This window comes from Kitasatospora sp. NPDC101155, assembly GCF_044768305.1.
Lineage (GTDB): Bacteria > Actinomycetota > Actinomycetes > Streptomycetales > Streptomycetaceae > Kitasatospora.
In genome coordinates, this window is the sequence record NZ_JBIWPN010000021.1 from 1 (window position 1) to 108,711 (window position 108,711).

Sequence of the window (108,711 nt, forward strand, 5' to 3'; positions counted from 1 at the left end):
TCAACGGGCCGTGCCTGGCGTGGGATCGCCACACCGGGACTGACCGGCCCTCCAGGGGCGTTTAGCCTGTCCGCCTGCCCGGCGGCCAGGATGTTGCGAGCAGCGTTGAGGTCACGGTCATGCAGCACGCCACACACCGAGCAGGCCCACTCCCTGACGTGCGGCGGCTTGGGTCCGTCGCGGTGTCCGCACTCCGAGCAGGGCTGGGAGCGCTGTGGATCGTCGCCGCACTGCTGGCCGCCGTGTACCTGTTCGGCGGCGCCTTCAAGATGGTCACGCCGAAGGAGAGGATCGCCGCCGCCGGGTGCAGCGGGCGCTGGGTCGAGGACTTCAGCGCCGGCGGGGTGAAGGCGATCGGCGCCGTCGAGGTGCTCGCCGCCGTCGGGCTGATCCTGCCCGCGGTGCTGGACGTCGCGCCGGTGTTCGTGCCGCTGGCCGCGCTCGGGCTGGTGCTGCTGATGGCCGGGGCGGCGGCGGTGCGGCTGCGGCGGCAGGAGTTCAAGCTCGTCGCGGTGGACGTGGTCTACCTCCTGCTGGCCGCGTTCGTGGTGTGGGGGCGCTTCGGACCGGAGTCGTTCCTCGGCTGATCTTCCCGGTGCGGCGATCGGCCGCGTGCGACCGCCACAGGGGAGCGGTCGCGCGCGGCCGATCGCGTTCAGTGGCCCGGCCGGCCCGGCCGGGCCGGCCGGGCCACGGGGGGCGCGGGGGCGCGCCGCGAACGTCCGCGCGCCCCCGGTTCACCCGAGCAGCGCCTCCACCGCCTCCGGTGTCCAGTGCCCGGTCGCGCCCGGGCGGGTGGCGAGGTAGCGGGCCGCGCGCCGGGCGCTCCAGCTGTGGGACTGGGCCAGGCCCGCGCCCGGGGTGCGCAGGTAGGCGGCCGAGGGGGCGGCGGGTTCGGCGCCGGCCAGTCCGGTGGGGGAGGTGAAGGTGAGCAGCGGGTGCCCGTCCAGCTCGCCCGGGCACAGCAGGGTCTCGTAACGGTCCGGACCCAGTTCGTCACGCCCGGTGGCCAGGGCGCGGGTGAGGTCGAGGTCGGCGCCGGGGGGAGCGGTACATCTCCTGCGCGGCGACGTCGCTGAACTGGCCCGCCGTCACCAGGCAGGCGCGACACGGCAGGTCGCCGGGAAGGGCCGGGTCGTAGTAGGCCATCGCGCCGCCCCAGGTCGGTGACCGCCCGGCGAAGTACAGCCCGCCCGGCAGCGTCAGCGCCGCCTCCCGGCGCGGCGGGCGCCGGTCGCGGCAGCCCGGGTAGTCGCGCGCCCCGCCCTGTGGTCGTCCGCCGTACAGGTAGCAGTCGAAGCGGGCGGCGTGCAGGTTGGAGCCGTAGGCGGTGTACCAGACGAGTGGATCCTCGCCGTTCCGGCCGGAACCGCGCCCTGTGGTCCACACCGTATTCACAGGAAACGTCCCCACGGAAAACGTCGGCGACAGACTCTCACACAAACGTGCGAATGGGGTGAACGGGCCGATGATTCGACCAACACCTCCCGATTCGGTAGCCACCCCCTCACTACCGGTACCGTTCCGGACGCCATGGCGTTCATCATCCTTCCCTCTCCCGTCACACCCCTCCGGTTTTCGCCGACTAGGCTTCACCAGCGAAATTGCCAGAAAACCACCAAAACGACATTCGAATCGCATCGCTGCCGCCACACCAGGCATCGATCATGAGATTTTCCTTTGACCACACCTTCGCTGCATCCGGCGGACTCCCAGCGGAGTCATGGTGAGTGGGCGCATCCCGTCAGGTGACACCATGTGACGTTGACATCGCACCAAGTGCACGACACACACGCGCCCCCAAGGAAAACGGAGCCGAGGAACCCATCCCCATGGACGCACGCCACGACACGGCCGGCCCAGGCACGCTGCACCGCCCCCATCCGGGGCAGGCGGCCAGCTGGCCGGTGGCCCAGCCCGCGCACCCGCGCACCCTGCTCGACGTCATCGCCGCGACCGCCGACGCCCACCCGTACGCGCCCGCACTCGACACCGGCGACGCCGTTCTCGACTACCGCACCCTGATGCAGGAGGTCGACGCCCTCGCCGGCCTGCTGGCCGGCCACGGCATCGGCTGCGGCGACCGGGTGGGCGTGCGCATCCCCTCCGGCACCGCCGACCTCTACGTCGCCATCCTCGCGGTGCTGCGCTGCGGCGCCGCCTACGTGCCGGTGGACGCCGACGACCCCGACGAACGCGCCGAGATGATCTGGCAGGACGCCCAGGTCTGCGCGATCCTCGGCGCCGAGCGCAGACTCTTCGCCGGACCCGCCGCCCGCCCCTCGGGCCGCCCCGCCTGGCCCTCGCCGAACGACGACGCCTGGATCATCTTCACCTCCGGCACCACCGGCCGCCCCAAGGGCGTCGCCGTCACCCACCGCAGCGCCGCCGCCTTCGTCGACGCCGAAGCCCGCATCTTCCTGCCGCAGCAGCCGCTCGGCCCCGGCGACCGCGTCCTCGCGGGCCTCTCCGTGGCCTTCGACGCCTCCTGCGAAGAGATGTGGCTGGCCTGGCGCCACGGCGCCTGCCTGGTCCCGGCCCCCCGCTCCCTGGTCAAGGCCGGCACCGACCTCGGCCCCTGGCTCGTGAGCCGCCGCATCACCGCCATCTCCACCGTCCCCACCCTGCTCGCCCTGTGGCCCCAGGAATGCCTCGACCGGGTCCGCCTGATCATCGTCGGCGGCGAGGCCTGCCCCGCCGAACTCGTCGAGCGCCTGGCCGTGCCCGGCCGCGAGTTCTGGAACACCTACGGCCCCACCGAGACCACCGTCGTCGCCACCGCCGCCCGAATGCTCCCCGGCCAGCCCGTACGCATCGGCGCCCCGCTGGACGGCTGGGAGATCGCCGTCGTCGACCAGGCCGGCAACCCCGTGCCCTGGTACGAGAGCGGCGAACTGCTGATCAGCGGCGTCGGCACCGCCCGCTACCTCGACCCCGCCAAGGACGCCGAGAAGTACAGCCCCCACCCCGCGATCGCCTCCCCGCGCGTCTACCGCAGCGGCGACCTGGTCAGAAACGACCCCGAGGGCCTGATCTTCCTCGGCCGCGCCGACGACCAGATCAAACTCGGCGGCCGCCGCATCGAACTCGGCGAGATCGACGCCGCCCTCCAGGCCCTGCCCGGCATCCGCGCCGCCGCGGCCGCCGTGCGCAAGACCCCGGCCGGCGCCGACCTGCTGGTCGGCTACCTGGTCGCCCAGCCCGGCACCACCCCCGACCTCGCCGCCGCCCGCCAGCAGCTGCTGGAGCACCTGCCCGCCCCGCTGGTGCCCGTCCTCGCCGTGGTCGACTCGCTGCCCACCAAGACCTCCGGCAAGGTCGACCGCAACGCCCTGCCCTGGCCACTGGCCACCACCGGCACCGCCGCGGCCGCCGCCGAGACCCTCGACGGCACCGCCGGCTGGCTCGCCGGCCACTGGGAGCGCCTGCTCGGCATGGCCCCGGGCAGAGCCGACGACTTCTTCGCCCTCGGCGGCTCCAGCCTCACCGCCGCCCGCCTGGTCTCCGAACTGCGCACCCGCCACAGCGGCGTCTCCGTCGCCGACCTGTACGCCCACCCGGTACTCGGCGACCTCGCCGGCTACCTCGACACCCTCACCCCGGCCCGGCCGGCGGCCGCGGCCGGGCCGGAAGCCGCCGCGACCACCGCACCCGTAAGGCCGGTACGCCCCACCCCGCGCAGCGCGGCCCTGTGGCAGACCCTCATCCTGCTCGTCCTGTTCGCCATCTCCGGCCTGCGCTGGGTCATCGTCCTGATCGCCGTCGACAACCTCCTCGGCAACCACCTCCCCTGGGCCCCGCACAGCTCCTGGTGGCCCGTCGTCGCCGGCCTGCTCGTCTTCTACAGCGCCCCCGGCCGCACCCTGATCGCCGCCGCCGGCGCCCGCCTCATCACCGCCGGCATCCGCCCCGGCAGCCACCCCCGCGGCGGCCACGTCCACCTGAGACTGTGGACCGCCGAACGCTTCACCGCCATGTTCGGCACCGGCCGCCTCAGCGGCACCCCCTGGGCCCCGCGCTACGCCCGGATGCTCGGCTGCCGCGTCGGCAAGGACGTCCAACTGCACACCGCGCCCCCGGTCACCGGCCTGGCCCGGATCGGCAACGGCGCCTCGGTCGAACCCGAGGTCGACATCGCCGGCTGGTGGCTCGACGGCGACACCCTCCAACTCGGCCGCATCGACATCGGCGAGCACTCCAGCATCGGCCACCGCGCCACCCTGATGCCCGGCGCCCGCATCGGCCACGGCGCCGAGATCGCCCCCGGCTCCTGCGTCACCGGCACCGTCCCACCCGGCGAGCACTGGAACGGCTCCCCGGCCCGCCCCTCCACCGAGGCCCGCACCCAGTGGCCGACGACGCCGGCCCGCCCCTCCCGGACCTGGAACCTCGCCTACGGCGCCGGCTTCGCCCTCTTCGGACTCCTCCCCGTCATCGCCGCGCTGCCCGCGCTGCTGATCATCTACCCGATGGTCGACACCGACCGCACCCTGGTCCAGGCCATGCTCCAGCTGCTGCCGATGACCGCCCCGCTCGCGGTGCTGACCGTCCTGTGCCACGCCGCGCTGATAGCCCTACTGATCCGCCTCCTCTCCCTGCCACTGCGCCCGGGCTTCCACCCGGCCACCGGCCGCGTCGCCTTCTGCGCCTGGGCCGTCTCCGGCCTCAGCGACACCGCCCGGCGCACCCTGTTCCCCTTCTACGCCAGCCTCTTCACCCCGGTGTGGCTGCGCCTGCTCGGCGCGAGGATCGGCCGCCGGGTCGAGGCCTCCACGGTGCTCTCGCTGCCCGGCCTGATGCAGGTCGACGACGGCGCCTTCCTCGCCGACGACACCCTCGTCGCCCCCTACGAGCTGCGCGGCGGCTGGCTGCACCTGGGCCGCTCGCACGTCGGACGCCGCTCCTTCGTCGGCAACTCCGGCATCGTCGGCCCCGACCGCTCCCTGCCCGACAACTCCCTGGTCGGCGTGCTCTCCGACACCCCCGCCCACGCCCCCGAGGGCTCCTCGTGGCTGGGCCGGCCCGCCTTCGCACTGCCGCGCGTGGCCGACACCGGCGCCGAGGGCCGCACCTACAACCCGCCCAAGCACCTGATGTGGGCACGCGCCGGCGTCGAGGTCTGCCGGCTCCTTCCGGTCATCGTCGCGGTCGTGCTGGCCGACCTGGTGTTCGCCGCCCTGCAGTCGATACGGGACGACTACGGGCTGGGCGTGGCCTTCGGCTCCGCCGGGCTGGTGCTGATCGCCGCCGCCGTCGCCGCCTGCGCGATCGCCACCGTCGCCAAGTGGCTGCTGGTCGGGCGCTTCCGCGTCGCCGAGCACCCGCTGTGGTCCTCCTTCGTGTGGCGCAACGAGCTCTACGACACCTTCGTCGAGGAGCTCGCCATGCCCTTCGGCGGCGGCGCCATCACCGGCACCCCGTACCTGAACGTCTGGCTGCGCAGCCTCGGCGCCAAGATCGGGCGCGGCGTGTGGTGCGAGACCCACTGGCTGCCCGAGAGCGACCTGGTCACCGTCGAGGCGGGCGCCAGCGTCAACCGCGGCACCGTGCTGCAGACCCACCTGTTCCACGACCGGGTGATGCGCCTGGGCCCCGTCCACCTGGGCGCCGGCTCCACCACCGGGCCCCACTCGATCGTCCTGCTCAACTCCGCGCTGGGCGACAACACCACGGTCGGCCCCGCCTCGCTGGTCATGCGCGGCGAGAGCGTGCCCGGCGACACCCGCTGGCTCGGCAACCCCGTCGCCGCGTGGAACGCCGACCCCACCCCGCCGGCCGGGCGCCGCGCCGCCCGCGGGCGCAGGCGCACCGCGGCGGTGTGATCACGGTCACTTCCGCCGGGCGATGAGTTATCGGTGCGGTCACGGTCCTAACCCGTGACCGCACCGATTTTGCTTTGCCCGTACTTGAGGGGACACCGGACATGACCACGGCAACTGTGAAGACCACCGCTGCGAAGACCGCCGAGACCGCCGCCGCGAAGACCGCCGCCGTGAAGGGCCCGGCGGCCTACTTCCCCTCGATCGAGAAGAAGTACGGCCGGCCCGTCGAGGAGTGGAAGGAGCTCATCCGCACCTCCCCGCTCACCCGGCACATGGAGCTCGTGGCCTGGCTCAAGGCCGAGCACGGCCTCGGCCACGGCCACGCCAACGCCCTGGTCGCCCACACCCTCGCCGAGCGGGCCTGACCGCCCCGCGCGGGGGAGTGCGCCGATGCCCCGGGGCCGGACGGTGGTCCGGACCCGGGGCATCGGGCTGTGGGGAGGCCTGCGGGAGGCGTGCGGGCTCAGGGGCGCGGGAGCGCCGGCGGGGGGTTGATCGCCTCGACGGCCTTGACCAGCGGGGCCAGCTCGGGGTTCCTGGCGGCCTCGTCGAGCGCCTCGCGCAGGGCGGCGTCGTTGGTCGGGCGGGCCCGCTCCAGGAGCTTCAGGCCGTCCTCGGTGACGTTGGTGTAGATGCCGCGCCGGTCGGTCGGGCACAGGTAGCGGGAGAGCAGGCCGCGGTCCTCCAGCCGGGTGACCAGGCGGGTGGTGGCGCTCTGGCTGAGCACGACCGCGTCGGCGACCTGCTTCATCTGCAGGTGCCCGCCCTCGTCGTCGTGCTGGCGGCTGAGCACGTCGAGCAGCGAGTACTCCCGCACGCTCAGGTCGTGCTCGGACTGCAGGGCGCGCTCGATGTGCGCCTCGATCCGGCCGTACAGGAGGTAGAGGGCGGCCCATCCGTTGGCGAGGGCGGTCAGCGCGGGGTCCGTGGCGGTCATGGGCCCGGTCTCCTTTCCAGGTGCTACGCGCCCCAGGATAAGCCATGCGATGAAATATCGGCTAGGGCATACATAAGGCTTATGCAAGCATCTGGCGCCCTCGGCGGCCCCGGTCCGCGGATCCGGGCGGCGGCCCGACGGGTCTCGCCGGCCGGTGCGCCGGGCGTCGGCGGTCACCCGTTCGGAGTAGTGGCGGGGGCCGGGGTCGGCCGATCGGGGCTCGGCCCCGTTTTCGCGCGCCCGGAGCGCGCCCCCGGCCTGCCTTCGGGGTTCTGGCGAAGGCGAATTGCCCGCACTTGCACTTATGCCGCGTCTGCAACTATTGTCGGGAGGCGTAAGGCGCACTAGCAATCGCACGGAGGTCGCGCCAATGCCCCTCGCACTCCTCGCCCTGGCCATCGGAGCCTTCGGGATCGGGACCACCGAGTTCGTGATCATGGGCCTGCTGCCCGAGATCGCCGGCGACTACGGCGTCTCGATCCCCACCGCCGGACTGCTCGTCACCGGCTACGCGATCGGCGTCGTCATCGGCGCCCCGCTGATGACGGTGCTCGGCACCAGGATCAGCCGCAAGACGATGCTGATGCTGCTGATGGGCCTGTTCACCGTCGGCAACCTGGTCTCCGCGACGGCACCGGGCTTCGGCCTCATGCTCGCCGGACGCATCGTCGCCTCGCTCGCCCACGGCGCGTTCTTCGGCATCGGCTCCGTCGTCGCCGCCGAACTCGTCGCCCCGCAGAAGAAGGCCGGCGCCATCGCCACCATGTTCACCGGACTGACCGTCGCCAACATCGTCGGCGTCCCGCTCGGCACCCTCATCGGCCAGGCCGTCGGCTGGCGCACCACCTTCGCCGCCGTCGCCGTCCTCGGCGTGGTCGGCCTGCTCGGCATCGCCAAGCTCGTGCCCGCGATGCCGCGCGCCGAGGGCGCCCACCTGCGCCGCGAACTCACCGCCTTCCGCAACCCGCAGGTCCTGCTCGCCATGGCGATGACCGTGCTCGGCTTCGGCGGAGTGTTCGCCGCGATCACCTACATCGCGCCGATGATGACCCACGTCGCCGGCTACTCCGACGGCGCGGTCACCTGGCTGCTGGTGCTGTTCGGCACCGGGATGTTCCTCGGCAACCTGCTCGGCGGCAGGTTCGCCGACCGCAAGCTGATGCCGATGCTCTACGCCACCCTCGGCGGACTCGCCGTCGTGCTCGGGCTGTTCACCCTGACCGCGCACGACAAGACCGCCGCCGCCGTCACGATCACGCTGGTCGGCGCGCTCGGCTTCGCCACCGTCCCGCCGCTGCAAAAGCGCGTCCTCGACCAGGCCCACGGCGCCCCCACCCTGGCCTCGGCCGTCAACATCGGCGCCTTCAACCTCGGCAACGCCCTTGCGGCCTGGCTCGGCGGGACCGTCATCAGCGCCGGCCTCGGCTACACCGCCCCGAACTGGGTCGGCGCCCTGCTCGCCGCCGCCGCCCTGGTCCTCGCCTTCTGGTCCGCCGCGCTGGAACGGCGCACCCCGGCCGCCGTTCCTGCCCCGGTCGCCGTCCCGGTCCCCTCCCACACCTAGGAGAAGCACCAATGATCGTCCCCACCGTGAAGCTCAACAACGGCGTCGAGATCCCCCAGCTCGGCCTCGGCGTTTACCAGATCCCCGACGACGAGACCGCCACCGTCACCCTCGCCCTTCAGGCCGGCTACCGCAGCATCGACACCGCCGCCGCCTACGGCAACGAGACCGGCGTGGGCCGGGCCCTGGCAGCCTCCGGCCTGGACCGTGACGACCTGTTCATCACCACCAAGCTGTGGAACCCCGACCAGGGCTACGACACCACCCTGCGGGCCTTCGACGCCAGCCTCGCCAAGCTCGGCCTCGACCACGTCGACCTCTACCTGATCCACTGGCCCGCCCCGGCCCGCGACCTCTACCTGGACTCCTGGCGCGCCATCGAACGCCTCACCGCCGAGGGCCGCATCCGCGCCGCCGGCGTGTCCAACTTCCAGCCCGCGCACCTGGAGCGGCTGCTGGACCACAGCGAACTGGTCCCAGCCGTCAACCAGATCGAGCTGCACCCCGGCCTCCAGCAGGCCGAACTGCGCGCCTTCCATGCCGAACACGGCATCGCCACCGAGGCATGGAGCCCGCTCGCCCAGGGCGCCGTCCTGGACGACCCGGCCATCACCGCCATCGCCACCCGCACCGGCAAGTCCGCGGCCCAGGTGGTGCTGCGCTGGCACCTGCAGCTGGGCAACATCGTCATCCCCAAGTCGGCCACCCCGGCCCGCATCCGGGAGAACCTGGACGTCCTCGACTTCCAGCTCACCGACGCCGACATGGCCGCCATCGCCGCCACCGACCGGGACTTGCGCACCGGCCCGCACCCCGACCAGTTCAACTGACGGGCTGGGAGTAGCGGCAACAGCTCTGGTGAGTGATCAGCACAACTGGGCGGGCCCGTGTGCAGGCACACGGGCCCGCCCAGTTGTGCTGATCACTCACCCTTTCCAGGAACCGCAAGAGCGACGGTGGCCCCGGCCAACCTCGGCCGGGGCCACCGGAAACGGAGCCGAGCGGCACTCGCCCCGTCGCCGCTTCGGCATGGCCGAAGCGGCGACGGCATTTTGTCCGGCCCTGCGGCGCAGGAAGTCGACCGGACAGGACGGGACCGTGGACACTGAGGCCCCGCCCTCAGGCGTAGCGCACTCTCTCCCAGGATGCCGCCGGCTTCAGCCGGGCGAGATGGGGGTCCCCCCGCCCGGAGGGTGGGGGAGGGGCCTTGGCTCGGAGCCGCGAAGCGTCGAAGCAGACTTCGGAGGTTTGGACGGGAGTCGTTGTCAGTGGCTCCCGGTAGGTTGATCGTGTGCATCTCCGGTACTCCTACCGCATCTATCCGACGGCAGGTCAGCGCTCCGCGCTGGCCCGGACGTTCGGGTGTGCCCGGGTGGTGTACAACGACGCTCTTACGGCACGGAAGGAAGCCCGGAAAGCCGGTCTGCCGTATCCGAGGAGCGCCGACTTGCAGAATCGGGTCATCACGGCGGCGAAGCGCACGGCCGATCGGGCGTGGCTCGCGTCGGTCGGTGTCGAGCCGCTGATCCAGTCCCTCCGGGACCTGGACACTGCCTACCGGAACTTCTTCGACTCGGTGTCCGGCAAGCGCGCGGGCCGCCCCGTGGGCCTTCCCCGGTTCAAGTCGCGGAAGGACGGCCGGCAGTCGCTCAGGTTCACCCGCAACGGGTTCCGTATCCGCTCGAACGGGAAGTTGAACCTGGCGAAGATCGGCGATGTGCGGGTGAAGTGGTCCCGCGTCCTGCCGGCCGCCCCGTCGTCCGTGACGATCGTGCTCGACCCGGCGGGCCGGTACCACGCCTCCTTCGTGGTGGATGTCGAACCCGAGCACCTGCCCGAGACGACCGCGGAGGTCGGGATCGACCTCGGGCTGACCACCTACGCCGTCATGTCGGACGGAACGGTGATCGACAACCCGCGCTTCCTGCGCAAGGCGGAGAAGAGGCTCAAGGCCGCGCAGCGGGAACTGTCCCGCAAGGCCAAGGGGTCGAAGAACCGGGCCAAGGCCAGGCGCAAGGTTGCCAAGGCCCACGCCAAGGTGGCCGACACCCGCAACGACTGGCTGCACAAGCAGACCACCAGGATCATCCGCGAAACCCAAGCGGTGTACCTGGAGGACCTGAACGTGCGCGGTCTGGGACGGACGCGACTCGCCAAGTCCGTCCACGATGCCGGATGGTCCACCTTCCGGCGCATGCTCGAAGAGAAGGCAGCCCGGTACGGACGCCACATCGGAGTCATCGGCCGGTACGAGCCCACCAGTCAGGTCTGTTCGTCCTGCGGTGTCCTGGACGGACCCAAGCCCCTCGCGGTACGCGAGTGGACCTGCGGGGTGTGCGGTGTCCGCCACGATCGTGACCTCAATGCTGCTCGGAACATCCTGGCCGCCGGACGGGCGGACAGGCTAAACGCCTGCGGAGGGCCGGTAAGACCTGGCGTGGCAATCCCACGCCAGGCACAGCCCGTTGAAACAGGAACCCACCGGAATGCCAGCCGTACAGGGCGCAAGCCCCGTGCCGCAGGCGCGGCCGGAGTCCCCGTGTTTTAGCGCGGGGAGGATGTCAAGCTTTATGCCGAGCGATGCGGCGCGCATTCGCACCAGACCACCTTGCCGACCCCGCCCGGGCGCGGGAAGTGCCCCCACTCGACGGCGAGGGCCTCCACGAGGAGCAGGCCGCGCCCGCACCCGGCCGTGGCGTCCGGGTGCTGGGGCACGGGCGGCCGGTCGCTGGCGTCGTGCACCTCGATACGGAGCCGGGTGGCGTCGACATCGAAGGACACCCAGACCAGCCGCCCCGGCATGCCCGAGTGCAGCACGGCGTTGCCCACCAGCTCCGAGGTGAGCAACTCGCCGACCTCGGAGTAGCAGTCGCCGTCCGGCACGGTGGCGAGCAACTCGCGCAGCATCCGCCGTGCGAGCAGCGGCGAGCGGCGGGAGCGCGGGAACCAGCAACCACGGGTCGCGGTGGTAGGGCTGACGGGGACGTCGGTTTCAGGCATGGCGGAGCCACCTCCGGTGGGGTTGGGGATCGAGGCGGGCGGAAAGCGGCCCGACTACGGATCGAGACATGGGGATGCCCGGCAGTCGATCGCAGAGAGTGGTCATCTCATCGACTGTGGGTAGCATGCGCCCAGCGGAAGATCATTAGCAAGAATTCCGTGCGGAACATTTTCCGATCTTGGTTTGCTAGTAACCTGGCATCAGTTCCGCGTCACTCATGGGGAGTTGATCACATGGGCCAACCGCGCCCGTCGGTTCGCCGTCGCCGCGTCGCGAGCTTGCTCATCCGCCACCGTGAGGCGGCGGACAGGACGCCGGATGAGGCCGCGACGCGCATCGACTGCCATCGCTCCAAGATCAGTCGGATGGAGAATGCCTGGCTGCCGATCTCCAGCAGCGAGTTGCGGGACCTGCTCACGTTCTACGGCGTGGACGATCCGGATTACGTGGAGGAAGTGGTCACGCTCAACCGGCAGGGTTCAGAGCGCGGTTGGGCCCAGCAGTTCGACATCTCGCCACCGTCGTACGTCGACTACATCGACTACGAGGAGAGCGCCAGCCACATCCGCTCGTTCCAGCCGATGATGGTCGCGGGCCTGTTGCAGACAGCGGACTACGCACGAGCCGTCTACCGGGCCTCGCCGTTCGACATCCCTCCGGAGCGAATCGACGAGCTCGTGGCAATTCGGCTTCAGCGGCAGAAGGTTCTGGATCACGCTGAGCCTCCACGGCTCAGCGTGATCCTGGGGGAAGCCGCACTTCGAGGGCACGTAGGCGGCGTGAACGTGCTGCGGGAGCAGTTGGACCACCTGCGGCAGCTGGGCGACCGTCCGAACATCGAGCTACAGGTGCTGCCCTTCAGCGCAGGAGCCCACGCAGGAATCATGGGCTCGTTCGTACTCTTCAGCTTCGCGACTTCGGCCTTTTCCGATGTCGTGTGTGTGGAGCACCAGGCAGGCATGCTCTACATGGAGAAGCCCGAGGAGACGTCTGCCTATACGCTCACGTTCGACTCGTTGCGTTCGAGTGCGTTGAGTGCCGCCGAGAGCCTCGACCTACTCACCCGGGTCATACGAGAGCTGTAGCGGTATCGACCGGAGGTGCTGAAGGTGTCTGCTCCCGATCTCAGCGGTGCGAACTGGCGGAAGAGCTCGTTCAGTGGAGAGACCGGGGCCTGCATCGAGATCGCGGACGGGTTCCCGGGGATGCTTCCCGTCCGCGACTCCAAGGACCCGCAAGGCGCTTCCCTCCTCTTCACCGCCGATGCCTGGACCGCCTTCATCGCCGCTGTTCGCGCGGGAGACTTCCCAGGAGAGCACTGACCGGCAACAGATCGGCGACCCACATCTCGGCTGCCGCCGACAGTGCAACCCACGCGCCGCCGTCGCGGATCGCGCGCAGCCGCCACCGGGCCGCGACGACGGCCGCCAGGGCGGCCACCTTTTGGGGCGGGCCCCGCGTCTGAAGACGCGGGGCCCGCCCGTTCTCATTCGTTCGTTCTCCGCTTCCGGGATCCCGGCCGCGGTGAGTGGTGGCGCCCCGAGCGGGACCACTCCGTCGCCACCGCCGCACTCAAGGGACTCGCCTGGTACCCACCCGCACCCCGTAGGAGGCCTGCGCCGACCACGGCACGCGCCTGGGCACCGGCAACCTCGACCTGATTGCCGAGGACTACACCGCCGACGCCGTCCTGATCACCCCCGACCCGCCCGACGCGAACCGGCGGCCTCGGTGGCGCTGCCCCCGCACAGTCGCGGACGGGTGACCGGGGGCCGGGGCCGCCAGCGGCACGATCGGGAAGAAGGCGGCCCCGGCCCCGGCACGTTTCCGTACGGGCGGGGCATCGACCGCGGAGTGCCCGTACGGCTGCGGTCGGCACCCATTGGACGACTTCAACAGCACTTGAAGTCAAGCCCGGGCCCCGCAGACGCCCCCGCGCGGCGGGCGGCCACCGCAGCGGGGTAGCCTCGCTCACGGCGGGGCCGGACGGGTCGAGCGGACAGGGCGGGCGGATGACAGGGCAGCAGCGCGGCTACTGGCGGGAGTCGGACGGCTCGACCGTCGCCGTCAGCCAGGCGCACATCGTGTGGACCAGGGCGGCCTACCCGGCCCTGGTGGACGTGGCGAGCCGCTACCACGCGGTGATCACCTACGCCGAGCTGGCCGAGGCGGTGCAGCAGGCCTCCGGGGTGCGCACCAGCGTCAACCAGCGGCACTGGATCGGCAAGGTGCTGGCCCTGGTGGTGCGCGAGGCGCACCGCCGCGGGGACCCGCCGCTGACGGCGCTGGTGGTGCACGCTGCCGACGGCATGGTCGGGACCGGCTACCAGGACGTGCTGGCGGTGGCCGGGCAGCCGCCGATCCTCGACGAGATGGACCGCGAACTCCACGCGGCCGCCGCCCGCCTGGCCTGCTACCGGCACTTCGGCGCCGACCTGCCCGCCGACGGCGGCATCCCGGCCCTGGCCCCGCGGCTGAAGACCACGGTGACCCGCAAGGCCGCCACCGCCGCCACCGCCGCCACCGCCGCCCCGCCGCGGCCGCCGGCGATCTGCCCGACCTGCTTCCTCGAACTGCCAGCGACCCGGGTGTGCGACTCCTGCGGCGAGAAGGCCCCGTAACCCGCCGGCCCCGCTGCGCCGCCCGCCGGTCCGCCGCCGTCTGTTCGTCGCCGTCTGTCCGCCGCCGTCAGACGGCGGCGGGCAGGCGGCCGGGCATCCGCCAGCCCTCGGCGAGGCGGGAGGGGGACAGGCGGCGGCCTTCGCCGAAGAACTCGCAGAACTTCATGATCAGCGGGTCCCAGCCGAGCGGGTCCACGTAGTGGTCGGTGCCCGGCACGATCAGGCGCTCGTCCACGTGGGCGCGCACCACGGTGACCTCGAAGGCGGTGCACCCCTCGTTGCCCGCCATCGGTGTGGCGGCCTCCAGACGGCACTCCAACTGCACCGGGCACTCGGCGGCGCGCGGCGCCCGCACCAGTTCGCCGTCCAGCTCGGTCATCCCGGCCGCGGCGAACTTGCGCCGCTCGTGGCGGTAGCCCTGCTCGCGCCTGTACGCGGGGATGTGCGGGTTGGCGGTCAGCAGCGCGAGGGCGTCGACGGCGTCGACCTGCGCCGAGGAGGGCAGGTTGAGTACGCACTCGCCCTCGCGGCGCAGGTTGACGGCGGTCTGGGCGTTGTTGCCCAGGCCCAGCACGCAGGACTGGCCCAGCCACCAGGCCGAGGACATCGGCGCCAGGTTGGCGCTGCCGTCCTCGTTGCGCGAGCCGATGAGCACCACCGGGGTGCCGAAGTAGAGGACCTTGAGGTCGGTGACCTTGTGCACGGGAATCCGGCCGTCCTTGCGTCGATTGATCGGTTGTCGGTCACCGACTCTGCCGCCGCCCGGGCGCGGCCGCTGGCGGGGATCGGACATCCAGTCCGGCGCCACGTGACCGGAATCACGCGGCAGGGGTGAAACCCCGTCACCCGGTTGGTCGATCTGATCACCGGAGCGATGAGTTCCGCAAGCACGGAGTGCACGTACGGGGGACGACGCCATGGGTGATGACGGAGCAGGAGACGAACCTGTCGGGCCGGTCGGCGTGAGCGGCGCCCGCTCCCGGTCGGGGGCGGCGGATGGGTGAGTCCACGGCGGCGAAGGCCGTCCGCAAGCTCACCGGCATGTGGTGGCCGGACGCCGATCCGGACAAGCTGCGCAAGGTCGCGGACGCGTGGGAGGCGATGGCCACCGCCATAGACAACGTCACGGTGCCGACCAACCAGGCCGCGGCGGCGATCGTCGCCAACAACCACGGTCCGGCCATCGACGCCTTCGGGAAGTTCTGGGGCCAGTACTACGGCGGCAAGGACAGCGCGGGCAAGGGCAAGGGCTGGCTGCCCGATGCCGCCGAGGCCTGCCGCAGCCTCGCCAAGGCGTTGCGGGACTTCGCCACCGAGGTCGACAAGGCGATCAAGAAGCTGGAGGAGGAAGCCGCGATCGTCGGCGCCACCCTGGTGGCCGGCACCGTCCTCGCCTTCTTCACCGCCGGCATCTCCGAGGGTGTTGCCGCGGGCGCCGCCGCGGGCATCGTCGCCACCGCCGCGGGTCTGGGCGTGACGGTCTCCGAGACGATCGCGACCATCGCCGCCACCGTGCTGGTCGGCGCGGCGTTCGGCGCCGTCGAGGCGATCACCGTCGACCTCGCCGTCGCCCAGCCGATCCGGGTCGAGTTCTTCGACGACGGCGGCTACAGCTTCAAGGAGGTCGTCGACTCCGCCGAGACCGGCGGCGTCATGGGCGGCGCCGGCGGCGGTTTCGGCGCCGGCGCCCGCGCCGTCTCCACCGCGGCCGGCGGCGCCGAGGGCGCCTCGGTGGCCCTGGCCGGCCTGGCCAAGGTCGCGGGTGCCGCCGACTCCATGCCCGGCCGGATGATCACCGGCGCCGGCCTCAGCTACGGCTACGACGAGGCTTTCAAGACCGGCCCGGTCATGCCGCTGGACCTCGTCCTCGGCGCCGTCGGCGGCGCGGCCGCGCCGGGGGGACGCAAGGGTGCCGCCGACAGCGGCCCGTACGTCCCCCAGCACGCCAAACCGGTCGAGCTGCCGATGCCCGGCCGGCTGCCCCCGCGCGAGTACGTGGAGGACCACCCGAGCACCGCGAAGGTGACCACGGAGCTGGCACGCGTGCCACCCGGGGTCTTCAACAAGGTCTGGGACTACCTGAAAGCGGTCCCGGGCGGCGGGATCAGCATCGGCCCCCGGCCCATCACGGAGCTTCCGGGCGGTTTCGGCCTCGGCGGCGTCAGGCCGGTGGGAGGCAGCTCACCGGCGGAACACGTACCGGGCATGTACCTGCCCGACCAGCGCAGGCTCCTGATCAATTCGAGTGCCGAGACGCCGAGCAGCGTCGCGGTCCACGAGTTCGGGCACGCGGTCGACGCGGCCTACGGCGTCAAGAGCGGCCAGCCGGACTGGCTGCACACGCAGCAGCAGGTCATGGACCGGATCGGCTACAAACTGGACGCGTACATCCGCCAGCCGCACGAGTACTTCGCAGAGGCGTTCAACAACTGGACCGCCGGGACGCTGAAGAAGTTCACGTTCGGCGACCGCGAGGCGGCGAAGATCCTGAAGGAGTATTTTGAACGAGCATTCTGAGCCCTACGAGGTCGCCGGGAACCCGATGCTCGACGCCGACGGCGTCACCATCTGGCAGCGGTACGGCGGCAGGACCGCGGAGGGGTACCTCTACGACGGGTGGCACAAGATCCAGCCCGGCGACCCCCGCTACGAGGAACTGCTCCCGCAGGCACGGCTGAATCCGCAGGACACGGATGACGACGATGACGACGACCTGGACGACGACCCGGACGAGGGCCGGGGCGCGGTCCACCCCGAGACCATGGCCATGCTGATGGAGATGCAGCGCAGGACGAGCGAGCGCAACGCGGGGCAGTAGCCTCAGCCGCCCCCGCACGCGCCGGGCCGGCCGGGCCTCGCACCGTCGAACCCGGCCGGCCCCCCTTTTTTTTCCCGCCCGGGGCGCCTCAGGCCAGGCCGCGGGCGGCCACCGTACGGGCCTGGCCGTCGCGCAGCCGGTAGGACAGGCCCACCACGGCCACCCGGCCCTCGGCCACCCGGGCGGCCAGCAGCTGGGAGCGCTCCAGCAGCAGGTCCACGGTCTGGCGGATGTGCTCGTCCACGATCGCGTCCGGGTCCTCGATGCCCGCCGCCCGCGCCGACAGCACGCTCGGGGTCACCCGCTCCACCACGTCCCGCACGAAGCCGCCCGGCAGCCGCCCCTGCTCCAACGAGTCCAGGGCCGCCGCCACCGCGCCGCAGGAGTCGTGCCCCAGCACCACCACCAGCGGGCAGTCCAGCACCGCCACCCCGTACTCGATGCTGCCCAGCGCCTCCGCACCGGTCACATGGCCCGCGGTGCGCACCACGAACAGGTCACCCAGACCCTGGTCGAAGATGATCTCGGCGGCCAGACGGGAGTCCGAGCAGCCGAACAGCACCGCGAAGGGCTTCTGCCCCGGGGCGAGCGCCGCGCGGCGCCCGGCGTCCTGGTTGGGGTGCTCGGGGCCGCCGGCGACGAACCGGGCGTTGCCCTCCAGCAGCACCCGCAACGCCTCGCCGGGGTCGGATATCGGGCCGGATATCGGAGAGGGGATCATGCCTGCCACCCTAGAACGCCGCAGGTGGGGGCCGCCCGCCGGGGCCCGGCTCCCCGGCGGCGGGCAATGGCGGGGCGGGCACGGCGGGGCGGGCGCCGACGGGCTGCGCCGACCGGGGGAGGAGGTGGTTGTCGCAGGCACTGGGTACGGTGGCCGGTGTGTCCTCCCGTACGCCCCGCGCGTCCCGTGTGCCCCTGGCCGACCTGGTGCGCCTGCGCCAGGCCCGTGACCGGATGGACCGCGAGTACGACCAGCCGCTGGACGTGCCGGCGCTGGCCGGTACCGCGCTGATGTCGCCGGGGCACTTCTCGCGCAGCTTCCGCGCCGCGTACGGGGAGACCCCGTACAGCTACCTCATGACCCGCCGGATCGAGCGGGCCAAGGCGCTGCTGCGCCGCGGGGACCTGAGCGTGACGGAGGTGTGCATGGCGGTGGGCTGTACCTCGCTGGGCTCCTTCAGCACCCGCTTCACCGAGTTGGTGGGCGAGAGCCCCAGCGCCTACCGGGCCCGCGACCACGCCGACGGCGAGCCGATCCCGGCCTGCGTCGCCAAGGTCCGCACCCGCCCGGTGCGGCGTACGCAGGCGTAGGGCGGGCCCTCTCCCGTAGCGTGACGGGCATGAGCATCGAACTCGCCCAGTGTTTCATCGCCGTCGACGACCACGACAAGGCGCTCGCCTTCTACCGCGACGTGCTCGGCTTCGAGGTGCGCAACGACGTCGGCTTCGAGGGGATGCGCTGGGTGACGGTCGGATCCCCCGACCAGCCCGGCGTGGAGATCGTCCTGGAGCCTCCGCTGGCCGACCCGCACGCCTCCGAGGACGACCGCCAGGCCGCCGCCGAACTGCTCGCCAAGGGCCTGCTGCGCGGGGTCATCTTCCGCACCGACGACTGCGACGCCACCTTCGAGCGGATCCGCGCGGCCGGCGCCGAGGTGCTCCAGGAGCCGATGGACCAGCCCTACGGGGTGCGCGACTGCGCCTTCCGCGACCCGGCGGGCAACATGCTGCGCTTCAACCAGCCGCGCGCGAACTAGCCGTCAGCTCCCGCCCGTCGGGCGGCCCAGGCGGTGGAAGACCAGCCAGGCCCGCACCCCCTGGGCCAGGGCCACGGCCGGGAGCACCGACCAGGGCAGCAGGCCGGCCAGGGCGAGCGGGGGCAGTGCGAGCGCCGCGACGGCGAGGACGGGCAGGGTGCTCAGCAGGCTGACGCGCAGCCGGATGCGGTGGGGCATCGGGCCGGTCATCGTGACGCCCGGCGGGCGTGGTCGAGGAAGGTGCGCAGGTCGGCCCAGGCGTCGGCGGGGGCGGCGGGGTCGCCGGACAGGGCGGCCGGGTCCTCGCGCCAGGCGGTGCGCACGGCGGCGGACAGGGTGGTGTCGCCGCCGCTGAAGAGGCGGGAGAGCTCGTCCAGGCGGTCGGCGATGCGGCGCACCCGGGGGTCGGCGGGGTCGGTGCCGGCGCTGCGCAGCTCCTCGGCGCGGCGGTAGAGCTGGGGCCATTCGACCTCCAGCAGGTAGTGGGCGGCCGGCCCGAGGGCGGCGGCGTGGTCGGCGAGGGCGTGCAGCTGGTCCTCGTCGAGGTGACGGCGCAGGGCCTCGTCGGCGGCGGGTCCCGTGCCGCCGACGGCCTGGAGCAGGCGCAGCAGGTCGGCGGTGCCGGGGAAGCGTTCGGCGGCGAGTTCGGTGTGCAGGTGGGTGAGGCGTTCGCGCAGGGTGTGCAGGGCGGCGAGGGAGGCCTCGGTGGTGGCCAGGTGCTCGCGCACCAGCCGCAGAGGCGCACCACGTCCTGCTCGGTGTAGGCGCGGTGGCCGGAGGCGGTGCGCCGGGAGGGGCTGAGCAGGCCGATCTGGTCCCAGTGGTGCAGGGTGCGTACGGTCAGGCCACTCGCCTCGGCGAGCGGGCCGACCTTCCAGGTCTGTCCGGAGGAGGTCATGGCACGAGCATCCCTCCTGACGCGGCGTGAGGTGCAAGCCCGGGGCCGGGTGCGGTTTCGCGCGCGGGCTCAGGCGCGGGCGGGCAGCGGGTAGTCGGGCAGGGCGATGTCGCCGGCCTTGGCGAACTGGGCGGCGAGGACGGCGCGCAGCGGCCAGCGGCCCATCCAGCGCATGGAGGCGGCGCGCAGGCGGATCATCAGGGCGGTGTCGGGGGCGTAGCCGTTCATGCCGCCGGGCGGCAGCTCCTGGGCGCGGGCGACGTAGGGGCGCATCAGCTCCTCGTAGCGGGCGAAGGCGGCGGCGAAGTCGCCTGCGGAGGAGGCGAGTTCACCGGCCAGCAGGTAGCCGCCGACCAGGGCGAGGCTGGTGCCCGGGCCGGTGAGCGGGCTGGGGCTGTAGCCGGCGTCGCCGAGCAGGGCGACGCGGCCGCGGGTGTAGTGGTCGAGGTGGATCTGGCCGTAGGAGTCGAAGGCGAAGTCCTCGGCGGTGGACATTCCGGCGAGCAGGCGGTCCACCTCCCAACCGGCTTCGGCGAAGCGCTCGGTGAGCAGCCGGCGCTGGGCGGCGCCGTCGCGGCGCTCGAACGTGAGCGGGGCGGAGCGGAAGCTCAGGGCGACCTTCACCTCGCCGGGCAGCCGGCCCGGGCGGGCGGCGGCGACCAGGCCGCCGGGGGCGTTGTACATCAGGAACCAGCTGTCGAGACCGCGGGCGAGGGCCGGGTCGTGGACGGTGAACCAGGCGGTGTAGCCGCCGAGCGGGCGGTAGTGGTTCTCCTCGGGGTCGAAGGCCAGGCGCCGTACGACCGAGTGCAGGCCGTCGGCGCCGACGACGAGGTGGAAGCGGCGTGCGGGGGCGTTCTCGAAGCGGACGGTGACGCCCTCGGCGTCCTCGGCCAGGGCGGTGACGCTGTCGTCGTAGCGGTACTCGACGTCGTCGGTGGCCTGGCGGAGCAGGTCGGCGAGGTCGCCGCGCAGGATCTCGATCTCGGAGACGATGCCCTCGCCCTCGAACAGCTCGACGGGCATCCGCGCGGTCAGCCTCCCGCGGCGGTCGACCAGGGCGATGCCGCGCTGCTCCACGCACAGCGCGCGGGCCCGCTCCATCAGGCCCATCCGCTCGATGACGGTGCGTCCGGCGCCGCGCAGGTCGACGGTCTGTCCGCCGGGGCGCGGGCCGGGGGCGCGTTCGACGACGACGGGGCGGAAGCCGTGGCGGCGCAGCCAGTAGGCGAGGGCGGGGCCGGCGATGCCGGCGCCGGAGATGAGGATGTCGGTGTTCTCCATGCCCGCAACCGTACGCCGTACGCATGGCGCCCAACGAGCTCTGTGCTGCGGTTATTTGAGATTTGGGCACTAGTGCACTAGGGCGCTTCGAGGCAGCACGGGGGCGGCTCTCCGGACGGTCTGCGGGCGGTTTTGCGGGCTTTGCGCAGGCCGGCGGCCCGGCGGGGTGCACTAGTGCGCGGCGGGCCCCGCCCGGCGCGGGCCGCCGCCCGCCGCCCCGCCGACCACCGGGCCCGCGCCCGAAGACCCGCGCCCGCACCCGGTACGAACCGGGTGCGGGCGCGTGGGGTGTGCGGGAACGTCAGGAGATCGGGTTCGCGGGTGTGCCCATGAGGGCGTGCAGCAGGTCCTCGCCCAGGCCCAGGCCGGTGTGCGACTCGTCCGACAGGCCGTAGTCGCGGTACCACTCCGAGGGCGCCTCCGGGTGCGGGCCGCTGACCGCCACCCGGCCCGCGCCGTAGGAGGCGACCACGGCGGCGGCGCGGTCGTTGGTGTAGCGGGCCAGCACGTCCACGTCCGGGCCGTCCACGTCGAAGTACGGGCCGTCCTGGAAGTACATCCGCTGCGGGTGGCCGCGCCAGGCGACGTCGACCAGGTGGTCCTGGTCGTCGGTGACGGCGGCGCCCTGGGAACGGATGTACTGGCCGGAGTCGCCCGGCAGGAGGCCGTAGCCCGGGTCCTCGCCGGCCAGGTAGCCGCCCATGCACAGGCCCAGGTAGCGCCCGCCGCCGCGTACGTAGGCGCGCACCAGCTCCGGGGAGAAGCCCCGGTCGCGCTCCAGCAGGCCCCAGGCGGTGGTCACTTCCTGGCCGTTGGTGCCGCCCGGCTGCACGTACAGGGCGGCCCCGGCGAGCGCGTCCGGGCCGAAGCGCGTCTCCTCCTTCGGGCCGATGTAGCGCACCGTGAAGCCGTCGTGCTCCAGCATGTCGTGCGCCGCCTCCGGGCAGCCGTCGCAGGCCGCCGGGCCCCGGTAGACCAGGGCGAGCGGGCTGTTGCCCGGGAGCACCGCTCCGGGGGTGCCCCCGCGGGCTCCGGCGCCACCGCCGTCCTCGCCCCGCTCGTCGGCGGACGGCGGCGCCCCGCAGGCCGTCGCCACCAGCACCGCCGTCGCCACCGCCAGCGCCGCCGCGCTCCGCCGCAGCCCAGCCCACGTCTCCCGCACTCCTGCCGCCCTCCCCGGGTCCTCCGCCGCCCTGCCGCCCCGACGCTACGTCCCAGCGGCGCCGCGGCGCACACCGGCCCCCCTGATCGGGTGAACAGCGGTGCGGAAACTGACGGAAGGGGAGAGGGTCGCTAGGGAGTGTCGGACATGCCCTGGCCCCGCTGCAGCGCCGTCACCACCGCCGACAGGTCCCGCTCCGCGATCGACGGGTCCGCCAGCAGTACCTGACGGGCCGCCGCCAGCACCGGGCCGCCGCCCGCCAGGGCGAGGTCCTTGGCCGCCAGGCGCACGGGGAAGTCCGACTCGGTGCTGTGCGCCCGGGCCACCACCCCCGCGAGCGGCCCGGACGCCAGCGCCTCCGCGGCGACCTCCGGCGGCACGCCCAACTCCCCGGCCGCCGCCAGCACTTCACCCACCACCGTGACCGAGGCCACGATCGCGCCGATCATCACCACCTTCAGCGCCGCCCCCGCACCCGGGCCGCCGCAGCGCCGCACCCGGCCCAGGTGCTCCAGGACGGGCCGGGCACGCTCCAGGTCGGCGTCCTCGCCGCCCGCGTACACCGCCAGGTCCCCGCTGGCCGCCGGCCCCACGCTGCCCATCACCGGCGCGTCCACCATTCCCACACCGTCCGGTAGTTGGGCGCGCAGCTCGGTGACCGTGCGCGGCCCGACCGAGGACATGTCGATCCACAGCGTGCCCGGGGCCAGGGTGGCCGTGAACTGCCCGGCCACCTCGGCCAGCGCCGCCGGGTCGGACAGCATGGTCACCACGACGTCCGCCCCGGCCACCGCCTCGGCCGGGCTCCCGGCCTCCGCGAGGCCCTCGGCGCGGCCTGGCGAACGGTTCCAGACGGTCAACGGGTAGCCGGCGGCGGCGAGGCGACGGGCCATCGGCTGCCCCATCCGGCCCAGGCCCAGAAAAGCGATCTTCTTCATGGCCACCACGCTAGGCAGCCACGAGCCAGGCGACAAACGAATGTCTCGCATGATAACCATGCGGAATGGACATGGCTTGGCTGGACGTCTTCCGCACCGTCGCCCACCTGGGCTCCTTCACCGCCGCCGGGGAGCGCCTCGGCTTCACCCAGTCCGCGATCTCCCGCCAGATCGCCACCCTGGAAACCGAGTTGGGCACCCCGCTGTTCGACCGACTGGCCCGCGGCGTACGGCTCACCGAGCACGGCCGCGCGCTGCTCCCGCACGCCGAAGCCCTGCTGGACCGCCTGGACACCACCCGGCGCGACCTCGCCGCGCTCACCGACCTGAGCGCCGGACGGCTACGCGTGGGCGCCTTCGACAGCGCCAACGCCGAACTCGTCCCCCACGCGCTCGCGGCCTTCCACGCCGCCCACCCGCACGTGGAGATCGGCCTCACCGAGGGGCTCTCGGCACACCTGCTGGACCAACTGGCCGACACCTCGATCGACCTCGCCGTGGTCGCCACCTACGCCACCGACCCCGAAGACGCCTACGACACCGACCAGTTCGACCTGCGGCCCCTGCTCGACGACCCGGTGCTGGTCGCCCTGCCGCGCGGCCACCGCCTCGCCCGCCGACGCCGCCTGCGACTGGTCGAACTCGCCGACGAACCGTGGATCGCCGCCCGCCGCCACCCCGAGACCACCCTGCTCGCCGCCTGCCTGCGCAGCGGCTTCCAGCCCCGGATCGAGTACGCCGTCGGCGCCTGGACCGCCAAACTCGGCCTGGTCGCCGCCGGGATGGGCCCCACCCTCATCCCCTCCCTGGCCGCCCGCGCCGCCCGCCACGACATCGCCCTGGTCCCGCTGCACCCGGACGACACCCCCGTGCGGCACGTCTACACGGCGACGCGAAAGGGGCAGCGCACGGCGCCGGCGGTGGCCGGGTTCCTGCGCTTCCTGCGGGCGGGGGCAGGCCGTTGACCCAGCTGGCCCGCCGCCGCCTCGACCGTCTGCGCGAGCAGCACGGCGATCCCAGTGCCAGTCGCGGCCCGGTCCCGTCGAAGCTCGCGCACGCGTCCTACATGATCTGCGCTCCACGGCGTACATCGGGAACTGATTTCCCATCGTGGTGACACGAACCAAGCGCAGAATGATCGGCGACACCGCGCCTGAGGGGGTGACCTGATGAAGCACCAGCGCGGACACAAGGCTTTGCTCGACCTGACGCCCGAGCAGGTCATTGCCCTGGACGACCAGGGCCATGCCGCGCGGGCGGTGTGGAATCTGCTGCACGACTGGTGGACGATGGCCGGGACGTGCCCGCTGCGACGCCCATCGCTGACTCTCGCCGATCAGTACATCCGGCAGACCCGCAAGGACGTGCCGTGGCTGGCCGCACTGCCCGCGCAAGCCGCGCAGCAGGTCTTGAAGCAGTACCACCGGGCATGGATCAACTGCTGGGAAGGCCGCGCCGATGCCCCGAACTTCAAGTCCCGCGTCCGCTCGCGCATGTCCGTGGACGTGCCGCAGGGACGGGACTTGCAGATCAAGCGCGTCAGCCGTCGGTGGGGCCAGTGCCGGATACCGAAGCTCGGCCTGGTCCGGTTCCGCTGGACCAAGGACCTGCCCGGCGTCACCAGGAGCGGCCCCGCCGGTCGCGTTTCCGGCGCGCGGCTGGTGAAGGAGGCTCACGGTTGGCACATCGTCTTCCGCACCGAAATCCTGGTGGACGACGTCCAGCCGAAGACCGCCGGCCGGATCGTCGGCATCGACCGGGGCATCACCATCCCGCTCGCCCTGTCCGACGGCACCGACCGCCACCACGGCCCCTGGCTCACCGACAGTGAACGCGAGCGCCTCGTCCGTCTGGAGCGCAAGGCCGCGCGTCAGCGCCGCACCCGCAAGCCCGGTGAGAAGACCGGCAACCGTCTCGCCCGCACCTATGACCAGATCGCCCGGTACCGCGCGATAGCCAAGCGCCGCGCCGCCGACTGGCAGCACAAGACCACCACCGAACTCGCCGACACCTTCGCCGTCATCGCCGTGGAAGACCTGGCCATCACCAACATGGTCAAGTCCGCCAGGGGAACTGTGGACAATCACGGCACCCGCGTCCGGCAGAAAGCCGGACTGAACCGCGCCATAGCCGGTGAGGCGTGGGGACGCACGGTTGAGTTTCTGTCGTACAAGCTCGCCGACCGGGGCGGACACTTGGTCAAGGTGCCCGCCCCCGGCACCTCCCGGCGGTGCTCGGCCTGCGGATTCATTAGCCCGGGCAACCGGGAGACCCAGGCTCGTTTCGCCTGCAAGGCCCCCCGCTGCGGGTACACGGCCAACGCGGACACCAACGCCGCACGCAACATCGAACACGCCGCCGGACGGGCGGTGTCAGGACTGCTGAGCCCTCTCAACGATGGCGATGAAGCGTCAACCACCAACAATGCGCACCCGCGCGACGTTGGAATCTCCCGGCCCTGGTCGGGAGAGGGCGTCAACTGACCAACTACCGCCTCACCCTGCGGATGAAGTGCGAGGGCCTGGACGCCGGGCAGCCGGCCCGGCGCTCGGTGCCGCCGTCGACGATGTCGCTGCTCGGACTGGTGCGCCACCTGGCCGAGGTGGAGCGCGACTGGCGCAACTGGATCACCGACGGCGAGCCGCTGCCGAAGCTTTACGGCGCGCGGGACGCGGACTTCGACGCGGCGGTGGCCGATGCGGCCGTGGTGGAGGCTGCGTGGCGGGACCTGGAGCGGGAGCAGGCCGCCACCGACGCCGCGCTGGCCGAACACCCGGACCTGGGGGAGCGGCTGGGCAAGCAGGGGGTGTCGGTGCGGGAGCTGCTGGTGCACCGCATCGAGGAGTACGCCCGGCACTGCGGACACGCCGACCTGCTGCGCGAGTGCGTGGACGGCCGGGTGGGCCAGTGAGGGCGGCGCTCGCCGACCTCGGCGAGCGCCATGCCGCTCCGGCACTCAGCAGGTGGCGTCGGCCGCCGGCAGGACGCCGGTCAACAGGTAGGCGTCGACGGCCTGTTGGGCGCACGGGCGGTATCCGTTGAGGTAGACGGTGTGCACCCGGCCGGAGACGGTGAGCAGGCGGGAGGCGCTCATCCGGGCGTGCAGGGCGAGGGCGCCCTGGTAGGGGGCGTGGGTGTCACCGGTGGACTGGATCTGCAGCGCGGGCACCGCGTTGCGCACCTCGACGAACGGCTCACGCGGGGCCTGACGCCAACTAGTGCACGGTGTAGGCGCGTTGAACACCGGGCCGAAGACCGGCTGGGTGGGGCGGGAGCGCTCGACGGCCTCGCGGTACCACCGCTGCGAGCGCGGCATCGCGACGTCGTCGCACAGAATGCCGATCGCGGCGGCGAGGTCGGCGCCGCCGGCGGGGTCCGGGGCGAGGACGGTGGTCAGCAGCTCGTGCAGGGCCGGACTCGCCTGGACCGCCTTGCCGTCCGCCGCGTCCAGCAACTGGCGCAGCACGCCCGCGTAGTCGGCGCTGTCGCGGTCGTCGCCCTGGCAGACGGTGAGCAGGAGCGGCAGCAGGTAGCCGTCGAGTCGGAAGCCGTCGACCGCGATCGGCGCCGCCTGGGCGCGGCGGACCAGGCCCTCGACACCGGCCCGCACCGCCGCCGCAGTGACACCCAGGCCGTACTGGCCGTCGCGGGGCGCGGCCCAGGCGGCGAAGTCGTCCAGGGCCCGTTCGTTGGCCGCGCCCATGTCCTGGAAGGCGCCGATGCCGTACCGGTCCGGGTCCAGCACGCTGTCCAGGACCAGGCGGTCGACGCGCCGCGGGTACAGCTGCGCGTACACCGCGCCCAGCAGCGCCCCGTAGGACTGGCCGAAGAAGGAGGTGCGCTGCTCGCCGAGGGCCGCGCGCAGCAGGTCGACGTCGCGGGCGATGTTGCGGGTGCTCAGGTGGGGCAGCAGATCGGGGTACTTGCTCCGGCAGGCGTCGGCGTCGGCCTTGGCGAGGCGCCAGGCCTGCCGGAACCCGGCCTCCTCGGTGCCGACCGAGCGCAGCCAACTGCCGTGGTTCAGGCCGCAGTCGATTCCGCCGCTGGCGCCGACGCCCCGGGTGTCCATGCCGATGATGTCGTAGGCCGCCGCCGTCTCGGGCGCCATCCGCTCACGCAGCGCGACGGGCATGTCCAGCCCCCGCTCGCCGGGCCCGCCGGGGTTGGTCTGCAGGATGCCGCGCCGCTTGGCGGGGTCGGCGGCGCGGATGCGGGAGACGGCGAGCGCCAGGGTGCGGCCGGTGGGCTCGCGGTAGTCGAGCGGGGCGGTCAGCGTCGCGCACTCGGCCCCGGCGGCGGCCAACCGCGGCTCCTGGCAGGGCTTCCAGACGAGCACCTGGTGGCGGACGCGGTCCAGCGGATCGGCGGCAGAGGCGGCGGCGGTGGCCGACGGGACGGCGGCGACGAGGGCGGACAGGGCGAGGGCGGCGGCTAACGCCGGCGGGGTCTTCATGCCGCCCACTCTAGAAAGCTCCGATGAACAGTCAGTTGTCGCTCCGTTCACCACCGTTGACGGCAATCGCCGAGGAGTGGGCCCGGGCAGGCAGGCGGGACCTAGCGCCCGGCCGTTCCCGCGATCCTCCGGCAGGCCTCCAGCAGCGGCGCCAGCCGGCGCGAGGACGCGGTGGGGCGCACGGCCAGGTAGGTCTGCAGGGCCAGCGGCTCGACGAAGGGGCGGAACACCGTACGGCCGCTCGGCAGGACCTCGGCCTGGGACGCGTAGAAGACCGTCCAGCTGGGCCGGCCCGCGCCGATCGCGGCCAGGGTGTCCTGGTCGGTGGTGAACTCCGGCCCGAGCAGCGGCTCCACGCCCGCGGCCCGGCAGGCGCCGGTGACCAGGTCCACCAGGTGCGGGTTGGCCTCGCGCGGCGCGATCCGCAGCGGCAGCGCGGCCAGGTCCGCCACCGCCACCGCCTCGGCCGCGGCCAGCGGGTGGTCCGCCGGCAGCGCCGCCACCAGCGGATCCGGCCACACCGGCAGCAGCTCCAGGCCCGGGCTGCGGTCCAGGCCGCGCACGAAGGCCGCGTCCAACTCCCCGTCGCGCACCTGCTGCAGGCGCACCGACGCCCGCGCGCTGCACAGCTCCACCGCCAGCTGCGGGGCCCGCTCGGCCAGTGCCGCCAGCAGGCGCTCCAGCCGCGCGCCCAGCCCGATGTTGGTGCCGACGCGCAGCACCTGCGCCGGCTCGCCGCGCTGCTCGGCCATCGCCTCGACGGCCGCCCGCTCGGCCGCCAGGATCGCCCGGGCGTGCGGCAGGAACGCGCCACCCGCCGCCGTCAGCGCCACCGCGCGGGTCGTGCGGTCGAACAGCTCCACGCCCAACTCGCGCTCCAGACGCCGCACTTGCTGACTCACCGTCGGCTGGACGATGCGCAGCCGCTCGGCCGCCCGCCCGAAGTGCAACTCCTCGGCGACCGCCAGGAAGTACCGGACCTGCCGCAGCTCCACACCCGCCCCCTGATTGATTACGATTCCTGATGAGTGTACGAGCCGGATGCGCCTCGGACGCGCGCCCCTCACGCGGTGGACTGGACCCCGTCAGCACGACCGGTCACCAGCACGACCTGCCACCGGCACGACCGGCCACCACGATCGAAGGAGAACCGACATGCCGTACACCACCGTCCAGGGCACCCGACTCTTCTACCGCGACCACGGCGCCGGCCGCCCGCTGCTGTTCGTCCACGGCTGGGCCACCAGCGGCCAGGTGTGGGAGGCCCAGCTCGCCGACCTCGCCGCCGACCACCGGGTGATCGCACTCGACTGCCGCGGCTGCGGCCGCTCCGACCGCCCCGAGGACGGCCACACCCTGGCCGCCAACGTCGCCGACCTGCTCTGCCTGATCGACATCCTGGACCTCGACTCGCCCGTCCTGGTCGGCAGCTCCATCGGCGCCACCTTCGCCCTGGCGGCCGCCGCGGCCGCACCCGAACTCGTCGGCGGGGTCGTCTCCGTCGACGGCTCCGGCCACTGGCCCGGCACCGGCATGGTCGCCGAACTGCGCGAACTCAGCGCCCGCCTCGCCGCCGACCGCGCCGCCCTGGTCCGGGAGTGGATCCCCACCTGGTACGGGACCGAAGCGAGCCCCGAACTGCACCAGCGCACCATCGCGCAGATCCTCGACTCCAGCCCCGCCATCGACAACCTCTTCACCGAGGCCGCCAGCTACGACCCGCGCGGCCTGCTGCCCACCCTCGACCTGCCCGTCGCCTTCCTCCACGGCGACCAGGAGACCCAGATCCCCCTGGAGGTCTCCCGCACCCTCGCCGACCTCGCCCCGCACGGCAGCCTCCACATCGTCGAGAACTCCGGCCACATGATCCACGAGGAGCAGCCCGCCGCGTTCAACCGGCTGCTGCGCGCGGTGGTGCGGGACATGGCGGGCACGGCGGTCGGGTGACCCCCGGGCTCAGGCGGCTCAGGCGGGCCCGGCGGAGCGCCGGCGCTCGAACTCCTCCGGGGAGCGCACCCCGTCCTCCAGGACCGCGCGGTAGACGTCCCAGCCGCGCACGCTGCGCCCGTACTCGGGGCTCTGGGCCCAGGCGTGCTTGATCCGCAGGATCGCGGCGCGGGTCTGCGGGGTCAGGCGCGGGGGCAGCTCGCGCAGGTGGGCCAGGTCGGGCTGACGGTCGGGGTCGTCGACGAACCACAGGTCGAGGGTCCAGTCGTTCCCGGCGGGGGAGCGGCCCCCGGGGGAGCGGCCCTGGGGGGAGCGGTAGGACAGGCCCAGGTACAGGCCGTCCGGGTAGGCGCCGGGGTCGGCGTTCCAGGCCCCGGTGTCGTTGCGAAAGCGCACCTGCCGCACCCGTTCGTGCAGGGCCAGCCGCGCCCCCAGGGCGGCCACCCGCTCGTGGACGGAGGCGTCCAGGCGCGGGCACACCACGGTGACGTCCAGATCCCGGCGCACCATCAGCCCCAGCGCCGAACTGCCCACCCGCACGGGCGTCCCGAGGGCGCCGAGCAGGGCGTCCAGGCCCAGATCGGCGTTGACCGCGTCGGCCTCGGCCCGCAGCTCGGCCTGGCGGCGCAGGAGGTCGTCGTCCGTCGTCGGGGCGGCCGGGGTGGTATTCATCGGGTCAGTCTGCCACGGGCCCCGGCAACAGAATTGACCCTAAGAAACGGTGATCGATTGCCCCATGATCATGGGTCTTTCCGTACCTAGCCTGGTCGCATGACGACGACGAAGAACACCGCCCCCGCCCCCGTCCTGGCCCGCCGCGCCGAGGCCGAGACCTGTGCCGACCCGAGCGCCACGATGACCCTGCTCGCCGAAACGGGCCCCGGCGAGGGCGGCTTCACCGTCTACCGCTCGACCTTCGCCCGGGGCGCCGTCGGGGCCCCCGCGCACCTCCACACCCGGGCGTGGGAGCTGTTCTTCGTGCTCAACGGCTCGCTGCGGGTGCTGGTCGACGAGGAGGTCACCGTCCTCGACGCGGGCGACTTCCTGGCCGTGCCCCCGCGCACCCCGCACGCCTTCGCCGCAGCCCCGGGCGCCGAGGCCGATGTGCTGTTCATGTTCACCACCGGCATGGACCGCTTCGACTACCTGCGCCTGCTGGGCGGCGTCATGCGAGGCGAGAGCGACCCGGGCGCGATCGCCGCCTCCGCCGAGCGCTTCGACAACCACTACGTCGACAGCCCCGCCTGGCGCGCCGCCCTGGCCGGCACCACCTGAGCGGAGTCCGGGGGCCGCTCGACGGGCCGGGGCGGGCCGGGTGTGGAACGGTGGAAGACCCGGGGGACCCGGTCGCGAGAGGAGTCGCCATGTCGTCGAAGCGCCGCCGCAAGAAGAAGGCCCGGGCCAGGCGCGGGGCCAACCACGGCCGCCGCCCCCAGTGCTGAGCCGCTGAGTCACTGAACGGCTGACCGTACGGCCGCCGGTGGCCGTACGGTCAGCCGCGCCCGCGCCCGCGCCCGGCGGGGCCGCCGCGCGCCACGGTGAAGTACGTGCAGCCCTCCCGCCAGTCGGTGCGCAACTCCAGCTCCAGGACCAGCCCGCCCCCGTCCGCGCGGGCGGCGCTCAGTACGGCGGCCGGGTCGGCGTTCTCGGGCGTCTGCTCGTTGCGGAAGCGGACGGCGCTGCTCAGGCGCTTCCAGTACGGATCCGGGCGCGGGGTGCCCGGCAGGTCCCAGGACAGGTACGCGTCTGGACCGGTCAGGCCGGGGGAGTCCATCCGCCGTCCCTCGGGGCCGACCCCGCCGTCGCGGTACCAGCGCAGCGCGTGCGCGACCGTACCGGTCCTGCCGTCCGGCGAGCCCCAGTCGGCCAGGCCCGCCGCCTCGGCCCGTTCCAGCACGACGCGGATGTCCTCCCGGGTCACGAAGTAGGCCGTCGCGGACATCCGGCAGAGCAGCGCGGCCCGCCCCTCGACGGTGGTGCCGAGCGCGCCGAAGGAGGACGGGCGGTCGCAGTGGTCGGCGACCAGGGTCAGCAGGTGCTCCACCCCCTCCACCGCCCCCAGCGCCTCGACCAGGCCCCGGAACCGCTCCCGCTCCGCCTTCCGCAGCGCCCGCGCCTGCGGGGAGTCGGCCAGCGCGCGCAACCGCCGGTCGCCGGGCCAGCGATGGCGCAGCGCGTCCCGGGCCCGGACGGGCGCGGCCAGCAGCGCGCCGAGCAGGTACTCGAAGCTGTTCACCGGCGGGGTCCTCTCGGCTCGCGCACACGTCTGCGCCACACCCTGTCCCGCCCGCCCCCGTCACGCAACCCGCTCCCGTCCTCAACTTCCGCACCCAGCAGGCACGGCAGGGCCGCTCGCCGGCTGCCGGGTCGGCTCTCGACGGGGAAGTCGCCTGCCCGGACGGCGGCGATGAAGGAGTCCCACGGCGGTCGGGAAGGCGAGGTTGGCATCTTCGATGACGCCATGCTCGAGCGGTGCGAAGAGATCATGCGCGACGTGCGCGACAAGTTCGAGGCGGAGCTGAGGGAGTTCAACGGCGAAGCCGATCACGTGCACCTGCTGGTGCACTACCCGCCGAAGATCGCCCTGTCCAAGCTGATCAACTCCCTCAAAGGCGTCAGCTCCCGGTACCTGCGGGCCGAGTACACGGGCCGGATCAACCGCGTCGGCCTCGGATCGGTCCTCTGGTCCCGCTCCTACTTCGCCGGGTCCTGCGGCGGCGCACCACTGACCGTGATACGGCAGTACATCGAAGACCAGCAGCAGCCCCTTTGAGCAACGCCGCCGTTCAGCATTCCAAAGCGCTACGGCGGCGCTCCGCGCCACCAAGATCAGGATCGGATTCCCTCCCCGGCTGAAGCCGGGGATACCCTCCGAAGATCAGGGATGGAGGGGGCCGTGATCGTGAGGATGCCCCCTGTGGTTCGACATGTGATTCGAAAGGGGGACAGTGATGTTCCAGCCGCTGTCCGGTCGTCAGAAGCCGGCCAACCTGGAAGCGCTGAGGGTGGCTCTGCGGGCCGCACTGGACACCGCTGACGAGGGAGAACGCCCGGGGCTGCGCCGGGCGATCGACATCGTGGAGGGCTTCGTCGCCGGCGCCGGCCCGGTCGGCGTGGAATGGGCGCGAAAGGTCCTGGAGCTCGCCGGGATCGACCCCCGCACGGCGGAGGTCAGGGCGGTCAAGGAGCTGCGCTCCGCGCGCCCCGGCCTCGGTCTCAAGGAGGCGGTCGCGCTGGTCAGGGCGCTCGTCGCACAGTCCGGCTGAGGAAACCGGCAGGCCACCGGCCCCGCCCCGCCCGGCCCGGCCCGGCCCGCCCGTTCAGGGGCCGGGCGTCAGGGCTGGGCGAGGTAGGCGGCGACGAAGGCGTCCAGGTCGGTGAGGGCGGCGGAGAGGTCGGCCGGGGTGAGCTGCCCGGCGGCGGAGCCGGTGGCGAGGAAGTGGCCGAGGGCGGCCTGGCAGGTGCGGACGGGGGAGGCAGCCGCCGGGACGGTGCAGGTGATCTCCTGGGCGGGGCCGCCGGGGGTCTGGAAGGTCAGCAGGGCGACCGTGCGCTCGGGGCCTCCGGTGGTGGGCAGGTTCGGCTCGCGGGTGTCGGGCGGGACGCCGGCGGCGGTGATCAGCAGGCCCGGGGCGTGGGTGGGGACGGGGTGGAGCCGGTCCGCGGGCAGGCGGGGCGGGGCGCTGCAGGTGTTGGGGGCGGCCCCGGCCTGGGGAATGAAGCCGCAGGCCAGGTCGATGTTCGTCTGGGCGCCGCCGCTGACGAAGACGGCCTGCACGACCGAGGTGAAGCGGGTGTTGGCCGGGTCGGCGGCGGGGGCGCCGGGGTGGACGTAGGCCTCTTCCCCGCCGTCGGCGGAGAAGAAGACCACGTCGCAGGTCCAGCCGCTCGGCGCGACCAGGTAGTGCACCTCGCCCGGGTAGCGGGCGCCGTACACCGCCGCCGTCGGGGGCAGGGCGACGCCGTCCGGCAGCGCCACCGTGGCCGGTACGGCGCCCAGCGGCGGCAGGCCGGGGCCGGCCTGCTCCGCCGGGCAGGCCTGCACGGGCACCGTCACGGCCGCGGCCGCGGGAGCGGCCCCGGAGGCAAGCGGCCCGCCCGCGCAGAGCAGCGCCGCCGCGGCCAGGACCCCCGTTCGGCGGCGACGGGATGTGCCAGGCATGCTGCACCTCCGGGAACACGGCCAAGGCCCCGCCATCAGCGTAGGCGCGCCGCCCCCGCCCCCGCGCGCCGGAGGGCCGCCGGCCCGCTCGCCCTGGAACTGACACTCCGCCAGGGCCGTCGGGACCCCGGACGACCACGTCCGGGGCGCCGTTGGCCGTCCGGCTGGTCACCGAGATGCCCGACGCCTGACAGTCCGGACAGGGTCGCTGCTCCCAGCGCCGGACGAAGCGCCCGGGCACCACCGGGAACAGGTACCACAGCGCCCCGCCGCCGCGGCCACCACCGGCGGCACGGCGAGCAGGGCCGGCAGCTGACGGCGGCTCACCGCAGGGATCCCTCGGCGCCGGCCCGCTCGTCCGCCCGGGCCCGCTCGTCCGCCCTGGCCCGCTCGTCCGCGCGGGCCAGGGCGCGGGCGCGGGTGCGGACCTCGGCGACGGCGGGGCAGGTGGCGTAGACGCGGGCCAGGTGGGCGAGGTGGTCGGCCTCGCCGTCCAGGGCGCGCGGCGGGTCGGCATCCGTGACCGCCACCGGCGGTGCGCCCCCCGGCAGTGCGTCTTCCGGCGGGTCGGCGGGGTGCGGGCCGGCGCCGGCCGCGGCGCGTTCCAGGGCGGCGGCCAGGGCCGCGGCCTCGGCGGTGGCGGCGGCGTGGGAGGAGGGCGGCGGGAAGCGCCGGGTGGCGAGCTCCAGCCACTCGGAGGTGCGCGGGTCCAGGTGCTGGCGCAGGATCAGCCGGGCGTCGTGGATCTCGATGATCCGCCGGTACAGCGCGAACTGGGGGTCGCGCGGGGGCAGCGGCAGGCGGCGGGCCGGGTCGAGGGCGATCTCGGGCAGCACGGTGTGCAGGTCGCGCCAGAGCGGGGCGAGCGCCCGGTAGCGGCGGTGGGCCCGCAGCCAGCCGCGCACCGCCCCCGACACGGCCGGCCACAGCGTGCTGCCCAGCCCGGCCGCGATCAGCGCCGCGCACAGCGCGCCCAGGACGGCACACAGCGTGTCCTCGGGGCCGTCCTGGGAGCCGGTGGTGGCCGCGCGCAGCACGTCGTCCACGCTCCAGGCGTTCCACAGCAGTCCGGCCGCCAGCCCGCCGGTGAGCAGCCGCAGCCCGGTGCCCAGCCGGCCGGGCCCGGCGGTGCGGGCGCGCCGGACCAGCTCGCGCAGCAGCGCGGTCAGGCACAGCGCGGTGTGGACCATGCCGACGGCGGTGTAGCCGGCCAGCGCCAGGCGGGCGGACAGGGCGGGCGCGACGGTCAGGCTGTCGCCGGACAGCCGGGGCGCGGCGACGGCGATCAGCACCACCCGCAGGCCCAGCACCACGCCCAGCAGCGCCAGCCGGGAGCGCACGGCGCGCCGTGCGGGCTCACCGCGCAAGGGCCCACCGCGCAAGGGATCGTCTCGTACGGGCCCGCCGGGCAGGCGATGCCCCGGTACGGGCTCGGTCGTGCGCAGCGCCAGCGCGAGCAGCCGGATCGCCGCGGCCGCGCCGTCCCGCAGGGCGTCGCCGAGCACGATCGCCGCGATCGCGAGCACCGGCACCCCGGCGTCCTGCACCGCCCGTACGGTCGGCGGGGCGAGCACCAGCAGGGCGGCGCCCAGCAGGGCCGTCCCGTAGCAGGTGTAGCGGGCGGCGGCGCGCGGGTTGATCCGGCTGCGGGCGAAGTGGGCGGCGCTGAGCACGAAGAACAGTCCGACCGGGTAGAGGGCCAGTTCGCTCACGGCCGCCGTGCCTGCGGTGCGTCGACGGACAGTAGAACGCCCAGCGCGTCCAGGGAGCCCGGCGAGCCGGGAGCGGGCCCGGGCGGCCCGGCCGCGTCCGCCCGCGCCGCCCGGCTCAGGATCAGCGAGGCCAGCAGCTCCGCCTCGCGCTCCTGCGGCTCGTCGTAACGGGTGCGCCCCAGCACCCGCCGCACCAGCGCGGGGGACAGATGCGGCAGCAGCGCGGCGGCCGGGTCCAGCGGCGCGGAGCCGGCGTGGTCGAGCATCAGGTGGGCGATCTCGTGCACCAGGATGTGCCGCTGGTGCAGCGCGCCGGTGTCCGCCGCGTAGACGATGTAGTCCGCCTCCTGGGTGGAGACCAGCAGCCCGCACGGGGCGTGCGGGCGGGCCGCCACCGGCAGCAGCTCGATCGGCCGCCCGCGCCGCGCGGCCAGCCGCTCCAGCAGCACCGCCGGGTCGAACGGGCGCGGCAGCTCCAGCTGTTCGACCATCCGCCGGCAGCGCCGCAGCGTGGACCGGTGGCCCCGGCCGCGCCGTAAGTCATCCCACAAACGGAGCTCCCGTTGCTGATTGCGTGGTCAGGTCTCTCCTCAGGGCGAGGGGCGCCTGCGCGCCGCGTCCCGGCGGGCGATGACGTCGACCAGCTCGCTGACGGTGTCCAGGCCCTCCGGCGACAGGCCCACCGCCCGCAGCGCCAGGCTGCGCACGCCCGCGTCGCGCAGCGCGCCCAGCAGCGCCAGCTCCTTGGCGATCTCGGCGCCCTGCCGCTCGTCGAAGAAGTAGGCGGGCGGGACCTGGAAGAACTGGGCCAGCGCCTCCAGGTGGCGCTTGGTCGGGTTGTCCCGACGCCCGGTGCGCAGCTGCCACAGATAGGTGGTGGAGAAGGACTCCCCGGTCGCCTCGCGGCAGGCCCGGGCCACCTCCTCGTTGGTGTACTGCTCGCGGTCGGGGCGGCGGACGGTGTGGAACAGCGCCTCGATCCGGGCCGAGAGCCCGCTCACCTCCCCGGGTCCGCCCGACTCCGCGGACCCGCCCTCCGGACCCTGAGGCCCCTGCGGCTCCTGGGTCCGCACCTGAACGACGTCCCCCGTCGACTCCGCCATGCCCCACCTTTCTCGCTCCGGGCCCTCCGCGTCGCGATCCCGACGGACGGGGCAGGGCCGGCCAGGTCACGATAGCCGAAGGCCATCAGCTGGCATGGATCCGAAGATACCCACTAGCAATGCCAGTTGACCCGCGTGGCGTCGGCCGGCATCCGGGAGAGCCGGCCCGCAGGCGCCGCCGACCATTCGCTGACATGCCCTCATATTCCGACGTTTCGGCAACACTTGACGTTCCCGCCGGATCGTCCGAACGGCCTCGGCGCCCCGGTGAAATGGCCGACTCCCGAGAGAGCGCGCGGCATCGACACCCCGAGCCCGCCCCTGCTCCCCGCACCGCCGCGGCCCCGACCGCCCGTACCGCCCGGCCCACCGGGCAGGCCGGCTGTTGCCCGGGCACCGCTAAAGTCGCAGGTGAGCACCCCCGAGCCCGCCCGAGGAGACCCCGCCGTGCCGACCGAGTCCGCCACCGCCCCCGCCCCCGCCGCTCGTCCGCACACCGCGCGCCTGGGCCTGGGCACCGCAGCCGTCGGCCGGCCCGGCTACATCAACCTCGGGCGCCAGGCCGACCTGCCCGCCGAACGCACCGTCGAAGCGCTGCGCGAGCGCACCCACGCCCTGCTCGACGCCGCGTACGCGGCCGGGGTGCGCTACCTCGACACCGCCCGCTCCTACGGCCGCGCCGAGGAGTTCCTCGCCCAGTGGCTCACCAAGCGCCCCGAGGCGGCGGCCGAGGTGACCGTCGGCAGCAAGTGGGGCTACACCTACACCGCCGACTGGCGCACCAGCGGGGTCGCCGCCCACGAGGTCAAGGAGCACTCGACGGAGGTGTTCGACCGCCAGATCCGCGAGACCCGCGCCCTGCTGGGCTCGCACCTGGACGTCTACCTCATCCACTCGGTCACCCCCGACAGCCCCGCCCTCACCGACCCCGCCCTGCACGGGCGCCTGGCCGCCCTCGCCGCCGAGGGCGTACGGGTGGGCCTGTCCACCAGCGGCCCCGCCCAGGCCGACGCCATCCGCCGGGCCCTCGACGTCACCGTGGCCGGCCGCCCGCTGTTCACCGCCGTCCAGGCCACCTGGAACCTGCTGGAGACCTCCGCCGCCCCCGCCCTCGCCGAGGCCCACCGGGCCGGCTGGCTGGTCGTGGTCAAGGAGGCCATGGCCAACGGCCGCCTGGCCGGCCGCAACGCCACCGGCCCCGACACCGCCGCCCTGCGCACCCTCGCCACCCGCACCGCCACCACCCCCGACGCCCTCGCCCTCGCCGCGGCCGCCACCCAGCCCTGGGCCGACATCGCCTTGTCCGGCGCCGCCACCCTCGACCAGCTCACCTCCAACCTCGCCGCCGCCGAGGTTGCGCTCACCCCGGAGGACCTCGCCACCCTCGCCGCCATGGCCGAGCCCGCCGACACCTACTGGCGCACCCGCTCCTCGCTGCCCTGGGCCTGACCGCCCGCCGGTGCGGAAGGGGGTGCCCCCGTGCCACGGACGCTGCTGCTCAGCGAGTTCCTGCTCCACTCCGACTTCCACGTCGGACCGGACGAGCCGGTGTTCGTCCCGGCCGGCGACCGGCTCTCCTACGAGAAGGGCGAGGTGGTGGTGACCCGCCCGACCGGCGAGCGCCACAGGCACCGGGCCGGCAACGGCTACTGGATCTGCAGCCGAGAGGGTTACCAACTGTTGCCTGATCTCTCAGCGAATTTAGGCAACTGTCAGCATTTGTTGGTAGGTTGGGCTTTGCCCGGTCAGCGCAAGCCAAGCCGACCGGGCGTTCATTCCCTGCGGCGGCAGGTGAAACACGCCTTTCACGCGGATTCGGTCCGCCGTCGCCGGGAGTGGCTCGGAGACGGAAAACGCACGTGGAGCCGGTGTAAGACCAGGCGCGAGCCAGGCGGTCGGCCGTGAAGCGTGAACCGTAGTTGTGTCCGAAAGGTCACGAACGGACCTTCCGGGCAGAAACGCCCGGATTGCTGAGACTTGTTGATGGTCTCGGTAACGGGAGCGGGATCGGGCTCGGCGTCCGGTGGTGACGAAGGACCGCCGGGCGGCGGGGCCGGGTGCCGGTGTCGGCGGACGTCGAACTCCCCGGTGTCACGGCTGCGTCCTCGGTACAGTGGGGACCGATCCGGAGACGAACAGCGGCTCGGACGAGACGATGTTCGGATGGCCGGACTGAGTGATCACTACGACGGCCTGATAGTCGAAGTCGCGCGGGTCGGTCACCTGGGCCCAGGTGACCCCCGAGCACAACACATCGACAGTCGCCCTGCCGCCCCGGGCAGGCTTGGAGGCGCGGCCGACGACGGTCCCGTTCGTCGTCGTCAGGTACGCGCTGACGGGATCTCCGTTCCGGGCGCCACGGTAGTCGACCTGGACGGAGTCCTTGTTCACGGGTACGCGGTAGACGGCCAACCTGTTCGGGTCGGTCCGCCCGACGACGTGTTGTCCGCAGGTGTCCGCCGCGGCTGGCGTCCCATGGCCGCACGCGGCGAGCAGTGGCACGAGCGAGACGGCGAGCAGAGCGACCTTGCGCTTCAGGAACGTCTCCTCACGGCGAGGGCCCTCCTACAGGTTGGACAAGCGACTCGGAGCGGCGGTCACCATAGCGTGAGTTGGCCCCAGGGGTGCTGCCGGGGCCGTCAGCCCACTGATCCGCGGTGCTCAGCTGACCGGTCCCGTCATCGCGTGCGGCCCTACCGCCGGTTCGAGTAGCGACAACGTCCGCTGCTGCGCATCGAGGCCGACGCGGATGCCGACCGGCATCGGCAGATTCGGGCCGGCATGCCCGAACTCGACGTTGCCCAGGACCGGGATGTCACGGTCGCCGAGGACGTCGAGGACGATCTCGGCCAGGGTCGGGGACGCGCCGGGCTCGAGACCACTGATCTCGCGCGGAACGCCCACGACCATGCCGGAGATCCGATCGAGGATGCCGCAGTGCCGCATCACCTGCAGATAGCTCCACACGTACGACGCCAGGCCGCCCATCTCCTCCCAGAACAGCACCGCACCGTCGAACCATTCGAGCGGCAGCGCGAAACGCGTCGCCTGCGCCAGCACGATGCGATTGATCACCCCGCCGATCAGCCGACCTTCGACACGACCAGGCCGCCAGCACTCCCACGACGGGCTCGCAGGCAGCGCGCCGATCGCCTCGGTACCGGTCAGCAACCTGGCGTAGAGCTTCTCGAGCTCCGCTCGGCGCGCCACGGGCGCGGACTGCCAGTGTCCGCCGAAGCCGGGGACGGCCATGTCGGCATGGAACCCGACCAGACCCGTGCGCGCATGGAGCACCAGATGCAGCAGCGAGATGTCGCTGTAGCCGAGGATCGGCTTGGGGTCGGCCCTGATCGCCTCGACGTCGATCAGGTCGAGGTAGCCGAGCGCCGTCTGGCCGCCGTCACTCGCGACGATTGCGCGCACCTCAGGATCACGCAGAAGACCATTGAGCTCCCCGGCGATCTCCACCGGCGTGGCCGCGCTCCACCAATGGCGGCGTCCTGCTTCGAGTAGCGGAGCCCGGCGCACGCGGAATCCCATCCGCTCGAGCACCACCACCGTCTGCTCGACGTTGGACTCGTAGGCGGCCGGCAGCGGACCGGACAACGAGGCGATGACAACGAGATCTTTGGGCCTCAGAGCATGCGGTCGAAGCAGTTGAGGCAGTGCGGAACCGGTCATGGCGTCAGTGTCGCCGGTGCCATCGGCGGGGTCACGCGACTTTCGCTGGTCGTCCGCCCCGGCGCAGGTAGGCGTGCGGGGCGCGATTGGCCGGCTCCACCCGACCAGGCTCCCCACCGCCGTTCCTTCGGCCTAGCGGAAGATCAGCAAACGGACTTTCCGGGAGCGCAGGCGTAACCCGTGGACCCGGCGTGGGCTGCTGCTACGACGGCCGCACGGTGGGCGACCCTCTCGGCACGGGCAACGGCGAAGTAGACGTCGTCGGCATAGTAGCCGTCGCCGAAGTTGCCGAAGTAGTAGCCGTAGTCCCACGAGTAGGCCCTGTCGACGGCCGCCCAGTGGGCGATGTCCGCGGCACGGGAAACGGAATAGTAGGCGTCCTCGGCGGCGCGGACGACGGCAGCGGCGCTCGGGGCGCCACTGGCGTTGCTCGCGCTGCCGCCCGTGTCACCTGCCGGGGCTGCGGCGACATCGTGTCCGGGGGCGGACAGTGCCTCTGCCCGCGCTGCTGTGTCAACGGCTATACGCCCGGTCGGGACGGCGACGGCCGGTACAGCGGAAACCAGAACCCCGCCCAACGCAGCGGAAACCACACCTACCCGCAGAGCGCGGAGTGAACACCCTCTCATCGCCAAACCCTTCCACTCTTCTACGAAGCACATCGGGAGGCGGGCACCAGGCCCCGGCACGACAACCGCACTCGGGAAAACGCCGGTCACACCGCCACAGGCGGACCGCCTGCTACTCCACTGTCAAATACCGCGCCCGGCCCCGCCATCCCCGCCACCCATCCGGGGCCCGGACCTGGGCCCGAACGGAGGCTCGGCCGTGATCACGGCCGAGCCGGTGAGCCGCGGGGTATCGGGGCGCCGACACTCACCGCGGCGCCCTCCCGGATGAGCGGGGGAGCGGGAAATCGGCGGGGCCGACTTCCCATGCGTGGGCCGGGCCGGTGCGGATGTCGCTTCCCCGGGATCAGTTCCTCGATGTGCTCGGCGAACCGGTCGAACATGCCGTTCTCCTCGCTGCGCCGCGGGTGCAGCGGCGGCGAGTCGTGGCCGACGGTACGGGCCGGGTGGGGGGTGACGGGGGCGGCCGGCGCGCGACCTGACCGGCGGCCCCGTTGTCGGTCCCCACCCCTACGGTGGGCGCATGACCTGGCCTTTCGATGTCGCCCCGCCCGTACCGCTGCCGCCCGGCCGCCCCGTCGTCGCCGACGGACGGCCGCTCCCGCTGTGGATCAGCGACGCACCCGCCCCCGCCGGCCTGTGGGCACAGCTGCACCGCGCCCACGCGCAGAGCGGACTGTGGCCGCTGCTGCTCAGCCCGCTGAACGACGCGGACCCGGACTTCCGGCCCTGGCTGTCCGGCGAGCTGGACCCGGGCCGCGCCTCCGACCCCGCCGCCCACGACCCGTCGGCCGTGCTGCGCGAGTGGTGGGAACCCGGCGAGGACCTCGAACCCGAGGACATGGAAGAGGAGTTCGAGGCCCTCGCCCCCTACGGCGCCGCCTGGCCCGGCCTGGCGCCCGCCGCCACCGTCCCCGAAGGGGCCGCCGACACCGAGGCCCGGGGACTGGCCGGGGCGCTGCAACCGGGGCGCAACGTCCGGCTCGGCCTGGTGCGGGCCGCCAGCGGGGCCGAGGCGCTGGTGGCGTGCGGGTGGAGCGGCCCGCTCAACCACGACAACGACACCGCGAAGATCGCCGCCGTGCTCGCCGACTGGGAACGCCGCTTCGGCGCCCAGGTCGTCGAAGTCGGCTTCGACACCCTGCAGTTGAGCGTGGCCGCACCGCCCGCGACGCTCGCCGAGGCGCTCCCGCTGGCCGCCGAGCACGCCGCCTTCTGCCCCGACCAGATCCACCAGGGCGCCGGCACCCTCACCGCCTACGCCGAGCAGCTGATCGGCTCCCACCACTGGTACTTCTGGTGGGACTGACCGGTCAGTACTGGGCGCTGGGCGCGTCCGTGGTCGGCCCCAGGTCCGGCTGGTCGCGCAACTCCACCGCCTCGCCGTGGAGTTCGAGTTCCAGCACGACCACCTCGTTGTCCCCGGCGCGCCACAGCGGCGCGGGGGCGTAGAGGGTGCGCTGCGGCCCCTCCGTCCGGTAGCGGCCGAGCAGGAAGCCGTTGACCCACAGCAGCCCGCGCCCCCAGCCGGGCAGGGCGAGGAACGCGTCGGCGGGGGAGTCCAGCCGGGCCGTGAAGCGGTGGAACACCGGCTCCCCGTCAGCCGCCTCGACGCCGTCCGCCTCGTCCGAGAAGCGCAGCGCGGACAGGTCGGTCAGCGGCAGCGGCCGGATCTGCCAGCCGAACAGCCGCTGGTGTCCGTGCGAGACGCCGCGCGTGATGCCCTTGCGGTCGTCCATCTGCGGGCCGTAGTTCACCCGCCCCAGCGCCTCGACCAGGATGTCCAGCTGCGCCCCGCCCTCCCCGACGGCCAGCGGCACCACCGTGCCGGGGGAGTTGCGGTCCAGCGTCCCGAGCGGGCGTCCGTCGGCGAACACCTGCGCCCGGTCGGCCAATCCGTCGATGCGCAGCGGAAGTTCGGGGCGCGGGCCGGGTACGCGGGTGCGGTAGTGGATCAGGCCGCGGTCCTGTCCGACGGCCTCCATCGGCAGCGGCGCCGCCCGCTCCACCGGCCGCGACAGCGCGTCCAGGTTCGCCGACAGCGCGGCCCGCCCCTCGGCGGGCGCCAGCCGCTGCGGGGCCACCCGCGCCGGCTCGGGCGGCAGTTCGCCTTCGTCCGGCAGGTCCAGGTAGCGGCCGATGACCTCGCGCAGGGCGTGGAACTTCTCGGTCAGCTCGCCCGCCTCGCCGATCGGCGCGTCGTAGTCGTAGCTGGTGACGGTCGGCTCGTAGCCGGCGTCGTACGGGTGGGCGCCGGAGTGGTTGGCGCCGGACCACAGGCCGAAGCTGGTGCCGCCGTGCGCCATGTAGAGGTTCACGGACGCGCCGGTGGCCAGCAGTTCGTCCAGTGCGGCGGCGGTCTCCTTCGGGTCGCGGACGTGGTGCGGGCGGCCCCACTGGTCGAACCAGCCGATCCAGAACTCCATCGCCGCCAGCGGCCCCTCCGCCTGGTGGCGGCGCAGCAGCGCGAGGCGCTCGGGGGCGCGCGAGCCGAAGGTCACGGTGGCCAGGTGCCCGGGGATCGCGCCGCCCTGCTGCACGGTGTCGTGGGCGCCGTCGGCGGTGAACAGCAGGCAGTCCACCCCGCGCGCCACCAGGCCGTCGCGCAGGTGGCGCAGGTAGGCGGCGTCGTCGCCGTAGCTGCCGTACTCGTTCTCCACCTGCACCGCCACCACCGGTCCGCCCCGGCTCGCCAGCAGCGGCAGCAGCTCGGGCGCCAGCGCGTCGAACCAGCCGTCCACCTCGGCCAGGTACGCCGGGTCCGCGCACCGCAGCCGCAGCCCCTCCACCGCCAGCAGGCGGGCCGGCAGCCCGCCGAACTCCCACTCCGCGCAGATGTACGGGCCCGGGCGCAGGATCACGTCCAGCCCCAACGCCCCGGCCAGGCGCACGAACCGCCCCACATCGCGCCACCCGGTGAAGTCCACCTGGCCGGCCCGCAGTTCGTGGAAGTTCCACGGCACGTACGTGTCCACCGTGTTCACCCCCAGCGCCCGCACCCGCCGCAGCCGGTCCTCCCACAGATCGGGATGCACCCGGAAGTAGTGCACCGCCCCGGCCACCACCCGGTGCGGCACCCCGTCCCGCAGGAACCCGCTCCCGTCGAACCCCAGCATGCGCAGCCCGCCTTCCCATCGGAGACCTCCGGCACCGACCGAGCCTAGACGAGCGGATCCGAAGTTCCGCTGCGCCCGGTCCGACGGCAACGCCCCGGTACCTGCCCGGGCGGCGGATCACCTGCCCGTGAGGGGGCCGAGGTAGGTGCCGCCGGAGACATCGATGGTCTGGCCGGTCCCGGTGCCTGGCCGGCGGTCGCGTTCCGCCGGAGCCTGCAGGAGTGGGACCGCTTCGACGGCGGCTTCGCGGCCTTCCTCCTCGTCGTCGTCGACGGCACCTATGCCTACGCGGACGAGGTGGCGTCGCGCAGCTGCGACGAGCTGCCGTGGATCTCCCACGGCGACTGGAACCGGGTGGAGTAGCCTCGCACGGTGACAGGTGCATTCGATATCGACGGGCTCCTGGAGCTCATGCCCCCGCACGAAGGGGGCCGGGGAATCCGGTGACTGGGCGGCGGTCGAGTCGGTGTGGGGCTTCCGGTTCCCGCGCGACTACACCGAGTTCATCGCCCGGTACGGGCAGGGGGAGATCGACCGCTCCCTCGCCGTGTTCGCCCCCGACGAGCTGCTGCCGCCGGACGCCCCGACGCCCGGCATGCACGGCATGACGGAGGAGGCGCGCCGGCTCTTCGAGGAGGACGGCGAGCCCACCGAAGAGGTGCGTTCCGCCGAGCAGATCATCGCCTGGGGAGGCTCCTGCACCGCCGACACCCTCGGCTGGCTGACGGCCGGGGACGACCCCGACGCGTGGCCGGTCCTGGTCCTCGGCAGGAACGGCGGCGCGCCCCTGCTCTTCGACATGGGCATGGTCGAGTTCCTCCACGGAGTGGTCTCCGGCGGGATCAGCCCGAGCCCCCATCGGCGCCGTCGTCACGCGGGGCGAGCAACCGCCCCGCTTCGTCCACTGGCGGGCCGAGTAGCTGCGGACTGGGCTTTACGTCCCCGCCCGGCGTGAACGCCGGGCGGGGACGGAGGAGTTCAGGGCTGGTGGGTGCTGATGGTGATCGGGTGGGCGGTCCAGTCGGTCGTGTCGCCGACGTAGAGGGTGGTGCTCCAGCTGCCGCCCCGGGCGAGGCAGCGGGCGACGCCCTGGCCGCCGCCGGGACCGATGCAGATTCGGATGAAGTCCCGGTGGGCCTCCCGGACGGGGAGTTCGCGGACGCGCTCCCAGAGGACGGGCAGGGCGTGGTCGAGGCCGGGGAAGAGGGCGGGCGTCATGATGCCGGTGATTCCGGCCCGGACGGCGGCGGTCACGCGGCGGCCTCCTCGGGGGTGACGTGGCACCGGACGAACTTGCCGATGCCGCCCTCGCGCGGGGAGCAGCCCCAGCTCTGGGCCAACTCGTGGACGAGGAGCAGGCCCCGGCCGGTCTCGGCGGAGGCGGGGGCCTCGCGGAGCGCGGGCTTCTCGCTGTCGGCGTCGTGCACCTCGATGCGGAGGGTGTCGTCCGGGGTGAGGCGGAAGTGGACGTGGATCAGGCGGTCGCGCGGGACCCGGGCGTGCTGGACGGCGTTGGTGACCAGCTCGCTGACGAGCAACTCGCCGGTCGGGAGGAGGAGTTCGCCGACCGGGAAGGGGGCGAGGAAGTCGCGGAGCCGCTGACGGGCGACACCGGGGGAGGTCGGGCGCCGGGGCAGTCGGCAGGCCTTCTCGGCGGGGCCGGGGGAGGGCGAGTCGGTTTCAGGCATGGCGGAGCCACCTCCGGAGTGTGCGGGGTGAAGACGGCCGAGGAAGGCATGGGAATGCCCGGGGCGATGAGCCCGCCATGGTCACTTTGAGTTGAGTGGCGAACTACGGTGAGTAGCATGCTCCTGGAAGCTTCTATGTTGCAAGTCTTCACTTTGGAAGCCGGGCAAGATTGTTGTCGAAGGTGGGGTGGGGGCAGACTGGCAGATCACGGAAGAGGGGAGGTCGCGGCTGTGGCCACGAACAGGAATCCGACAGTGCGTCAGCGCCGGCTGGCTCGAACGCTCAAGGAACTGCGGACCGGGGCGAACCAGACGATGGCCCAGTCGGCGCGGCATCTGGCATGCGCCGAGAGCAAGATCAGCCGTATTGAGGCCGCCCAGTCCGGCATTCGGCTGGTGGACCTCAGGCTGTTGCTCGACCTGTACGGCGTGACGGATCCGGAGGCCAGGGGCCGTTTGGAGGTCCTGTCGCGCGAGGGTCGTCTTCGTGGGTGGTGGGACCGCTACTCGGACACTCTGTCGCCGCACTATGCCGACTACATTGCGCTGGAGTCCGATGCGTCGGACATGTACAGCATCCAAACTTTCCTGGTGCCAGGGATCTTGCAGACCGAGGACTACACCAGGGCGGTTGTGAGGGTGCAGATAGAGGATGCGACGCCCGGCCAGATCGAGACTCTGACGAAAGTTCGCCAGGAGCGTCGCTCAGTCCTTGCGAGGGATCTGCCGTTGCGGGTGTGGGCCGTGATCTCGGAGTCTGCGCTGAGGCATCAGGTCGGCGGTCCGGCGGTCATGCGTGAGCAACTCCTCTCCCTGGCGGCCTCTGCTGAGCGCCCTAACATCAACGTCCAGATTCTGCCTGCGGCATCGGAGGTTCACGCGGCGCTCTTCGGGCCGGTCACCATCCTCGGCTTTCCGGAGACCGCTGAGACGGATGTGGTGTACGTCGACAGCCTCCTCAGCACTCTGTACCTTGAGGAGCCGGACGAAGTCTTCAAGTACACCCATCTGTTCCGCCGTGCGCTGGCGGAGTCGCTTCCCCGCAATGAATCGATCGCGCTCATCGAGCGCATCGCGAGTGAGAAGGCCTAGGGATTGTGAGCGAGTTCTCGCCGTATGGCGCTGAAGGGGTCGAGTGGCGAAAGTCCTCGTTCTCTGGTGCACAGAGCGAATGTGTGGAGATGGCCAGTGGTGTGACCGGTGTTGTGCCGGTGCGGGACTCGAAGGACCCGGACGGGCCGGCCCTGCTGTTCGCGGCCGATGCGTGGTCCTCGTTCCTCGCCGGGGTCAAGGGCGGGGAGTTCCCGGCCAGCTGAAGCAACAGGGGTGCCCCGCGCGGGCTGTGGCCGTGCGGGGCACCTGCCTGCTGTGCCAGGGGCAGGCAGCATGCCGGTACCCCCTGCTTATGCGTGACTGATTCGGCCCCTGCCCCCTGCGCCCTACTGTCGGAGGCGTCAGACGGAAACGCCCACGACGAACCCGCAGGAGCAGCCATGACCGCCTACGCGATCGCTCAGGTCCACTCGGTGGAGTTCGGCCCCGACATCGTCGAGTACCTGGAGCGCATCGACGCCACCCTCGACCCCTTCGACGGCCGCTTCATCGTCCACGGCGGCGCGTACGAGACGGTGGAAGGCCGCTGGGGTTCGGGTGGCACGATCGTGATCGAGTTCCCCGACGTCGAGCGGGCCCGCACCTGGTGGGACTCGCCCGCCTACCGGGAGATCCTGCCGCTGCGCACCCGGCACATGGCCGCCGACATCATCCTGATCGAGGGCGTGCCCGCCGGCTACCGCGGCGCGCAGAGCCTCAAGGAGCACTGAGCCCTGACCCTGTCGGTGATCTTGGCGCTTCCCGGTGCGCAAGCGTAATCAGCGGGTGTGGTGTGACGAGGACTTCGCGGACTGGTATCCGCGCCAAGCCCGTCCGGCCCGAGGAGCCGGGCCGGACGGGCTTGGCGGTGTCAGTGCGACCAGTAGGAGTCGTCGAACGTCGCGCACTGGGCGGCGTAGTTCAGCGGTCCTTGGCCGAACCCGCCCTCCAACTTGTCATCGGTGGTGTCGGTGACATCGGTCATGGTGGCTCGCATCTCGGCGCAACCGTTCACACCCACGACGAACCAGAGGGTGAATCCCGGGTCCTTCACCTCCACGGACCACCCTTCACGGCGAACCGGGTACCCCTTTGCGGCCCAGAGCGCCTGGACGATCTCCAGCGGCTCGTTGAACCGCTGTGAGCTGATCCGGACTCGGGCCGCCTGCTGGGCGATCATCATCGCCCGACCCGTCTTCTTGCACCCGGACGTACCGCAGAACCCCGTCAAGTCCGGGTCGCTGTAGTACCTCGCGTCGGCCCACTGGAGCCCCGGGTGGAAGGCCCCCGCGACATCGGCGAGTTCGGCCTCGATCCGGTGCTGTGCCTGGTCGACCGGCACGATGGGTTTCTCGGGCTCCGGCCAGGCGTACCAGCCGACCAGGAGCGCCAGCAGTACCCCTGGCACGGCCATCCGCCATACCTTGGCCCTCACCTCGGGTCCTCCCGGGTGATCGTGTTCCCGTGGCCGCTCACGATCTTCCCGATGTTGGGGAGCGAGTCGCCGCCCTTGTCGTCCTTCCCGAAGTAGTTGTCGTGGGAGTCGCCCACTGACCCGTCAGCCACCGAGAAGCGCTGAGCACCGAAGCCCTGGCTTGCCGGGTCCGTGCCGTGCCACAACCCGTCGGGATTCGTGATCGCCTCGACCGCAGCCCACCCGGGAACGAACATCCCGGGGGCCGGCGCCATCGCGATGGGGTCGTACTTGGCCGTGCCGACGTACACGTGATCCGCACCGATCCCGAGCTGCGATGCCTTGTCCACCCCGACACCCGGGCTGCCGACCAGGACGATGTCGTCGACGGGCAGGCCACCAGGCTGCTGGGTCGCCTTCCCGACCACCAGGGAGCCGTAGCTGTGCCCCTGCGCGGTCATGTGCGCCGGCTCCCCCTCGTGGGTTGCCCGGAGTCCGTTGAGGAACTTGTTGTACGCGGCCCCGCCCTCCTCCGCCCGGTCCTGCATGAGCACCGAGGGGCCGGAGCCCTCCAGCTGCGGGGCGTCGTACCCCAGCCAGAACACGGACGCGACGCTCGGCGTGTCGTGGTTGATCTGCGCACTACTCACCGCGGAATCGTAGACGCGCTTCGCCGTCATGGCGTCGCCGCCTCCGACGCCGGCCATGGTGCTGTTCAGCCCAGGCACCAGCGACGAGACGTTCTTGGCCTTGTCCGGGTCACCCCAGGAGATGATCGCGCGGCCCTGCCCCTGATCACCGATCCCTAGCAGCAACAGCGGCGGGTTGGAGCCTGGCCCGCCAAGACCATTGTCCACTTTGCCGTCGAGCCGGTCCTGAATGGACTGGAAGCCCGCGAGCTGCTCCTTCAGGGTGTCGCGCTTGCGCTTCCACTCCGTGTAGTCGGGGTTCTCGACGGGCCCGCCGTTGGTCTCGGCGGGGTCCAGGTACTGCTTCGGCGCGGGGCCGAGGTTCTTGAGTTGATTGTTGCGGTCCTGGATCAGGTTCTTCAGGTTGGTCTGGTTGGCCTTGTCGCGGACGGCGGCGGGGATGCCGTCGAGGTTGCCGATCTGGTCGGGGTGGTTGAGGATCATCCGCTGCTGCTGCTCGTCGGTCAGGCCGTTCCACCAGCCCTTGACGCTGTTCGGGTCGGTGCCGGCGGCGGGGATCTGCTGGAGCGCGTTCGCGGCGTCCGTGTCGGCCTTCGCGGTGGCGGAGTCGAGCCCGGTGCCGTTGCTGGCGTTGGTGGCGAGGTGACCGAGCCGGGCGTTGATGGTCTGGTCGGCGTGGTCGGCCTCGTTGAGGGCGGCGGTGATCCGGTCCTGGATCTGCTTGGCGTGCTCCGGGGCGCCGTGCCCGGCGAAGGTGGGTGATTTGGGATCGTTGTCCCAGGTGATCCCGCCGTCGGGGGCCACGGTGAGCCCCGCGGTCTTGGCGTCGTCGAGGGCGCTGATCAGGTGCGCCTGAGCGGCGGCGAAGCCGTCGTAGGCGTCCTGCAGGGCGCGGCTGACCAGGCCGATCTCCTGCTGGGCGGCCTTGAGTTCGTTCTCCAGGTTCTGCATCCGGGTGTTGGCGTGGTCAGCGGCGGTCCCGGTCCACTGCGAGTTGTGCAGCCGGTTGACGACCTCGCTCTGCCAGTTCTCGACGTGCTGACCGAAGGCGGTGGCCAGGGTGTCGAAGGCGTTCTTCGCCGTGGTGATGCCGATGATGTCGGCGTCGTGAAGGGTCTTGATGTCCATCGGTTACTCGGCCGCCTTCGCGCTGCTCGGCTTCACGGGGCCGGGGACGAAGGTGGTGTCGAAGGGGTCCGGCTCCTGCCCGTTCGTGACGGGCGCGCTCGGGTTGCGCATGCTGTTGTGGGCGTTCTGTTCGGCCGTTCGGTAGTAGGTGGCCGTCGTACCGAGCTTGGTGCCGACGTCGCCCATGTCGGTGCCGAGCTTGTCCAGCAGCGTCTTCCAGTTCGTGCCGCAGTTCGTGATGGCGGTGGCGGTGAGCCAGCCCTTGAGGCCTCCGGCGGCCTGGCTGCACGGGTCGGTGAGCTTCGCCGTCTCGCCCGGTATGAGGCCGCCTATGTGTTGTGCGCTCTGTCCGCAGCCGTCCAGTTCGGCCGGCTTGACCTTGAACTCCAAGCCCGCGTCAGGATCTGCCATCCTTCGTCCCCCCCCGTCAGATCCGGACCGACCGGTTGCCGGGCCGGTCCGTAATGATCGAAAACTGACGAAGCATGTTATCGGATTATTAGCACGCATTCCGACGAACAGGGGTCGGGCGGACGCGGAGCGGCCGTACCTCCGGGAAGGTTTGGCCCCGAACCGCCAGTGGGGTGTCAGATGTCCGATGCTGCAGGTCTCACCACGCCGGCGGGCACGGCTCGTCGAGATCATCCACAACCTCAACGGTCGCATCGTCGAGGCCCGCATGAACGGCTGGCTCGGCGAAGTCCAAGGCCTCCGGGCCGGCCTGACCAAGGCCAAGGAGAAGCTCACCGCCCTCGACCGAAGCCTGAAACGCGCACGCGGCGACGGCCGACAAGCGGGCCGAACCGCGTTATCCGTCGCTCTCCAATTGCCGACGTTCGGGATGAGGTCGTCCATTGACACCTCTGTGTACGGCATGACCAGAGCCGCATGAGATGGCGACACTCCTGCGGCTCGCGGTCGTCTGCTAGGCAATCATGAATGACCGAGCACGGTCCCGCGCGCGTTGCCGAGCCAGGTGCAGGGGTGGTCCGGCATGGGCGGCTGGTCAGTGTCGTCCCGGAAGGCGTCGCTGGTGTCGACCTTCCTGTCACGCGCCGCGACCGCCCCGTCCGTCGGCCCGTCACCTACCGCGCCGCAGGCCCCTCCAGCCGCTCGCGCCACCAGCCGACCGTCGCCGCGAGCTGCTCCGCCAGCGGCGTGGCCCGGACCGCGAACTCCGCCTCGTAAGCGGAGGCGTCCACGGTGAACGGGCGGTCGAACTGGTAGCGGACCTCGCGCAGTTCGCGCAGCAGCGGGGAGAACAGCCCGGCCACGCCGAGCAGGACGGGGGACAGGCGGCGTACCGCGACCGGGCCGGTGCCGGCCTCCGCGGCCAGGCGATCGACCATCGACCGCACCGACAGGGCGGGGGTGGTGGGCACGTGCCAGGCCCGGCCCCAGGCGCTTTCCTCGCCCGCGACCTCGACCAACGCCCGTGCCACGTCCGGCAGGTAGGTCCAGCTGTGCGGGGTGTCCGGGTCGCCGAGGACGGCGACGGAGCGGCCCTTGAGCAGGCCCGGCATCGCCCGGGCGGCCAGGTGGCCGCCGTCGGTGACACCCGGTCCGAAGAAGTCCGAGGCCCGCACCTCCACGGCCCGGATCCGCCCGGCCTCGTGCAGCGCCCGGGCCTGCTCCCAGGCCGCCGCCCGCACCCGCCCCTTGGGACCGGTCGCGGCCAGCGGCAGGTCCTCGGTCATCGGACGCTCGACCGGGCCGTAGCCGTACAGGTTGCCGAGCATGACCAGCACCGCGCCGCTGTCCTCGGCCGCCGCGCACAGCGCGGAGTTGAGGGCGGGCCAGCGCTCGGTCCACTGCGGCAGCGGCGGCGCGGCGCAGCCGTAGAGCGCGACGGCGCCGCGGGCGGCCTGCGCCAGCCCGGCGGGGTCGCTCGCGTCGAGGGCGAGGTGTTCGACGCCCTCGACGGCCTGCCCGGCAGGGCGCCCGGTGCGGGTGACGACCCGGACCCGGCGGCCCTGTTCGGCCAGCAGGCGGGCGGTGGCGGCCCCGGCGGGCCCGTGTCCGACGACCAGATGGAAGCTCATCCGCCCACCCTAGCGGCGTACTTGACCAGGCGAGACACGCCTTCGGACGGGGTCCGGCGGCCCGGATAAATACTTGGTATGGCAAAAGCAAAAGAGGATCTATGCTGTGGGGCGTTCACGATCCCTTCACATGAAGAAGCAGGTTCCGCTGCATGAAGCTGCCCCGGGTGTCCGCTGTCGTCGCGGCCGCCGTCCTGGCCCCCGCCGTGCTGTTCCCCTCGACGGCCTCGGCCGCCGACGCCCCTCAGCCGGCCGGCGTCTCCGGTCCTGACACCGCATCGGGTTCCGCGCCGGACGCCGCCCCCACCGAGGGTACCGACGGCCAGGAGCAGCGCGACCGCGCCGAGATCCAGCGGATCCTGGCCGACAAGGAGACCGGGCCCGGGGTGCGCGAGGCGGCCGAGAAGGCCCTCAAGGGCGGTGCGGCCGAGCTGCGGCACTTCCTGGAGGTCGATCTGGCTAAGCAGCGCGGTGACGACACCCGGGTGAAGGTGTCCCAGATCATGGCCTCCGGCGGCCCGGCCGTGCGCGAGGCGGCCGGCAAGGCGCTGGACGGCGGCGACGCGGCCATCGCGCAGTTCCTCAAGGAGGGCTGGCCCGCCGCCCAGGCCGAGGACCAGGACCGCGCCGAGATCCAGCGGATCCTCGCGGACAAGGAGACCGGGCCCGGGGTGCGCGAGGCGGCCGAGAAGGCCCTCAAGGGCGGTGCGGCCGAGCTGCGGCACTTCCTGGAGACCGAGCTGCCCCAGCAGCGCGCCATCGACAACCAGGTGAAGGTCGCCCAGCTCATCGCCTCCGGCGGCCGCGCCGTGCGCGAGGGGGCCATCAAGGCGATGAACGGCAGCGACGCGGACATCACCAAGTTCCTCAAGGAGGGCTGGCCCGCCGCCCAGGCCGAGGACGACCGCGTCGCGGTGCTGGTCGTCCTGGCCGACAAGAACATCAGCCGGGCCACCGCCGAGGCCGCCCAGAAGGCGCTCAACGGCACCCCGGCCGACGTGGCCCACTTCCTGCAGGTCGAGCTGCCCAAGCTGCGCTCCGACGACAACCGGGTGAAGGTCTCCCAGATCATGGCCTCCGGCGGCCCGGCCGTGCGCGAGGCGGCGGGCAAGGCGATGGACGGCAGCGACGCCGACATCCTGGCCTTCCTCAACGAGGGCTGGGCCAAGGCCCGCGCCCTGGACGAGGCCGCCGCGAACAAGCCCGCCGACAAGCCCGCCGACAAGCCCGCCGGGCAGCAGGACCAGGGCGCCCAGCAGCCGCAGACCGTCCAGCCGGCCGCCCTGACCGAGACCACCACCACCGGCACCACCGGCTCCGGCGCCGCCGCCACGGGTACGGGCGCGGACGCCGAGGCCACCGCCACCCGCACCGGCACGCTCGCCGCCACCGGCACCGACGGGCTCGGCTGGGAGGCCGGCGGCGCCGCCGCGGCCCTCGCCGCCGGGGCCGCGCTGGTCGCGATCTCCCGCCGCCGCTCCGCCGAGAGCTGACACCCCCGTACCTCCCCGGCCGTCGCCGCCGTCACGGCGACGGCCGGGGATACGCGTGTCTCAGCCGCCGGGCCGCTCAGTCCCCGGCGCCGCCGTCCCCGCCGCTCACACTCCTGCGCCGCCTGCGCTGACTGCGCTCAAGGCGCCGCAGCACCTCGCCCGCGCCGAGCGTGACGGCCGCGACCGCGCGCACCCAGCGCGGCCCGCCGCGCTCGGCCCACACCACGCACCCGCACCCGGCGAGCGTCAGCACCAGCAGCGCCACCAGTGCCGCACCGACCACCACGGTCACCCCTTTTCCTCTTCCGGCCCACCCGGTTCGGCCCCGAACCCCCTACTGTGCCAGGATGCCGACCCGAAAGCCCTGATGATCGACTGAACGACCCGAGGAGTCACCCGTGGCCACTGCCCGGTTCGCCACCCTGCACACCACGGCCGGCCCGATCCGGCTGGAACTGTTCCCGTTCCACGCGCCGAAGACGGTCCGCAACTTCGTCGAACTCGCCGAGGGCACCCGGGAGTACACCGACCCGCGCACCGGCGAGCCGGGCAGCGGCCCGTACTACGACGGCACCCTGTTCCACCGGGTGATCGCGGGCTTCATGATCCAGGGCGGCGACCCGACCGGCACCGGCACCGGCGGCCCGGGCTACGCCTTCGCGGACGAGTTCCACCCGGAGCTGTTCTTCACCAAGCCCTACCTGCTGGCGATGGCCAACTCCGGCCCGGGCACCAACGGTTCGCAGTTCTTCATCACGGTGGGCACCCCCACCCACCTCAACCGCCGCCACACCATCTTCGGCCAGGTCGCCGACGCCGCCTCCAAGGCCGTCGTCGACGCGATCGCCACCACGCCCACCGAGGACGACCGCCCGGTCGCGGACGTCGTCGTCACCTCGGTCGAGATCACCTACTCCTGACGGACTGAGCGACCGGTCGGAGCAGCGATGGACGGCCCCGAGCCGATGACGGCCTTCCCGCCCCGCCCCGTGCGCGGCGTGCGGGCCCGCTACGTGTTCCAGGCGGGCTGCCCGAGCGACGTCGCCGACGCCACGGTGGACTTCGAGCCGTGGGAGGAGGGCCTGCACCTGGAGGCCGCCGCCGGCGCCACCGTGCACGGCGACCCGACGCCGGAGGACCTCGCCCGCTACCACGCCGCGCTGGCCGAGGGCGTCCACCTGGAACTGGCCGAGCAACTGCCAGGCATCCCCGTGGCGTTGGCGCTGGTGGTGTACCACACCGTCGTGCACGCCGTGGACACCAGCGAGCACTCCTACCGCAAGGCCGGGCGCCTCGCCGTGCGCGAGGTGCTCGCGCACCTGGGACTGCCGGTGGATGGGCAGACACCGAGCCGCCGCCCGGCCAAGCGCGGGCGGCGGCAGAACGGGAGCTGACGGCTCGGAGGCGCGACGCACCACGGTGCGCCGCGCCGCCACCCGCCTCCGCGCCGCCACCCGCTTCCCGGCGGGCGTCCAGGACGCCCGCCGGGTCCGGTCCACGCCGGAACGCACGCGAGCGGCGCCGCAGGGCGATCCGTTCAAGGCCGAACCCGTCCCGGCCCCCGGTGGTCCGTCAGGCGGAGCCCAGGGTGATGCCGAGCATCCGCGCGCCGGTCTCGGTGCGCGGCCGGTGGCTGCTGCCCGGCGCGAACACCACGTAGCTGCCCGCCGGGTGCCGCTCGTCCCCCTCGATCACCTCGCCGCTGAGCACGTAGTAGCGCTCCTCGGTGTGGTGCACGTCCACCTCCGGCCACTGGCTGCCCGGCGCGAAGTCGATCAGCCAGCCGCGCGCGTACCCGGTGGCCGTCAGCCGCCGCCGCACGATCCCCGGCCCCACCTCGACCGGCTCCACGTCCTCGGCCAGCAGCGTCGTCTTCAGCCCGTCGTTCCCGTCGTTCTCGCTCATGCCCCCCACTGTGGCCGCCGCCGCCCCCACCGTCCCAGAGTCCCAAAAGACATCCTCAGGTACATTCCTGCCATGGACGCCCCCGCCGCGAACCCGGCCCGCCACCGCGTGGTGGCCCTGCTCGGCACACCCCAGGCACCCTTCGAACTCGCCTGCGCCGCCGAGGCCTTCGGCACCGAACGCGCCGGGCTGCCCTCCCACTACGACTTCACCTTGTGCACCCGGACCCCCGGCCCGGTGCCGACCACCCTCGGCGTCCCGCTGCTGGTCCACGCGGGCCTGGAGGCGCTGGAGCGGGCCGACACCGTGGTCGTCCCCGGCTGGCAGCCGCCCGGCTCCCCGGTGCCGCCCGCCGTCCTGGACGCGCTGCGCGCCGCCCACGCCCGCGGCGCCCGGATCGTGTCCATCTGCAGCGGCGCCTTCGTCCTGGCCCAGGCCGGACTGCTGGACGGGCGCCGCGCCACCACCCACTGGGCCCGCACCGCCCAACTCGCCGCCGAGTACCCGGCCCTGACGGTCGACCGGGACGTGCTGTACGTCGACCACGGCGACGTCGCCACCAGCGCCGGCTCCGGCGCGGGCATCGACCTGTGCCTGCACCTGCTGCGCCGCGACCACGGCGCGGCCTACGCCGCCCAGGTCGCCCGGCACATGGTGCTGCCCCCGCACCGCGAAGGCAGCCAGCTGCAGTACGCCGCCGTCCCGGTGCCCGCCCGGGCGGACGAGTCGCTGGCCCCGCTGCTGGAGTGGGCCGAGGAACACCTGGGGGAGCGGCTGGCCGTGGAGGACCTCGCCGCCCGCGCCGGGCTCTCCGGGCGCACCCTGGCCCGGCGCTTCGCCGAGCAGCTGGGCACCAGCCCCGGCCAGTGGCTGCTGGCCCGGCGCATCGACGCCACCCGGGCGCTGCTGGAGCAGACCGACCTGCCGGTGGAGGCCGTCGCCGTGCGGGTCGGCCTGGCCTCCGCCGTCAACCTGCGCCGCCGCTTCCGCGCCGCCCTCGGCACCACCCCCGGCGCCTACCGCCGTACCTTCGGCAGCGCCCGCGCCGACTGAGTACCAGGTGCTCGGCGGGCTCGGAGACGTGACCGCCGAGGAGGGCGAGGTCGGTGAGCAGGGTGTCGGCGCAGTCGTGGGCGCCGGCCCGGGCGAGGGCGGACCCGGGTGTACTGCCCAGCCGGCTCGGGGGCGTCACACTTCCTCGCTGATCCTTCGAGTGCCAGGACAGCCGGCGTCATGTTCAAAGGGGCGGTGGCACTGGTGCCGGGTGAAGAGCGGCTGCAGTGGACCCCGGACCTGTTCGTGAGTCAGATCCCGCTCGAAGGCCTCGCGGTCGCCGGGCAGGCTGCCGTACGTGCTGGGGTACGGGTGCTGCGCGGGCCGACTGCGGGGATACCGTGAGCCCGGTGGAGTACGTGTACCGAGTGACCAAGTACGACCCTGCCGACCGCGACGAGCGAGGCCACTACGTCGGTACCGAGGACAGCGAGAGCGACCACGGTCCGGTCGAAGCCGCGTACCTGCGCGCCGTCGAGGACTTCGCGTGCGAGAGCGGGGTGACCCGGCTGGCCGTCCGGGAGCCGCACGCCCCGTCCCCGTACCACGACGGCGAGGAGATCCCGCTCTCGGTCGCCGTGGAGGTGGTGCGCGGGATGCTGCGCGGGGACGGGTTCTACTGCCGGCTGGAGGCGGCCGGCCGGTTCGAGGTCCACATCGGGTGGGACCTGTACATGTACCTGGGCAGCCGGGTGCCGTGCCCCCGGGCGGTGGAACGGACTCGGGCGCTCGGCCTCTTCCCCGAACCACTGAGCGCCTCCCCGTACGAGCCCGAGGAACGCTCCGACGAACAGCGTCCGGCCGACGAGACCTTCTGGGCCCGGCTGCGCCACCTGCTGCTCGAACAGTCGCTGCTCCTGGAGGAGGGCTACCTCCACAACGCCACCCGATGGCACCGGTTGACACCCGACACGCTCGAAACGGTACGGGCCGGCCTCGCGCCGCGGGCCATGCTCTCCGTCTGGCCCGACCTGAGCACCGATGTCGCCGCAGTGCTGGCCGACCTCCCCCAGGACGGCCCGGCCGAGCTGGTCTGGGAGGACGCGCAGGGCCGGATCAGCAGCATGGGCACCGAGGAGCCGGAGCCCGCTGACCTGGCCGAGCTGGCCGCCGGGGCCCGGGCCGCAGCCCTGCTCTCCTGCTGTACGGACGACCGCAAGCCGCTGCTCACGGCCGTACTGCCCGACCCCGACGGCGTGTTGCGCGCCCGCTGGCGGACCGACCCCACACCGGGCGACCAGGCGTGGGCACTTCTGCGAGGGCTCGCGGTCGGGGAGATCCGCTCGGGGGCGGAGCTCGCCGGGATCGAGGTGGAGACCGAGGGCGTGGTCGCCGAGGTGGGGGAGGAGGTGCGAGTCGAGATCGTGGGGGTGGATCTGGTGCGGCAGCGGGTCTCGGGAGTACTCCGGGCGGGGGGCGGCGGCCGTCGCGCCCGGCATCGACAGCCGGGAGAGTTGTCCGATTAGGGTGATTATGCTGCGCTTTGTCAGCTAATTTGGCATTCCATCAGATCTTCGCCGAATGTCCATGTGATGTGCATGATACGAACTTGTGTCTTCCGGGCCGATCTGCCTAGCGTGCAACCTGTTCGCACCTGCGGACCCTGCCGCCGGGACGCCGAGTCCTGTCCACCGGTCGGCCGGACGTCGAGCAGTGCACCGGGCAGGAGCGGGGGAACCAGGTAGTTCGCCGCGCCCTGCTCGGTCCGTTCGCGGACGAGACGGGTGCGGCTAGGGGTGAAGCCGCTGCGTGCGGCCGGGCTACCTCACGGCCCGAACCCGACAGCTCACCTCGCAGGCGTCGCAGAGGGACGCCCCATGCTGACTTCAGGTATCGGCCGGCATCGCCGTGCGCGCCGGAGACACACCCCGCGTCTGGCCGCCACCGCCGGGATCGCCGGCGCCGGCCTCATGCTGCCGCTGCTGAGCGCGAGCGGAGCCTCCGCCGTGCCCGGCTCCCACACGTACGCGAGCCACGCCGGGTGGCAGGAGCACCACCAGCACCGGAACCAGAGCGACTCCGACGGTCAGCACCGCCACCAGGCCGACCCGCAGGCCGCAGGGCCCTCCGCTCCGGCCCCGGCCGAAGCCTCGCTCCCCTCGCCGTCGCCGTCCGTCCCGGCCTCCCGCGCCCCGGAATCCGCGACCGCGCGTTCCGGTGGCGAGTCCCAGGGCTCCCACTCGGCGCGGCCCTCCGCTCCGGCCCCGACCCCGGCGTCCCACACGTCCGCGCCGTCGTCCCCGTCCGCGCCGTCGTCCCCGTCTGCGTCGTCGTCCCCGTCCGCCCCGGCCACGCACGCCCCCGCCCCCGCGGCCACGCCCACCGCCCCGGCCGCGCAGACCGGTTCGAGCTCGGACGCCGTGCAGCAGGTCCTCAAACTGATCAACCAGGCGCGGGCCGCCCAGGGTCTGCCCGCCTACACCATCACGTCGGGGCTGACCAGCAGCGCCGGGGCCCACGACCAGACGATGGCCGGCGGCTGCGGCATGTCCCACCAGTGCCCGGGCGAGGCCGAGTTGGGGGCGCGGGAGACGGCCGCAGGCGTCCAGTGGAACGCCGCCGGGGAGAACATAGGCTACGGCAACGGGGTTTCCACCTCGGCCCAGGACATCGCCGCCATGGCGGTCAGCCTGACCCAGGACATGCTGAACGAGACGCCGCCGAACGACGGCCACCGCAAGAACATCCTCAGCAGCGAGTTCACCCACATCGGCATCGCCGTCCACCGGGATGCCAGTGGAACCGTCTGGCTCACCCAGGACTTCTCCAACTGACCCGTCCGTCAAGGACGTAGGGCGAGGCCCCTGACCACGAACCCCGATCCACCGGGCCCTACGCCGTACCGCCCCGCAGCGGTGCCACCGGGCCGGGGCGCAGCGGGATCGCCCCGGCCCGGTGGACGCGGGCGGTCGGCCCGGCGGGGCGGGCCTCGAAGAGGACCCTGCGGACGGTGTCGGCGTGCCGTTCGGCGGTCGCCGACCGCGCTCGGAGGCGCGGGGCATCGCCTACTCACCCCGGAGCGGGCGGGACGGCTCGCCGCCCATGTCGACCTTCCCGGTGTCGACCGCGGTCTCGATCCAGTCGAGGGTCGCTCGCACCCGCGCGTAGTTCTCCCGAATCACCGCCTGCTCGGCGTCGCCGAGCAGGCGGTCGCGCAGGCCCGGGACCACCCGGCCGGCGACGCCGCCCACACCCACTTCCCGGCCGCCGCCCCCGCACGGCCCGGACGCCACAAGTTGATCAAGATGTGATCGTTCGTGGGCTGGATGTGTCAGTCATGATCACTATGGTGCGTCGGTATGCGAAACAACGACCCGGGCGCAGGCCAGGGCAAGTCCGATGACGAGCAGTGGGACGATTTCGTCAAGTCCGTGGCCATGGAGGAGGAGGCGCACCGTCGGGCCAGTGAGCCGCCGCCCAAGCGGGTCTGGCCGCGCAACGCCGCCCTGGCCGTCGGCGCCGCCGCGCTGACCGTCCTCGGCATCGAGGTCACGCAGCCCTCCGGCGACACCACCGCCCCGGCCGCCCAGACCTCCGCGCCGGTCACCGCGGCCCCCGCCGCCGCCGAGTCCACCGGGGCCGCCCCGACCGGCCGGACCGCCTCGAACGCCCCGGCAGCCGCAGGCCGCCCCCAGATCCCGCTGGACCAGGTCTTCCCCGCCGAGGTGAAGGCGGCCGACGGCACCGTCTACACCAAGGTCGGCTCCGCGACCCTGGCCTCGTGCACTGAGCCCGACTCGGTCGGCCCCCGGCTGATCGCCCTGATCAAGGCGAGCAAGGGCTGCCTGGGCGAACAGATCGCCCTCTACAAGGACCCCCAGAACAACCAGTTCAACCTGGCCCTGTTCACCATGGAGGACCCGGTGGACACCGTCCACCTGGTCACCCAACTCTCCATGGAGTTCGAGGATTTCGAGGTCGGGGCCCAGGCCCCGCCGCCCGCCTCCGGGCTGCCCGTCCTGCCCGCCGACAGCGGCATGGTCCAGGCCTTCAGCGGCGCCGGCCGCGCGATGCTGGCCACCCTCGGCCAGTGGTCCGACGGCCGCGGCACCGACCGCCAGCAGCTCGTCGACCGCCTGACCCCGCTGCAGACGGCCGTCGGCAAGACGGTCTTCGCCTACGAGTCCCAGCGCTGAGACCAGGCCGCCGCGCCGGTCGCGGCGGGCCGTCAGCCCGTCGCGACCGGCAGCAGGCCGCGCTCGCCGTCGACCCGGGTGAGCATCTCCATGCCCCGGTCGAACCGCTCCTGCCGCAGACCGGTCTTGTTCGCGGGAACACCCATGGCGCCTGTCCTCTCCTCGTACCCGGTCCCGACCGTCCGGCCGGTGACCACGGCAGGAACCGTAGGACTTGGAGTGCGCTCGAACTCAAGCCGACCGGACGACACGTCGTCAGGGGCGCGGCGTCCGCCCGGGCGGGACCGGCGCTGCGCCCCGACCTCCTGTCATCCGGTCACCGGGGCGCCGTGGCCCGGGCGGTGAACCGGTTCGGCCGCGAAGACCCACCGGCCTTTTCCCGGCGCACCGGTCGGCCGGTTGCGTTTGGATTACGGCGTGTCCGATTTGTGGATCTTGGGCGGGAGTGCGGTGGTTGATTTTGTTGGCACCGCTGTCATCGAACTCTCATAATGCCTGCTGAGCCACGTGATGGACGGTCCGGAGAGCCGCGGGGGAGCGGAATCCGAGAGTGGTCCGCGTGCGAAATCCACTTTTCCCTTGGGGGAGTCCTTTGTCCGCGCCCGAAAACGAGAGCGCTTTCACCGATCCGCCGCCGAAGCCGGTCGCGGAGCCGGAGCCCGCCGTCGTGCCGGAGCCCGCCGTGGAGCCGGTGCCCGAGGCCGTCGCGGGTCCCGTACCCGGCCCTGCCCCGCGCCGTCTGCCCCGCGCCGTCGGCGTCGCGCTGGCCACCGCCGGGCTGCTCGCCGTCACGGCGGCCAGCGCCGCGGTGACCGTCGCGGTCGGCAAACCGGACAGCCGCCCGGCCGTCGCGGCGCCCGCCCCGCGCGCCACCGCTTCGGCGAACGCGAACGCAAGCGCGAGTGCGAGCGCGACGCCCTCCGCGACCCCGGTCCCGGTGCCGACCGCCGTCCCGACCGAGCCCAAGCCCACCAGCACCGTCAAGGGCACGGTCAACGGCTCCAAGCACGAGGGCGACCTGCGGTACTTCCTGCTCCCGATCCCCGACGGCGGCGAGTCGTACGGGCCCGTGGACGGGATGGCGCTGACCCACGACGACGTCTCCGAGATGTTCGGCAAGCCGGACGACATCGACACCCTCCTCGGCGACATGGGCTACAAGGACGGTGCCACCCGCACCTACCGGACGGCCGACGGCAAGGCCGAAGTGACGGTCACCCTGCTGCACCTGGGCTCCGCCGACATCGCGAGCAGGTTCGTCAAGTTCTACAACATCAAGTCGCAGGAGCCGATCGACATCGACGGCGACCCGAACGCCCACGGCTTCCGGAAGAAGCCCAAGAACGAGGCGTTCACCGGCTCGATGACCGGCATCGGCAGCCAGGGCGACGTCCAGTACACCATCGACGTCGAGGTGAAGGGCACGCCGGACAAGGCGCTGCTGAGCGACGTGATGAAGCGCCAGCGCGAGTGGCTCGCCTCCGGCGGCTGAGCCCGCGCCCGCGCCCGCCCTCCGACGCCACCCCTTCCGCCTCCTCTGGAGCCATTTCCGTGACCACCGAACCCACGCCGCCGCCCGCGCCGGCCGCCGACCCGGCCGTGCCGGCTGCCCCGCCCGCGCCGCCCGTCCCGCCGCAGCCCCAAAGCCCGCCCACCGAAGGCGAGTTGACTGGCAGCCCCGACCTCCCGACGGCCGCGCCCGAGCCCGAGGCCGCGCCGCGTGCCCTGCGCCGCCCCCGCCCGGTGCTGCTGTCCACCTGCGCCCTGGTGCTGGGCGCCCTGGCCGGCGGCGGCGTCGGCTACGCGATCCAGGCCCAGCGCCCGCCCACGCCGCTGCCCAAGCTGCAGGTCGCCCGCCCGTCCTACCCGGCCCAGGTGGTCGACCCGGCCGCCTTCGCCGCCGAGCAGCCCGCGCCGCCGGCCATCGACGGCGACCTGCGCAAGCTGCTGATCAGTGCCCCGGCCGGCAGCGGCCCCTGGAGCGACCTGCCGGACAAGCCGAGCTGGGTGTCGGTCGGCGACCTCGCCGAGTTCAGCGACAAGCCGGAGCTCGCCTTCAAGAACCTGAACTCCACCGGCTTCCGGCGCGCGGTCGGGGTGAACTGGAAGAAGGACGACATCAGGTACCGCGTCCTGCTCACCCAGTACACGCCCGACCACTCCAGCGAAGCGAGGACCCGCCACGGGGAGCCCTTCGCCGACGACGCCAACGGCGGTTACACGGTGGACGACGTGCCCGAGCGCTGGTCCGACAGCAGCGACCAGTACTACTACGGCTTCGCCACCGCCAAGCGCGGCACGGTGCAGATGTCGGTGGAGATCTTCAGCCCCAAGCCGGTGGACTCCGGGGCCCTCAAGGACCTTGCGAAGCAGCAGTGGGAGCGGCTGGTATGACCAACGACACCGTGACCGGAACCCCCTCCGGAACCCCGTCCGCCCCGGACACCCCCGCACCGACCCCGCCCGCCGCGGAGCTCGCCCCGGAGCAGTCGCCCGCTGCGGAGCCCGCTCCGGAGCAGCAGCCTGCCGCGGAACTCGCCCCGGAGCAGTCGCCCGCCGCCCCCCGCCCCGGCTCCCGTCGCCTGCTGCGCGCGGGCGCCGCGACCGCCGCGGCGGCGCTGGTGGGTGTGGCGATCGGCATCGGCATCATCAAGACCCAGTACGACGACCCCGCTCCGGCCGCCGCCGGCCCCACCGGCGCGCCCGTCCCGACGGCGAGCGCCACGCCGTTCGGCGCCAAGTCCAACGGCAGCCACTTCGGCTCCCTGCGCGACCTGCTGCTGCCCGTCCCGGCCGGCTACGAACTCGGCCCGGACCAGGGCGGATACGGCAACGACAACGAGTACGGCACCGGGCAGCTGGCCGACGAGCTGGAGGCCGACCTCCAGGAGCTCCCCAAGGACAAGCGCGAGAAGCTCCGTTCCTACTGGGAGGGCCTGCACATCAAGGGCACCGGCGTACGGACCTACCGCAGCAGCGGGGACGACCTGGTGATCGGGCTCCGGCTGCGCCAGTTCAACCAGCAGGAGGTGCAGAAGATCAACGAGTACACCGCGATGTTCACCGGCGACACCGGCATCTTCCGCGTCGGCCCGCAGATCCCCGGCCACCCCGAGGCGCACTGCTACCTGATGCCGGCGCCGCCGTCCGCGCCGATCGACCACCTGGAGTGCTCGGCCGCCGAGGGCGACCTCCTGGTGGTCATGGAGACCGAGGGCGTGGCACCGCTGCCCAAGGACAAGATCGTGGCTCTCTTCACCCTGCAGCTCGACCGCCTCGCCCTTCCGGGAGCGTCCGCATGACCGACCAGCCCGCCGCGCCGCAGTCCGCGCCGGCCCCGACCGCCCCGGCCCCCGCCCCCGTCTCCGCCGAGGCCCCGGCCCCCGCCGCGACCCCGGCAGCCCCGGAGGCGCCGGAGGCCGTCGAGGCCGCGCAGACCCCCGAGGCCGGCGAGGCCCCCGAGGCCGCGCAGACCCCCGGAACCCCCGAGACCCCCGAAGCCCAGGAGCCCCTGGAAACCCCCGAGGAGCAGGCCGCCCGGCGCACCCGCCGCCGCAAGGCCGCCGTGCGCTGGAGCTGCGCTGTCCTGGTGTTCGCTCTTGCCGGCACCGGCGCCGCGCTGACCGTCACCACCCCCGAGCGCACCGACATCCCGGGCCTGGCGACCGCGAACGACGGCCGCTACACCTTCCCGCCCCTGACCCTGCCGCCCCTGCCCTCGGGTAAGGCCGCGCCGGACACCAAGGGCAAGGCGCTGCACTACGCGGACCTGCGCTACCTGCTGCTGCCCGCCCCCAAGGAGGCCGGCGGCTCCCTGACCGCGCCGGTCTTCCCGGTGCCCACCGCGACCCCCTCGGCGTCCTCCTCCGCCACGCCCTCCGCCGAACCCTCGGCGAGTGCGAGCCCGACCACCCCCACGGCCTCCGCCGCCCCCTCCGCGCCCGCCGGGACGGCCCTCGCCTCCTGGGTGCCCTGCGACGCGATCGCCGCCGAGCAGAAGGAGGCGGCCAAGCTGCGCGTGCTGCTCCTGCAGAACGTGTGCCGGGCGGCCACCGTCCGGGAGTGGACGGCCTCCGACGGCACCCGCACCCAGATCCGGCTGCTGCGCTTCGGTTCCACGGCCGAGGCCTGGAACACCTTCTCCAGCCTGCGCACGGACATCCCGGCCAAGGCCGCGCCCGACGCGAAGACCGCCCCGCACAGCGACTGGGACACCGTCGAGGGCGTCGACGTGACGCTCAAGGACTCCCCGGCGACGGCCGGCCAGGGGGTGCCGACCACCCGGCTGGCGTACCTGTCCGCCTCCGACGTGGTGGCCGTGGTCACCATGACCAACCCCCAGGGCGTCCCCGCCGCGGCCTTCCGCCAGGTCGTCACCCTCCAGTCCGACCTGCTCGCCTGACCGGTCCTCGGTCCCCTCAGCCCCGCCCGCCGACAGCCCTGCCGGCGGGCGGTTCGCGTTGCGGGCTCCGCCCCGTTCGTCCCCGCCCCGTGTGCGTGCCACTTGGCGCGCCGGGGCCCAACCTGGCCCTCGACTGACCCACCGCCGGCGCCGTCGCGAACGACGCCACCGGGACGGCCGTCACCGCGCTCAAGGGCTGGGCACGCCTCCCACGACCGCCGCTCCACCAGCGCCACCACCGCCGGCCACTTCCTCGGCCGCGGCAACGCCTGAGCCCCGCCCCGACCGGCCGGCACCGCCACGAGCCGCCGCGGGCGGGGGGCCGGCCGGCCCGACGCCGCCGGGGGCCGGCGCGGCGGGCGGGGCGCCGGCGCGAACGACGCCCCCGGGCCGGCCGTCACCGCGCTCACGGGCTGGGCACGCCACCCCCGACCGCCGCCCCCCCCGCGCCACCCCCGCCGGCCACTCCCGCGGCCGCGGCCGTCGTACGGGTGCCGTCAGGCGCGGTGGTACTGGACGGGGGAGTGGACCTCGCCGCCGAGCTCGGTGGCGGCGTGGCGGGCCCAGAAGGGGTCGCGCAGCAGCGCGCGGCCGATCAGGACGGCGTCGGCGCGGCCGGAGGCGAGGATGTCCTGGGCCTGGGCGGGGTCGGTGATCAGGCCGACGGTGGCGACCGGCAGGCCGGCCCCCTCCCGCACCGCCTCGGCGAAGGGCACCTGGAAGCCGGGCGCGGCCTCGATCAGGGCGTCGGGGACGAGGCCGCCGGTGGAGACGTCCAGCAGGTCCACGCCGTGCGCCTGGAGCTCCTTGGCGAGGCGGACGGTGTCCTGCGAGGTCCAGCCCTCGCGGCCGTCCTGCGGGTTCTCGGTGAGCCAGTCGGTCGCGGAGACGCGGAAGAACAGCGGCAGTTCCTCGGGCCACACCGCGCGCACCGCGTCGACGACCTCCAGGGCGAAGCGGATGCGGCCCTCGAAGGAGCCGCCGTAGGCGTCGGTGCGGTGGTTGCTCTGCGGGGAGAGGAACTGGTGGATCAGGTAGCCGTGGGCGCCGTGGAGCTCGACGACCTGGAAGCCCGCGTCGAGCGCGCGCCGGGCGGCGTCGGCGAACTGGCGTACTAGCTCGTGGATCTGATCTACCGTCAGCTCGTCCGGGGTGCTGTGCTCGGGAGAGAAGGCGGCGGCGCTGGGGGCGAGCGGCTGCCAGCCGTGCTCCTCGTCCGGGGTGAGGGCGCGCCCGCGGTCCACCCAGGTCCGCTCGGTGGAGGCCTTGCGCCCGGCGTGGCCGAGCTGGACGGCGGGGACGGTGCCCTGCTCCTTGAGGAAGGAGGTGATCCGCCGGAAGGCCTCGACCTGGGTGTCGTTCCAGAGGCCGAGGTCGTACGGGCTGATGCGCCCCTCGGGGGTGATCGCGGTGGCCTCGACGATGATCAGCCCGGTGCCGCCGGCGGCCCGCGCGGCGAGGTGGGAGAAGTGCCAGTCGGTCGGGACCCCGGCGGCCTCGCCGGACGGCGCAGCGCTGTACTGGCACATCGGCGGCATCCAGACCCGGTTGGGGATGGTCAGTTCCCGCAGGGTGTAGGGGCTGAAGAGGTTGGTGCTCATGGTCGGACTCCCGGTGGGGTCGGCGGCGGGGATGCCCAGCAACCGTTTGCAGGTGCGCTTTATGTGTCATCACAATAGTTGCATGGGACGGTAAAATTCAAGAGTGGCCCGCCCGCGGCCCCACCGCCCGGTCCGCCACAGCCCGCCAGGAGCCCGCCTCAGCCCGCGGCGTCCGAGTGCAGGAGACCGCGGGCCCGGGCGGCCAGGCCGTCGGCGCCGCACCGGACGGCCAGCTCCAGGCCCCGGGTGAGCGCGGCCCCGCCGGCCGGGGCCGCGCCCAGCGCCTCCCCCAGGTCCACCAGGGCGAGCGCGTGCTCGTAGCGGGCGGGCGAGCGCTCCAGATGCCGAACCGCCTCCGTCAGCAGCTCGGCCGCGCGCGGCCGCTCGTGCACCGCGGCGCCGAGCCGCAGGGCGCTGCCGATGGCCGAGTCCGTCCCGGACTCCCGGGCCCGGCGGACCGCCTCCGCGGCCAGGCCACGGGCCCGCTCCGGCTGGTCGACGGCCACCGCGCGGGCCAGGTGCCCCAGCCACGGCGCCCACACCGTGTTGCGCCACCCGCGCGCGTCCAGGGCCGCGCCCGCGGCGGCCAGCGCCTCGGCCGCGCCCGACGCGTCGCCCCCGGCCAGCAGCAGCCGGCCGTACAGCGTGGAAGCGTCGGGCAGCACCATCACCGTCGGGTACGGCGGCCCGAAGGCGTGCTCGTGTGCCAGCTCCAGGGCCTCGTCCAGCCGGCCGCGCGCCGCCAGGGTCTCGGCCAGCGCCCCGACCGCGTCCCAGTGCAGCGGGGTGCCCGGGCCGATCCGCTCGGCGATGCGCAGGGCCCGGCGCAGGTAGTCCTCCGCCTCGACGAGGACACCGCAGCGGAACCGGAGCATGCCGGTCAGCAGGTAGGCGAAGCCGAGGTGGCCGCCGCTCCACCCGGCCACCTCGTAGGCGCGCACCGCCTCGGTGAACAGCTCCTCCGCCCGGTCGACCCGGTCGGCGTACAGGTAGCTGATGCCCAGGACTCCGGGCAGCTCGAAGCCCCACGTGGTGTTGGTCCAGCCGAGACCACGGGGCAGCCGGCCGCCCGGCAGCGCCGACTCGGCCAGGGCGATCACCTCCGCGCGGTCGCCGCCGCGCAGCGTGAGGTCCCAACAACGCAGCACAGCCACCGCGTGAGCCAGGCCGTCGTGCTCGAACACGGCCTCACCCAGGGCCGCCCCGTCCTCGACGGTGTCGGTGAAGGCCAGGCCGACCGTGTCCAGCATCCGGGCGAACTCCGCGAGCCGCCGGGAGCGGCCCGGCCCGTCCTCGTCCTCGAACCGGAACGCGGCGAACATGAAGTGGGCGACCTCCAGCCGAAGCCGCCCCGGGCCGGGCCGGGTGCGCGCCGCCTCCTCGGCGCACAGCGCGGCCGCCTCGCCGAGCCGGTTGCTGTGGGCAAGCGCCTGGGCCAGCCGGAAGACCGCGTCCACCCGCAGCTCGGGGCTCAGCCCGTACGGGTCGGCGAGCGCCTGACGCAGCTGGTTGACCGTGGTCGCCGGATCGGTGAGCAACGCCGAGCAGCCGAGTTCGTAGAGCACCGGGGCCCGGTCCTCATCGGCGGGCGGCTCACTGATGGCACGGCGCAGGCAGCGCTGCGCCGCTTCGGGCGCGCCGATGGCCAGGTGCTCGCGGGCCGCCCGGCGCAGCTTGTCGACGATGGCGCCGTCCCCTTCGGGCAGGATCTCCAGCAGGTGACGGGACGCCGCCAGCAGGCCGAGGCCGGCGTTCTCGACCTCGACGGCGGCGACTCCGTGCATCCCGGTCCGGGCGGCGGGCGGCATCGACTGGTAGACCGAGGTGGCGACCAGCGGGTGGACGAACTCCAGCCGGCCCGACGGTGTGCCGATCAGCACCTGGTGCCGGCGCAGCTCCCGGATGGACTGGGCGGCGGTCTCCGGCCCCTGGGCGCAGATGGCGGCGGCGAGGTCGGGCCGGACGTCGGTGTCCAGCACCGACGCCGCCCAGGCGAAGCGCAGCGCGGTCGGACCGAGCCGCTCCAGCCAGTGCCGCAGCGTCATCCCCCGTGCCGTGGCCGCGAGTTCGCGCAGCTGCCCGGTGCTCTCCTCGACCGGGTCGAGCCGCTGGTCGGCCACCTCGCGCAGCAGGGCGGCGGTTTCGTACGGGTTCCCGGCGGTGACCGCCCAGACGTGGCGGCAGAAGGCGTCCTCGGCCCGCGCGCCCAGGGCCGCGCGGACCAGGTGCGCGACCGAGGAGGGCTGCAGCGGCCGCAGTTCGTGCCTGCGGTCGGCCCGGTCGGTGAGACCGCGCTGCAGCGGCAGGGCGTCGTCGGGGAACTCGTCGCGGCAGGCGAGCACCAGCAGGGCCGGCAGCTCCCGGGCGCGGACCGCGAAGCCCGCCAACCAGCCGAGCGACTCCGGGTCGGCCCAGTGCAGGTCGTCCACGATCACCGCCACCGGCGAGCGGAGCTGGACGAGGCGGGTGAGGACGAAGTCCAGCCCGGTGCGCACCCCCTGCGGATCGAGCTGCCCGCCGGGCGGCCGCAGTCCCGCTGCCGGACCGACGATCTCCTCCCACGGCCCGAAGACCTGCGCCCGCTCCGCGTCGGACAGGGCCGACAGCACCGGTCGCACCAGCTGGCGCACCACGTGGAACGGTTCGTGGCACTGCCGCTGCCCGCCCCGGGCGAACAGCACCGTGCAGCCCGCCCGCTTGGCCGCCCGCCGCACCTCGGTCAGCACCGCGGTCTTCCCCAGCCCGGCCGCACCGGTGTAGAGCAGCAGCTCTCCCAGCCCGGCCTCGGGCCGGGTGAGCGCCTCGATCGCCTGCGCGGCCGAGCGGATCTCCGCCTCGCGCTCGTGCAGCGCAGGGCCCTCCCGCCCGGCCCCGTCGCCGCCCCCGGCCTTCCCCTCGGCCACCCTTCGCCTCCAATTCGCCCCGCCAGGGCCGTCGTTGCGTCGTCGCAGAGGGCCGAGGCTACTGCCGAGAGGCCGGCTCCGGTACGGGCTTGACAAAGCCGCCCCACGTCCGACCCGGTGTGAGCTCGGCGCTTGCTGTCGACGTCCGGTAAGCCGAAGGCGGCGCCCCCGGGTGTTCCCGGGGGCGCCGCCGTTCGAGCGTCGGCCCTCAGCGCACGGTCAGCGCACCGTCTGCGGCACGCGCTGCGCCGGAACGGCCGGCGCCTTGCCCGTACGGTGGGGCGCCGGCGAGGCGCCCAGCGCCGTCCCGCGGGTCTCCTCCGCCCACAGCACGCACACCAGCAGCCCGAGGGCCGTGATGCCGGCGGCGATGAGCATGGTCGGGCCGGTGCCGAGCCCGGACAGCGACAGCGGCAGCAGGTAGGTGCCGACCGCCGCGCCGATCCGGCTGACCGAGGTGGCCACGCCCACGGCGGTGGCCCGGATCTCGGTCGGGAAGAGCTCGTTGGGGTAGGTCCAGTCGAGCACGTTGGGCCCGCCGCACAGGAAGGCGTACGCGCACAGCGCGGTCAGCGCGACGGCGGCCGGCGCGGCGGGCCACACGCCCAGCAGGGCCAGCGGGACGGTCATCAGGGCGAAGGACCAGATGATGACGGGGCGCCGGCCGCGGGTGTCGATCAGGCGCAGGGCCGGGTAGCAGCCGAGCAGGAAGACCAGGCTGATCAGCCCGGTGCCCAGGGTCTCCATCACGGTGCCGCCCGGCATGCCGAAGGAGGAGAGGATCTGCGGGCCGAAGGTGAGCATCGCGAACAGCGGGCCGACCTGGCAGAGGAAGAACAGGCCGCAGAACAGGGTGCGGCGCCGGTAGGGCGGGGTCATCAGCAGGCGCAGCCCGCCGACGCTGCGGGCACGCTCGGCCGGGTCGGGCATCAGCTCGCGGCCGTCGACCCGGACCCCGAGGTGCTTCTCGACCACGCGCACCGCGTCGCCGACCCGCCCGTTGGCGGCCAGCCAGCGCGGCGACTCGGGGGAGCCGCGGCGGATCACCAGGAAGACCACGCACAGCACGGTGGAGCTGGCCAGCATCCACCGCCAGCTGCCCGGTCCGGCCAGCTCCAGGAACAGGTAGCCCACCACGTAGGCGAGCACCGAGCCGGCGTACCAGGCGACGATCTGCTGGCCGAGCAGGCGCCCGCGGTGCTTGGTGGGCAGCCACTCGGCGAGCAGGGAGGTGGCGATCGGGTAGTCGGCGGCCACGGCCATGCCGAGCACGAAGCGCAGCACGGTGATCGCCCACACCGAGTCCACCCAGAACGAGAGCACCGAGCAGACGACCATCACCAGCAGGTCGGCGGTGTACATCACCTCCCGGCCGATCTTGTCGGTCAGCACGCCGAAGAGGGCGCCGCCGACGAACATGCCCACCAGGGCGGCGGCGCCGATCAGGCTGACCTCCGCGGTGGACAGGCCGAGGTCGGGGCGCATGCCGATCAGGGCGACGCCGACGATGCTCAGGATGTAGCCGTCGAGCAGGGGCCCACCGGAACAGGCGAGGGCCAGCCTGCGGTGGAAGGCGGTATACGGGGCGTTGTCGATGGTCTGGGACATGGGAATTCGGGGTCCTCCGGAGCGTACGGCTCTGCGCTTCTCACGCACGCCGTGCGCCGGGTAGACGGCAGGGAACGACGCCGCCCACGCTGGACGGCGCCACCGCCCGGTCACATCGGGCGACCGTCCACGGTTGCCCGGGTACACACGTGCCACCACCGGGTCGAAGGTCGGCCGGATTCATGACCAAGGTCCCGAAGCGGACAGGCCCTCTGGCCGTGCCGAAACCGCGCCCGCCCAGTCCCCACGGGCCCGGGCGCCGTCCGGACGCCCGCAGGCCCGCCGGAGGTGACCCTTTTCACCTCGGAGCCCCTGGGGCGTGCCCCAGACCACATTGCGGGCCTGTTCCGGTCCAGACCAATGGCCGGATCGGCGGGCCCGGACCGAGGTGGGTGGTTCACCGGGGCGGGGCGTAGCCGCGGGTGTGGACGAGGTGGTGGGTGAGCTCGGCGAAGGCGCGGGCGGCGACGCTCTGGTAGGCGCCCTCGCGGCGCAGGAGGGTGACGGTGCGGGTGGGCAGGGGAGGGTCGAGGGGGACAGGGGCGAGGTGGGGGTGGTCGTGGGTGGTGGCGTCGGGCAGGACGGTGGCCAGCGGGGTGCGTCGGACGATCTCGGTGAGGGCCTGGATGGAGTTGGCCTCGACCGCGATGCGGGGGGTGGCCCGGTGCTGGGCGAAGTAGGCGTCGACGTGGCCGCGGGTGGCGAAGTCGCCGCTGAGCAGGGCGAGTTGCTCGTCCTTGAGGGCGCGGACGGGTAGCGGGCTGGGCATTGCCTGGGCGCGCGGGGTGGCGGTGACGAGGCTGAGGGCCTCGGTGAACAGCGGCGTGGCGGTGATGCCGGGCAGGTGGGGGCCGGCGAAGGCGATGCCGAGGTCGAGGTCATCGGCGAGCAGGGCCGCTTCGATGCGGTCCTGGGTCGTCTCCGTCAGGGTGAGGCCGACGCCGGGGTGGCGGGTGTGGAGCTCGGCGGTGAGCGGGCCGATCAGGTAGGCGGTGAAGGTGGGGGTGGCGCCCAGGCGCAGGTGGCCGCGGGAGAGGTCCTTGACGTCGTGGACGGCGCGTTCGGCGGCGGCCAGGTCGCGCAGTGCGCGCCGGGCGTGGTCGGTGTAGACGGCGCCGGCGTCGGTGAGCCGTACCGTGCGGCCGGTGCGGTCCAGCAGCTGCACGCCCAGGGTCCGCTCCAGTTGCCTGATCTGCTGGGAGAGCGTGGGCTGCGAGATGTGCAGCTCCTCGGCGGCGCGGGTGAAGTTGCCGTGTTCGGCCACGGCGAGCAGATAGCGCAGGTGACGGAGTTCGAGAACAGCCATGGCAACAACTATAGGTGCGAGCAATGGCTTTCATGGTCAACAACTCTTGGACACTATAAGAGCAGGTCATGCATGGTGGATCTCAACAGCCCACAGGGTCGATCACCACCGAGAGGAGTGACCAATGAAGGACCTCACCGAGGGCGTCGCCCGTTTCCAGAGGGACGTCTTCCCGGCCAAGGCGGAGCTCTTCGCCCACCTCGCGACGCACCACACCCCGGACACGCTGTTCATCAGCTGCTCCGACGCCCGCGTCGTCCCGGAACTGATCACCGGCACCGAGCCTGGCGATCTGTTCGTCATCCGCACCGCCGGCAACCTGGTCCCCGCCTACACCCCCGGCGCCGACGGAGTCGCGGCGAGCATCGAGTACGCGGTCGCCGCTCTGGGCGTCAAGGACATCATCGTCTGCGGTCACTCCGCGTGCGGTGCGATGACCGCCCTGGCCGAGGGCCACGACCTCAGCGGCGTCCCGGCGGTCGCCGACTGGCTGCGGCTCGCGGACGCCTCGGTGGCCCGTACCGCCGTCGAGGGTGACGTCGACGCCCTGGTGCGGCAGAACGTGCTCGCCCAGCTGGCGAACCTGGCCACCCACCCCTCGGTCGCCAAGGCCCTGGCGGAGGGCAAGACCACCCTGCACGGCTGGGTCTACGACATTCCCACCGGCCGCGTCGAGAACCTGACCGCCCCCGCGCTCGCCGTCGCCTGACCCACCACACCCCCACACCCCCCTCGCGCCACCCCGTCTCCGGGTGACGCGCCCCCGAAAGGACGTATTGATCATGGTGCACGCCCAGTTCGACCCGACCGCTCGTGAGGCCCTGGCCGCCGTCGCCGTCGAGGCCAAGACCCGAAAGAACCTCTCCTGGAAGCAGATCGCCGAGGCCTCCGGCCTGTCGGTGGCCTTCACCACCGCCGCCGTTCTCGGTCAGCACCCGCTGCCGGAGGAGTCCGCGAAGGCCGTCGCCGAGCTGCTGGGCCTGGACGAGGACGCGGTGATGCTGCTGCAGACCATCCCGGTCCGTGGCTCGATGCCGAACCGGATCCCGACCGACCCGACCATGTACCGCTTCTACGAGATGCTCCAGGTCTACGGCACGACCCTCAAGGCCCTGGTCCACGAGGAGTTCGGTGACGGCATCATCTCGGCGATCAACTTCAAGCTCGACGTGAAGAAGGTCGCCGACCCCGAGGGCGGTGAGCGCGCCGTCATCACCCTGGACGGCAAGTACCTGCCGACCAAGCCTTTCTGACGCTCGGACACCACGACGGCGTCACAGACGGACGGCAGCGGGGCGGGCCGGGAGCAGCCTCCCGCCCCGCCCCGCCTCGTTCCCCGAACCCCGCGAGGCCGCCTGCCGGGGCCTCGCTTCCCCCTTCCATCTTCGGAGGACCCCTCATGGACTTCGTCCAGCGCACCATCGACATCGCCCGTCAGAACGTCGCCGAGGGCGGCCGCCCGTTCGCGACCGTCATCGTCAAGGACGGCGCGATCCTCGCCGAGAGCCCGAACAAGGTCGCCCAGACCGGTGACCCCACCGCCCACGCGGAGATCCTCGCCATCCGCGAGGCCTGCACCAGGCTGGGCACCGAGCACCTGACCGGCACCACCATCTACGTGCTCGCCCACCCCTGCCCGATGTGCCTGGGCTCGCTGTACTACTGCTCGCCGGACGAGGTCGTCTTCCTCACCACCCGCGACTTTGATGCGGGTGGTCGGGGGGAGTGTCTAATCAACGGCGGATCTGATGATCAAGGAGACGCCAGAGATGACCGAGACTGTTGCCGTGATGGAGTCCGTGGAGGAGTCGGCGGCTGCGGCCGTGCCGGCCGCGTCGGATGAGCAGTTGATCGCGATGCTCGTGGAGCGGGCCCGCAGCGAAGGGCTGCAGCTGACCGGGCAGGGCGGGCTGCTGCAGATGCTGACCAAGCGGGTGCTGGAGTCCGCCCTGGAGGGCGAGATCACCGATCACCTCGGATACGAGAAGCATGACGCCGAGGGCCGGAACAGCGGCAACAGTCGCAACGGGACGCGAGCGAAGACCGTGCTCACGGACGTCGGGCCGGTGGAGATCAAGGTGCCCAGGGACGTGGCGGGCACGTTCGAGCCGCAGATCGTCAGGAAGCGGCAGCGCCGGCTGACCGGGGTCGACGAGATGGTTCTGTCGCTGTCGGCGAAGGGCCTGACCCACGGGGAGATCTCCGCGCACCTGGCCGAGGTCTACGGCGCGGAGGTGTCCAAGCAGACGATCTCCACGATCACGGACAAGGTGATGGAGGGGATGGCGGAATGGTCCAACCGCCCGCTGGACTCAGTTTATCCCGTGCTGTTCGTGGACGCGATCAACGTCAAGATCCGTGACGGGCAGGTCGCGAACCGCCCGATCTACGTCGTGATGGCCGTGACCGTCGAGGGACACCGGGACATCCTGGGGATCTGGGCCGGAGACGGCGGCGAGGGCGCCAAGTACTGGCTGCACGTGTTCACCGAGCTGAAGAACCGGGGCCTGAACGACGTGCTGATGCTGGTCTGCGACGGCCTGAAGGGCCTCCCGGAAGCGGTGGAGACCGTCTGGTCTCGAACGATTGTTCAAACCTGTGTCGTTCACCTCCTGCGGAACAGCTTCCGTTACGCCGCGCGCCAGGACTGGGACAAGATCGCCAAGGCCCTGCGGCCCGTCTGCACCGCGCCGAACGAGGACGCCGCCACGGAACGGTTCCTGGAGTTCCAGGAGGCATGGGGCTGGAAGTATCCGGCGATCGTGAAGCTGTGGTCGGACGCCTGGGCGGAGTTCGTCCCGTTCCTGTCCTTCGACGTCGAGATCCGCAAGGTCATCTGCTCGACCAACGCGATCGAGTCCGTGAACGCCCGGATACGCAAGGCCGTCCGCGCCCGCGGGCACTTCCCCAACGAGAGCGCCGCGATGAAGTGCGTCTACATGGCCCTCATGAGCCTGGACCCCACCGGCAAGGGCCGCCGGAAGTGGACCATGCGCTGGAAGGCCCCGCTGAATGCCTTCCAGATCGCCTTCGACGGCCGCCTCACCCCCGCTGACCACTGACAACCTCAAAAACCAAGATCAGCCGTTAACTTGACACACCCAGGCCTGGAAGTCGTTCGTCGCCGCTGTCCGCAGTGGAGAGTTCGGCGACGTCTGAGCCGAAGTCCTGAGCCGCAGGCCCGGACCGCATCCACTGCGGTCCGGGCCTGCGGGCGTCTACGGGGCGCCGCGCCCCGTCCCGCCCTCGGCCGGCTCGTCGTAGGAGGAGGTGCCCTCGTCCAGCAGCGGTTCCTGCGTCCTGAGGTGCGCCGGGGCCAGTGCGCGCAGCGTGTGGTAGCCGGTGATGACGACCAGCGTGCCCAGCGCGATCCCGCTGAGGGAAAAGGTGTCGGTGAACTTCATCGTCACGTTCCTGATGATGATGATGATGCCCGCCGCGGCCGGCACCAGGTTCAGCGGGTTACGCAGGTCCACGCCGGACTTGGTCCAGATCTGCGCGCCGAGCAGGCCGATCAGGCCGTACAGGATGACGGTGATGCCGCCGAGCACCCCGCCGGGGATCGCGGCGACGACCGCGCCGAACTTCGGGCAGATGCCGAACAGCAGCGCGAAGCCGGCCGCGGCCCAGTACGCGGCGGTGGAGTAGACCCGGGTCGCGGCCATCACGCCGATGTTCTCGGAGTACGTGGTGTTGGGCGGGCCGCCGAGCGCGGTGGAGAGCATCGAGCCGACGCCGTCCACTGGTCCTGGGGCCAGTACGTCGACGCGGTCACCGGGGCCAGGTTGAAGCCGATCAGCATGACGACCGCGCCGGTGACGATCGGCGGCATCGTGGCGTGGATGATCCGCGCCCCGAAGTACTGGACCGCAAGTCCCACCAGGAACAGCACCCCGCCCACCACGAGCACTGCGCCGGTCACCGTCGCGCTGGTGCCGCCCTGCGCCCGGATCACCGCGGCGACCCCGACGAAGGACAGCGAGCAGCCGAGTTGACTTCCGCTCCCCGGCCTATGGGTCGGGGATTCCTACCACGGTCGGGTGACCGTCTCGGTGGGTTCCTGCTTCTTTGCGCTGTGCCGGGACGAGTCCCGGTCTTACCTGCGCTCGACAGGCTGTCACCGCCAGTCCGGCGACCTTGGCGATGTTGACGGCGGCGTTGATGTCCCGGTCCAGCCACGCCCCGCATGCCTGGCACTGCCATGTGCGGACGTGCAGGGGTTTGGGGCCGTCTTTGACGCCGCAGTTCGAGCACACCTGGCTGGTCGGCTCGAACCGGCCGATCCTGATCAGGGTCCGGCCGAACTTCGTGGCCTTGTACTCCAGCATCGTGACGAACTGCGACCACCCGGCGTCGTGCACGGACTTGGCCAGCCTGGTACGGGCGAGTCCCTTGACCGCCAGATCTTCCACCGCCACGGCTTGGTTCTCGCGCATGAGCCGGGTGGAGAGCTGGTGATGGAACTCGCGCCGGGCGTCGGCCACCTTGGCGTGCGCCTTGGCGACCTTGACGCGGGCCTTGGTCCGGTTGTTGCTGCCCCTTTCCTTGCGAGACAGGGCCTGTTGGGCGCGCTTGAGCTTCTTCTCGGCACGTCGCAGGAACTTGGGGCTGTCGATCTTCGTGCCGTCCGAGAGGACGGCGAAGTGCCCGAGTCCCAGATCAAGGCCGATGATCGGCTCCGTCCCGGGAAGGATCTCGGGGGCGGTGTCCACGACGAACGAGGCGAAGTATCGGCCCGCGCTGTCCTTGACCACCGTCACTGTGGACGGTGCCGAGGGCAGGGAACGGGACCACTTCACCCGCACGTCGCCGATCTTCGGCAGGGACAGGTCCCCGCCGGGCGTGATCTTCCACCGGGCGTTCGCGGTGAACCGGATCGCCTGCCGGGTGTCCTTCCGGGACTTGAACCGAGGCGGCCCCATCTTCGGGCGCTTGCCCTTGAGGCCGTCGAAGAAGTTCCGGTAGGCGGCATCCAGGTCCCTGAGGGACTGCTGCAAGACCACCGACGACACCTCGCCGAGCCATGCACGCTCGGGAGTGCTCTTCGCAAAGGTCAGCGCCTTGGACAACTCCGCCGACTTGACGAACGGCAGCCCGGCGGCGCGAGCGTCCTCACGTGCACGCAGCGCGTCGTTGAACACCACGCGGGAGCACCCGAACGCACGGGCCAGCGCTGAACGCTGAGGTCCGTTCGGATAGAGGCGGAACGAATATCTGAGCTGCACGAAGAACACCCCCTTCCCGGGAACCGACGGCACGATCAACATGCCACACGGCACTGACAGAAGGCACTTCCCGTCAACACTGCGGGAGGGTGCACCCACTCGGGTCGGAGCAGGATTCGGATCCGCTTGCAGCTTCCAGCGCAGGCCGAGATCCATGGTGGGGGCGCTTTCTCTGTTGCTCCGGGCTCCGTACGTCTCTGTACTCCGAGCCACTGACCGCACCATTCGCGTGGTCGCCGGGCCTGCCACGCGCCACCGGCCCCGCTCCTGACCTGCGCAATCGCGCCTGACCGGCTCTACAGCAGCTCCGCCCGGGCCGCCTGGATGCCCGCCTGGAAGCGGGTCCGGGCGCCGAAGCGGTCCATCAGCTCCCGCACCCAGCGCTGCACCGTCCGGGTGGAAACCCCCAGCTGGCGGGCGATCGACTCGTCGGTGAGTCCCGCCGCCAGCAGCGTCAGCAACTGCCGGTGCCGGTCCTGCGGCGGCTCCTCGGACAGCTCCGGCAGCCGCATCCCGTGCGCCCAGTACAGCTCGAACAGCCCGGCCAGCGCGTCCAGCAGGGTGGAGGGCCGGATCAGCAGCACGCTCTCCAGCTCGGTGCCCGCGCTGACCGGCAGCAGCGCCCACCGGTCGTCCAACAGGGCCAGCTTCAGCGGCACTTCGGTGTGCACCCGGGCCTGCTCCCCGGCCGCGGTGAAGGTCCGGATCTCCGCCAGCCGGTCCGGGTCGCGCAGCACCCGGCTGTGGTACACCACCCTGGTCGTCACCCCCCGTGCCAGCAGGGCGAGTTCGGTCTGCGGATCGGATTGCCGCACGTACGGCGGACGGTCCAGCACCCGCACCCGCTCGCGCACCCCCAGCTGCAGGGTGCGCCACAGCTCGGAGATCGAGTGGCGCCCGCAGATCACCTCCACCGGCCCGGCCGCCTCGGCGTCCGGGCGGCCCTGCCGGTAGGTGCGCATCAGCTCGCCGATCCGGCCCCGGGCGCGCCGCAGTTCGACCTCGCGCCGCAGCAGCAGCTCCTCCAGCGCCACGTCCGGCGGCACCGCCGTCCACGCCCCCGCCGCGCACGCCTCCACCAGTCCCAGTTCGGCCAGCACGGCCAGCGCGGCGACCACGATCGAGGCCCGCAGGTTCAACTGCGCCGCCAGCCACTGCGGATCGGCGGCCGGAAGGCCCAGCAGCCGCAGGTAGAGCTGCTCCTCCAGCGCACCGAGGCCGAGTCCGGCGAGCATGCCCGTCCCCGACACGGCACCCCTCCTCGCGCACTGCACCGCCAGCGGACGTGCCGACTCTGCGCCACCGGGTGGCCTAAATCAAGGGAATGACCGGTCGACATGTTCCCGCCATGTCGGGTTCCGGTCCACCCGACTCCCTTCCCGGCCGCCCGAAGCGGCCCCCAAGCTGGGCGGCACCCCCACAACGCCCAGTCGAGGAGCCCTCCATGGCCCTTTCCCGCACCGGCCGCCTCGCGCTCGCCGCCCTGCTGGCCCTGCCGGCCGCCGCGGCCGCCACCCCCGCGGCCACCGCGGCCCCCACCGCCCACGCCGCGCACACCTACGCCGCGCACCACTACGGCCACGGCCCCCGCTTCGACGGCGGCGTCTGGGGCGGCTACGTCGCCCAGGGCAGCGGCTTCCAGAGCGTCTCCGGCTCCTGGACCATGCCCACCGTGCAGTGCAACACCTCCAACGACCTGTTCGCCCCCTGGGTCGGCATCGACGGCTACGGCTCGCAGACCGTCGAGCAGACCGGCGTGCAGGTCGACTGCTCCAGCGGCTCCCCGGTCTACTCCGCCTGGTACGAGATGTACCCGGCCCCGCCGCAGTACTTCAACGACCCGGTGGACGCCGGCGACAGCTTCACCGCCTCGGTGGTCAACAGCGGCGGCTCCACCTACACGCTGCAGATCACCGACACCACCAAGGGCTGGACCGAGAACACCGTCCAGCAGCTGAACGGCCAGAACGTCAGCGCCGAGGCCGTGATCGAGTCCCCGAGCCAGAGCTACCCGTCCTTCAGCCGCCTGGACTTCTCCGGCGTCACCGTCAACGGGCAGGTCTTCGACAGCTACGCCCCGCAGGCCATCGACAGCGGCCCCTACACCGAGACCGCGCTCAGCAACGGCTCCTTCGCCATCGTCCCCGCCTGACGCCTCCTCGCCCCGCCCCGCCCCGGCCCGCGCTCCCGCGTGCCGGGGCGGCGCACGTGCCGCCGCTGCGCCGAACGGGTGAGCGCCGGTGACCTGCGCGCTGCGCCCGGCACGCGGGTGTCGGCGCCCTCCGGTTACCGTGACCGGACCGGAGGGCGCCGACGGCGCCCCAGCGCACGAAGCGGGGAGCCGATGACGAAGGCGGCGGGCCGTGGGCCGCGGAACCTCGCGCGGATCGCGCTGCTGTGCGCGCTGGCCGCGCTGGTCGTGGTCGCGTTCACCGGCCTGCACGGGCTGCTGGTGCTGATCGCCGAGACCGTCGGGCTCGTGCTGATGGCCGTCGGCGCGTGGTGGGTGCTGGCCTACCGCGGGGTGACCCGGGTGGTCGGCGCGGTGCTCGCGGTCGCCGCGCCGATCGGGGTGATCGTGCTGGCGGTCGTCTCCGAGGTGCTGCTGCCGGTGGTGGTGGCGCTCGTCCTCTGGTTCGTCGGGCTGGCCCTGGCCCGCTCGGCGCTGCGGGCGGCCCGGCCGCCCAAGGCGATGCCCGAGCGGGAGGTGCCGGCGCCCCGGCGGCCGGTGCTGATCATGAACCCGAAGTCCGGCGGCGGCAAGGTCGAGCGCTTTCAACTGGTCCGCAAGGCCGAGGAGTTGGGTGCCAAGGTGATCCTGCTGGACACCTCCGTCCAGCAGGACGTGGGCGAGCTGGCCCGCCAGGCCGTCGCCGAGGGCGCCGACCTGATCGGCGTGGCCGGCGGGGACGGCACCCAGGCGCTGGTCGCCGCCGTCGCGGCCGAGGCGGGCCTGCCGTTCCTGGTGGTCTGCGCCGGCACCCGCAATCACTTCGCGATGGACCTCGGTCTCGACCGCACCGACCCCTCCACCGGCCTGGACGCGCTGCGCGACGGCGTCGAACTGCGCGTGGACCTCGGCCGGGTGGGGGACCGGCCCTTCGTCAACACCGTCTCCTTCGGCGCCTACGCCGCGATCGTGCAGAGCCCCCAGTACCGCGACGCCAAGACCGCCACCGCCCTGGACGCCCTGCCGGACCTGCTGCTCGGCGAGAACGGCCCCCGAATGACCGCCCAGGCCGACGACCACCGCCTCGACGCCCCGCAGGCGCTGCTGGTCAGCAACAACCCCTACGCCGCTCCCGACGTGATCGGCGTGGGCCGACGCCCGCGCCTGGACCGGGGCGTGCTCGGCGTCCTCGCCGTCCGCGTCGACGGCGCCGCCCAGGCCGCCGAGCTGGCACTGCTCGGCGCACAGGCCACCGGCCTGACGGTGATGTCGGCACGCCGGGTCACGGTGCGTGCGGACGCCGAGCGAATCCCGGTCGCCGTCGACGGCGAGGCGCTGATCCTGCCCACGCCGGTCGTCTGCACCCTCGGCGCCCAGCCCCTGCGGGTGCGCGTCCCGCGCAACCGTCCCGGCGTCGACCCCGCCCTGCAGGACCGCACCCGCGGCCTGGACTGGCGCGATGTGGTGCGCCTGGCTCTCGTTCGTACCCCGGCCGCCGCCCGGACGGAGGCCGGGGTGTGAACGACACCGTCCTGCACGACCTGTCCGCACTCGACGGCGCGCTCTACGCGGCCGTCGCGGCGACCGACACGCCCGCGCTGGACGTGCGCCTGCGCAGGCTCTCCGCGGCCGCCGACCGCTCGAAGATCAACCTGTCGGTCGCGGTGGCGCTGACGCTGGTCCCCGGCCGCTGCCGCCGGGCCGGGCTCGCGGGCGCGGCGGCCGTCGCCCTCGCCTCGTTCAGCTCCAACATCCTCGGCAAGGGGCTGGTGCGCCGCCCGCGCCCCGACCGCGAGGGCGCGCGGGTGCGGGTGGACCGCCAGGTGCCGATGCCGACCTCGGCCTCCTTCCCGTCCGGGCACACCGCCTCGGCCTTCGCGCTGGCGACCGCCGTCGGGACGGTGCTGCCCCCGGCCTCGGTCCCGCTGGGGATGTTCGCGTGCGCGGTGGGCTACTCGCGGGTCCACACGGGCGTGCACTATCCCGGCGACGTCATCGCCGGGGCGGTGCTGGGTTCGGCGTGCGCGTCGCTGGTGCTGGCGATGGGCCACAAGGTGCTCGTGTCCGGCGGGCGCGGCTGACGCGGACTCGCTGTGGGCAGCTGATGTGAACAAGTTTTAGACAAAGCTTTCACGACAGTTGACGGTCTATCACCACATCCCCCACGCTGGGCGACACCGACCACGCGCTCCACCACACACCTGGTCGGTCCGTGTCCACCGGAAGGGGTCCTTCTCGCATGCGCCGAACCTTCGCCGCCTTACTGACCGCCCTGCTCGCCCTGGTGGGTGTCGCCGTCCTGCCGTCCGTCGCGTAGGCCGACACCCCCGGCAACTGCTCCACCGGCCGAGGCGCCGGGATGGCATCCGCGACCTGCAACAACGTGCCGGCCGGCACCGTCTGGCACGTCGAGACGGTCTGCTTCTACGTCATCTCCAACCAGCCGATCACCTACTGGGTGATCGATATGGACATCCAGGGGTTCTTCGACAACCTTGATCATGATCTGGTCCTCAAGGCGGTAGCTCATCACACCGATCAGCGGTGGGTCCTGCTGTATAACGGGAAGCTGAACCTGGCGAAGATCGGTGACGTGCGGGTGAAGTGGTCCCGCGCGCTTCCGGTCGACCCGTCGTCGGTGACGATCGTGCTCGACCCGGCGGGCAGGTACCACGCCTCCTTCGTGGAGGAGAACCGCCGGCGGCTGCTCGGGGTCCTGCTGGCCAAGGTTGAGCTGGAGGTCACCGCCGCGACGCGGCTGGGAATCGACCAGGACCAGGCCGAGGTGCTGCTCGGGTGGATCGATCAGGCCGGCCCCGATGGCTCCGCCGTGTCGACCAACGCGCTGACCAACCGGCTGCAGCGCACTGGCGTGCAACTCATGGACCTTGACCAGGACGAGACGCCCCCGGGCCGGATGGCATCGGCGATGGCGATCGCCGTCGCCGCGGACGCGCTCAGCGCTCACCTCCACTTCGAGAACGGCGACGTGGACGGGGTCCGCCGGGCCCTGGGCCGGACGGAGGCCGCTCTCATCGAGGCCCAGCAGAGCATCCACGACCTGCGTGTGGAGATCGGTGACGTCGATGAGGAACCCGCCGACTGAGCCGGGACGGTCAGGCGTCGGTCGCAGGCCGGACCGGCGTGGTGAGGAGAAGCAGGTGGCCCGCTGCAGCGACGGGCCCCGAGGTGTGCATGTCGTCCGCCACGCTCGGGAGCACCCCGGCGATGCGTTCCACGCCGAACTGGGGCCAACGTCAGCCTGGCCGCTGCCATGCACGGTCTCAGCGATCCGCTGCGGCTGCGGATCGTCGACCTGCTGGCCCGCCAGGGCAAGACCGAGTGCTCCGTGATCTACAACGCCCTGGGGGGATCAGCAAGTCGAACGCCTCGCACCACTTCCGGGTGCTGTGCGAGTGCGGCCTGATCCTCCGCACCCACCAGGGGCAGCAGCAGAGCGCCCGGCTGTGCACCGACGAGTTCGACGAGCGGTTCCCGGGGCTGCTCCGCGCGGTGCTGGACAACATAGACAGCGTGGTGAGCCGGGGGACCGAGGCCGCGTCGGCCTCCGCGCGTCGGCCAATTGTTTGGCTGATTCGGATCGAACTTTCTCCCTCATCGCCGCGATCCTGGCATGTTCGTGCCCGCGCGGTGCCGGATTCCCCGGTCGACGGCCAGGGAAGCGGCGGATCCGGTTCCTCTTCAGATGGGGCCGACAACTCCAGCTCCATTTACGGACATTGACGAGGATAGCTCGCGAGAAGCACGATCAATGAGGCAACTCGTGGGGCTCACGTGGCCCCCGCCAAACTCGGGGAGAAAACCATGTTCGGTATGCGGAAGTTCGCCGCTGCGGGCGCGGCCGCAGTCGTCATCGCAGGGCTCGGCACGGCCGGCACGGCCGTGGCCGCCCCGGTCGCGTCCCAGTCGCCGTCCCTGGCGTCGTGTGACCTCTACGTCGGCCAGCCCTACCACAGCCTCGACGGCAAGGTATGGGTCCAGGGTGGCGGTAACAACTGCGGCGGCGCCGTCGACCAGATCTGTGTCTGGCTCCAGTACAACTCCCTGGGCAACGTCTACACTCAAGACATCCAGTGTCGGCCCGTAGGCCAGTACGACAACACCTGGGGCGCCTCGTCCGCCTACACCCCCGGCATGTGGGGCGGGATGGCCATCGCGATGAAGAACGGCGCGTATGTGCAGACGGTGCAGAACGGCGCCTGGCTCTGACGACGGGGCTGCTGTAGCAGGTGGCACGACAGCGGGGAGCCGGCCCGGACGGGTCGTCCGGGCCGGCTCCCCGGCTGCCCCTTCCGCCGGGACTGCCTCTGGGTGATGCGCCTGGTCATGATGGTGATCGCGGCCCAGGTGATCAGCAACTCGGAGTGCTGGACGAGCCGTTCATGGTCGCGGGCATGCCGGCGGGCGTGCATGATCCAGGCGTGGGACCGCTCGACCACCCAACGCCGGGGAAGGGCGACGAACCCCTTCGCGTCCTTGGGCCGGCTGACGGTCTTGATCGTCAGGTTCAGGTACTTCTTCGCCCAGCCGACCAGCTGTCCGGCATAGGCCGAGTCGGCCCAGACGATCGTGATCTCCGGGTGCATCAGTCGCAGCCGGAACAGCACTTCCTTCGCCGCGTCGCGGTCGGTCATGTCGGCTGCGGCGAACCTCGGATCGGCCTTCTTGGCCTGGTTGAACTCCTTGCGCAACGCGGGCGGCGACCACGGCCGCCACGGCGTCAGCTCGGCCTCGGGAATGCCGTAGGACTCCTCGGCCTTTCGCTGCCACCACGACGCCCCGACCCATGAGACGGCCCAGTTGTACGCGGCCCGTGCCGCACCGCAGTGCGACCGAAAGGCTGTCTCCTGCCCGGAGTTCGGATCCAGCGCGAAACGGTACGCCTGGACCACGAAACCGGGACGCGCCTCGAACCTCCGCACAAGACACCCCCAACCCGAGCCAGACCGACGACTATCCGGACCATACCGGGCAGCACTGACAAACAGTCGAAATGTCCGAATTGCTGAGACTCGCCGATGGAAACGGCAACAGCGGTCAACCCTCCGGGCACACCGCCTCGGCCTTCGCGCTGGCGACCGCCGTCGGGGCGGTGCTGCCCCCGGCCTCGGTCCCGCTGGGGATGTTCGCGTGCGCGGGGGGCTACTCGCGGGTGCACACGGGCGTGCACTATCCCGGCGACGTCATCGCCGGGGCGGTGCTGGGCTCGGCGTGCGCGTCGCCGGTGTTGGCGATGGGCCACAAGATGCTTGTGTCCGGCGGGCGCGGCTGACGCGGACTCGCTGTGGTCAGCTGATGTGAACAAGTTTTAGACAAAGCTTTCACGACAGTTGACGGTCAATCACCACATCCCCCACGCTGGGCGACACCGACCACGCGCTCCACCACACACCTGGTCGGTCCGTGTCCACCGGAAGGGGTCCTTCTCGCATGCGCCGAACCTTCGCCGCCTTACTGACCGCCCTGCTCGCCCTGGTGGGTGTCGCCGTCCTGCCGTCCGTCGCGCAGGCCGACACCCCCGGCAACTGCTCCACCGGCCGAGGCGCCGGGATGGCATCCGCGACCTGCAACAACGTGCCGGCCGGCACCGTCTGGCACGTCGAGACGGTCTGCTTCTACGTCATCTCCAACCAGCCGATCACCTACTGGGTCGCCGGCAACACCGTGGTCGGCAACGGGATGTCCACCTCGGTCTGCCACCCCGGTGACATCGCCACCGACACGATCCGCCCGGTCGTCATCGGCATGCAGGGCAAGCAGGGCCGCCTGGTCGGCTACGGCGGCAAGTGCGTGGACGTCGCGCACGGCAGCAGCAACGTCGCCACCCCGGTGCAGATCTACGACTGCAACGGCACCGCCGCCCAGTGGTGGACCCTGGGGCTGGACAACTCCGTGCGGGCCCTGGGCATGTGTCTCAACGTGGTGTGGGGCAGCGCCGACAGCCCCAACGGCACCAAGGTCGAGATCTACAACTGCGTCGGCAGCCCGGGCGAGCAGTGGGTCCCGCAGCCCGACGGCTCGCTGAGGAACGTGCTGACCGGCAAGTGCCTGGACGAGCTCGGCTTCAACACCGCCAACCGCACCCAGCTGGGCATCTGGGACTGCAACGGCCTGGACAACCAGAAGTGGGTCCTCACGCCCTGACGCCGTTGAGTGCCGTCGGCGGGCCCGCCTCCCGGGGGGAGGCCGGGGCCGCCGAGCGGCGCGACCCGGCTGCGGCCGGCCGTCAGCACCCTCCGGGCAGGGCCCGGCCCGCCCCCGGTCGTGCGGCGCGCGGCTCGGCGCCCGCCGCGCCGGCCGTCGTGGCCGCCGTACCCGCCGTGGCGGGCAGGGCGCGCAGGGCCGCCTCCGCCGCCGCCTCGCCGTCGCCGTACTGGTGGGCCCGGGCGGAGCGCAGGGCGGCGTCGAGGTGGAGTGCGGCCTCCTCCGGGTGTCCGGTGGCGGCGAGCGCGCGGCCGTAGAGGGTCTGCAGTACGACCCGGCGGGTGACCGGGAAGGGCGGCTCGGCGAGGGCCAGGCCGCGGGCGGCGTGGTGGGCGGCCTGTTCGGGGTCGCCGGCCGCCAGGCACTGGTCGGCCAGGTGCTGGCGGGCCAGGGCGACGAGGTCGGCGCGGCCGGCCTCTTCGGCCAGCGCGAGGGCCTCGGCCAGCAGGGCGCGCACCCGCGCCGGTCCGCCGTGCCGTGCGTCGTGGCCGTACCGGGCGAGGGCGACGGCCAGGTTGGTCAGGGCGACGGCCTGCGCGGTGCGGTCGTCGGCCAGGGCGGCGAGGCCGGGCGCCCGCTCCAGGTGGACGAGGGCCTCCTCGGGCCGGTCCTCCTCCAGCAGGACCCAGCCCAGCAGCGCGCGGGCGCGGGACTGGGCGCCGGGGTCGAGGTCGGCCTCGGCGGCGGCCAGGCCGTGTTCGAGCAGCGGCGCCCAGCCGTCCCGGACCTGCCACACGATCAGCGGCCACTGCAGGAGCACCAGGCGCCAGGCCCGGTCGTGCAGCCCGGCCGCGACCGCCGCCTCGACCGCTCCGCGCAGGGTGTCGCGTTCGGCGGCGTACCAGGCGAGCGCGCTCGCCCGGTCCGGGAACGGACGGACCTCGACGGGCCGCCGCGCCCCCGGCGGGGGGACGCAGCACGGCTCGCTGCCCGGCTCGGCGGCGGCGCACGCGGCGAGCATGGTGTTCACCAGGTGGTCGAGCAGGCGGGGCAGCACCTCGGCGTCGTCCTCGCCCGGGCGCGGCGGCAGGCTGCGGGCGTAGAGGCGGACCAGGTCGTGCAGGGTGTAGGCGTCGCGGCCGATCTCGACGACCAGGTGGGCGGCGGCCAACTGCCCCAGTGCGCCCGCGGCCCGGGGCAGTGCGTCGCCGGCCAGCGCGGCGGCGGTGCGGCTGTCGAGGGTGGCGCCGGTGTGGGTGCCGAGGCGGTGGAACATCCGGCGGGCCGGGTCGGACAGGTGCTGCACGGTCAGCGCCAGGGCGGCCGCGACGCTGGTGTCCTCCACGTCCAGCAGGCCCAACCGGACCTGCTCGTCGGCCAGTTCGTCGGCCATGGCGGCAAGGCCCCGGGCCGGGCAGGTGGCGACGCGGGCCGCCGCCAGGCGCAGCGCCAGCGGCAGCCCGTCGCACAGGACGGCCAGCTGGGCGGCGGCCTCGGGCTCGGCCGAGACCAGCTCCGGGCCCAGGGTGTCGGCGAGCAGGGTGACGGACTGCGGCGCGGACAGTTCGGCCAGCGGGACGGGCCGGGCGGCGTCCGAGGCGACCAGCCCGCCGAGCCGCTCGCGGCTGGTCACCACGGTGACGCAGCCCTCCCCGTCGGGCAGCAGCGGGCGGACCTGGTCGGAGGTGCGCGCGTTGTCCAGGACGATCAGCATCCTGCGCCCGGCGGTCAGTTCCCGGTAGTGGGCGGCCAGCGCCTCGGGGGAGTGGGGCATCCGCTCGGCCGGCAGCCCGAGGGCGAGCAGCAGTTCGCGCAGCACGGCGGGGGTGGAGCGCTCGGGCAGCGGACTGTGCCCGCACAGGTCGACGAACAGCCGCCCGTCGGGGAAGTCGGCCCGGTGGCGGTGGGCCCAGTGCACGGCCAGGGCGGTCTTGCCGACCCCGGCCCCGCCGGCGACCACGGCGATCGCCCCGGGGGAGGCGGCGGCCCGGTCGAGCGCGGCCAGCTCCTCCTCGCGTCCGGAGAAGCCGCGGGGGCGCCGGGGGAACGGCCACTGCGCGGGAGCTGCGGTGGGGGCGGCGGGGGCGCCCTCGACGGCCGGCGGGGCGGGCCGCGCGGCGGGGGCGTCGGTGCGCAGCAGCGCCTCGTGCGCCTCGACGAGCTCCGCCCCCGGACCGATCCCCAACTGCTCGGCCAGGGCCCGGCGGGCGCGGTGGAACCACTCCATCGCCTCCGAGCGCCGCCCGGCCTGCCCCAGCGCGGTCATCAGCGCCGCGACCAGCGACTCCCGCAGCGGGTTCAGCGCGGCCTCGGTGCCCAGCACCCCGGCCGCCGACCCGTGGTCACCGAGCTGCCCGTACGCGCGCGCCAGCTCCTCCACCGCCGCGAGCCGCAGCTCCTCCAGCGCCTGCGCGGCGCACCGCAACGGCAGACTCGGCGTCGTCCCGGCCAGCGCCGGCCCCCGCCACAGCCCGAGCGCCTCGCGCAGCACCGCCACCGACGCGTCCGCGTCCGGCGCCGAGCGGGCCGACCCTACGAGCCGCTCGAACCGCCTTGCGTCCACCGCCGACTCGGGCACCCGCAGCAGGTACGCGCCGCCGTCGGTCACCAGCTCGACCCCGCCGTCGCCGGCCCCGTGCGCGGCCAGCACCGCGCGCAGCCCGGACACGTGGTTCTGGATGACCGTGCGCGAATGCCGCGGCGGCTCCTCCTCCCACAGCGCCTCGGTCAGCCGCTCGACCCCCACCGGCGCACCCGGGTTCAGCACCAGCATCGCCAGCAGACTCCGGCGCTTCACCGACCCGACAGCGAGCTCCCGCCCATCCGCGGCCACCACGGCCGCCGAGCCCAACAACCGGAAGTCCACCCACGCCCCCACCGCGCCACCAGCAAATATGACAAGCATATGGCGGCGGGCGATCTCCCCATCGCAGAGCGTTCCCCTCCCCGGAGCCCCGGCCCCCGGCCCCGGCACCCTGGACGGCCGACGCCCCTAGCGGATGTACTGCGATCTCCGCAACGGCGCCACCAAGGGCGCCACCGGGGAGGGGACGGAACCGATGCTCACCGACACCTCGACCAGTGCGGGCAGGGCGGTCCTGCTCCACGACCGCCACCCCACACTGGAAGAACTCACCGCCACCGCACACCTGCTGGCCGCCCGACACCCGCACCTGTGCCGGGTGCGCACCCTCGGCACCTCCCGCGCCGGCCGGCCCCTGCTGCTCCTGTCGATCGGCCACGCCGCGGACAACGTGCTCGTCGTCACCGGCGCCCACGCCGACGAGTTCCCCGGCCGCTCCGGCCTCGTGGAACTGGCCCACCGGGTCCTGGCCCGACCCGACCTGCGCGAATCGACGGCCTGGCACCTCCTGCTCTGCCTCGACCCCGACGGGGCACACCTGGCCGAAGGCGGCCACCACGCCCGGACCCTGCCCGAGTACTTCGCGCACTACTTCCGCCCCGCCGCCGAGGAACAACCCGAATGGGCCCCGGCGATCGGCGGGACGCTCCCGGAGAGCCGGATCCTCCTCGACCTGATCGACGAACTCCGCCCGTCCCTCCAGTTCTCCCTGCACGGCGCCGACATCGGCGGCACCTTCGTCCAGGCCACCCGCGACCCGGCCGCCCTCGCCGACCCGCTCGCGAAGTCCGCCGCCGACCTCGGCATCCCCGTCGAGACCGGCAGCTACGACACGTTCTGGCTGCAGGCCCGCGGCCCCGGCGTCTTCCTGATGGAGCCCCACCACCTCGACCGGCAGGAGAGCACCACCGGCATGCTGGCCCCGGACCACCGGAAGGACACCGGCGTCCTCGCCGGCACCTGGTTCGCCCCCCGGCGCCACGGCGGCGCGACGGTCATCGTCGAGACACCGGCCTGGACCAGCGACCACCTCACGGACACCCGCCCGGCCGACGACGCCCGCACCCGCCTGACCGCCTGCGCCGACCAACTGCGCGACCGGGGCCGGCTGCTCACCGAACTGCTGGACGCCACCCCGCCCCACCCGGACGACACCGCCCTGCTCAGGGCCGCGCGCACCCCGCTGGCCGCACTGCGGCAGCTCGCCGACGAATGGGACCCGCGAGCCGGCGGACAGGACCTCCTGCGCCCGGGCCTGATGACCCGGGCGAAACTGGCCGGCATCGAACTGTGGGCCCACCGCATCCCGGTCCGCACGGCCGCCCTGCTGCGCCGCGCCCTCGACCCGGCCGACGCCCGCCCCGACCGCCTCCTGAGGGACTGGTGCGCCCAGTACCAGCGACGCTTCCAGCCGGTCCGGCTGCCCGTCGCACGCCAGGCGGACCATCAGGCGAACACCGTCCAGGCCGCCGTGGAACTCACCCGCCCGCCCGGCCGCGCCGCGTAGCCGGCCGCCCGCGGGCGACCCGGCGGGCGAAGCCGCAAGCCGTTGCGCGGTCGAACCCGCCGCCCGCGCCCACGCCGACCACGGGATCACCGGCACCCGCGGGGACATCGTCGGCGAGGTCATCGAACGCGCCCTCGACACCGGCGCTCGGGGGTCACCTTCGCCCCCGACGGCACCCTCACCGACGCCAAGACGCCCAGCGGGGCTACGAGCGCTCCCGCGCGACGCCCTCGCCGCTACCGGCCGCCGGTATCCTCCTCCCGTACCCCCAGCTCCGACAGCTCCATCCTGACGGACCGTCAACACCCGCCCGGGGAGGCTCCGTGCCCAATGACGACACCCCGCTGTTCGCCGCCGTTCGACAGCCCGACACCACCCCCGACCGGCTGCGCCGCCAGATCGAGTTCATCATCGAGGTCGACCGGCTCAAGAACGTCTTCCGGCAGAGCCCGCTGCTGGCCGCCGACCGGCGCGAGAACGACGCCGAACACTCCTGGCACCTCGCCCTGATGACCCTGGTCCTCGCCGAGTACGCGGACGAACCGGTCGACCCGGTCAAGGCCCTCGCCATGGTCATCCTGCACGACCTGGTCGAGATCTACGCCGGGGACACCTTCCTCTACGACTCCGCGGCCACCGCCGACCAGGAGGAACGCGAACGCCAAGCCGCCGACAAGCTGTTCGCGATCCTCCCGGACGACCAGCGCGACCACTTCCGCGCGATCTGGGACGAGTTCGAGGAACGCGCCAGCGCGGAGGCCCGGTTCGCCAAGGCGATGGACCGCCTCCAACCGCTGCTGCTCAACTACGGTAACCAAGGCGGCACTTGGCGCACCCCCGGAGTCACCGACGCCGACGTCCGGGCCCGCAAGTCCGTCATCGGCGACTCCTCCGCCGACCTGTGGCGCTACGCCGAGACCCTGATCCGCACCGGCGCCGACAACGGCTGGGTCCCACGCGCCGGCACGCCCCCCGAGTCGTGACACCCCCGGCCCCGTCCGGCCCCGTCCGGCCCCGACGTCCACGCACGGCGGCGCACCGCGGCTCAGGGCGTGGGCGCGGCGGCCTCCAGGGCGTCGACCGTGCCGGACATGACGGTGCGCAGATGCCGGGTGAGGTGCTCGGCGGGCCAGTGCCACCAGGCGACGGCCAGCAGACGGGCGATGTCGGCCTCGTCGTAGCGCAGGCGGATCACCTTGGCGGGGTTGCCGCCGGCGATCGCGTAGTCGGGGATGTCGGAGGTGGCCACCGACCCTGCGGCGACGATCGCGCCGTGCCCGATGCGCACTCCCGGCATCACGGTGGTGCCGTAGCCCAGCCACACGTCGTGGCCGACGACGGTGTCCCTCGTGGTCGGCGGGGTGACGGATCGTCGGGAACGCTCCATGATCCACTACGGGCCGCCGGCCCCACCGCGGCCTGCCCGGTCGGCTTTGACGCGGGACATCCCCGGCCTGCGCCAGGACTCGCCGGTGCCACGGAGAGCGGATTGTCGGACCCTCCCGCTAGCGTCGCGGTGGAGGAGGTGCGACATGGGTGGCACAGGGCGGCTGGTCGTGGCGATGCAGGTGTCCGCGGACGGCTACGTCGACAGTGAAGTCCAGGGCGCCGACTGGCAGTTGTGGAACTGGGGCCCGCAGTGGCCGTGGAGCGCGGACCTGCGGGCCTCGTTCAACGGCCTACTGGCCGGCGCCTCGGGGATCCTGCTGAGCCGGCCGATGGCGGACGAGGGGTACCTGGGGCACTGGGGGCGCATGGCCGATCTCCATCCCGCCGACGCGGACTGGGAGTTCAGCCGGGCGATCGGGGCGCTGCCGAAGTTCGCGGTGTCCCGATCGGGGCGGCCGGCGCGACGGTGGCCGCGCACCGAGGTGCTCAACGGCGAGCTGGCCGAGACGGTGGCGCGGGCGAAGGAACGGGCAGGCGGGGCACTGCTCTGCTTCGGGGGAGCGGGGCTGGTCTCCGCGCTGCTGCGCGAGGGCCTGGCCGAGGAGCTGCGCCTGTTCGTCAACCCCGGCTTCGCCGGATCGGGCAGCAGCGTGTTCGGGCCGTGGCTGGTGCGACACGCCTACCGGGCGGGCGGGGTGACGGCGTACGACTGCGGGATCGTGGAGAGCCGCTGGTCACGGGGGTAGCCGAGGCCCAGGGGGCTGACGCCGCTTTGCGAACCCTTTGCTAGCATCCGCCGCACCGAACAGCGGATCAAGAAGGAGCATCGGTGGACCAGGAGCGGGTGGAGCTGGCGTACAGGCCGACGGGCGAGGACTTCCGCGAGGCCATCGCCCAGACGCGGCGCACCTTGGCGGGTTGGCTGCCGCGGATCGCGCCGTCGGCGATGGCGGCCTTCACCGCGTTCGGCTTGGCGGCGAAGCTGGCGGACGGCCAGCCGGTCGGGTCGGACGCTGTGACGCTGGCCGCGCTGATGGCGCTGGTGATGTTCACGCCCCGGCTGCAGGTGATGTTGGCGCAGCGGCGCGCGGCCCGGCGCGGCGGCGAGTACCGCGCGGTGGTGGACGGCAGCGGCGTGAGCGTCACCGACGGGATCGGCATCCGCACCCTGAGCTGGACGGCCGGACTCCGCTTCGCCGAGACGCGGAACCTCTTCGTGGTCCTGAACCGCAGCGGCACCTGCCTCCTCGTCCTCCCCAAGCGCGGCACCCCCGCCCCCGACGCCCTGCGCGCACTCCTCACCCGGCACGCGACCCCCATCGGCCGCCAGGTGGACAACGACCGCCCGGCGAACAGCGGAACGGCCGCAGCAGGACGCTGACCGACACCCCGTCGGGCGACGGAGGATCAGTTCCGGACGGTCGCGGCGCGGTTCCCCCGCTCCGCGACGCCACCGGTCCGCCCGTACGGCTTCACCCAGGGCAGAATGCCGTTCCCTTCCCCCGGCGCGCAGGATCCCTAGGCTGAAGGGGTGAGCACTCATGCGCCGAACGAAGCCCGCGTCATCCCCCTGCGCCCGCAGACCTCGCCGCCCGCATCCGGCGGGGCGACCCGTGCCCCGCAGCGACCGGCGGGGGCCCCACCGGCGCCCGCGCCGAGGGAACCCCTGTGGCGCGACCTCGTCGGCGGTGTGCTGCGGCGCGAGCGGCTCGCCCAGGAGCGCACGCTGAAGGACGTCGCGCAGACGGCCCGGATCTCGATGCCGTACCTGTCGGAGCTGGAGCGCGGACGCAAGGAGGCGTCCTCCGAGGTGCTCGCGGCCGCCGCCAGGGCCCTCGGGCTCGGCCTCGGCGACCTGCTCTCGCTCGCCCAGGACGAGCTGGCCCGGTACGCCCCGAGCCGGGTGGGCCAGAGCCGGATGGGCGGGGGCCGCACGTCGCCCACGGCGCGGTTCGACGGCCTCTGCCTCGCGGCCTGACCGAGCCGCCCGGCCGCACCGCCTGGCCGAACCGTCTGAGCGAACCGCCTGACCACGCGGCCTGGCCGAACCGGCGCCCGGTACACCCCCGTCGTACCGGCCGCCGGTTCGGTCATCGGCCCCGGCGCGCGATCAGGCGAACGCGAGCCGCCGGCTCAGCACCTCGTCGGCCAGCCCGTAGGCGACGGCCTCCTCGGCGGTGAGCACCTTGTCCCGGTCCAGGTCCGCGCGCAGCGTCGCCACGTCGTGGTGCGTGTGCCGGGACAGGACCTCCTCCACCTGTGAGCGGATGCGGACCATCTCCTTGGCCGCGAGGCTGAGGTCGGAGACCGTCCCCTGCCGGCCGCCGCTGGCCGGCTGGCCGAGCAGCACCCGCGCGTGCTGGAGCACGAACCGCCGTCCGGGATCCCCGCCGGCCAGCAGTACCGCCGCCGTCGACGCCGCCTGACCGACGCAGAACGTGGAGATCGGCGCCTGCACGAACGTCATCGTGTCGTAGATCGCCATCAGCGAAGTGAACGATCCGCCGGGCGAGTTGAGGTAGATCGAGATCTCGCGCTCCGGGTTCTCCGACTCCAGGTGCAGGAGTTGCGCGATGACCACGTTGGCGACCCCATCGTCGATCTCGGTGCCGAGGAAGATGATCCGCTCGTTCAGCAGCCGGCTGAAGACGTCGTAGGACCGTTCACCCTGCGCGGTCCGCTCGATGACGTACGGAACCGTGTACGACCCCATGTCACAGTCCCATCCGTCGGCGCGAGGAGGCCGGGCGGATGTCGGCGACCGACTCCACCACCCGGTCCACGATCCCGTACTCCTTGGCCTGCTCGGCCGTGAACCAGCGGTCCCGGTCGCCGTCGCGCGCGATCGTCTCCTCGCTCTGCCCGGTGTGCTCGGCGGTGATCCGCTCGATGGCCCGCTTGGTGAACTCCAGGTTCTCCGCCTGGATCTCGATGTCCGCGGCGGTGCCGCCGATGCCCGCCGAGGGCTGGTGCATCATGATCCGCGCGTTCGGCAGCGCGAACCGCTTGCCGGGCGCCCCCACCGTGAGCAGGAACTGGCCCATGCTGGCGGCGAACCCCATCGCCAGCGTCGACACGTCGTTCGGGATCAGCCGCATGGTGTCGTAGATCGCGAGCCCCGCCGTGACCGACCCGCCGGGGCTGTTGATGTACAGGCTGATGTCGGTGCGCGGGTCCTCCGCGGACAGCAGCAACAGCTGCGCGCACACCCGGTTGGCCGATACGTCGTCGACCTGGGTGCCGAGCAGGACGATCCGCTGGGCGAGCAGCTGTGCCGCCAGATGGTCGTCGAAGGGGCTGGGCGGGGTGTCGCCCTGCTCCGCGCGGAGCGGGGGCGTGCTGAGGGGAGTCATCCGGTCTCCTTGTCGAGGAGGTCTGCCGTCGACTCCACTCTCGACCCGGGGAGCGCCCCGGATGCGGTTTCTCTGCCCGCCGCAGATTCGCCACGGGCAGAGCCGACAGCCGCAGTCCGGGCCGTGCCCGCCGCGGAGGCGGGCCCGTCCTCACACGAGGGCGGAGTCGAGGAAGTCGCGCCAGGCGGCGTGCACGCGCCCGGCGTGGGGGCCGTCGTCGCCGTTCCCGCGGTCGCCGTCGGCGAGGAGGTCCAGCAGCAGGCCGCGCAGGACGGCGAGTACCACGGTGGCGTTCGCCCGGGTGCCGGCAAGGACGCGTTCCAGCGGCGGCAGCCACTCGTCCAGTGAGGCGGTGTCGAAGTCCAGCCAGGGCTCGCAGCGGTCGAAGGCCCGGACGTACCCCTCGAAGAACAGCCGCAGCGCGCCCCGGCGTTCGGGCCTCGTCAGCCACTCCCAGAGCAGTTCGAGGGTCTCGCGGGCGCTGCCGCCCTCGACCTCGGACCGCTCCAGCAGCGCCAGTTGCTCGGCCCGTCCGACCGCCAGGACCTCCCGGACCAGCTGCTCCTTCGACCCGAACAGGTACAGCAACACGCGCGGGCTGGAGCCGATCTCCGCCGCCAGCGGGCGCAGCGAGAGGTCGGACACGCCCCGCTCGGCGACGTAGCGGACGGTCGCGGCGAGGATCTCCTCGCGGCGCGCTGACGGGCGGGGGACGGCGTTGGCGGGAGTGGACACGTGGTCTATCGTTCCACTGAAACGAGTGTTTCAGTGGAAGGGGATGCTGCCATGGCCGCCACCGAGCCCGCGACCGCGACCGTCCGCGAGGCCGACCGCCCCGGCGACCTCGGTGCCGTCGCCGCCCTGCACGGCGTCCTCTACGCCCGCGAGTACGGCATGGACGCGACCATGGAGGCCTACGTCGCCGCCGGCATGGCCGAGTTGGTGCTGGCCCGCGTCCGCGAGGGCGACGCGGCACCCGGCCGCCTGTGGGTCGCCGAACTCGACGGCCGCGTGGTCGGTGCCACCGGCCTCGTCCGCGCGCAGGAGCGCCCGGGATGGGGCCAGCTGCGGTGGGTCATCCTCGACCCGGACGTCCGGGGCCGGGGCCTGGGCCGTCGGCTGCTGGAGACCGCCCTGGCCGAGGCCCGCGCCCGTTCGTACGAGGGCGTGCTGCTCTGGACGGTCGCCGGCCTCGCCGCCGCCCACCACCTGTACGCGAAGGCCGGCTTCGAGCTCACCGTCTCCCGCCCCGCCCACAAGTTCGGCCTCGACACGGTCGAACAGCGGATGGACCTGCGCCTGTGAGGGGCCCGCCGCCGTCGTCCTGGCGCCGGCGAGGCGAGCCGTTCAGGAGCGGGTGCCGCCCGGCCAGGTGAGACCGCGGGCGAAGTGGGTCGAGGTGACCAGGACCATGAGGCCGGCCGTGATGCCGCCGAGGGTCATGACCGTGGACGGGGAAGTGCGGTCCACGATGTTTCCCCCGACCAGCGCGCCGAGCGAGATCGTCGCCTGGAAGGAGGCGGTGAACAGCACCGAGGCCGCCTCGGGCGCGTCGGGGGCCGCCTTGGCGAACCAGGTCTGGGACGACACGGGGACCGCTCCGTAGGCGACGCCCCAGACGATCAGCAGGGCCACCGCACCGGCCTTGGAGGCGCCCAGCACCGGCAGCAGGAGGGTGGCGCCGGCGAGCAGGGCGGCTGCGGCGCCGAAACCGGCGCGGGGACGCCGGGCGACCAGGGAGCTGCCCAGGAAGTTGCCGGCGATTCCCGCGGCCCCGTAGACCAGCAGGAAGACGGTGATCAGCGTGGAGCCCGCGTGCGTGACCTGTTCGAGGAACGGGGTCACGTAGGTGTACGCCCCGAAGTGGGCCGGCACGATGAGGAAGGTCAGCAGCAGGGCGAAGCGGGTGTTCACGTTGCGGAACATGCCGCCCAGCACGCTCAGGCGGGTGGCCCCGGTCGGCGGCAGCGGGGGCATGACCAGCAGCAGCATGACGAGCACACCGAGCGGCAGGACGCCCATGACGACGAACGCCGTCCGCCAGCCCGCCACATCGCCGATGAACGTGCCGACCGGGACCCCGAGCACGGACCCCAGCGGGACGGCCGAGAAGATCACCGAGACGGCGCGGCCGACCTTTTCCGCCGGCACCAGCCGGTCGGCGAGTCCGGCCCCGATCGACCAGAAACCGCCGATGGTGATGCCCACCATGACCCGCGACACCAGGACCAGCCAGTAGTCCGGCGCCACGGCGGCCAAGCCGTTCGCCAGGGCCAGCAGGAGCATGAACGCGCACAGCACCAGTCGGCGGTCGATGCGGGCGGTCGCGACCGTGACCAACGGCGCCGAGATCGCCGCGAGGACTCCGGGCATGGTCATCATCAGCCCCGCCATCCCGTCGGAGACGGTGAAGCTGGATCCGATCGAAGTGAGCAGACCGATCGGCAGGATCTCGGTCGTGACGATCGCGAAGATCCCCAGCATCACCGACAGGACGGCCAGCCACTCGATCGCGGGTGATCGGGCCGGTAGGCCGGTTTCGCCGGGGCGCGACGTGGCGGTGGTCGTCGAGGCCATGAAGTCCGTCCAGTTGAAGGGCCTTTCGGTCCGGGCCAGTTCAGCAGGCCTCCCGGGCAGTGGCTGGCAGCTTTCCGACATCACCGTTGCTGATTTCGTAGTCGGATATCAGCAATCCGGGCATTACGGCCCGGAAGGTCCGTCACGGTGTCACCAGAGCGCGAGTTGCGCTTCGGTGTCCTGAGTACGGTCTCGCGCTTCCTCCTCGCCCCGCCGGCGGGGGAGGGTTGCGCCACCTGCCCGCCCCGCGCTCGCCGTGTGGCGGGTGCGGGTGGTGCGGGTCTTCCGGTCGGCTCCACGCGGTTTCGACGCTTGCGCGTCCGGGTCTCCGGCCACTCCGGTACCCGTGATGTCGGCCGACGCGAGGTCGGCGAGGTTGCGGGCCGCGTTCTCGTCCCGGTCGATGACCAGACCGCACGCGTCGCAGGTGAACACTCGGACATGCAGGGGCAGTTTGGCTTTCACTGTCTTGCAGTTCGAGCAGGTCTTGCTGGACGGGTACCAGCGGTCCGCGACGATGATCGTGCCGCCGGCCCAGTCGGTCTTGTAGGTGATCTGTCGGCGGATCTCGCCGAACCCGGCGTCCTGGATCTTGCGGGCCAGTCGGTGGTTGCGGAGCATCCCGGCGACGTTGAGGTCTTCGACCACGACGGTGCCGTACTCGCTCGCGATGCCGGTGGTGAGCTTGTGCAGGGCGTCGGCGCGCAGGTTCGCCACCTGGTGTCCGAATCGCTGAGACTCGCCCATAGAAACGGAAACAGCGGTCAACCCCACCAGGGGCAAGTGCGTGCAGGTCCTCTACGACTACCTCCGGCTCGTCCACGACCCGGCCAACACCCACTCCCGGCGCGCCCATGCGGAGATGAGCGCCCGCCTCGCCGCCAACGGCAATCCCCAGTAGCCGCCGGCCCCACCACCCCGCGGTGAACCGCTACCGGTCGGGCGCGGCGGTCTCGATCGCGGCGAGCAGACGGGCGTGGACGGCGCCGGCGGCGTCGCGGGTGGCCGGGTCGGGGTCGTCCAGTTGCCCGGCGATCAGCTCGGCGGCCGCGGCCAGCACCGGGACCGGCACGGCGGCGGTGCGCAGGTGGAGCAGCTGGGAGGCGGCGCGCTCACCGGCGGTGGTGGCGCGCGTGGTGGGGATGAGGTGCTGGAGGCCGCGCGGGGGCTGACTGGTCATCCGGCCATTGTCCCGGCTCCGGTGCGGACGTCGCCCTGCCGCGCCCGACGGCCGTCGAGGCGGGCGACAACCTCGCCGGCGCGGGCGGAACGGCCCGGAACGGGCTGTCAGTGCCCCCTCCTACTGTTGGGAACAACGCCGGAGGGGACGCCGAAAAGGCGCCGAAAGAGCGTTGGAAAAGGGGTAGAGCCATGTCTGCGAACCGTATCAAGCACAAGGTCAACCACGTCTCGCTCGTGGTCGACAAGTCCGGCTCGATGCGCCAGCACCAGGAGCAACTCGTCCGCGTGGTCGACGAGTTCGTGAAGGGCCTGCAGGAGGAGTCCGACCGGCTCGGCCACGAGACCCGCATCAGCCTCTACGCCTTCGACCACGAGGTGCAGAACCTGGTCTGGGACATGGACGTCAAGCACCTGCCGTCCCTGCGCGGCCTCTACAAGGTCGACAACGGTGCGACGGCGCTGATCGAGGCGGCCGTGAAGTCCGTCGACGACCTGAAGAACATCTGGGAAGGGTACGGGGAGCACTCCTTCCTCCAGGTCGTCGTCACCGACGGCGAGGAGAACGCCTCCGGCTGCTCGCAGAGCGGCCAGATGCACACCCGCATGGGCTCCGGCCAGGGCAAGGCCGTCCTGCGCTCGTGGATCGACCGCATCCACGGCGCCATGGACAACCTCCCCGACCACTGGACCTCGGCGATCCTCGTCCCGAACTCCCTGGCCAAGCGCACCGCCCAGGAGTACGGCTTCCCCGCGGGCAACATCGCGATCTGGGACGCGGACTCCAGCCAGGGCGTCGAGGAGGCCATCGGCACCGTCAAGAACGCCGCCACCAGCTTCCTGCGCGGCCGCGAACAGGGCGTGCGCGGCACCAAGAACCTGTTCGCCATGGGCCAGGACCTGAACACCGCCGAGGTCAAGGCCAACCTCGACGCCCTGGACACCGGCAAGTACATCCTGATCCCGGTCGACCAGCCGACCCCGATCCGCGACTTCGTCACCAGCGCCGGCCACACCTACAAGACCGGCTGCGCCTTCTACGAGCTGTCCAAGCGCGAGAAGATCCAGGGCAGCAAGCAGATCGCCGTGGCGGAGAAGGACCCGGCCACCGGCCGGACGACCGGCAGGGTGTTCTCCGGCCCGGCCGCCCGCCAGCTCCTCGGCCTGCCGGCATCGGAGGCCACGGTGAAGCCGGGTGAGAACCCCTCGTACACCGTGTTCGTCCAATCGACCTCCGTCAACCGCAAGTTGGTGCCGGGCACCAAGCTGCTCGTCCTCCTGTAGTCGCACACCACGACCCGGCAGCCGGACTCGGCGGCGCGCCGCCGACTCCCTCCGCACACGCCGAAAGACCGCCCCGCACCGTCCACCGGACCCCCATCGGGGGCGAGCCCCCACGGGGACCGAGGACGCCGAGCGCTGCTCCGCATATCGCCCGCACCTGAGCCCGGGCCTCCGGGGGCCGTACCGCTCCCGCCCCACACTGCTCCCACCCCACCAGCCGGTGCGACCGGGGACGACGGCCCAGCGGGTCCCGCCGTACACGCGCGGTCCGGCGGTCGAGGGCGAGGACACGGCGCCGCTGTCGATCCAGGTCGGGCGCGGACGGAACCGGGTGGTCCGGATTCCTCGTCCACTACGGTGATCGTTTGCTTGGGCCGGCCGACCGGGGGAAACGTGCCGACATCTGTCCGTCCGCCTGCTCCCGGCCAGGCCGCTCACGTGGATCCGCTCGACCGGACGGCGTCAACCGCTATCGCCTGTCCTGCCGCCGCGCACACGAAACCGAACGGCGAAAGGCCGACAGACATGACCACACACACCGGCGGCGTCACCGATCGGCCCTCGGCGGACCCCGTCGACCGCGCGGTGTCGCGGCGGCGCCTGCTGCGGCTCGGCGCCGGCGTCGTGGGCGGCGGTGCCCTGCTCGGGGCCGCGGCCGGGGGCGGGATGCTCGCCGGATGGCTGCCCGGTGGGGTGACGCTGAAGAAGGCACTGGGGATGACCGGGACGGACGGCGCGGTGCCGGACGCGGCACCGGGACCGGTGCACGTCGAGCGGGTCCACTCGGCGGCGCGGAACCGGGAGGTCGCGATGGTGACCATGCTCCCGCCCGGCGCCGCGGCGAGCACGAACCTGCCGGTCTGCGTTCTGCTGCACGGGCGCGGCAACGACGCGCAGGGCATGGTGGCGCTCGGGGTGCCGCAGTTCCTGGCGGCCGCGGTCAAGGGCGGCGTGCCGCCGTTCGCCGTCGTCGCGGTGGACGGCGGGGACGCCACCTACTGGCACCAGCAGGCCCCCGGCGGCGACGACCCGCAGGCGATGCTCCGCGAGGAACTCCCCGGCTGGCTGCACGCCCGCCAACTGCCCACGCCACGCGCCGCGATGGGGATCTCCATGGGCGGCTCGGGCGCCCTGCAGTACGCCGTCGGGCGCACGCAGAGCGGCCGCAACCTGGACGCCGTGGCGCTGCTCAGCCCGGCCGTCTTCCGCACCTGGGCGGACGCCCGCACCACCGGCGGGTACGCCGACGAGGCCGACTGGCAGGCCCACGAGCCGACCCTGCGTCTGGACCGGATGCAGGTCGGCGCCCTCGGCGTGTGGTGCGGCCAGGAGGACCCGTTCTGCCCCGCCGCCCGCCAGGTCGCGCGGCAGGCGCGAGCACGGGAGCAGCACTTCCCCGACGGAGAGCACACGGACGGCTTCTGGCGGCGGGTGATGCCCGACGCGATGTCGCTGCTGGGGCACGCACTCGCCACCGCCTGAGCAGGTACCGCCGCCTCCGTCCGTGGTGCGGGCGGCCCCGTTCGCAGGCGACGTCCCCCGCGCCGGTCCCGCCGCCGCCGCCTGTGGCGGCAGGTGACACCGTGACGGTTGGTGTGCGACGCTGCACCTCGCGCGCCGTCGCGCGCGTTGGAACCGGGGGGTTTCGCATGGACGGTGGATCGCCGTCGCGTACGCGCGGGTGGCGCGGTCGGCCGGCGGGGGTGCTGCTGGTCGTCGTCGGGCTGCTGGCGGCTGCCGCGGCGCTGCGGCCCGAGGGCGGGCTCCTGGGCACGGCCGCGACCGGGCCGGTGTCCGGCCTGGGGTTCGTGGTGTTGCTCGGGCTCGGCTGGGCCGTGCTGGTCGGCAGGTTCGCGGGGCGCTTCCGCGAAGAGGTCCGCCACCTCGACGGGCCGACACCCCGGGCCGAGCGCCTGCGGGAGACGGCCATGCTCCTGCTGCCGCTGGCAGCCGCCGCGGTGCCGGTCCTGCTGCTGGTCCTGTACGTCCGGGCCGAATCCGGGCTCGCCGTGCCCCGCCGGCGGCCGGTGATGCCCACCTTCACCCCCGAGGCCGTCCCGTCGTCCCCGCAGGCACCGGTCCCGCCGGCCGCCGGCGAGGGGCTCGAGGTGCTGGTCACGGCACTGTTCGCCCTGGCGGTGGTGGCCGCGGTCGTCCTCGGCGCCGTCCTCGTGTTCCGGCTGCGCCGGCTGCGGGTCCGCCGCCGGGAGGCGCCAGCGGTGCCGCCCGCCGCGCCCGCGAGCCCCGAGGCCGCTCTCGCCGAGGCCGTCGCCTCCGGCCGCAGGGCCCTGGAGGGGGCGGACGCCCGGGCGGCGGTGATCGCCTGCTACGCGGCGATGGAGGGCTCGCTGGCCGCCTCCGGCCTGCCCCGACACGCCTGGGAGAGCCCGACGGAGCTGCTGCGGCGCGCGCTGTCCGACGAGCGGGTCGACGCCACCGGGGTGCGGGAGCTCACCGCGCTCTTTCGCGAGGCCCGGTACTCGACCCACCGGATGGACGACGACCAGGTGCGCCGGGCCCGTACGGCCCTGGACGCCATCGCCGCCCGGCTCGCGGACGCCGCACCCCCGCCGGCGGCCACCGGGACGCACACCGCGGGGACACACACCACCGGGACGCCCACCGCGGGGGAGCACCGATGAGCAGCGCGACGCCCCGCCGCGACGGGCCCGCGGACGAGGCGGACCGCGAACTCGCCCGCCCCGGCTCGGTGCGCCACAGCCTGATCGAGCTGGCCGCGCCCGCCGTCCTCGCCGAGATCCTGTTCGCCCTGGTCGGCGGCTGGCCGGGGGCGGGGGCCGGCGCGGTCCTGCTGACCGTCACCGCCCTGCTCGTCGCCCGCCGCGTGGCCGGCGCGGGAGCCGAGACCCTCTCCCTGCGCCGCCGGCCGCGGCGGATGGAGGTCTACGAGCCCGGCCTCGGCGACTGGCGCTGGACGGTCCGCCAGGGCCTCGACCCCCAGGGCGACACCGCGCCGCTGCGCGCCAGGCTCCGACGGCTGTACGCGGTACGGCTCGCGGAGGTCCACGGCCTGGACCTGTCGGCCGACCGCGACCGGGCCGCCGAACTCCTCGGGCCCCGGCTGTGGCCGTGGATCGACCCCGCGGCGCCCGTCCCGGCCGAGGCCTTCCCGGCGGAGGTCCTGCGCGAGCTCGTCGACCGGCTCGACGCCCTGTGACCCACCGCGTCCCAGGGACGAACGCCCCCCGGACCCGGACCCGCCTCCCCACACCACCCTTCACCGCCCCCGTCACCGACCGAATCGTTTCCGCAGGAGAGTCATGCCCGACCTTTCCACCACCCTCCACGGCCCCGCCCACCCCGCCGGCCCGGGTACGGTGCCGGGGCAGGCACCGCAGGACGTACCGGCGCTGACCCCGCAGCAGGCCGGTGAGCGGGCCCGCGCGGTGATCGGGGAGATCGAACGGGCCGTGGTCGGCAAGCCCGAGGCACTGCGCCTGGTCATGCTCGGCGCCCTCGCCGGCGGACACGTCCTGATCGAGGACCTGCCCGGGCTCGGGAAGACCCTGCTGGCCCGCTCGTTCGCGACCACCCTCGGCCTGGACTTCCGCCGGATCCAGTTCACCCCCGACCTGCTGCCCTCCGACGTCACCGGTGCGCCCTTCTACGAGCGCAACACCGGCGAGATGGTGTTCCGGCCCGGCCCGCTGTTCACCCAGCTGCTGCTCGCCGACGAGATCAACCGGACCCCGCCCAAGACCCAGGCCGCCCTGCTGGAGGCGATGGCCGAGGGCCAGGTCTCCGTCGACGGCGCCACGCGCCGCCTGCCGGACCCCTTCCTGGTCATCGCCACCGCCAACCCGATCGAGTACGAGGGCACCTACGCCCTGCCCGAGGCCCAGCTCGACCGCTTCCTGCTGCGCGTGCGCATGGGCTACCTCCCCACCGCCACGGAGGCGGCGATGCTGCGCGCCAGGATCGACCGGGCCGCCCCCGAGCCGGTCCTGGAGACCGTGGTCGGCCCGGCGGAACTGCTCGCCATGCGGGCCGCGGTGGAACGGGTCGAGGTCGACGACGACCTGGTCGACTACGTCATCGCCCTCGTCGACGCCACCCGCAACGACCAGCAGATCCAGGTGGGCGCCTCGCCCCGCGGGGGCCTGGCGCTGATCCAACTGGCCCGCGCCCACGCCATGGTGGAGGGGCGCGACTACCTGACCCCCGAGGACGTCAAGGCGCTGGCCGGCCCGGCCCTGGCCCACCGCATCACGCTCAGGCCGGAACTGTGGGTGCGCCAGATCGAGGCGGACGACGTGATGGCGCGCCTGATCGCCTCCGTCCCCGCGCCGCAGACGCTGCCCCGCGCGGTGACACCGTGAATCCCGCCCCCGCCCCGGCCCCCGCCCAGGACGCGGCCCCGGCCGAGCCGGCCACCACACCGACCCCGACCCCGGCCACCGCCCAGGACGCGGCCCCGGCCGAGCCGGCCACCACACCGACCCCGACCCCGGCCACCGCCCCCGCCCCGGCCGCCGACGGCACGGACCGCCGCGCCCACCGCGCCCTGGCCCTGGCCGTCGCCCGCAGCGCCCGGGCCAGCGCCGCCGGTCTGCCCGACAGCCCGCCGTCACCGCACTGGCGGCCCGGTGAGCAGACCCTGCGCCTGCTCACGGTGGCCACCGTCGCGGCCGTCGCCGCCCTGGTCACCGGCCACGCCTGGCTGCTCGCCCCGGCCGCATTCGCGGCCGTCCTGCTCGCGCTGGCGGCCCCCGGAGGCAGCCGCCCCACCCGGCTGTCCGCCGAGAGCACCGCCCGGCCGCGGCGCTGCTTCGAGGGCGAGCCCGTCGCCGTGCACGTCACCGTGGACCACGACGGCCGGATCGGCCCGCCCGAGCCCGTCGTGACGCTCGGCCCCGGCCTCGCCCTGGACGCCCTGACCGTCACCCCGAACGGCGTCGACCTCGTCCTGCGCGCCGACAGCTGGGGCCGCCGGCACCTGGGCGTCGTCGACCTCGACGTGCCCGACGCCCGCGGCCTGACCCGCCGTACCGTGCGCACCGACCTCGGCACCGTCGACGTCTTCCCCGTCCCCGACGCGGCCCGCCTCACCCCGATCCCGGTCCGCCTGCCCGAACGGATCGGCGAGCACACCACCGCGCACGAGGGCACCGGCATCGAGGTCGTCGGCGTGCGCCCGCACGTGCCCGGCGAACGGCAACGGCGGATCCACTGGCCGTCCACGACCCGCCGCGACGCCGTCCAGATCAACCAGTTCGCCGCCGAACGCGCCGCCGACGCCGTCGTCCTGCTCGACACGCTCGCCGACTACATCGACACCGCCACCGGGCGGCACAGCCTGGACGAAACCCTGCGCGCCGCCACCGGCCTGACCCGCGCCTACCTGCGCCGGCACGACCGGATCGGCCTCGTCGCGGTCGGCGGACGCCTGCGCCAGCTCACCGCCGCCACCGGGGACCGGCAGCTCTACCGCATCGTGGAAAGCGTGCTGGAGGTCCGTCAGGACCGCCCCCGACGCGGCCCCCTCCCACCCCTGCCACTCGCGGCCCTGCCCGGCCACGCCCTCGTCTACGCCTTCACGCCGCTCTCGGACCAGCGCATCCTCGACGTCCTCGGCCAGGTCCGCGAACGCGGCAACCCGCTCGTCGTGGTGGAGATCCCGGTCGGGGAACCGGCGGCCCGCCCCGACGACGAGACCGACGCCCTCGCGCTGCGCCTGTGGCACGCGGAACGCGAGGCGATGCGCGCCACCCTGCGCGGGCGCGGCATCCCGGTGGTCCGCCACACGCCCGGCGAGACGCTGGACCTGGCCCTCGGGCCCCTGCTGCGCCGCCGGATCACGGGAGCGGCCCGATGACCGGCCCGTCGAGCACCAGGACTGCCCGGACGACTGCCCAGACGACCGGCCAGACGGCCGACCCGACGCGCGCCACGGAGCCGGGGCCGCCGGCCCGTACGGTCGCCGAACCGGCCCGCCGCCCCCGTACCGCCCACCGCGCCGAGCGGGCCGTACGCCTCGAACGCGCCGCCCTGCGCGGCACCGGCACCGCCCTCGCCCTCGCGGCGGCGGGCACCGGAACCGGCACGCTCACCGACCGCCTGGGGCCCGTCGTCCTCCTGCCGGTCGCCGTCGGCGCCCTGTGGGCCGCCGTCCCCGCGCCGGACGGCACGGCCCGGGCCAGCTGGCCCGCGCGCCTGTCCGCGACCCGCACCACGCTCCTCGCCGCCGGATCCGTCCTGCTCGCGGCCCTCGGCGAGCCGTCCTGGTGGCGGGCGCTCGCGGTGACCGTCCTGCTCGCCGGCCACCTGCTGCTGCTCGACGCGCTGGGCCCCCGCCGCCCGAGCATCCGCCCCGCCTCCGCGGCCGCCGCGCTGGCCGCCTCGCTGCTGGTCCTGCCGCCGGCCTTCGCCCCCACCGCGGCGGGGGAGTGGTCCCGGCCCCTCGCCGTGCTGGGCCTGGCCACGGCCGCCGTCGGTGTCGGCCTGGCCCTGCGCCCGGAGCCGACGCCGCCCCCCGACGGCCCGTGAACGCGGCGGTGGGGGCGGCCCCTGGTTCGGGCCGTCCCCACCGCCGGTCGCCCGGTGCCTACCTGCCGTCCCGGCGCAGTTCCTCGAACAGCGCGGACTGGCCCTCCAGGAGGCTCTCCAGGAACCGGCCGTGCCGGGTGAGCGTGCTGCTCTGGGTTTCCAGGGTCCGGGTCTGGGCCCGCAGCAGCATGGTCTGCTCCGCCTGGCCGGAGACCATGACGCCGAGGACATCGGCGAGGCCGGTCATCGACTGGCGCTGCCCGGCCCGGTCCGCGCGGACCGCGTCCGGCACCGGGGTGCGCTCGGGCGCGGGGGAGCGGACCTCCGCGTCGTCACGATCGGCCGCAACCGCCGCCGCCGGCGCGCGCGTCGCCGCGGACTCCTCGCGCAGGCGGTCGACCTCCGCCTCCAGCGCCGCCAGCCGCGCCCGCAGGTCGTCCAACTCGCCCATGTTCTCCACCGTCCAGTACCCTCCCCGGCCGTTCACGGCCATTGACGTGCGGCTTCAGCCTAGTCAGCCCGGCGCCGCCTCCCCCCGTCGGTCCCCGCGGGGAAGCGGCGGCCGAGTCGTCCTCGCACGCCGTCGCTGACGTTGCGTCAGGATCCCGCCCCCGCCGGTGAGTCGGGCAGCAGGGGCGGGCCGGGCCGGGACGTCCCGCCGGCGGGGTCGCCGCCGCGGAGCCCGTATCCGGCTCGCGGAGGACACCGAATCCGACACGTCTTGAACACATCTGCCCCGCAAGTGGCCGGGCGTCACTCCCGGCGCCCAGGTGGTCGACCGGGCCCGACAGGCATCCCGCCCCACACCGGCAACTGTTACTGACAGTTCCGACCTGCGTCTCTCCGTGTTCATGACGCCTTCGACGAATGTGTTCAGGAAGATAACGAAAAGGCGCGGCATGGTCTCGTATTGGATTTACTTCTTGACTACATCTGGCGGGTAAGGGTTGACTCCCTCCCACCCCGCCGCACCGTCGCGGCGACGTCAGGGAGGCACCCCCACATGAACGCAACGATGCGTCGCGCCGTCATCGCCACCGCAGCCGTCTCGATGGCCCTGTCCATGGCCGCGTGCGGCAAGGCCGGCGGCGACAAGAAGGACTCCGCCGCCTCCGGCGGCGACAACAAGTCCATCGGTCTGCTGCTGCCCGAGAACGCGTCCTCCACGCGCTACGAGTCGTTCGACCGCCCGTTCATCGAGGCCAAGGTCAAGGCCCTGTGCGCGGACTGCAAGGTGCTCTACAACAACGCCGAGGGCAGCGCGGCCAAGCAGAAGCAGCAGTTCGACACCCTGATCGCCCAGGGCGTGAAGGTGATCGTCCTGGACGCCTTCGACGCCACCTCCACCCAGGCCTGGGTCAAGGAGGCCGCCGACAAGGGCGTGAAGGTCGTCGCCTACGACCGCCTGGCCACCGGCCCGGTCGCCGCCTACGTCTCCTTCGACAACGAGAAGGTCGGCGAGCTCCAGGGCCAGGCCCTGGTGGACGCCCTCGGGGGCAAGGCCGCCGACGCCAACATCGTCATGATCAACGGCGACGACGCGGACCCGAACGCCGGCCAGTTCAAGGCCGGCGCCCACAAGGTCCTCGACGGCAAGGTCAAGAAGGTCGTCTACGAGCAGTCCGGTGAGTGGAAGCCCACCGTCGCCGGCCAGAAGATCGGCGCCGCGATCACCCAGTTCGGCAAGGACGGCTTCCAGGCCGTCTACTCCGCCAACGACGGCATGGCCGGCGCCATCATCACCCAGCTCCAGGGCGCGGGCATCAAGGTCCCCGTCGGCGGCCAGGACGCCGGCCTCGACGCCGTCCAGCGCATCGTCAACGGCGACCAGGCCTACACCATCTACAAGGCCTACAAGCCGCTCGCCGACAACGCCGCCGAACTGGCCGTCGACCTCCTGCAGGGCAAGGACGTCAAGTCCGTCGCCACCGCCAGCATCGACAGCGCCACCGACAAGGGCATCCCGGCCAAGCTGCTCGACCCCAAGGTCGTCACCAAGGCCAACATCAACGACACCGTCATCGCGGACGGCCTCTACAAGGCCTCCGACATCTGCACCGCGGACTACGCCGCCGCCTGCGCCGCCGCCGGCCTCAAGTAGCCGACCGGGCGGAGCTCCCCACCTCCCCGGGGAGCACCGCCCACACCGCACGGCGGGCCCCGCCCCGCCCCGGCACCCCTTATCGACGCTCACCCGCCCGCCCCGCACGGCGCGCGGGCCAGCCCGGCCGCCCACCCACCATCACGGCGCGCACGGGAAGAAGGAGATGGTTCACGTGACAGGCGCACCCGTACTGGCGTTGCGCGGGGTCTCCAAGCGCTTCGGCGCCGTCCAGGCACTGACCGACGTGCACCTGGAGGTACACGCAGGCGAGGTGGTGGCCCTGGTGGGCGACAACGGCGCCGGAAAGTCCACGCTGGTGAAGACCATCGCCGGCGTCCACCCCATCGACGAGGGGACGATCG

Annotated in this window: 109 protein-coding genes, 7 pseudogenes and 1 riboswitch (1 of these 117 only partly in view); of the genes and pseudogenes, 66 read left to right on the forward strand and 50 right to left on the reverse strand. The window is 73.1% G+C overall.

The features are described 5' to 3' along the window. Positions 1–152 (reverse strand): annotated as a pseudogene (locus ACIRYZ_RS27305) (zinc ribbon domain-containing protein); the annotation flags it as partial. 30 nt (positions 153–182) lie between these two features. Here ACIRYZ_RS27305 and ACIRYZ_RS27310 point away from each other — a divergent pair. Further along, on the forward strand, positions 183–587 hold the full coding sequence (locus tag ACIRYZ_RS27310) for a DoxX family protein (RefSeq protein WP_402948871.1): 405 nt from the start codon (positions 183–185) through the stop codon (positions 585–587). A 409-nt stretch (positions 588–996) separates the two neighbouring features. Here ACIRYZ_RS27310 and ACIRYZ_RS27315 read toward each other — a convergent pair whose 3' ends face one another. Continuing rightward, positions 997–1,389, reverse strand: coding sequence for a hypothetical protein (locus ACIRYZ_RS27315; RefSeq protein ID WP_402948873.1), 393 nt, complete (start codon positions 1,387–1,389; stop codon positions 997–999). Positions 1,390–1,832: 443 nt separating this feature from the next. Between ACIRYZ_RS27315 and ACIRYZ_RS27320 the strand changes: the two genes are divergently transcribed. Then, positions 1,833–5,822, forward strand: a complete 3,990-nt coding sequence (locus ACIRYZ_RS27320) for a Pls/PosA family non-ribosomal peptide synthetase (protein WP_402948875.1) — start codon at positions 1,833–1,835, stop codon at positions 5,820–5,822. Positions 5,823–5,923: 101 nt separating this feature from the next. Beyond that, positions 5,924–6,187, forward strand: a complete 264-nt coding sequence (locus tag ACIRYZ_RS27325; RefSeq protein ID WP_402948877.1) for a DUF4287 domain-containing protein — start codon at positions 5,924–5,926, stop codon at positions 6,185–6,187. Between the two features lie 98 nt (positions 6,188–6,285). Here ACIRYZ_RS27325 and ACIRYZ_RS27330 read toward each other — a convergent pair whose 3' ends face one another. Next, a complete protein-coding gene (locus ACIRYZ_RS27330) occupies positions 6,286–6,759 on the reverse strand; it encodes a MarR family winged helix-turn-helix transcriptional regulator (protein WP_402948880.1) in 474 nt (157 codons plus the stop codon). A gap of 370 nt (positions 6,760–7,129) precedes the next feature. On the opposite strand from ACIRYZ_RS27330, the gene ACIRYZ_RS27335 reads away from it, so the two are divergent. The 3 genes from ACIRYZ_RS27335 to ACIRYZ_RS27345 all read left to right on the forward strand — a co-directional run bounded on the left by ACIRYZ_RS27335 (position 7,130) and on the right by ACIRYZ_RS27345 (position 10,871). Beyond that, positions 7,130–8,323 carry an MFS transporter gene (locus ACIRYZ_RS27335; RefSeq protein WP_402948881.1) on the forward strand — a complete coding sequence of 398 codons (1,194 nt, stop codon included), beginning with the start codon at positions 7,130–7,132 and terminating at the stop codon, positions 8,321–8,323. Positions 8,324–8,334: 11 nt separating this feature from the next. Beyond that, entirely contained in the window at positions 8,335–9,153 is an 819-nt protein-coding gene (locus ACIRYZ_RS27340; protein ID WP_402948884.1) for an aldo/keto reductase, read from the forward strand. Positions 9,154–9,614: 461 nt separating this feature from the next. Beyond that, positions 9,615–10,871, forward strand: coding sequence for an RNA-guided endonuclease InsQ/TnpB family protein (locus tag ACIRYZ_RS27345; protein WP_402948886.1), 1,257 nt, complete (start codon positions 9,615–9,617; stop codon positions 10,869–10,871). A gap of 20 nt (positions 10,872–10,891) precedes the next feature. On the opposite strand, the gene ACIRYZ_RS27350 is transcribed toward ACIRYZ_RS27345, so the two are convergent. Continuing rightward, positions 10,892–11,323, reverse strand: a complete 432-nt coding sequence (locus ACIRYZ_RS27350) for an ATP-binding protein (RefSeq protein ID WP_402948888.1) — start codon at positions 11,321–11,323, stop codon at positions 10,892–10,894. Between the two features lie 234 nt (positions 11,324–11,557). Between ACIRYZ_RS27350 and ACIRYZ_RS27355 the strand changes: the two genes are divergently transcribed. The 3 genes from ACIRYZ_RS27355 (at position 11,558) to ACIRYZ_RS27365 (ending at position 13,945) form a co-directional block, all read left to right on the forward strand. Beyond that, positions 11,558–12,409 (forward strand): helix-turn-helix domain-containing protein, encoded by an 852-nt coding sequence (locus tag ACIRYZ_RS27355; protein ID WP_402948891.1) that lies wholly within the window; start codon positions 11,558–11,560, stop codon positions 12,407–12,409. Between the two features lie 24 nt (positions 12,410–12,433). Then, positions 12,434–12,646, forward strand: coding sequence for a DUF397 domain-containing protein (locus ACIRYZ_RS27360; RefSeq protein ID WP_402948894.1), 213 nt, complete (start codon positions 12,434–12,436; stop codon positions 12,644–12,646). Between the two features lie 690 nt (positions 12,647–13,336). Then, positions 13,337–13,945 (forward strand): hypothetical protein, encoded by a 609-nt coding sequence (locus ACIRYZ_RS27365; RefSeq protein WP_402948898.1) that lies wholly within the window; start codon positions 13,337–13,339, stop codon positions 13,943–13,945. Positions 13,946–14,012: 67 nt separating this feature from the next. Here the strand turns inward: ACIRYZ_RS27365 and ACIRYZ_RS27370 are convergent, their stop codons facing one another. Then, the gene (locus tag ACIRYZ_RS27370) at positions 14,013–14,648 is read right to left on the reverse strand and encodes a flavin reductase family protein (protein ID WP_402948900.1); all 636 of its coding nucleotides are present in this window, start codon (positions 14,646–14,648) and stop codon (positions 14,013–14,015) included. Between the two features lie 293 nt (positions 14,649–14,941). On the opposite strand from ACIRYZ_RS27370, the gene ACIRYZ_RS27375 reads away from it, so the two are divergent. Both ACIRYZ_RS27375 and ACIRYZ_RS27380 read left to right on the forward strand, forming a co-directional pair. Beyond that, entirely contained in the window at positions 14,942–16,462 is a 1,521-nt protein-coding gene (locus ACIRYZ_RS27375; protein WP_402948903.1) for a hypothetical protein, read from the forward strand. Then, positions 16,446–16,763, forward strand: coding sequence for a hypothetical protein (locus tag ACIRYZ_RS27380; RefSeq protein WP_402948906.1), 318 nt, complete (start codon positions 16,446–16,448; stop codon positions 16,761–16,763). Before ACIRYZ_RS27375 ends, ACIRYZ_RS27380 begins: the two co-directional genes overlap by 17 nt. Positions 16,764–16,851: 88 nt before the next feature. Here the strand turns inward: ACIRYZ_RS27380 and ACIRYZ_RS27385 are convergent, their stop codons facing one another. Then, complete coding sequence (locus ACIRYZ_RS27385; protein WP_402948908.1) at positions 16,852–17,484, reverse strand: carbonic anhydrase; 633 nt, start codon at positions 17,482–17,484, stop codon at positions 16,852–16,854. A 233-nt stretch (positions 17,485–17,717) separates the two neighbouring features. On the opposite strand from ACIRYZ_RS27385, the gene ACIRYZ_RS27390 reads away from it, so the two are divergent. Together ACIRYZ_RS27390 and ACIRYZ_RS27395 are read left to right on the forward strand one after the other, a co-directional pair. Beyond that, entirely contained in the window at positions 17,718–18,074 is a 357-nt protein-coding gene (locus tag ACIRYZ_RS27390) for a helix-turn-helix transcriptional regulator (protein WP_402949179.1), read from the forward strand. A 29-nt stretch (positions 18,075–18,103) separates the two neighbouring features. After that, on the forward strand, positions 18,104–18,520 hold the full coding sequence (locus ACIRYZ_RS27395; protein ID WP_402948911.1) for a VOC family protein: 417 nt from the start codon (positions 18,104–18,106) through the stop codon (positions 18,518–18,520). Between the two features lie 3 nt (positions 18,521–18,523). On the opposite strand, the gene ACIRYZ_RS27400 is transcribed toward ACIRYZ_RS27395, so the two are convergent. The 6 genes and pseudogenes from ACIRYZ_RS27400 to ACIRYZ_RS27425 all read right to left on the reverse strand — a co-directional run bounded on the left by ACIRYZ_RS27400 (position 18,524) and on the right by ACIRYZ_RS27425 (position 22,802). Continuing rightward, positions 18,524–18,718 (reverse strand): hypothetical protein, encoded by a 195-nt coding sequence (locus tag ACIRYZ_RS27400; protein ID WP_402948913.1) that lies wholly within the window; start codon positions 18,716–18,718, stop codon positions 18,524–18,526. An 8-nt stretch (positions 18,719–18,726) separates the two neighbouring features. Then, positions 18,727–19,248 carry a hypothetical protein gene (locus ACIRYZ_RS27405; protein ID WP_402948916.1) on the reverse strand — a complete coding sequence of 174 codons (522 nt, stop codon included), beginning with the start codon at positions 19,246–19,248 and terminating at the stop codon, positions 18,727–18,729. Positions 19,249–19,313: 65 nt separating this feature from the next. Continuing rightward, a pseudogene (locus tag ACIRYZ_RS27410) lies at positions 19,314–19,418 on the reverse strand (MerR family DNA-binding transcriptional regulator); the annotation flags it as partial. Positions 19,419–19,487: 69 nt separating this feature from the next. Further along, the gene (locus ACIRYZ_RS27415) at positions 19,488–20,702 is read right to left on the reverse strand and encodes an FAD-dependent monooxygenase (protein WP_402948917.1); all 1,215 of its coding nucleotides are present in this window, start codon (positions 20,700–20,702) and stop codon (positions 19,488–19,490) included. 301 nt (positions 20,703–21,003) lie between these two features. Beyond that, entirely contained in the window at positions 21,004–21,864 is an 861-nt protein-coding gene (locus ACIRYZ_RS27420; RefSeq protein WP_402948919.1) for a hypothetical protein, read from the reverse strand. Positions 21,865–21,995: 131 nt separating this feature from the next. Then, positions 21,996–22,802: an NAD(P)-dependent oxidoreductase gene (locus ACIRYZ_RS27425; protein WP_402948921.1), complete on the reverse strand. Its 807-nt coding sequence runs from the start codon at positions 22,800–22,802 to the stop codon at positions 21,996–21,998. Positions 22,803–22,867: 65 nt separating this feature from the next. Here ACIRYZ_RS27425 and ACIRYZ_RS27430 point away from each other — a divergent pair, with 65 nt between their 5' ends. The 3 genes and pseudogenes from ACIRYZ_RS27430 to ACIRYZ_RS27440 all read left to right on the forward strand — a co-directional run. After that, positions 22,868–23,767: a LysR family transcriptional regulator gene (locus tag ACIRYZ_RS27430; protein WP_402948924.1), complete on the forward strand. Its 900-nt coding sequence runs from the start codon at positions 22,868–22,870 to the stop codon at positions 23,765–23,767. Between the two features lie 204 nt (positions 23,768–23,971). Then, positions 23,972–25,285, forward strand: a complete 1,314-nt coding sequence (locus ACIRYZ_RS27435) for an RNA-guided endonuclease InsQ/TnpB family protein (protein WP_402948927.1) — start codon at positions 23,972–23,974, stop codon at positions 25,283–25,285. Beyond that, a pseudogene (locus tag ACIRYZ_RS27440) lies at positions 25,282–25,713 on the forward strand (DUF664 domain-containing protein); the annotation flags it as partial. The gene ACIRYZ_RS27435 and the pseudogene ACIRYZ_RS27440, both read left to right, overlap by 4 nt. Before the next feature lie 45 nt (positions 25,714–25,758). Here ACIRYZ_RS27440 and ACIRYZ_RS27445 read toward each other — a convergent pair. Together ACIRYZ_RS27445 and ACIRYZ_RS27450 are read right to left on the reverse strand one after the other, a co-directional pair. Next, on the reverse strand, positions 25,759–27,255 hold the full coding sequence (locus ACIRYZ_RS27445) for an alpha/beta hydrolase (protein WP_402948929.1): 1,497 nt from the start codon (positions 27,253–27,255) through the stop codon (positions 25,759–25,761). A 101-nt stretch (positions 27,256–27,356) separates the two neighbouring features. Continuing rightward, positions 27,357–28,250 carry a LysR family transcriptional regulator gene (locus tag ACIRYZ_RS27450; protein WP_402948931.1) on the reverse strand — a complete coding sequence of 298 codons (894 nt, stop codon included), beginning with the start codon at positions 28,248–28,250 and terminating at the stop codon, positions 27,357–27,359. 160 nt (positions 28,251–28,410) lie between these two features. On the opposite strand from ACIRYZ_RS27450, the gene ACIRYZ_RS27455 reads away from it, so the two are divergent. Beyond that, entirely contained in the window at positions 28,411–29,202 is a 792-nt protein-coding gene (locus tag ACIRYZ_RS27455; protein WP_402948934.1) for an alpha/beta fold hydrolase, read from the forward strand. An 18-nt stretch (positions 29,203–29,220) separates the two neighbouring features. Here the strand turns inward: ACIRYZ_RS27455 and ACIRYZ_RS27460 are convergent, their stop codons facing one another. Beyond that, positions 29,221–29,874, reverse strand: a complete 654-nt coding sequence (locus tag ACIRYZ_RS27460; protein WP_402948936.1) for a hypothetical protein — start codon at positions 29,872–29,874, stop codon at positions 29,221–29,223. A 99-nt stretch (positions 29,875–29,973) separates the two neighbouring features. Between ACIRYZ_RS27460 and ACIRYZ_RS27465 the strand changes: the two genes are divergently transcribed. Continuing rightward, a complete protein-coding gene (locus ACIRYZ_RS27465) occupies positions 29,974–30,477 on the forward strand; it encodes a cupin domain-containing protein (RefSeq protein WP_402948939.1) in 504 nt (167 codons plus the stop codon). Between the two features lie 217 nt (positions 30,478–30,694). On the opposite strand, the gene ACIRYZ_RS27470 is transcribed toward ACIRYZ_RS27465, so the two are convergent. Beyond that, entirely contained in the window at positions 30,695–31,438 is a 744-nt protein-coding gene (locus ACIRYZ_RS27470) for a hypothetical protein (protein ID WP_402948941.1), read from the reverse strand. A 171-nt stretch (positions 31,439–31,609) separates the two neighbouring features. Here ACIRYZ_RS27470 and tnpA point away from each other — a divergent pair, with 171 nt between their 5' ends. Then, positions 31,610–31,975 (forward strand): IS200/IS605 family transposase, encoded by a 366-nt coding sequence (gene tnpA / locus ACIRYZ_RS27475; RefSeq protein ID WP_402948943.1) that lies wholly within the window; start codon positions 31,610–31,612, stop codon positions 31,973–31,975. A gap of 178 nt (positions 31,976–32,153) precedes the next feature. Then, positions 32,154–32,468, forward strand: a complete 315-nt coding sequence (locus tag ACIRYZ_RS27480; protein ID WP_402948945.1) for a hypothetical protein — start codon at positions 32,154–32,156, stop codon at positions 32,466–32,468. Positions 32,469–32,536: 68 nt separating this feature from the next. Here ACIRYZ_RS27480 and ACIRYZ_RS27485 read toward each other — a convergent pair whose 3' ends face one another. The 4 genes from ACIRYZ_RS27485 to ACIRYZ_RS27500 form a co-directional block, all read right to left on the reverse strand. Next, positions 32,537–33,364 carry a hypothetical protein gene (locus tag ACIRYZ_RS27485; protein ID WP_402948948.1) on the reverse strand — a complete coding sequence of 276 codons (828 nt, stop codon included), beginning with the start codon at positions 33,362–33,364 and terminating at the stop codon, positions 32,537–32,539. 323 nt (positions 33,365–33,687) lie between these two features. Beyond that, positions 33,688–35,076, reverse strand: coding sequence for an MAB_1171c family putative transporter (locus tag ACIRYZ_RS27490; protein ID WP_402948951.1), 1,389 nt, complete (start codon positions 35,074–35,076; stop codon positions 33,688–33,690). Next, entirely contained in the window at positions 35,073–35,567 is a 495-nt protein-coding gene (locus tag ACIRYZ_RS27495) for a ParH-like protein (RefSeq protein ID WP_402948954.1), read from the reverse strand. The genes ACIRYZ_RS27490 and ACIRYZ_RS27495 overlap by 4 nt, the downstream gene beginning before the upstream one ends. Positions 35,568–35,666: 99 nt before the next feature. Continuing rightward, positions 35,667–36,077: an XRE family transcriptional regulator gene (locus ACIRYZ_RS27500; protein WP_402948956.1), complete on the reverse strand. Its 411-nt coding sequence runs from the start codon at positions 36,075–36,077 to the stop codon at positions 35,667–35,669. A gap of 549 nt (positions 36,078–36,626) precedes the next feature. Here ACIRYZ_RS27500 and ACIRYZ_RS27505 point away from each other — a divergent pair. Then, complete coding sequence (locus ACIRYZ_RS27505) at positions 36,627–37,628, forward strand: aldo/keto reductase (RefSeq protein ID WP_402948958.1); 1,002 nt, start codon at positions 36,627–36,629, stop codon at positions 37,626–37,628. Positions 37,629–37,658: 30 nt separating this feature from the next. Next, positions 37,659–38,084, forward strand: coding sequence for a hypothetical protein (locus ACIRYZ_RS27510; RefSeq protein WP_402948960.1), 426 nt, complete (start codon positions 37,659–37,661; stop codon positions 38,082–38,084). 186 nt (positions 38,085–38,270) lie between these two features. On the opposite strand, the gene ACIRYZ_RS27515 is transcribed toward ACIRYZ_RS27510, so the two are convergent. The 3 genes from ACIRYZ_RS27515 to ACIRYZ_RS27525 form a co-directional block, all read right to left on the reverse strand. Next, entirely contained in the window at positions 38,271–38,570 is a 300-nt protein-coding gene (locus ACIRYZ_RS27515) for a hypothetical protein (protein ID WP_402948962.1), read from the reverse strand. A 270-nt stretch (positions 38,571–38,840) separates the two neighbouring features. Next, complete coding sequence (locus ACIRYZ_RS27520) at positions 38,841–39,860, reverse strand: LD-carboxypeptidase (protein WP_402948964.1); 1,020 nt, start codon at positions 39,858–39,860, stop codon at positions 38,841–38,843. A gap of 143 nt (positions 39,861–40,003) precedes the next feature. Further along, positions 40,004–40,522, reverse strand: a complete 519-nt coding sequence (locus tag ACIRYZ_RS27525; RefSeq protein WP_402948966.1) for a hypothetical protein — start codon at positions 40,520–40,522, stop codon at positions 40,004–40,006. A gap of 490 nt (positions 40,523–41,012) precedes the next feature. Between ACIRYZ_RS27525 and ACIRYZ_RS27530 the strand changes: the two genes are divergently transcribed. Continuing rightward, positions 41,013–41,798: a DUF4253 domain-containing protein gene (locus ACIRYZ_RS27530; protein WP_402948969.1), complete on the forward strand. Its 786-nt coding sequence runs from the start codon at positions 41,013–41,015 to the stop codon at positions 41,796–41,798. 4 nt (positions 41,799–41,802) lie between these two features. On the opposite strand, the gene ACIRYZ_RS27535 is transcribed toward ACIRYZ_RS27530, so the two are convergent. Beyond that, a complete protein-coding gene (locus tag ACIRYZ_RS27535; protein WP_402948972.1) occupies positions 41,803–43,605 on the reverse strand; it encodes a beta-galactosidase family protein in 1,803 nt (600 codons plus the stop codon). Between the two features lie 466 nt (positions 43,606–44,071). Between ACIRYZ_RS27535 and ACIRYZ_RS27540 the strand changes: the two genes are divergently transcribed. After that, positions 44,072–44,560 carry a hypothetical protein gene (locus tag ACIRYZ_RS27540; RefSeq protein ID WP_402948975.1) on the forward strand — a complete coding sequence of 163 codons (489 nt, stop codon included), beginning with the start codon at positions 44,072–44,074 and terminating at the stop codon, positions 44,558–44,560. Between the two features lie 23 nt (positions 44,561–44,583). Here the strand turns inward: ACIRYZ_RS27540 and ACIRYZ_RS27545 are convergent, their stop codons facing one another. Together ACIRYZ_RS27545 and ACIRYZ_RS27550 are read right to left on the reverse strand one after the other, a co-directional pair. Beyond that, complete coding sequence (locus ACIRYZ_RS27545) at positions 44,584–44,859, reverse strand: hypothetical protein (protein WP_402948977.1); 276 nt, start codon at positions 44,857–44,859, stop codon at positions 44,584–44,586. Beyond that, positions 44,856–45,293 carry an ATP-binding protein gene (locus tag ACIRYZ_RS27550; RefSeq protein WP_402948979.1) on the reverse strand — a complete coding sequence of 146 codons (438 nt, stop codon included), beginning with the start codon at positions 45,291–45,293 and terminating at the stop codon, positions 44,856–44,858. Before ACIRYZ_RS27550 ends, ACIRYZ_RS27545 begins: the two co-directional genes overlap by 4 nt. A gap of 231 nt (positions 45,294–45,524) precedes the next feature. On the opposite strand from ACIRYZ_RS27550, the gene ACIRYZ_RS27555 reads away from it, so the two are divergent. From ACIRYZ_RS27555 to ACIRYZ_RS27565, 3 genes are all read left to right on the forward strand, one after another. Then, the gene (locus ACIRYZ_RS27555; RefSeq protein ID WP_402948981.1) at positions 45,525–46,385 is read left to right on the forward strand and encodes a DUF5753 domain-containing protein; all 861 of its coding nucleotides are present in this window, start codon (positions 45,525–45,527) and stop codon (positions 46,383–46,385) included. Between the two features lie 5 nt (positions 46,386–46,390). Next, a complete protein-coding gene (locus ACIRYZ_RS27560; protein ID WP_402948984.1) occupies positions 46,391–46,609 on the forward strand; it encodes a DUF397 domain-containing protein in 219 nt (72 codons plus the stop codon). Between the two features lie 177 nt (positions 46,610–46,786). Next, complete coding sequence (locus tag ACIRYZ_RS27565) at positions 46,787–47,116, forward strand: DUF1330 domain-containing protein (protein ID WP_402948986.1); 330 nt, start codon at positions 46,787–46,789, stop codon at positions 47,114–47,116. A gap of 140 nt (positions 47,117–47,256) precedes the next feature. On the opposite strand, the gene ACIRYZ_RS27570 is transcribed toward ACIRYZ_RS27565, so the two are convergent. The 3 genes from ACIRYZ_RS27570 to ACIRYZ_RS27580 are packed head-to-tail and all read right to left on the reverse strand — an operon-like array spanning position 47,257 to position 49,988. Then, positions 47,257–47,820, reverse strand: a complete 564-nt coding sequence (locus tag ACIRYZ_RS27570) for a hypothetical protein (protein WP_402948989.1) — start codon at positions 47,818–47,820, stop codon at positions 47,257–47,259. After that, a complete protein-coding gene (locus ACIRYZ_RS27575; protein WP_402948992.1) occupies positions 47,817–49,577 on the reverse strand; it encodes an alpha/beta hydrolase in 1,761 nt (586 codons plus the stop codon). Before ACIRYZ_RS27575 ends, ACIRYZ_RS27570 begins: the two co-directional genes overlap by 4 nt. Before the next feature lie 3 nt (positions 49,578–49,580). After that, positions 49,581–49,988: a hypothetical protein gene (locus ACIRYZ_RS27580; RefSeq protein ID WP_402948994.1), complete on the reverse strand. Its 408-nt coding sequence runs from the start codon at positions 49,986–49,988 to the stop codon at positions 49,581–49,583. Between the two features lie 187 nt (positions 49,989–50,175). Here ACIRYZ_RS27580 and ACIRYZ_RS27585 point away from each other — a divergent pair, with 187 nt between their 5' ends. Then, positions 50,176–50,469, forward strand: coding sequence for a hypothetical protein (locus tag ACIRYZ_RS27585; RefSeq protein ID WP_402948997.1), 294 nt, complete (start codon positions 50,176–50,178; stop codon positions 50,467–50,469). A 193-nt stretch (positions 50,470–50,662) separates the two neighbouring features. Here ACIRYZ_RS27585 and ACIRYZ_RS27590 read toward each other — a convergent pair whose 3' ends face one another. After that, positions 50,663–51,619 carry an NAD-dependent epimerase/dehydratase family protein gene (locus ACIRYZ_RS27590; protein ID WP_402949000.1) on the reverse strand — a complete coding sequence of 319 codons (957 nt, stop codon included), beginning with the start codon at positions 51,617–51,619 and terminating at the stop codon, positions 50,663–50,665. Between the two features lie 152 nt (positions 51,620–51,771). On the opposite strand from ACIRYZ_RS27590, the gene ACIRYZ_RS27595 reads away from it, so the two are divergent. After that, complete coding sequence (locus ACIRYZ_RS27595; RefSeq protein ID WP_402949002.1) at positions 51,772–53,112, forward strand: ALF repeat-containing protein; 1,341 nt, start codon at positions 51,772–51,774, stop codon at positions 53,110–53,112. A 76-nt stretch (positions 53,113–53,188) separates the two neighbouring features. Here ACIRYZ_RS27595 and ACIRYZ_RS27600 read toward each other — a convergent pair whose 3' ends face one another. Next, complete coding sequence (locus ACIRYZ_RS27600) at positions 53,189–53,404, reverse strand: hypothetical protein (RefSeq protein WP_402949005.1); 216 nt, start codon at positions 53,402–53,404, stop codon at positions 53,189–53,191. 106 nt (positions 53,405–53,510) lie between these two features. Here ACIRYZ_RS27600 and ACIRYZ_RS27605 point away from each other — a divergent pair, with 106 nt between their 5' ends. Next, the gene (locus ACIRYZ_RS27605; protein ID WP_402949007.1) at positions 53,511–54,032 is read left to right on the forward strand and encodes a peptidylprolyl isomerase; all 522 of its coding nucleotides are present in this window, start codon (positions 53,511–53,513) and stop codon (positions 54,030–54,032) included. Positions 54,033–54,059: 27 nt separating this feature from the next. Beyond that, a complete protein-coding gene (locus tag ACIRYZ_RS27610) occupies positions 54,060–54,506 on the forward strand; it encodes a hypothetical protein (RefSeq protein WP_402949009.1) in 447 nt (148 codons plus the stop codon). Positions 54,507–54,684: 178 nt separating this feature from the next. Here the strand turns inward: ACIRYZ_RS27610 and ACIRYZ_RS27615 are convergent, their stop codons facing one another. Next, positions 54,685–55,017, reverse strand: a complete 333-nt coding sequence (locus ACIRYZ_RS27615) for a cupin domain-containing protein (RefSeq protein ID WP_402949011.1) — start codon at positions 55,015–55,017, stop codon at positions 54,685–54,687. A 72-nt stretch (positions 55,018–55,089) separates the two neighbouring features. Here ACIRYZ_RS27615 and ACIRYZ_RS27620 point away from each other — a divergent pair, with 72 nt between their 5' ends. The 3 genes from ACIRYZ_RS27620 (at position 55,090) to ACIRYZ_RS27630 (ending at position 58,844) form a co-directional block, all read left to right on the forward strand. Then, positions 55,090–56,070, forward strand: coding sequence for a helix-turn-helix domain-containing protein (locus ACIRYZ_RS27620; protein WP_402949014.1), 981 nt, complete (start codon positions 55,090–55,092; stop codon positions 56,068–56,070). Positions 56,071–56,420: 350 nt separating this feature from the next. Continuing rightward, on the forward strand, positions 56,421–57,536 hold the full coding sequence (locus ACIRYZ_RS27625) for an RNA-binding protein (protein WP_402949017.1): 1,116 nt from the start codon (positions 56,421–56,423) through the stop codon (positions 57,534–57,536). Between the two features lie 180 nt (positions 57,537–57,716). Further along, a riboswitch (cyclic di-AMP (ydaO/yuaA leader) is annotated at positions 57,717–57,885 on the forward strand. A gap of 2 nt (positions 57,886–57,887) precedes the next feature. Further along, positions 57,888–58,844 carry a CAP domain-containing protein gene (locus tag ACIRYZ_RS27630; protein WP_402949019.1) on the forward strand — a complete coding sequence of 319 codons (957 nt, stop codon included), beginning with the start codon at positions 57,888–57,890 and terminating at the stop codon, positions 58,842–58,844. 231 nt (positions 58,845–59,075) lie between these two features. Here ACIRYZ_RS27630 and ACIRYZ_RS27635 read toward each other — a convergent pair. Beyond that, positions 59,076–59,249: pseudogene (locus ACIRYZ_RS27635) on the reverse strand (DUF6192 family protein); the annotation flags it as partial. Positions 59,250–59,369: 120 nt separating this feature from the next. Between ACIRYZ_RS27635 and ACIRYZ_RS27640 the strand changes: the two are divergent. The 5 genes from ACIRYZ_RS27640 (at position 59,370) to ACIRYZ_RS27660 (ending at position 64,608) form a co-directional block, all read left to right on the forward strand. Beyond that, on the forward strand, positions 59,370–60,206 hold the full coding sequence (locus ACIRYZ_RS27640; protein ID WP_402949022.1) for a hypothetical protein: 837 nt from the start codon (positions 59,370–59,372) through the stop codon (positions 60,204–60,206). A gap of 592 nt (positions 60,207–60,798) precedes the next feature. Then, the gene (locus ACIRYZ_RS27645; RefSeq protein WP_402949024.1) at positions 60,799–61,698 is read left to right on the forward strand and encodes a hypothetical protein; all 900 of its coding nucleotides are present in this window, start codon (positions 60,799–60,801) and stop codon (positions 61,696–61,698) included. Between the two features lie 59 nt (positions 61,699–61,757). Continuing rightward, on the forward strand, positions 61,758–62,600 hold the full coding sequence (locus ACIRYZ_RS27650; RefSeq protein WP_402949027.1) for a hypothetical protein: 843 nt from the start codon (positions 61,758–61,760) through the stop codon (positions 62,598–62,600). Next, a complete protein-coding gene (locus ACIRYZ_RS27655) occupies positions 62,597–63,508 on the forward strand; it encodes a hypothetical protein (RefSeq protein WP_402949030.1) in 912 nt (303 codons plus the stop codon). The genes ACIRYZ_RS27650 and ACIRYZ_RS27655 overlap by 4 nt, the downstream gene beginning before the upstream one ends. Continuing rightward, complete coding sequence (locus ACIRYZ_RS27660) at positions 63,505–64,608, forward strand: hypothetical protein (protein WP_402949032.1); 1,104 nt, start codon at positions 63,505–63,507, stop codon at positions 64,606–64,608. Before ACIRYZ_RS27655 ends, ACIRYZ_RS27660 begins: the two co-directional genes overlap by 4 nt. A 497-nt stretch (positions 64,609–65,105) precedes the next feature. Here the strand turns inward: ACIRYZ_RS27660 and ACIRYZ_RS27665 are convergent, their stop codons facing one another. From ACIRYZ_RS27665 to cynR, 4 genes are all read right to left on the reverse strand, one after another. Beyond that, positions 65,106–66,209: an NADH:flavin oxidoreductase/NADH oxidase gene (locus tag ACIRYZ_RS27665; protein WP_402949035.1), complete on the reverse strand. Its 1,104-nt coding sequence runs from the start codon at positions 66,207–66,209 to the stop codon at positions 65,106–65,108. A 158-nt stretch (positions 66,210–66,367) separates the two neighbouring features. Then, positions 66,368–69,112, reverse strand: a complete 2,745-nt coding sequence (locus ACIRYZ_RS27670) for an ATP-binding protein (protein ID WP_402949038.1) — start codon at positions 69,110–69,112, stop codon at positions 66,368–66,370. A gap of 219 nt (positions 69,113–69,331) precedes the next feature. Beyond that, complete coding sequence (locus ACIRYZ_RS27675) at positions 69,332–70,720, reverse strand: MFS transporter (protein WP_402949041.1); 1,389 nt, start codon at positions 70,718–70,720, stop codon at positions 69,332–69,334. Positions 70,721–71,117: 397 nt separating this feature from the next. After that, positions 71,118–72,026 (reverse strand): transcriptional regulator CynR, encoded by a 909-nt coding sequence (gene cynR, locus ACIRYZ_RS27680; protein ID WP_402949044.1) that lies wholly within the window; start codon positions 72,024–72,026, stop codon positions 71,118–71,120. A 124-nt stretch (positions 72,027–72,150) separates the two neighbouring features. Between cynR and ACIRYZ_RS27685 the strand changes: the two genes are divergently transcribed. From ACIRYZ_RS27685 to ACIRYZ_RS27700, 4 genes are all read left to right on the forward strand, one after another. After that, positions 72,151–72,735: a carbonic anhydrase gene (locus ACIRYZ_RS27685; RefSeq protein ID WP_402949047.1), complete on the forward strand. Its 585-nt coding sequence runs from the start codon at positions 72,151–72,153 to the stop codon at positions 72,733–72,735. A gap of 73 nt (positions 72,736–72,808) precedes the next feature. Next, a complete protein-coding gene (gene cynS / locus ACIRYZ_RS27690) occupies positions 72,809–73,279 on the forward strand; it encodes a cyanase (RefSeq protein WP_402949050.1) in 471 nt (156 codons plus the stop codon). Between the two features lie 146 nt (positions 73,280–73,425). Next, complete coding sequence (locus tag ACIRYZ_RS27695) at positions 73,426–73,869, forward strand: nucleoside deaminase (RefSeq protein ID WP_402949053.1); 444 nt, start codon at positions 73,426–73,428, stop codon at positions 73,867–73,869. Beyond that, a complete protein-coding gene (locus tag ACIRYZ_RS27700; RefSeq protein WP_402949182.1) occupies positions 73,817–75,088 on the forward strand; it encodes an IS256 family transposase in 1,272 nt (423 codons plus the stop codon). Before ACIRYZ_RS27695 ends, ACIRYZ_RS27700 begins: the two co-directional genes overlap by 53 nt. Positions 75,089–75,244: 156 nt before the next feature. Here the strand turns inward: ACIRYZ_RS27700 and ACIRYZ_RS27705 are convergent. The 3 genes and pseudogenes from ACIRYZ_RS27705 to ACIRYZ_RS27715 all read right to left on the reverse strand — a co-directional run. Beyond that, positions 75,245–76,023, reverse strand: a pseudogene (locus ACIRYZ_RS27705) (solute carrier family 23 protein); the annotation flags it as partial. Positions 76,024–76,036: 13 nt separating this feature from the next. Then, positions 76,037–77,251 (reverse strand): RNA-guided endonuclease InsQ/TnpB family protein, encoded by a 1,215-nt coding sequence (locus ACIRYZ_RS27710; protein WP_402949185.1) that lies wholly within the window; start codon positions 77,249–77,251, stop codon positions 76,037–76,039. A gap of 296 nt (positions 77,252–77,547) precedes the next feature. Next, positions 77,548–78,501: a LuxR C-terminal-related transcriptional regulator gene (locus ACIRYZ_RS27715; RefSeq protein ID WP_402949055.1), complete on the reverse strand. Its 954-nt coding sequence runs from the start codon at positions 78,499–78,501 to the stop codon at positions 77,548–77,550. 194 nt (positions 78,502–78,695) lie between these two features. On the opposite strand from ACIRYZ_RS27715, the gene ACIRYZ_RS27720 reads away from it, so the two are divergent. The 6 genes from ACIRYZ_RS27720 to ACIRYZ_RS27745 all read left to right on the forward strand — a co-directional run bounded on the left by ACIRYZ_RS27720 (position 78,696) and on the right by ACIRYZ_RS27745 (position 83,651). Beyond that, positions 78,696–79,403 carry a G1 family glutamic endopeptidase gene (locus ACIRYZ_RS27720; RefSeq protein WP_402949057.1) on the forward strand — a complete coding sequence of 236 codons (708 nt, stop codon included), beginning with the start codon at positions 78,696–78,698 and terminating at the stop codon, positions 79,401–79,403. 192 nt (positions 79,404–79,595) lie between these two features. Continuing rightward, positions 79,596–80,942 carry a diacylglycerol/lipid kinase family protein gene (locus ACIRYZ_RS27725; protein WP_402949059.1) on the forward strand — a complete coding sequence of 449 codons (1,347 nt, stop codon included), beginning with the start codon at positions 79,596–79,598 and terminating at the stop codon, positions 80,940–80,942. Continuing rightward, on the forward strand, positions 80,939–81,502 hold the full coding sequence (locus ACIRYZ_RS27730; RefSeq protein WP_402949061.1) for a phosphatase PAP2 family protein: 564 nt from the start codon (positions 80,939–80,941) through the stop codon (positions 81,500–81,502). Before ACIRYZ_RS27725 ends, ACIRYZ_RS27730 begins: the two co-directional genes overlap by 4 nt. A 278-nt stretch (positions 81,503–81,780) precedes the next feature. Then, positions 81,781–82,527 carry a hypothetical protein gene (locus tag ACIRYZ_RS27735; protein ID WP_402949064.1) on the forward strand — a complete coding sequence of 249 codons (747 nt, stop codon included), beginning with the start codon at positions 81,781–81,783 and terminating at the stop codon, positions 82,525–82,527. Positions 82,528–82,695: 168 nt separating this feature from the next. Beyond that, positions 82,696–82,848: a hypothetical protein gene (locus ACIRYZ_RS27740; RefSeq protein ID WP_402949067.1), complete on the forward strand. Its 153-nt coding sequence runs from the start codon at positions 82,696–82,698 to the stop codon at positions 82,846–82,848. A gap of 398 nt (positions 82,849–83,246) precedes the next feature. After that, positions 83,247–83,651, forward strand: a complete 405-nt coding sequence (locus ACIRYZ_RS27745) for a hypothetical protein (protein ID WP_402949070.1) — start codon at positions 83,247–83,249, stop codon at positions 83,649–83,651. On the opposite strand, the pseudogene ACIRYZ_RS27750 reads toward ACIRYZ_RS27745, so the two are convergent. After that, positions 83,564–84,316, reverse strand: a pseudogene (locus ACIRYZ_RS27750) (transposase); the annotation flags it as partial. The gene ACIRYZ_RS27745 and the pseudogene ACIRYZ_RS27750 overlap by 88 nt on opposite strands. 119 nt (positions 84,317–84,435) lie before the next feature. Between ACIRYZ_RS27750 and ACIRYZ_RS27755 the strand changes: the two are divergent. Both ACIRYZ_RS27755 and ACIRYZ_RS27760 read left to right on the forward strand, forming a co-directional pair. Then, positions 84,436–84,714, forward strand: a complete 279-nt coding sequence (locus tag ACIRYZ_RS27755; protein WP_402949072.1) for a phosphatase PAP2 family protein — start codon at positions 84,436–84,438, stop codon at positions 84,712–84,714. A gap of 158 nt (positions 84,715–84,872) precedes the next feature. Then, the gene (locus ACIRYZ_RS27760) at positions 84,873–85,586 is read left to right on the forward strand and encodes a ricin-type beta-trefoil lectin domain protein (RefSeq protein WP_402949075.1); all 714 of its coding nucleotides are present in this window, start codon (positions 84,873–84,875) and stop codon (positions 85,584–85,586) included. Between the two features lie 82 nt (positions 85,587–85,668). Here ACIRYZ_RS27760 and ACIRYZ_RS27765 read toward each other — a convergent pair whose 3' ends face one another. Next, positions 85,669–88,383 carry a BTAD domain-containing putative transcriptional regulator gene (locus ACIRYZ_RS27765; RefSeq protein WP_402949078.1) on the reverse strand — a complete coding sequence of 905 codons (2,715 nt, stop codon included), beginning with the start codon at positions 88,381–88,383 and terminating at the stop codon, positions 85,669–85,671. A 202-nt stretch (positions 88,384–88,585) separates the two neighbouring features. On the opposite strand from ACIRYZ_RS27765, the gene ACIRYZ_RS27770 reads away from it, so the two are divergent. Together ACIRYZ_RS27770 and ACIRYZ_RS27775 are read left to right on the forward strand one after the other, a co-directional pair. Next, positions 88,586–89,956: a M14 family zinc carboxypeptidase gene (locus ACIRYZ_RS27770; protein WP_402949081.1), complete on the forward strand. Its 1,371-nt coding sequence runs from the start codon at positions 88,586–88,588 to the stop codon at positions 89,954–89,956. Positions 89,957–90,279: 323 nt separating this feature from the next. Then, the gene (locus tag ACIRYZ_RS27775) at positions 90,280–90,939 is read left to right on the forward strand and encodes an HD family hydrolase (protein ID WP_402949084.1); all 660 of its coding nucleotides are present in this window, start codon (positions 90,280–90,282) and stop codon (positions 90,937–90,939) included. 62 nt (positions 90,940–91,001) lie between these two features. On the opposite strand, the pseudogene ACIRYZ_RS27780 reads toward ACIRYZ_RS27775, so the two are convergent. Further along, a pseudogene (locus ACIRYZ_RS27780) lies at positions 91,002–91,313 on the reverse strand (CatB-related O-acetyltransferase); the annotation flags it as partial. A 175-nt stretch (positions 91,314–91,488) separates the two neighbouring features. Here ACIRYZ_RS27780 and ACIRYZ_RS27785 point away from each other — a divergent pair. From ACIRYZ_RS27785 to ACIRYZ_RS27795, 3 genes are all read left to right on the forward strand, one after another. Then, entirely contained in the window at positions 91,489–92,091 is a 603-nt protein-coding gene (locus tag ACIRYZ_RS27785) for a dihydrofolate reductase family protein (RefSeq protein WP_402949087.1), read from the forward strand. Between the two features lie 83 nt (positions 92,092–92,174). Beyond that, positions 92,175–92,726 carry a hypothetical protein gene (locus tag ACIRYZ_RS27790; protein WP_402949090.1) on the forward strand — a complete coding sequence of 184 codons (552 nt, stop codon included), beginning with the start codon at positions 92,175–92,177 and terminating at the stop codon, positions 92,724–92,726. A gap of 150 nt (positions 92,727–92,876) precedes the next feature. After that, a complete protein-coding gene (locus ACIRYZ_RS27795) occupies positions 92,877–93,323 on the forward strand; it encodes a helix-turn-helix domain-containing protein (protein ID WP_402949093.1) in 447 nt (148 codons plus the stop codon). Between the two features lie 132 nt (positions 93,324–93,455). Here the strand turns inward: ACIRYZ_RS27795 and ACIRYZ_RS27800 are convergent, their stop codons facing one another. The 3 genes from ACIRYZ_RS27800 to ACIRYZ_RS27810 all read right to left on the reverse strand — a co-directional run bounded on the left by ACIRYZ_RS27800 (position 93,456) and on the right by ACIRYZ_RS27810 (position 95,433). Continuing rightward, positions 93,456–94,058, reverse strand: a complete 603-nt coding sequence (locus tag ACIRYZ_RS27800; RefSeq protein WP_402949095.1) for a ClpP family protease — start codon at positions 94,056–94,058, stop codon at positions 93,456–93,458. Position 94,059: 1 nt separating this feature from the next. After that, positions 94,060–94,698, reverse strand: a complete 639-nt coding sequence (locus tag ACIRYZ_RS27805) for an ATP-dependent Clp protease proteolytic subunit (RefSeq protein WP_402949098.1) — start codon at positions 94,696–94,698, stop codon at positions 94,060–94,062. Positions 94,699–94,848: 150 nt separating this feature from the next. Then, a complete protein-coding gene (locus ACIRYZ_RS27810) occupies positions 94,849–95,433 on the reverse strand; it encodes a TetR/AcrR family transcriptional regulator (RefSeq protein ID WP_402949101.1) in 585 nt (194 codons plus the stop codon). Between the two features lie 51 nt (positions 95,434–95,484). Here ACIRYZ_RS27810 and ACIRYZ_RS27815 point away from each other — a divergent pair, with 51 nt between their 5' ends. Next, entirely contained in the window at positions 95,485–96,003 is a 519-nt protein-coding gene (locus ACIRYZ_RS27815) for a GNAT family N-acetyltransferase (protein WP_402949103.1), read from the forward strand. 42 nt (positions 96,004–96,045) lie between these two features. On the opposite strand, the gene ACIRYZ_RS27820 is transcribed toward ACIRYZ_RS27815, so the two are convergent. The 3 genes from ACIRYZ_RS27820 to ACIRYZ_RS27830 form a co-directional block, all read right to left on the reverse strand. Next, positions 96,046–97,275: an MFS transporter gene (locus ACIRYZ_RS27820; protein ID WP_402949105.1), complete on the reverse strand. Its 1,230-nt coding sequence runs from the start codon at positions 97,273–97,275 to the stop codon at positions 96,046–96,048. Positions 97,276–97,425: 150 nt separating this feature from the next. Further along, positions 97,426–98,022, reverse strand: a complete 597-nt coding sequence (locus ACIRYZ_RS27825; RefSeq protein WP_402949187.1) for an RNA-guided endonuclease InsQ/TnpB family protein — start codon at positions 98,020–98,022, stop codon at positions 97,426–97,428. A gap of 184 nt (positions 98,023–98,206) precedes the next feature. Beyond that, positions 98,207–98,455, reverse strand: a complete 249-nt coding sequence (locus ACIRYZ_RS27830) for a hypothetical protein (RefSeq protein ID WP_402949108.1) — start codon at positions 98,453–98,455, stop codon at positions 98,207–98,209. A 191-nt stretch (positions 98,456–98,646) separates the two neighbouring features. Between ACIRYZ_RS27830 and ACIRYZ_RS27835 the strand changes: the two genes are divergently transcribed. From ACIRYZ_RS27835 to ACIRYZ_RS27865, 7 genes are all read left to right on the forward strand, one after another. Beyond that, positions 98,647–99,738 carry a VWA domain-containing protein gene (locus ACIRYZ_RS27835; protein WP_402949111.1) on the forward strand — a complete coding sequence of 364 codons (1,092 nt, stop codon included), beginning with the start codon at positions 98,647–98,649 and terminating at the stop codon, positions 99,736–99,738. Positions 99,739–100,263: 525 nt separating this feature from the next. Then, a complete protein-coding gene (locus tag ACIRYZ_RS27840; RefSeq protein WP_402949113.1) occupies positions 100,264–101,220 on the forward strand; it encodes an alpha/beta hydrolase in 957 nt (318 codons plus the stop codon). Between the two features lie 167 nt (positions 101,221–101,387). Continuing rightward, positions 101,388–102,380 carry a DUF4129 domain-containing protein gene (locus tag ACIRYZ_RS27845; protein WP_402949116.1) on the forward strand — a complete coding sequence of 331 codons (993 nt, stop codon included), beginning with the start codon at positions 101,388–101,390 and terminating at the stop codon, positions 102,378–102,380. After that, positions 102,377–102,916, forward strand: coding sequence for a hypothetical protein (locus ACIRYZ_RS27850; RefSeq protein WP_402949119.1), 540 nt, complete (start codon positions 102,377–102,379; stop codon positions 102,914–102,916). Before ACIRYZ_RS27845 ends, ACIRYZ_RS27850 begins: the two co-directional genes overlap by 4 nt. Positions 102,917–103,019: 103 nt before the next feature. Next, on the forward strand, positions 103,020–104,078 hold the full coding sequence (locus ACIRYZ_RS27855) for an AAA family ATPase (protein ID WP_402949122.1): 1,059 nt from the start codon (positions 103,020–103,022) through the stop codon (positions 104,076–104,078). Beyond that, positions 104,075–105,574: a DUF58 domain-containing protein gene (locus ACIRYZ_RS27860; protein WP_402949123.1), complete on the forward strand. Its 1,500-nt coding sequence runs from the start codon at positions 104,075–104,077 to the stop codon at positions 105,572–105,574. The genes ACIRYZ_RS27855 and ACIRYZ_RS27860 overlap by 4 nt, the downstream gene beginning before the upstream one ends. Continuing rightward, a complete protein-coding gene (locus ACIRYZ_RS27865) occupies positions 105,571–106,245 on the forward strand; it encodes a hypothetical protein (protein WP_402949126.1) in 675 nt (224 codons plus the stop codon). The genes ACIRYZ_RS27860 and ACIRYZ_RS27865 overlap by 4 nt, the downstream gene beginning before the upstream one ends. A 58-nt stretch (positions 106,246–106,303) precedes the next feature. On the opposite strand, the gene ACIRYZ_RS27870 is transcribed toward ACIRYZ_RS27865, so the two are convergent. Further along, positions 106,304–106,732 (reverse strand): hypothetical protein, encoded by a 429-nt coding sequence (locus tag ACIRYZ_RS27870; protein ID WP_402949128.1) that lies wholly within the window; start codon positions 106,730–106,732, stop codon positions 106,304–106,306. Between the two features lie 516 nt (positions 106,733–107,248). On the opposite strand from ACIRYZ_RS27870, the gene ACIRYZ_RS27875 reads away from it, so the two are divergent. Together ACIRYZ_RS27875 and ACIRYZ_RS27880 are read left to right on the forward strand one after the other, a co-directional pair. Beyond that, a complete protein-coding gene (locus tag ACIRYZ_RS27875) occupies positions 107,249–108,346 on the forward strand; it encodes a sugar ABC transporter substrate-binding protein (protein ID WP_402949131.1) in 1,098 nt (365 codons plus the stop codon). 166 nt (positions 108,347–108,512) lie between these two features. After that, positions 108,513–108,711: the beginning of an ATP-binding cassette domain-containing protein gene (locus ACIRYZ_RS27880; protein WP_363574390.1), read on the forward strand. Its footprint extends 590 nt past the window's final position; only the first 199 of its 789 coding nucleotides appear in the window; its start codon is at positions 108,513–108,515; its stop codon lies off the right edge, out of view.

Coding starts and splice junctions, on each gene's coding strand:
- ACIRYZ_RS27805 (WP_402949098.1), bottom strand. CDS start 94,698: ATGACTCCCCTCAGCACGCCCCCGCTCCGCGCGGAGCAGGGCGACACC.
- ACIRYZ_RS27875 (WP_402949131.1), top strand. CDS start 107,249: ATGAACGCAACGATGCGTCGCGCCGTCATCGCCACCGCAGCCGTCTCG.
- ACIRYZ_RS27685 (WP_402949047.1), top strand. CDS start 72,151: ATGAAGGACCTCACCGAGGGCGTCGCCCGTTTCCAGAGGGACGTCTTC.
- ACIRYZ_RS27700 (WP_402949182.1), top strand. CDS start 73,817: ATGGAGTCCGTGGAGGAGTCGGCGGCTGCGGCCGTGCCGGCCGCGTCG.
- ACIRYZ_RS27595 (WP_402949002.1), top strand. CDS start 51,772: ATGAAGCTGCCCCGGGTGTCCGCTGTCGTCGCGGCCGCCGTCCTGGCC.
- ACIRYZ_RS27815 (WP_402949103.1), top strand. CDS start 95,485: ATGGCCGCCACCGAGCCCGCGACCGCGACCGTCCGCGAGGCCGACCGC.
- ACIRYZ_RS27620 (WP_402949014.1), top strand. CDS start 55,090: ATGGACGCCCCCGCCGCGAACCCGGCCCGCCACCGCGTGGTGGCCCTG.
- ACIRYZ_RS27785 (WP_402949087.1), top strand. CDS start 91,489: ATGGGTGGCACAGGGCGGCTGGTCGTGGCGATGCAGGTGTCCGCGGAC.
- ACIRYZ_RS27850 (WP_402949119.1), top strand. CDS start 102,377: ATGAGCAGCGCGACGCCCCGCCGCGACGGGCCCGCGGACGAGGCGGAC.
- ACIRYZ_RS27550 (WP_402948979.1), bottom strand. CDS start 45,293: ATGCCTGAAACCGACTCGCCCTCCCCCGGCCCCGCCGAGAAGGCCTGC.
- ACIRYZ_RS27575 (WP_402948992.1), bottom strand. CDS start 49,577: ATGGACATCAAGACCCTTCACGACGCCGACATCATCGGCATCACCACG.
- ACIRYZ_RS27640 (WP_402949022.1), top strand. CDS start 59,370: ATGCGAAACAACGACCCGGGCGCAGGCCAGGGCAAGTCCGATGACGAG.
- ACIRYZ_RS27430 (WP_402948924.1), top strand. CDS start 22,868: ATGGACATGGCTTGGCTGGACGTCTTCCGCACCGTCGCCCACCTGGGC.
- ACIRYZ_RS27485 (WP_402948948.1), bottom strand. CDS start 33,364: ATGCCTGGCACATCCCGTCGCCGCCGAACGGGGGTCCTGGCCGCGGCG.
- ACIRYZ_RS27445 (WP_402948929.1), bottom strand. CDS start 27,255: ATGAAGACCCCGCCGGCGTTAGCCGCCGCCCTCGCCCTGTCCGCCCTC.
- ACIRYZ_RS27825 (WP_402949187.1), bottom strand. CDS start 98,022: ATGGGCGAGTCTCAGCGATTCGGACACCAGGTGGCGAACCTGCGCGCC.
- ACIRYZ_RS27725 (WP_402949059.1), top strand. CDS start 79,596: ATGACGAAGGCGGCGGGCCGTGGGCCGCGGAACCTCGCGCGGATCGCG.
- ACIRYZ_RS27615 (WP_402949011.1), bottom strand. CDS start 55,017: ATGAGCGAGAACGACGGGAACGACGGGCTGAAGACGACGCTGCTGGCC.
- ACIRYZ_RS27375 (WP_402948903.1), top strand. CDS start 14,942: ATGGGTGAGTCCACGGCGGCGAAGGCCGTCCGCAAGCTCACCGGCATG.
- ACIRYZ_RS27745 (WP_402949070.1), top strand. CDS start 83,247: ATGTTCGGTATGCGGAAGTTCGCCGCTGCGGGCGCGGCCGCAGTCGTC.
- ACIRYZ_RS27855 (WP_402949122.1), top strand. CDS start 103,020: ATGCCCGACCTTTCCACCACCCTCCACGGCCCCGCCCACCCCGCCGGC.
- ACIRYZ_RS27335 (WP_402948881.1), top strand. CDS start 7,130: ATGCCCCTCGCACTCCTCGCCCTGGCCATCGGAGCCTTCGGGATCGGG.
- ACIRYZ_RS27835 (WP_402949111.1), top strand. CDS start 98,647: ATGTCTGCGAACCGTATCAAGCACAAGGTCAACCACGTCTCGCTCGTG.
- ACIRYZ_RS27735 (WP_402949064.1), top strand. CDS start 81,781: ATGGCATCCGCGACCTGCAACAACGTGCCGGCCGGCACCGTCTGGCAC.
- ACIRYZ_RS27630 (WP_402949019.1), top strand. CDS start 57,888: ATGCTGACTTCAGGTATCGGCCGGCATCGCCGTGCGCGCCGGAGACAC.
- ACIRYZ_RS27425 (WP_402948921.1), bottom strand. CDS start 22,802: ATGAAGAAGATCGCTTTTCTGGGCCTGGGCCGGATGGGGCAGCCGATG.
- ACIRYZ_RS27675 (WP_402949041.1), bottom strand. CDS start 70,720: ATGTCCCAGACCATCGACAACGCCCCGTATACCGCCTTCCACCGCAGG.
- ACIRYZ_RS27565 (WP_402948986.1), top strand. CDS start 46,787: ATGACCGCCTACGCGATCGCTCAGGTCCACTCGGTGGAGTTCGGCCCC.
- ACIRYZ_RS27740 (WP_402949067.1), top strand. CDS start 82,696: ATGCACGGTCTCAGCGATCCGCTGCGGCTGCGGATCGTCGACCTGCTG.
- ACIRYZ_RS27325 (WP_402948877.1), top strand. CDS start 5,924: ATGACCACGGCAACTGTGAAGACCACCGCTGCGAAGACCGCCGAGACC.
- ACIRYZ_RS27400 (WP_402948913.1), bottom strand. CDS start 18,718: ATGCCCCACCGCATCCGGCTGCGCGTCAGCCTGCTGAGCACCCTGCCC.
- ACIRYZ_RS27610 (WP_402949009.1), top strand. CDS start 54,060: ATGGACGGCCCCGAGCCGATGACGGCCTTCCCGCCCCGCCCCGTGCGC.
- ACIRYZ_RS27585 (WP_402948997.1), top strand. CDS start 50,176: ATGCTGCAGGTCTCACCACGCCGGCGGGCACGGCTCGTCGAGATCATC.
- ACIRYZ_RS27455 (WP_402948934.1), top strand. CDS start 28,411: ATGCCGTACACCACCGTCCAGGGCACCCGACTCTTCTACCGCGACCAC.
- ACIRYZ_RS27480 (WP_402948945.1), top strand. CDS start 32,154: ATGTTCCAGCCGCTGTCCGGTCGTCAGAAGCCGGCCAACCTGGAAGCG.
- ACIRYZ_RS27390 (WP_402949179.1), top strand. CDS start 17,718: ATGGACCGCGAGTACGACCAGCCGCTGGACGTGCCGGCGCTGGCCGGT.
- ACIRYZ_RS27525 (WP_402948966.1), bottom strand. CDS start 40,522: ATGTGCTTCGTAGAAGAGTGGAAGGGTTTGGCGATGAGAGGGTGTTCA.
- ACIRYZ_RS27385 (WP_402948908.1), bottom strand. CDS start 17,484: ATGATCCCCTCTCCGATATCCGGCCCGATATCCGACCCCGGCGAGGCG.
- ACIRYZ_RS27495 (WP_402948954.1), bottom strand. CDS start 35,567: ATGGTCGAACAGCTGGAGCTGCCGCGCCCGTTCGACCCGGCGGTGCTG.
- ACIRYZ_RS27755 (WP_402949072.1), top strand. CDS start 84,436: ATGTCCGAATTGCTGAGACTCGCCGATGGAAACGGCAACAGCGGTCAA.
- ACIRYZ_RS27435 (WP_402948927.1), top strand. CDS start 23,972: ATGAAGCACCAGCGCGGACACAAGGCTTTGCTCGACCTGACGCCCGAG.
- cynS (WP_402949050.1), top strand. CDS start 72,809: ATGGTGCACGCCCAGTTCGACCCGACCGCTCGTGAGGCCCTGGCCGCC.
- ACIRYZ_RS27350 (WP_402948888.1), bottom strand. CDS start 11,323: ATGCCTGAAACCGACGTCCCCGTCAGCCCTACCACCGCGACCCGTGGT.
- ACIRYZ_RS27660 (WP_402949032.1), top strand. CDS start 63,505: ATGACCGACCAGCCCGCCGCGCCGCAGTCCGCGCCGGCCCCGACCGCC.
- ACIRYZ_RS27760 (WP_402949075.1), top strand. CDS start 84,873: ATGCGCCGAACCTTCGCCGCCTTACTGACCGCCCTGCTCGCCCTGGTG.
- ACIRYZ_RS27695 (WP_402949053.1), top strand. CDS start 73,426: ATGGACTTCGTCCAGCGCACCATCGACATCGCCCGTCAGAACGTCGCC.
- ACIRYZ_RS27800 (WP_402949095.1), bottom strand. CDS start 94,058: ATGGGGTCGTACACGGTTCCGTACGTCATCGAGCGGACCGCGCAGGGT.
- ACIRYZ_RS27770 (WP_402949081.1), top strand. CDS start 88,586: ATGTACTGCGATCTCCGCAACGGCGCCACCAAGGGCGCCACCGGGGAG.
- ACIRYZ_RS27330 (WP_402948880.1), bottom strand. CDS start 6,759: ATGACCGCCACGGACCCCGCGCTGACCGCCCTCGCCAACGGATGGGCC.
- ACIRYZ_RS27590 (WP_402949000.1), bottom strand. CDS start 51,619: ATGAGCTTCCATCTGGTCGTCGGACACGGGCCCGCCGGGGCCGCCACC.
- ACIRYZ_RS27465 (WP_402948939.1), top strand. CDS start 29,974: ATGACGACGACGAAGAACACCGCCCCCGCCCCCGTCCTGGCCCGCCGC.
- ACIRYZ_RS27845 (WP_402949116.1), top strand. CDS start 101,388: ATGGACGGTGGATCGCCGTCGCGTACGCGCGGGTGGCGCGGTCGGCCG.
- ACIRYZ_RS27320 (WP_402948875.1), top strand. CDS start 1,833: ATGGACGCACGCCACGACACGGCCGGCCCAGGCACGCTGCACCGCCCC.
- ACIRYZ_RS27365 (WP_402948898.1), top strand. CDS start 13,337: ATGACAGGGCAGCAGCGCGGCTACTGGCGGGAGTCGGACGGCTCGACC.
- ACIRYZ_RS27520 (WP_402948964.1), bottom strand. CDS start 39,860: ATGACCGGTTCCGCACTGCCTCAACTGCTTCGACCGCATGCTCTGAGG.
- ACIRYZ_RS27820 (WP_402949105.1), bottom strand. CDS start 97,275: ATGGCCTCGACGACCACCGCCACGTCGCGCCCCGGCGAAACCGGCCTA.
- ACIRYZ_RS27535 (WP_402948972.1), bottom strand. CDS start 43,605: ATGCTGGGGTTCGACGGGAGCGGGTTCCTGCGGGACGGGGTGCCGCAC.
- ACIRYZ_RS27460 (WP_402948936.1), bottom strand. CDS start 29,874: ATGAATACCACCCCGGCCGCCCCGACGACGGACGACGACCTCCTGCGC.
- ACIRYZ_RS27665 (WP_402949035.1), bottom strand. CDS start 66,209: ATGAGCACCAACCTCTTCAGCCCCTACACCCTGCGGGAACTGACCATC.
- ACIRYZ_RS27830 (WP_402949108.1), bottom strand. CDS start 98,455: ATGACCAGTCAGCCCCCGCGCGGCCTCCAGCACCTCATCCCCACCACG.
- ACIRYZ_RS27580 (WP_402948994.1), bottom strand. CDS start 49,988: ATGGCAGATCCTGACGCGGGCTTGGAGTTCAAGGTCAAGCCGGCCGAA.
- ACIRYZ_RS27655 (WP_402949030.1), top strand. CDS start 62,597: ATGACCAACGACACCGTGACCGGAACCCCCTCCGGAACCCCGTCCGCC.
- ACIRYZ_RS27395 (WP_402948911.1), top strand. CDS start 18,104: ATGAGCATCGAACTCGCCCAGTGTTTCATCGCCGTCGACGACCACGAC.
- cynR (WP_402949044.1), bottom strand. CDS start 72,026: ATGGCTGTTCTCGAACTCCGTCACCTGCGCTATCTGCTCGCCGTGGCC.
- ACIRYZ_RS27340 (WP_402948884.1), top strand. CDS start 8,335: ATGATCGTCCCCACCGTGAAGCTCAACAACGGCGTCGAGATCCCCCAG.
- ACIRYZ_RS27720 (WP_402949057.1), top strand. CDS start 78,696: ATGGCCCTTTCCCGCACCGGCCGCCTCGCGCTCGCCGCCCTGCTGGCC.
- tnpA (WP_402948943.1), top strand. CDS start 31,610: ATGAAGGAGTCCCACGGCGGTCGGGAAGGCGAGGTTGGCATCTTCGAT.
- ACIRYZ_RS27530 (WP_402948969.1), top strand. CDS start 41,013: ATGACCTGGCCTTTCGATGTCGCCCCGCCCGTACCGCTGCCGCCCGGC.
- ACIRYZ_RS27865 (WP_402949126.1), top strand. CDS start 105,571: ATGACCGGCCCGTCGAGCACCAGGACTGCCCGGACGACTGCCCAGACG.
- ACIRYZ_RS27355 (WP_402948891.1), top strand. CDS start 11,558: ATGGGCCAACCGCGCCCGTCGGTTCGCCGTCGCCGCGTCGCGAGCTTG.
- ACIRYZ_RS27415 (WP_402948917.1), bottom strand. CDS start 20,702: ATGGAGAACACCGACATCCTCATCTCCGGCGCCGGCATCGCCGGCCCC.
- ACIRYZ_RS27840 (WP_402949113.1), top strand. CDS start 100,264: ATGACCACACACACCGGCGGCGTCACCGATCGGCCCTCGGCGGACCCC.